The sequence below is a fragment of the Bacillus sp. UNC125MFCrub1.1 genome (assembly GCF_000701305.1).
GTDB classification, from domain to species: Bacteria; Bacillota; Bacilli; order Bacillales; family Bacillaceae; genus Bacillus; species Bacillus altitudinis.
Genome location: NZ_JNIG01000011.1, coordinates 1 through 115,343 on the forward strand (window position 1 = coordinate 1; position 115,343 = coordinate 115,343).

General features: G+C 41.7%; 130 protein-coding genes, 2 riboswitches and 1 other annotated feature (1 of these 133 running past the window's edge). Of the genes, 27 read left to right on the forward strand and 103 right to left on the reverse strand.

Going from position 1 to position 115,343, the window contains the following annotated elements:
- Positions 1-111 precede the first annotated feature (111 nt).
- The 22 genes from N521_RS07345 to N521_RS07450 all read right to left on the reverse strand — a co-directional run bounded on the left by N521_RS07345 (position 112) and on the right by N521_RS07450 (position 16,831).
- Positions 112-1,584: a spore germination protein gene (locus N521_RS07345; RefSeq protein WP_007501043.1), complete on the reverse strand. Its 1,473-nt coding sequence runs from the start codon at positions 1,582-1,584 to the stop codon at positions 112-114.
- Positions 1,538-2,146: a stage V sporulation protein SpoVABEA gene (locus N521_RS07350; RefSeq protein ID WP_017367529.1), complete on the reverse strand. Its 609-nt coding sequence runs from the start codon at positions 2,144-2,146 to the stop codon at positions 1,538-1,540. Before N521_RS07350 ends, N521_RS07345 begins: the two co-directional genes overlap by 47 nt.
- A gap of 6 nt (positions 2,147-2,152) precedes the next feature.
- On the reverse strand, positions 2,153-2,503 hold the full coding sequence (gene spoVAE, locus N521_RS07355; protein WP_007501045.1) for a stage V sporulation protein AE: 351 nt from the start codon (positions 2,501-2,503) through the stop codon (positions 2,153-2,155).
- Positions 2,503-3,519 carry a stage V sporulation protein AD gene (gene spoVAD / locus N521_RS07360; RefSeq protein ID WP_035390725.1) on the reverse strand — a complete coding sequence of 339 codons (1,017 nt, stop codon included), beginning with the start codon at positions 3,517-3,519 and terminating at the stop codon, positions 2,503-2,505. Before spoVAD ends, spoVAE begins: the two co-directional genes overlap by 1 nt.
- Before the next feature lie 12 nt (positions 3,520-3,531).
- Positions 3,532-3,984 (reverse strand): stage V sporulation protein AC, encoded by a 453-nt coding sequence (gene spoVAC / locus N521_RS07365; RefSeq protein ID WP_008344436.1) that lies wholly within the window; start codon positions 3,982-3,984, stop codon positions 3,532-3,534.
- Positions 3,985-4,004: 20 nt separating this feature from the next.
- Positions 4,005-4,421, reverse strand: a complete 417-nt coding sequence (locus tag N521_RS07370) for a stage V sporulation protein AB (protein WP_007501049.1) — start codon at positions 4,419-4,421, stop codon at positions 4,005-4,007.
- Entirely contained in the window at positions 4,411-5,031 is a 621-nt protein-coding gene (locus N521_RS07375) for a stage V sporulation protein AA (protein WP_008344433.1), read from the reverse strand. Before N521_RS07375 ends, N521_RS07370 begins: the two co-directional genes overlap by 11 nt.
- Before the next feature lie 114 nt (positions 5,032-5,145).
- Positions 5,146-5,913, reverse strand: coding sequence for an RNA polymerase sporulation sigma factor SigF (gene sigF, locus N521_RS07380; RefSeq protein WP_007501051.1), 768 nt, complete (start codon positions 5,911-5,913; stop codon positions 5,146-5,148).
- A 12-nt stretch (positions 5,914-5,925) separates the two neighbouring features.
- Complete coding sequence (gene spoIIAB / locus N521_RS07385; RefSeq protein ID WP_007501052.1) at positions 5,926-6,366, reverse strand: anti-sigma F factor; 441 nt, start codon at positions 6,364-6,366, stop codon at positions 5,926-5,928.
- On the reverse strand, positions 6,363-6,716 hold the full coding sequence (spoIIAA, locus tag N521_RS07390) for an anti-sigma F factor antagonist (RefSeq protein WP_035390726.1): 354 nt from the start codon (positions 6,714-6,716) through the stop codon (positions 6,363-6,365). The genes spoIIAB and spoIIAA overlap by 4 nt, the downstream gene beginning before the upstream one ends.
- A 157-nt stretch (positions 6,717-6,873) precedes the next feature.
- Positions 6,874-8,028, reverse strand: coding sequence for a D-alanyl-D-alanine carboxypeptidase family protein (locus N521_RS07395; protein ID WP_201297801.1), 1,155 nt, complete (start codon positions 8,026-8,028; stop codon positions 6,874-6,876).
- Between the two features lie 159 nt (positions 8,029-8,187).
- Entirely contained in the window at positions 8,188-9,000 is an 813-nt protein-coding gene (locus N521_RS07400) for a purine-nucleoside phosphorylase (protein WP_008344425.1), read from the reverse strand.
- Positions 9,001-9,011: 11 nt separating this feature from the next.
- Positions 9,012-10,196 (reverse strand): phosphopentomutase, encoded by a 1,185-nt coding sequence (gene deoB / locus N521_RS07405; RefSeq protein ID WP_035390728.1) that lies wholly within the window; start codon positions 10,194-10,196, stop codon positions 9,012-9,014.
- Between the two features lie 153 nt (positions 10,197-10,349).
- Positions 10,350-11,240, reverse strand: coding sequence for a site-specific tyrosine recombinase XerD (gene xerD, locus N521_RS07410; protein WP_035390729.1), 891 nt, complete (start codon positions 11,238-11,240; stop codon positions 10,350-10,352).
- Positions 11,241-11,246: 6 nt separating this feature from the next.
- Positions 11,247-11,474: a YqzK family protein gene (locus N521_RS07415; RefSeq protein ID WP_008344420.1), complete on the reverse strand. Its 228-nt coding sequence runs from the start codon at positions 11,472-11,474 to the stop codon at positions 11,247-11,249.
- A 117-nt stretch (positions 11,475-11,591) separates the two neighbouring features.
- Positions 11,592-12,044 carry a ferric iron uptake transcriptional regulator gene (gene fur / locus N521_RS07420; protein ID WP_003215577.1) on the reverse strand — a complete coding sequence of 151 codons (453 nt, stop codon included), beginning with the start codon at positions 12,042-12,044 and terminating at the stop codon, positions 11,592-11,594.
- A gap of 121 nt (positions 12,045-12,165) precedes the next feature.
- The gene (gene spoIIM / locus N521_RS07425) at positions 12,166-12,810 is read right to left on the reverse strand and encodes a stage II sporulation protein M (protein ID WP_019743100.1); all 645 of its coding nucleotides are present in this window, start codon (positions 12,808-12,810) and stop codon (positions 12,166-12,168) included.
- A gap of 115 nt (positions 12,811-12,925) precedes the next feature.
- Positions 12,926-14,056, reverse strand: coding sequence for a S8 family peptidase (locus N521_RS07430; RefSeq protein ID WP_008344415.1), 1,131 nt, complete (start codon positions 14,054-14,056; stop codon positions 12,926-12,928).
- A 111-nt stretch (positions 14,057-14,167) separates the two neighbouring features.
- Positions 14,168-14,389 carry a hypothetical protein gene (locus N521_RS07435; protein ID WP_008344413.1) on the reverse strand — a complete coding sequence of 74 codons (222 nt, stop codon included), beginning with the start codon at positions 14,387-14,389 and terminating at the stop codon, positions 14,168-14,170.
- 267 nt (positions 14,390-14,656) lie between these two features.
- Entirely contained in the window at positions 14,657-15,109 is a 453-nt protein-coding gene (locus N521_RS07440) for a GNAT family N-acetyltransferase (protein ID WP_008343848.1), read from the reverse strand.
- Entirely contained in the window at positions 15,096-16,277 is a 1,182-nt protein-coding gene (locus tag N521_RS07445) for a TIGR00375 family protein (RefSeq protein ID WP_035390730.1), read from the reverse strand. The genes N521_RS07440 and N521_RS07445 overlap by 14 nt, the downstream gene beginning before the upstream one ends.
- Complete coding sequence (locus N521_RS07450; RefSeq protein WP_024718940.1) at positions 16,274-16,831, reverse strand: NUDIX hydrolase; 558 nt, start codon at positions 16,829-16,831, stop codon at positions 16,274-16,276. The genes N521_RS07445 and N521_RS07450 overlap by 4 nt, the downstream gene beginning before the upstream one ends.
- A 168-nt stretch (positions 16,832-16,999) precedes the next feature.
- On the opposite strand from N521_RS07450, the gene N521_RS07455 reads away from it, so the two are divergent.
- The gene (locus N521_RS07455) at positions 17,000-17,926 is read left to right on the forward strand and encodes an aldo/keto reductase (protein ID WP_035390731.1); all 927 of its coding nucleotides are present in this window, start codon (positions 17,000-17,002) and stop codon (positions 17,924-17,926) included.
- A 174-nt stretch (positions 17,927-18,100) separates the two neighbouring features.
- Here the strand turns inward: N521_RS07455 and N521_RS07460 are convergent, their stop codons facing one another.
- Positions 18,101-18,325, reverse strand: coding sequence for a YqkE family protein (locus tag N521_RS07460; protein ID WP_035390732.1), 225 nt, complete (start codon positions 18,323-18,325; stop codon positions 18,101-18,103).
- A gap of 119 nt (positions 18,326-18,444) precedes the next feature.
- Here N521_RS07460 and N521_RS07465 point away from each other — a divergent pair, with 119 nt between their 5' ends.
- A complete protein-coding gene (locus N521_RS07465) occupies positions 18,445-19,374 on the forward strand; it encodes an alpha/beta hydrolase (RefSeq protein ID WP_035390733.1) in 930 nt (309 codons plus the stop codon).
- 24 nt (positions 19,375-19,398) lie between these two features.
- Here N521_RS07465 and N521_RS07470 read toward each other — a convergent pair whose 3' ends face one another.
- From N521_RS07470 to N521_RS07480, 3 genes are all read right to left on the reverse strand, one after another.
- Complete coding sequence (locus N521_RS07470; RefSeq protein WP_035390735.1) at positions 19,399-20,661, reverse strand: response regulator aspartate phosphatase; 1,263 nt, start codon at positions 20,659-20,661, stop codon at positions 19,399-19,401.
- Between the two features lie 300 nt (positions 20,662-20,961).
- Positions 20,962-21,201: a YqkC family protein gene (locus tag N521_RS07475; protein ID WP_008343836.1), complete on the reverse strand. Its 240-nt coding sequence runs from the start codon at positions 21,199-21,201 to the stop codon at positions 20,962-20,964.
- A gap of 12 nt (positions 21,202-21,213) precedes the next feature.
- Positions 21,214-21,540 carry an iron-sulfur cluster biosynthesis family protein gene (locus tag N521_RS07480; RefSeq protein WP_024718944.1) on the reverse strand — a complete coding sequence of 109 codons (327 nt, stop codon included), beginning with the start codon at positions 21,538-21,540 and terminating at the stop codon, positions 21,214-21,216.
- Positions 21,541-21,798: 258 nt separating this feature from the next.
- Here N521_RS07480 and N521_RS07485 point away from each other — a divergent pair, with 258 nt between their 5' ends.
- On the forward strand, positions 21,799-22,461 hold the full coding sequence (locus N521_RS07485) for an expansin ExlX (RefSeq protein WP_175580636.1): 663 nt from the start codon (positions 21,799-21,801) through the stop codon (positions 22,459-22,461).
- Between the two features lie 17 nt (positions 22,462-22,478).
- On the opposite strand, the gene N521_RS07490 is transcribed toward N521_RS07485, so the two are convergent.
- Positions 22,479-23,453, reverse strand: coding sequence for a GNAT family N-acetyltransferase (locus N521_RS07490; RefSeq protein ID WP_035390739.1), 975 nt, complete (start codon positions 23,451-23,453; stop codon positions 22,479-22,481).
- The gene (locus tag N521_RS07495) at positions 23,450-23,929 is read right to left on the reverse strand and encodes a GNAT family N-acetyltransferase (RefSeq protein WP_007501073.1); all 480 of its coding nucleotides are present in this window, start codon (positions 23,927-23,929) and stop codon (positions 23,450-23,452) included. The genes N521_RS07490 and N521_RS07495 overlap by 4 nt, the downstream gene beginning before the upstream one ends.
- Positions 23,930-24,210: 281 nt before the next feature.
- Between N521_RS07495 and N521_RS07500 the strand changes: the two genes are divergently transcribed.
- From N521_RS07500 to N521_RS07515, 4 genes are all read left to right on the forward strand, one after another.
- On the forward strand, positions 24,211-24,660 hold the full coding sequence (locus tag N521_RS07500) for a YfmQ family protein (protein WP_024718948.1): 450 nt from the start codon (positions 24,211-24,213) through the stop codon (positions 24,658-24,660).
- 141 nt (positions 24,661-24,801) lie between these two features.
- Positions 24,802-26,034 (forward strand): DNA polymerase IV, encoded by a 1,233-nt coding sequence (locus N521_RS07505; protein ID WP_035390741.1) that lies wholly within the window; start codon positions 24,802-24,804, stop codon positions 26,032-26,034.
- Between the two features lie 15 nt (positions 26,035-26,049).
- The gene (locus tag N521_RS07510) at positions 26,050-26,394 is read left to right on the forward strand and encodes a YolD-like family protein (RefSeq protein ID WP_035390743.1); all 345 of its coding nucleotides are present in this window, start codon (positions 26,050-26,052) and stop codon (positions 26,392-26,394) included.
- A gap of 231 nt (positions 26,395-26,625) precedes the next feature.
- The gene (locus N521_RS07515; protein WP_035390745.1) at positions 26,626-27,861 is read left to right on the forward strand and encodes an MDR family MFS transporter; all 1,236 of its coding nucleotides are present in this window, start codon (positions 26,626-26,628) and stop codon (positions 27,859-27,861) included.
- Positions 27,862-28,088: 227 nt separating this feature from the next.
- On the opposite strand, the gene coaA is transcribed toward N521_RS07515, so the two are convergent.
- Positions 28,089-29,048 (reverse strand): type I pantothenate kinase, encoded by a 960-nt coding sequence (gene coaA, locus N521_RS07520; protein ID WP_008342294.1) that lies wholly within the window; start codon positions 29,046-29,048, stop codon positions 28,089-28,091.
- A gap of 189 nt (positions 29,049-29,237) precedes the next feature.
- Between coaA and N521_RS07525 the strand changes: the two genes are divergently transcribed.
- Both N521_RS07525 and N521_RS07530 read left to right on the forward strand, forming a co-directional pair.
- A complete protein-coding gene (locus N521_RS07525) occupies positions 29,238-30,566 on the forward strand; it encodes a CoA-disulfide reductase (protein WP_035390747.1) in 1,329 nt (442 codons plus the stop codon).
- Positions 30,567-30,574: 8 nt separating this feature from the next.
- On the forward strand, positions 30,575-30,997 hold the full coding sequence (locus N521_RS07530; protein ID WP_225310449.1) for a VOC family protein: 423 nt from the start codon (positions 30,575-30,577) through the stop codon (positions 30,995-30,997).
- A gap of 16 nt (positions 30,998-31,013) precedes the next feature.
- Here the strand turns inward: N521_RS07530 and N521_RS07535 are convergent, their stop codons facing one another.
- The gene (locus N521_RS07535) at positions 31,014-31,790 is read right to left on the reverse strand and encodes an SDR family NAD(P)-dependent oxidoreductase (RefSeq protein ID WP_025207582.1); all 777 of its coding nucleotides are present in this window, start codon (positions 31,788-31,790) and stop codon (positions 31,014-31,016) included.
- On the reverse strand, positions 31,791-32,753 hold the full coding sequence (locus N521_RS07540; RefSeq protein WP_035390752.1) for an MBL fold metallo-hydrolase: 963 nt from the start codon (positions 32,751-32,753) through the stop codon (positions 31,791-31,793).
- A 168-nt stretch (positions 32,754-32,921) separates the two neighbouring features.
- Positions 32,922-33,133: a binding site (T-box leader), on the forward strand.
- A 41-nt stretch (positions 33,134-33,174) separates the two neighbouring features.
- On the opposite strand from N521_RS07540, the gene proC reads away from it, so the two are divergent.
- Positions 33,175-34,002, forward strand: a complete 828-nt coding sequence (gene proC / locus N521_RS07545; RefSeq protein WP_008342285.1) for a pyrroline-5-carboxylate reductase — start codon at positions 33,175-33,177, stop codon at positions 34,000-34,002.
- Positions 34,003-34,037: 35 nt separating this feature from the next.
- Here the strand turns inward: proC and N521_RS07550 are convergent, their stop codons facing one another.
- Together N521_RS07550 and N521_RS07555 are read right to left on the reverse strand one after the other, a co-directional pair.
- A complete protein-coding gene (locus N521_RS07550) occupies positions 34,038-34,529 on the reverse strand; it encodes a DinB family protein (RefSeq protein ID WP_035390754.1) in 492 nt (163 codons plus the stop codon).
- 112 nt (positions 34,530-34,641) lie between these two features.
- A complete protein-coding gene (locus N521_RS07555) occupies positions 34,642-36,255 on the reverse strand; it encodes a M20/M25/M40 family metallo-hydrolase (protein ID WP_035390756.1) in 1,614 nt (537 codons plus the stop codon).
- A gap of 140 nt (positions 36,256-36,395) precedes the next feature.
- Here N521_RS07555 and namA point away from each other — a divergent pair, with 140 nt between their 5' ends.
- Both namA and N521_RS07565 read left to right on the forward strand, forming a co-directional pair.
- The gene (namA, locus tag N521_RS07560) at positions 36,396-37,412 is read left to right on the forward strand and encodes an NADPH dehydrogenase NamA (protein WP_035390757.1); all 1,017 of its coding nucleotides are present in this window, start codon (positions 36,396-36,398) and stop codon (positions 37,410-37,412) included.
- 119 nt (positions 37,413-37,531) lie between these two features.
- Positions 37,532-38,296 (forward strand): alpha/beta fold hydrolase, encoded by a 765-nt coding sequence (locus tag N521_RS07565; protein ID WP_035390759.1) that lies wholly within the window; start codon positions 37,532-37,534, stop codon positions 38,294-38,296.
- Positions 38,297-38,340: 44 nt separating this feature from the next.
- On the opposite strand, the gene N521_RS07570 is transcribed toward N521_RS07565, so the two are convergent.
- Both N521_RS07570 and rnz read right to left on the reverse strand, forming a co-directional pair.
- On the reverse strand, positions 38,341-39,648 hold the full coding sequence (locus N521_RS07570; RefSeq protein WP_035390760.1) for an aspartate aminotransferase type Ic: 1,308 nt from the start codon (positions 39,646-39,648) through the stop codon (positions 38,341-38,343).
- Positions 39,649-39,787: 139 nt separating this feature from the next.
- On the reverse strand, positions 39,788-40,717 hold the full coding sequence (rnz, locus tag N521_RS07575; protein WP_035390762.1) for a ribonuclease Z: 930 nt from the start codon (positions 40,715-40,717) through the stop codon (positions 39,788-39,790).
- Between the two features lie 222 nt (positions 40,718-40,939).
- On the opposite strand from rnz, the gene zwf reads away from it, so the two are divergent.
- Positions 40,940-42,415 (forward strand): glucose-6-phosphate dehydrogenase, encoded by a 1,476-nt coding sequence (zwf, locus tag N521_RS07580; protein WP_035390764.1) that lies wholly within the window; start codon positions 40,940-40,942, stop codon positions 42,413-42,415.
- Between the two features lie 50 nt (positions 42,416-42,465).
- On the opposite strand, the gene N521_RS07585 is transcribed toward zwf, so the two are convergent.
- The 5 genes from N521_RS07585 to N521_RS07605 form a co-directional block, all read right to left on the reverse strand.
- Entirely contained in the window at positions 42,466-43,188 is a 723-nt protein-coding gene (locus tag N521_RS07585) for a GntR family transcriptional regulator (RefSeq protein WP_017357941.1), read from the reverse strand.
- 175 nt (positions 43,189-43,363) lie between these two features.
- Positions 43,364-44,770, reverse strand: a complete 1,407-nt coding sequence (locus N521_RS07590) for a glycoside hydrolase family 1 protein (RefSeq protein ID WP_035390766.1) — start codon at positions 44,768-44,770, stop codon at positions 43,364-43,366.
- The gene (gene celB / locus N521_RS07595) at positions 44,754-46,100 is read right to left on the reverse strand and encodes a PTS cellobiose transporter subunit IIC (protein WP_035390768.1); all 1,347 of its coding nucleotides are present in this window, start codon (positions 46,098-46,100) and stop codon (positions 44,754-44,756) included. Before celB ends, N521_RS07590 begins: the two co-directional genes overlap by 17 nt.
- Before the next feature lie 25 nt (positions 46,101-46,125).
- Positions 46,126-46,458, reverse strand: coding sequence for a PTS sugar transporter subunit IIA (locus tag N521_RS07600; protein WP_035390769.1), 333 nt, complete (start codon positions 46,456-46,458; stop codon positions 46,126-46,128).
- Between the two features lie 3 nt (positions 46,459-46,461).
- A complete protein-coding gene (locus N521_RS07605; protein ID WP_017367558.1) occupies positions 46,462-46,773 on the reverse strand; it encodes a PTS sugar transporter subunit IIB in 312 nt (103 codons plus the stop codon).
- Between the two features lie 437 nt (positions 46,774-47,210).
- Here N521_RS07605 and N521_RS07610 point away from each other — a divergent pair, with 437 nt between their 5' ends.
- A complete protein-coding gene (locus N521_RS07610; RefSeq protein WP_035390771.1) occupies positions 47,211-48,209 on the forward strand; it encodes a hypothetical protein in 999 nt (332 codons plus the stop codon).
- A 113-nt stretch (positions 48,210-48,322) separates the two neighbouring features.
- Here the strand turns inward: N521_RS07610 and N521_RS07615 are convergent, their stop codons facing one another.
- From N521_RS07615 to N521_RS07630, 4 genes are all read right to left on the reverse strand, one after another.
- Positions 48,323-49,108 carry a glucose 1-dehydrogenase gene (locus N521_RS07615; RefSeq protein ID WP_017367560.1) on the reverse strand — a complete coding sequence of 262 codons (786 nt, stop codon included), beginning with the start codon at positions 49,106-49,108 and terminating at the stop codon, positions 48,323-48,325.
- Between the two features lie 14 nt (positions 49,109-49,122).
- Positions 49,123-49,968, reverse strand: a complete 846-nt coding sequence (locus N521_RS07620; RefSeq protein ID WP_035390999.1) for a GRP family sugar transporter — start codon at positions 49,966-49,968, stop codon at positions 49,123-49,125.
- Between the two features lie 118 nt (positions 49,969-50,086).
- Complete coding sequence (gndA, locus tag N521_RS07625) at positions 50,087-51,496, reverse strand: NADP-dependent phosphogluconate dehydrogenase (RefSeq protein ID WP_035390773.1); 1,410 nt, start codon at positions 51,494-51,496, stop codon at positions 50,087-50,089.
- A 98-nt stretch (positions 51,497-51,594) separates the two neighbouring features.
- Positions 51,595-52,851 carry a DNA polymerase IV gene (locus N521_RS07630; protein ID WP_007501120.1) on the reverse strand — a complete coding sequence of 419 codons (1,257 nt, stop codon included), beginning with the start codon at positions 52,849-52,851 and terminating at the stop codon, positions 51,595-51,597.
- A 120-nt stretch (positions 52,852-52,971) separates the two neighbouring features.
- Between N521_RS07630 and N521_RS07635 the strand changes: the two genes are divergently transcribed.
- Together N521_RS07635 and N521_RS07640 are read left to right on the forward strand one after the other, a co-directional pair.
- Positions 52,972-53,253, forward strand: coding sequence for a hypothetical protein (locus tag N521_RS07635; protein ID WP_008342247.1), 282 nt, complete (start codon positions 52,972-52,974; stop codon positions 53,251-53,253).
- 25 nt (positions 53,254-53,278) lie between these two features.
- The gene (locus N521_RS07640; RefSeq protein ID WP_007501121.1) at positions 53,279-54,097 is read left to right on the forward strand and encodes a membrane protein insertase YidC; all 819 of its coding nucleotides are present in this window, start codon (positions 53,279-53,281) and stop codon (positions 54,095-54,097) included.
- A gap of 126 nt (positions 54,098-54,223) precedes the next feature.
- On the opposite strand, the gene N521_RS07645 is transcribed toward N521_RS07640, so the two are convergent.
- The 4 genes from N521_RS07645 to mce are packed head-to-tail and all read right to left on the reverse strand — an operon-like array spanning position 54,224 to position 57,719.
- Positions 54,224-54,688, reverse strand: coding sequence for a chemotaxis protein CheW (locus tag N521_RS07645; protein ID WP_008342245.1), 465 nt, complete (start codon positions 54,686-54,688; stop codon positions 54,224-54,226).
- Positions 54,689-54,702: 14 nt separating this feature from the next.
- Positions 54,703-55,824, reverse strand: coding sequence for a tripeptidase T (locus N521_RS07650; RefSeq protein ID WP_035390776.1), 1,122 nt, complete (start codon positions 55,822-55,824; stop codon positions 54,703-54,705).
- A gap of 16 nt (positions 55,825-55,840) precedes the next feature.
- The gene (locus N521_RS07655; RefSeq protein ID WP_017357949.1) at positions 55,841-57,304 is read right to left on the reverse strand and encodes an acyl-CoA carboxylase subunit beta; all 1,464 of its coding nucleotides are present in this window, start codon (positions 57,302-57,304) and stop codon (positions 55,841-55,843) included.
- Complete coding sequence (gene mce / locus N521_RS07660) at positions 57,297-57,719, reverse strand: methylmalonyl-CoA epimerase (protein WP_017367566.1); 423 nt, start codon at positions 57,717-57,719, stop codon at positions 57,297-57,299. The genes N521_RS07655 and mce overlap by 8 nt, the downstream gene beginning before the upstream one ends.
- Positions 57,720-57,820: 101 nt before the next feature.
- Between mce and prli42 the strand changes: the two genes are divergently transcribed.
- Positions 57,821-57,913 carry a stressosome-associated protein Prli42 gene (gene prli42, locus N521_RS19560; RefSeq protein WP_017357951.1) on the forward strand — a complete coding sequence of 31 codons (93 nt, stop codon included), beginning with the start codon at positions 57,821-57,823 and terminating at the stop codon, positions 57,911-57,913.
- 39 nt (positions 57,914-57,952) lie between these two features.
- Here prli42 and N521_RS07665 read toward each other — a convergent pair whose 3' ends face one another.
- From N521_RS07665 to N521_RS07690, 6 genes are all read right to left on the reverse strand, one after another.
- On the reverse strand, positions 57,953-58,462 hold the full coding sequence (locus N521_RS07665) for a L,D-transpeptidase (protein WP_008342241.1): 510 nt from the start codon (positions 58,460-58,462) through the stop codon (positions 57,953-57,955).
- A 52-nt stretch (positions 58,463-58,514) separates the two neighbouring features.
- Positions 58,515-59,468 (reverse strand): aromatic acid exporter family protein, encoded by a 954-nt coding sequence (locus N521_RS07670; RefSeq protein WP_007501130.1) that lies wholly within the window; start codon positions 59,466-59,468, stop codon positions 58,515-58,517.
- A 111-nt stretch (positions 59,469-59,579) separates the two neighbouring features.
- Complete coding sequence (locus tag N521_RS07675; protein WP_017357952.1) at positions 59,580-60,302, reverse strand: arginine ABC transporter ATP-binding protein ArtM; 723 nt, start codon at positions 60,300-60,302, stop codon at positions 59,580-59,582.
- Positions 60,295-60,948, reverse strand: a complete 654-nt coding sequence (locus tag N521_RS07680; RefSeq protein WP_008342239.1) for an arginine ABC transporter permease ArtQ — start codon at positions 60,946-60,948, stop codon at positions 60,295-60,297. Before N521_RS07680 ends, N521_RS07675 begins: the two co-directional genes overlap by 8 nt.
- A 127-nt stretch (positions 60,949-61,075) precedes the next feature.
- A complete protein-coding gene (locus N521_RS07685) occupies positions 61,076-61,840 on the reverse strand; it encodes a transporter substrate-binding domain-containing protein (protein ID WP_017357953.1) in 765 nt (254 codons plus the stop codon).
- Positions 61,841-62,036: 196 nt separating this feature from the next.
- On the reverse strand, positions 62,037-62,474 hold the full coding sequence (locus tag N521_RS07690; RefSeq protein WP_007501138.1) for a BrxA/BrxB family bacilliredoxin: 438 nt from the start codon (positions 62,472-62,474) through the stop codon (positions 62,037-62,039).
- 167 nt (positions 62,475-62,641) lie between these two features.
- On the opposite strand from N521_RS07690, the gene N521_RS07695 reads away from it, so the two are divergent.
- The gene (locus N521_RS07695; protein WP_008342237.1) at positions 62,642-63,535 is read left to right on the forward strand and encodes a YegS/Rv2252/BmrU family lipid kinase; all 894 of its coding nucleotides are present in this window, start codon (positions 62,642-62,644) and stop codon (positions 63,533-63,535) included.
- A 14-nt stretch (positions 63,536-63,549) separates the two neighbouring features.
- On the opposite strand, the gene N521_RS07700 is transcribed toward N521_RS07695, so the two are convergent.
- The 9 genes from N521_RS07700 to N521_RS07740 form a co-directional block, all read right to left on the reverse strand.
- Positions 63,550-63,843 (reverse strand): YesK family protein, encoded by a 294-nt coding sequence (locus N521_RS07700; RefSeq protein ID WP_008342236.1) that lies wholly within the window; start codon positions 63,841-63,843, stop codon positions 63,550-63,552.
- A 68-nt stretch (positions 63,844-63,911) separates the two neighbouring features.
- A complete protein-coding gene (locus N521_RS07705) occupies positions 63,912-65,168 on the reverse strand; it encodes a dihydrolipoamide acetyltransferase family protein (RefSeq protein ID WP_035390777.1) in 1,257 nt (418 codons plus the stop codon).
- 19 nt (positions 65,169-65,187) lie between these two features.
- On the reverse strand, positions 65,188-66,171 hold the full coding sequence (locus N521_RS07710; RefSeq protein WP_007501148.1) for an alpha-ketoacid dehydrogenase subunit beta: 984 nt from the start codon (positions 66,169-66,171) through the stop codon (positions 65,188-65,190).
- A 12-nt stretch (positions 66,172-66,183) separates the two neighbouring features.
- Entirely contained in the window at positions 66,184-67,176 is a 993-nt protein-coding gene (locus N521_RS07715; RefSeq protein WP_017357956.1) for a thiamine pyrophosphate-dependent dehydrogenase E1 component subunit alpha, read from the reverse strand.
- Positions 67,177-67,193: 17 nt separating this feature from the next.
- A complete protein-coding gene (gene lpdA, locus N521_RS07720) occupies positions 67,194-68,618 on the reverse strand; it encodes a dihydrolipoyl dehydrogenase (protein WP_035390778.1) in 1,425 nt (474 codons plus the stop codon).
- Positions 68,608-69,729 carry a butyrate kinase gene (buk, locus tag N521_RS07725; protein ID WP_017357958.1) on the reverse strand — a complete coding sequence of 374 codons (1,122 nt, stop codon included), beginning with the start codon at positions 69,727-69,729 and terminating at the stop codon, positions 68,608-68,610. Before buk ends, lpdA begins: the two co-directional genes overlap by 11 nt.
- Positions 69,730-69,762: 33 nt before the next feature.
- A complete protein-coding gene (gene bcd / locus N521_RS07730; protein ID WP_035390779.1) occupies positions 69,763-70,857 on the reverse strand; it encodes a branched-chain amino acid dehydrogenase in 1,095 nt (364 codons plus the stop codon).
- Between the two features lie 25 nt (positions 70,858-70,882).
- Positions 70,883-71,776 carry a phosphate butyryltransferase gene (gene yqiS, locus N521_RS07735; protein WP_008342231.1) on the reverse strand — a complete coding sequence of 298 codons (894 nt, stop codon included), beginning with the start codon at positions 71,774-71,776 and terminating at the stop codon, positions 70,883-70,885.
- A gap of 125 nt (positions 71,777-71,901) precedes the next feature.
- Complete coding sequence (locus N521_RS07740; protein ID WP_035390780.1) at positions 71,902-73,974, reverse strand: sigma-54 interaction domain-containing protein; 2,073 nt, start codon at positions 73,972-73,974, stop codon at positions 71,902-71,904.
- Between the two features lie 149 nt (positions 73,975-74,123).
- On the opposite strand from N521_RS07740, the gene N521_RS07745 reads away from it, so the two are divergent.
- Positions 74,124-74,360, forward strand: a complete 237-nt coding sequence (locus N521_RS07745; protein WP_017357960.1) for a DUF2627 domain-containing protein — start codon at positions 74,124-74,126, stop codon at positions 74,358-74,360.
- A 33-nt stretch (positions 74,361-74,393) separates the two neighbouring features.
- On the opposite strand, the gene N521_RS07750 is transcribed toward N521_RS07745, so the two are convergent.
- The 29 genes from N521_RS07750 to N521_RS07890 form a co-directional block, all read right to left on the reverse strand.
- Positions 74,394-75,131: a glycerophosphodiester phosphodiesterase gene (locus N521_RS07750; protein WP_035390781.1), complete on the reverse strand. Its 738-nt coding sequence runs from the start codon at positions 75,129-75,131 to the stop codon at positions 74,394-74,396.
- 226 nt (positions 75,132-75,357) lie between these two features.
- On the reverse strand, positions 75,358-76,458 hold the full coding sequence (locus tag N521_RS07755) for a Rap family tetratricopeptide repeat protein (RefSeq protein WP_019743381.1): 1,101 nt from the start codon (positions 76,456-76,458) through the stop codon (positions 75,358-75,360).
- A 450-nt stretch (positions 76,459-76,908) separates the two neighbouring features.
- Positions 76,909-77,712, reverse strand: coding sequence for a sporulation transcription factor Spo0A (gene spo0A / locus N521_RS07760; protein WP_008342226.1), 804 nt, complete (start codon positions 77,710-77,712; stop codon positions 76,909-76,911).
- Between the two features lie 283 nt (positions 77,713-77,995).
- Positions 77,996-79,273 (reverse strand): SpoIVB peptidase, encoded by a 1,278-nt coding sequence (gene spoIVB / locus N521_RS07765; RefSeq protein WP_017367575.1) that lies wholly within the window; start codon positions 79,271-79,273, stop codon positions 77,996-77,998.
- A 198-nt stretch (positions 79,274-79,471) separates the two neighbouring features.
- Entirely contained in the window at positions 79,472-81,205 is a 1,734-nt protein-coding gene (gene recN, locus N521_RS07770) for a DNA repair protein RecN (protein ID WP_035390783.1), read from the reverse strand.
- A gap of 34 nt (positions 81,206-81,239) precedes the next feature.
- A complete protein-coding gene (gene ahrC / locus N521_RS07775; RefSeq protein ID WP_007501163.1) occupies positions 81,240-81,689 on the reverse strand; it encodes a transcriptional regulator AhrC/ArgR in 450 nt (149 codons plus the stop codon).
- Between the two features lie 161 nt (positions 81,690-81,850).
- Positions 81,851-82,705, reverse strand: a complete 855-nt coding sequence (locus N521_RS07780) for a TlyA family RNA methyltransferase (RefSeq protein WP_007501164.1) — start codon at positions 82,703-82,705, stop codon at positions 81,851-81,853.
- Positions 82,702-84,603: a 1-deoxy-D-xylulose-5-phosphate synthase gene (gene dxs / locus N521_RS07785; RefSeq protein ID WP_007501165.1), complete on the reverse strand. Its 1,902-nt coding sequence runs from the start codon at positions 84,601-84,603 to the stop codon at positions 82,702-82,704. The genes N521_RS07780 and dxs overlap by 4 nt, the downstream gene beginning before the upstream one ends.
- A gap of 151 nt (positions 84,604-84,754) precedes the next feature.
- Positions 84,755-85,651: a polyprenyl synthetase family protein gene (locus tag N521_RS07790; RefSeq protein WP_206761467.1), complete on the reverse strand. Its 897-nt coding sequence runs from the start codon at positions 85,649-85,651 to the stop codon at positions 84,755-84,757.
- Positions 85,635-85,895, reverse strand: coding sequence for an exodeoxyribonuclease VII small subunit (locus N521_RS07795; protein WP_003215880.1), 261 nt, complete (start codon positions 85,893-85,895; stop codon positions 85,635-85,637). The genes N521_RS07790 and N521_RS07795 overlap by 17 nt, the downstream gene beginning before the upstream one ends.
- Positions 85,879-87,237, reverse strand: a complete 1,359-nt coding sequence (gene xseA / locus N521_RS07800) for an exodeoxyribonuclease VII large subunit (protein ID WP_017357964.1) — start codon at positions 87,235-87,237, stop codon at positions 85,879-85,881. Before xseA ends, N521_RS07795 begins: the two co-directional genes overlap by 17 nt.
- Positions 87,238-87,307: 70 nt before the next feature.
- On the reverse strand, positions 87,308-88,159 hold the full coding sequence (folD, locus tag N521_RS07805) for a bifunctional methylenetetrahydrofolate dehydrogenase/methenyltetrahydrofolate cyclohydrolase FolD (RefSeq protein WP_007501171.1): 852 nt from the start codon (positions 88,157-88,159) through the stop codon (positions 87,308-87,310).
- A gap of 14 nt (positions 88,160-88,173) precedes the next feature.
- On the reverse strand, positions 88,174-88,566 hold the full coding sequence (nusB, locus tag N521_RS07810; protein WP_008342218.1) for a transcription antitermination factor NusB: 393 nt from the start codon (positions 88,564-88,566) through the stop codon (positions 88,174-88,176).
- Between the two features lie 209 nt (positions 88,567-88,775).
- On the reverse strand, positions 88,776-89,183 hold the full coding sequence (locus tag N521_RS07815) for an Asp23/Gls24 family envelope stress response protein (RefSeq protein WP_017357965.1): 408 nt from the start codon (positions 89,181-89,183) through the stop codon (positions 88,776-88,778).
- Between the two features lie 25 nt (positions 89,184-89,208).
- Complete coding sequence (accC, locus tag N521_RS07820) at positions 89,209-90,558, reverse strand: acetyl-CoA carboxylase biotin carboxylase subunit (protein ID WP_008342217.1); 1,350 nt, start codon at positions 90,556-90,558, stop codon at positions 89,209-89,211.
- Between the two features lie 11 nt (positions 90,559-90,569).
- On the reverse strand, positions 90,570-91,052 hold the full coding sequence (gene accB / locus N521_RS07825) for an acetyl-CoA carboxylase biotin carboxyl carrier protein (RefSeq protein ID WP_008342216.1): 483 nt from the start codon (positions 91,050-91,052) through the stop codon (positions 90,570-90,572).
- 194 nt (positions 91,053-91,246) lie between these two features.
- The gene (locus tag N521_RS07830; RefSeq protein ID WP_024718861.1) at positions 91,247-91,879 is read right to left on the reverse strand and encodes a SpoIIIAH-like family protein; all 633 of its coding nucleotides are present in this window, start codon (positions 91,877-91,879) and stop codon (positions 91,247-91,249) included.
- A complete protein-coding gene (gene spoIIIAG / locus N521_RS07835; RefSeq protein ID WP_370539206.1) occupies positions 91,879-92,514 on the reverse strand; it encodes a stage III sporulation protein AG in 636 nt (211 codons plus the stop codon). The genes N521_RS07830 and spoIIIAG overlap by 1 nt, the downstream gene beginning before the upstream one ends.
- Positions 92,515-92,542: 28 nt before the next feature.
- The gene (gene spoIIIAF / locus N521_RS07840) at positions 92,543-93,175 is read right to left on the reverse strand and encodes a stage III sporulation protein AF (RefSeq protein ID WP_007501185.1); all 633 of its coding nucleotides are present in this window, start codon (positions 93,173-93,175) and stop codon (positions 92,543-92,545) included.
- Positions 93,176-93,189: 14 nt separating this feature from the next.
- Entirely contained in the window at positions 93,190-94,383 is a 1,194-nt protein-coding gene (spoIIIAE, locus tag N521_RS07845) for a stage III sporulation protein AE (RefSeq protein ID WP_017357967.1), read from the reverse strand.
- A 19-nt stretch (positions 94,384-94,402) separates the two neighbouring features.
- On the reverse strand, positions 94,403-94,816 hold the full coding sequence (gene spoIIIAD / locus N521_RS07850; RefSeq protein WP_087978339.1) for a stage III sporulation protein AD: 414 nt from the start codon (positions 94,814-94,816) through the stop codon (positions 94,403-94,405).
- Positions 94,813-95,019, reverse strand: a complete 207-nt coding sequence (gene spoIIIAC, locus N521_RS07855; protein ID WP_003153142.1) for a stage III sporulation protein AC — start codon at positions 95,017-95,019, stop codon at positions 94,813-94,815. Before spoIIIAC ends, spoIIIAD begins: the two co-directional genes overlap by 4 nt.
- A 19-nt stretch (positions 95,020-95,038) precedes the next feature.
- Entirely contained in the window at positions 95,039-95,554 is a 516-nt protein-coding gene (gene spoIIIAB, locus N521_RS07860; protein ID WP_007501189.1) for a stage III sporulation protein SpoIIIAB, read from the reverse strand.
- Complete coding sequence (spoIIIAA, locus tag N521_RS07865) at positions 95,548-96,471, reverse strand: stage III sporulation protein AA (protein ID WP_035390790.1); 924 nt, start codon at positions 96,469-96,471, stop codon at positions 95,548-95,550. The genes spoIIIAB and spoIIIAA overlap by 7 nt, the downstream gene beginning before the upstream one ends.
- 66 nt (positions 96,472-96,537) lie before the next feature.
- On the reverse strand, positions 96,538-96,819 hold the full coding sequence (locus tag N521_RS07870) for a YqhV family protein (RefSeq protein ID WP_008342211.1): 282 nt from the start codon (positions 96,817-96,819) through the stop codon (positions 96,538-96,540).
- 373 nt (positions 96,820-97,192) lie between these two features.
- Complete coding sequence (gene efp / locus N521_RS07875; RefSeq protein WP_007501192.1) at positions 97,193-97,750, reverse strand: elongation factor P; 558 nt, start codon at positions 97,748-97,750, stop codon at positions 97,193-97,195.
- A gap of 25 nt (positions 97,751-97,775) precedes the next feature.
- Positions 97,776-98,837, reverse strand: coding sequence for a M24 family metallopeptidase (locus tag N521_RS07880; protein ID WP_007501193.1), 1,062 nt, complete (start codon positions 98,835-98,837; stop codon positions 97,776-97,778).
- Positions 98,834-99,277 carry a type II 3-dehydroquinate dehydratase gene (gene aroQ, locus N521_RS07885; protein WP_007501195.1) on the reverse strand — a complete coding sequence of 148 codons (444 nt, stop codon included), beginning with the start codon at positions 99,275-99,277 and terminating at the stop codon, positions 98,834-98,836. Before aroQ ends, N521_RS07880 begins: the two co-directional genes overlap by 4 nt.
- 109 nt (positions 99,278-99,386) lie before the next feature.
- Positions 99,387-99,914, reverse strand: coding sequence for a YqhR family membrane protein (locus N521_RS07890; RefSeq protein ID WP_035390792.1), 528 nt, complete (start codon positions 99,912-99,914; stop codon positions 99,387-99,389).
- 221 nt (positions 99,915-100,135) lie between these two features.
- Between N521_RS07890 and N521_RS07895 the strand changes: the two genes are divergently transcribed.
- Positions 100,136-101,092, forward strand: coding sequence for a DUF1385 domain-containing protein (locus N521_RS07895; RefSeq protein ID WP_007501199.1), 957 nt, complete (start codon positions 100,136-100,138; stop codon positions 101,090-101,092).
- 38 nt (positions 101,093-101,130) lie between these two features.
- Positions 101,131-101,526: an SA1362 family protein gene (locus N521_RS07900; RefSeq protein ID WP_024422959.1), complete on the forward strand. Its 396-nt coding sequence runs from the start codon at positions 101,131-101,133 to the stop codon at positions 101,524-101,526.
- On the opposite strand, the gene N521_RS07905 is transcribed toward N521_RS07900, so the two are convergent.
- The 3 genes from N521_RS07905 to N521_RS07915 all read right to left on the reverse strand — a co-directional run bounded on the left by N521_RS07905 (position 101,523) and on the right by N521_RS07915 (position 104,060).
- A complete protein-coding gene (locus N521_RS07905; protein WP_035390796.1) occupies positions 101,523-102,398 on the reverse strand; it encodes a patatin-like phospholipase family protein in 876 nt (291 codons plus the stop codon). The two genes, N521_RS07900 and N521_RS07905, sit on opposite strands and share 4 nt — an antisense overlap.
- A gap of 305 nt (positions 102,399-102,703) precedes the next feature.
- On the reverse strand, positions 102,704-103,138 hold the full coding sequence (gene mntR / locus N521_RS07910; RefSeq protein WP_003215946.1) for a transcriptional regulator MntR: 435 nt from the start codon (positions 103,136-103,138) through the stop codon (positions 102,704-102,706).
- 85 nt (positions 103,139-103,223) lie between these two features.
- Positions 103,224-104,060 (reverse strand): lipoate--protein ligase family protein, encoded by an 837-nt coding sequence (locus N521_RS07915; RefSeq protein ID WP_017357972.1) that lies wholly within the window; start codon positions 104,058-104,060, stop codon positions 103,224-103,226.
- 219 nt (positions 104,061-104,279) lie between these two features.
- On the opposite strand from N521_RS07915, the gene N521_RS07920 reads away from it, so the two are divergent.
- Positions 104,280-104,660 carry a rhodanese-like domain-containing protein gene (locus tag N521_RS07920; protein ID WP_024718853.1) on the forward strand — a complete coding sequence of 127 codons (381 nt, stop codon included), beginning with the start codon at positions 104,280-104,282 and terminating at the stop codon, positions 104,658-104,660.
- A gap of 40 nt (positions 104,661-104,700) precedes the next feature.
- On the opposite strand, the gene gcvPB is transcribed toward N521_RS07920, so the two are convergent.
- The 3 genes from gcvPB to gcvT are packed head-to-tail and all read right to left on the reverse strand — an operon-like array spanning position 104,701 to position 108,614.
- A complete protein-coding gene (gene gcvPB / locus N521_RS07925) occupies positions 104,701-106,161 on the reverse strand; it encodes an aminomethyl-transferring glycine dehydrogenase subunit GcvPB (protein ID WP_035390797.1) in 1,461 nt (486 codons plus the stop codon).
- Positions 106,154-107,500: an aminomethyl-transferring glycine dehydrogenase subunit GcvPA gene (gene gcvPA, locus N521_RS07930; RefSeq protein ID WP_025207616.1), complete on the reverse strand. Its 1,347-nt coding sequence runs from the start codon at positions 107,498-107,500 to the stop codon at positions 106,154-106,156. The genes gcvPB and gcvPA overlap by 8 nt, the downstream gene beginning before the upstream one ends.
- A gap of 16 nt (positions 107,501-107,516) precedes the next feature.
- A complete protein-coding gene (gene gcvT / locus N521_RS07935) occupies positions 107,517-108,614 on the reverse strand; it encodes a glycine cleavage system aminomethyltransferase GcvT (RefSeq protein WP_035390798.1) in 1,098 nt (365 codons plus the stop codon).
- Positions 108,615-108,718: 104 nt separating this feature from the next.
- Positions 108,719-108,814, reverse strand: a riboswitch (glycine riboswitch).
- Between the two features lie 3 nt (positions 108,815-108,817).
- A riboswitch (glycine riboswitch) is annotated at positions 108,818-108,925 on the reverse strand.
- 250 nt (positions 108,926-109,175) lie between these two features.
- Between gcvT and N521_RS07940 the strand changes: the two genes are divergently transcribed.
- From N521_RS07940 to sinR, 4 genes are all read left to right on the forward strand, one after another.
- The gene (locus N521_RS07940; RefSeq protein ID WP_035390799.1) at positions 109,176-110,846 is read left to right on the forward strand and encodes a DEAD/DEAH box helicase; all 1,671 of its coding nucleotides are present in this window, start codon (positions 109,176-109,178) and stop codon (positions 110,844-110,846) included.
- 14 nt (positions 110,847-110,860) lie between these two features.
- On the forward strand, positions 110,861-111,658 hold the full coding sequence (locus N521_RS07945) for a YqhG family protein (protein WP_035390802.1): 798 nt from the start codon (positions 110,861-110,863) through the stop codon (positions 111,656-111,658).
- Between the two features lie 184 nt (positions 111,659-111,842).
- Positions 111,843-112,007 carry an anti-repressor SinI family protein gene (locus N521_RS19140; protein WP_080934047.1) on the forward strand — a complete coding sequence of 55 codons (165 nt, stop codon included), beginning with the start codon at positions 111,843-111,845 and terminating at the stop codon, positions 112,005-112,007.
- A gap of 33 nt (positions 112,008-112,040) precedes the next feature.
- A complete protein-coding gene (sinR, locus tag N521_RS07950; RefSeq protein ID WP_017357978.1) occupies positions 112,041-112,376 on the forward strand; it encodes a transcriptional regulator SinR in 336 nt (111 codons plus the stop codon).
- Between the two features lie 67 nt (positions 112,377-112,443).
- Here sinR and tasA read toward each other — a convergent pair whose 3' ends face one another.
- The 3 genes from tasA to tapA are packed head-to-tail and all read right to left on the reverse strand — an operon-like array spanning position 112,444 to position 114,452.
- Entirely contained in the window at positions 112,444-113,244 is an 801-nt protein-coding gene (gene tasA, locus N521_RS07955; RefSeq protein WP_035390805.1) for a biofilm matrix protein TasA, read from the reverse strand.
- A 58-nt stretch (positions 113,245-113,302) separates the two neighbouring features.
- The gene (gene sipW / locus N521_RS07960; protein ID WP_035390807.1) at positions 113,303-113,875 is read right to left on the reverse strand and encodes a signal peptidase I SipW; all 573 of its coding nucleotides are present in this window, start codon (positions 113,873-113,875) and stop codon (positions 113,303-113,305) included.
- 49 nt (positions 113,876-113,924) lie between these two features.
- A complete protein-coding gene (gene tapA / locus N521_RS07965; protein ID WP_035390809.1) occupies positions 113,925-114,452 on the reverse strand; it encodes an amyloid fiber anchoring/assembly protein TapA in 528 nt (175 codons plus the stop codon).
- 252 nt (positions 114,453-114,704) lie between these two features.
- On the opposite strand from tapA, the gene N521_RS07970 reads away from it, so the two are divergent.
- Positions 114,705-115,031, forward strand: coding sequence for a DUF3889 domain-containing protein (locus N521_RS07970; protein WP_007501224.1), 327 nt, complete (start codon positions 114,705-114,707; stop codon positions 115,029-115,031).
- A gap of 35 nt (positions 115,032-115,066) precedes the next feature.
- On the opposite strand, the gene N521_RS07975 is transcribed toward N521_RS07970, so the two are convergent.
- Positions 115,067-115,255 carry a YqzE family protein gene (locus N521_RS07975; RefSeq protein ID WP_017367591.1) on the reverse strand — a complete coding sequence of 63 codons (189 nt, stop codon included), beginning with the start codon at positions 115,253-115,255 and terminating at the stop codon, positions 115,067-115,069.
- Positions 115,256-115,315: 60 nt separating this feature from the next.
- Positions 115,316-115,343: the 3' portion of a competence type IV pilus minor pilin ComGG gene (locus N521_RS07980; protein ID WP_008342190.1), read on the reverse strand. Its footprint extends 356 nt past the window's final position; the window shows 28 of its 384 coding nt (coding positions 357-384); the start codon falls outside the window, past its right edge; its stop codon occupies positions 115,316-115,318.

Consider the following 115,343-nt stretch of genomic DNA (forward strand, 5'->3'; position numbering starts at 1 on the left):
ATTCCCTCTTTCTCCGCCTCGGCTGAAAAAAGACAGCTGCACAAGCTGCCTTTTGCCGTTTCTCAAAGTTAAAAATACAATATCACAATCTTCAGCCACTTTCAACGAGCGTTAAGAATTTGGCGGAATTTTTGATCTGTTCTGAGGGTGAACGATGCTCGGCCTTACTTTTGAGCCAGGAACAGACGTCCGAATGAGCACTTGCCACAAAGCCTTTCCATTAAAAGGAATGAACGGCCACATATAAGGTGTCTGTAAGGAACGAATGGATGTTAAATAAATAAGTAACAGCGTAAAACCGATGATCAATCCATTCAGCTTAAAGATCGCTACTAGTGCTAATATGATCAGTCGGATAATTTTATTAGCGACACTCAGTTCATAACTTGGAGTGGTGAATGTGCCGATGGCTGCTAGCGAGACGTATAATATGACCTCTGGTGTAAATAAACCGACATCAATTGCAATTTGTCCAATTAAAACGGCTGCAATCAAGCCCATGGCAGTCGACAAGGCGGTCGGCGTATGAATCGCCGCCATTCGTAAAAATTCCACCCCAAAATCAGCAAGGAATACTTGGAGAATGACAGGGATATGGGAGGGTTTGTTAAATCCAATATAGCTTAGGTTGTCTGGCAGAAGATTCGGTTCTAGAATAAAAAGAAACCAGATCGGCAAAAGAAAAGTAGAACATAAAATGCCTAAAAAACGCACCCATCTTAAAAAAGTCCCAACTGCTGGCGCCTGGCGGTATTCTTCAGCATGTTGAACGTGATGAAAAATAGTGGTTGGCGTAATGATGACACTAGGTGATGTATCTGTAATGATGATGACATGCCCTTCTAATATATGGTTAGCGGCTACATCTGGGCGCTCGGTGTATCGTACAAGCGGGAAGGGATTATATCCTTGCTTAATGATAAATTCTTCAATTGTTTTATCAGACATCGTCAGTCCGTCAACTTTGATCCCAGACACTTCTTTTTCGATAATATCAACAAGATCAGGGTCAGCAATGTCTTCAATATAACAAACACAGACGTCTGCTTTAGAACGCTCGCCTACTTTAAGCATTTTGTATCGCAGCTTTTCATCCCGCACTCTTCTGCGAATGAGTGCTGTGTTCACAATGATGTTTTCAACAAAGCCGTCTCTTGCACCTCTGACAACCTTTTCTGTATCCGGTTCCTCCGGCATTCTGCCAGGGTAGCTCCTGACATCAATAATAAATGCGTAATTTTCACCTTCGACAACGACTGCCACAAGTCCAGACAGCACTTGATCCACTGCCTCATCAAGCGTTTCAACTTTTGAGACTTGCTGATTGACAAGACGGTTTTCTACCACACGTGCAAGATCATCTGATTCAGGTTCGTTGTCATTGATTTCAATCAGTTCTTTTAATAAATAGATCACATATTGTGTATCACATAATCCATTTACATAGTAAAGCTGGATTTCCTGATCATGGACATAAATTTTCCGAACGCCAAGGTCAAAGCTGAGACCCATCCCGACATTGTCTTTGAAAAAATCTTCATTTTTCTTTGGATCTCGGTACACATGCACCTTGTCTTTCTTCATGGAAACCGCTCCTTTCTAAAATTAATTCGACTGCCTTCATTGTAATGGGGGACCCTTTGCTTAGATCATCTTTCCGTCCCATCTTGCCAATATCTCCAATGCCGACAACAATCGGAAGCTGTAGTGAATCGAGACAATACACTGTATCTCCACTCATTTTGTGTGGTTCCATTTCTGGAAGTCCATGTTTGTCAACGCCGTATTCTGTCAGTTCACCTTCCCGGTCAATGGAGACATGTACCTTTGTCCATTCCGCTTGATGGGTTTTAGATGCGACTGCAATGGCGCCAATCACTTCAATTTCAGGGTGACGTGCTACGTGCTTCATGGCCGTTTCCCCTGTTCCTTCACCTGTTAGACCAGAATCATCAAACATGACAAACACTGGGTCATATGGCGTTTTCAAAATCATCTGGACCAGTTCTGGTCCTGTTCGTTTGCTCGGATTCCCTTTTGAGCTGGAAATACATCTTCCGCCGACTTTCTTTGCGACAAGCTCAATCGTTTTGGCAGCATATATATCTCCGTCTGTCACTAAAATGACTTTGCGTCTTTGCCCCATATTAGGTTATCCTTTCGGTTTAAAGATAAGTGCAATGATAAATGAAAATAAAATCGCAGCTGATATTCCAGCAGAGGTTAACTCAAAAATCCCAATTCCGATTCCAATAAATCCGTGGACATCAGCCTGATGCATCGCCCCATGAAGCAAGCTATGACCAAAGCTTACGATAGGCACGGTAGCACCCGCTCCTGCAAATTCAATAAATTTATCATAAATACCAAACCCGTCTAAAATCGTCCCCGCCACAACAAAGGTGGTCATGACATGTGCCGGTGTGAGTTTCAGTACATCAAGTAAAAGCTGGCCGATCACGCAAATCAGTCCGCCTGCAACAAAAGCAATCAAATAATCCATTAGCTTTCTCCTCCTGCACGCTCAAATACAACTCCGTGCGCAATGGTTGGAATGGTCTCTTTTTGCTGAACCATCATTGGGCTGAGAAGCGCCCCGGTTGCCACAACCAATACTCTTTGCAAATTCCCTGCTTTCATTTCTTGAAAGATGTGACTGAATGTCACGACAGCTGAGCAGGCACAGCCGCTGCCTCCAGCGAATACATTTTGATCAGGTGTGTATATGATTAATCCGCAATCATCATGCTTCCGTCCAAGCTGAATGCCATCTTCTTTGAGAAGATCCTTTAAAATAGGCGATCCAATTCCAGATAGATCTCCTGTTAAGATGAGATCATAATCATCTACTGTTCTTCCTAAGTCTTCTAAATGTTGTTTGATTGTGTCTGCCGCTGCAGGCGCCATAGCCGAACCCATATCGAATGGATCTGTAATCCCAAGATCCATCACCCGTCCAACGGTGGCACTTGTAATTTGAATTTTGGAAGGTTCTTGGCTGATGACGACAGCACCGCTCCCTGTCACTGTACTTGTTGCTGTATCGGGTTTTTGCCCGCCATATTCTGTTGGATTACGAAATTGCCGCTCTGCTGTCGCATTGTGACTGCTTGTCGCAGCAAGTGCTCTATTGGCAAAGCCACCATCTACTAGCGCTGAGGCAATGGCGACTGATTCCATAGATGTGGAGCAGGCACCAAATAAACAAAGAAACGGGATTTTGAGTTCTCTTGCCACATAGTTGGCTGTCACGTTTTGGTTCAGTAAATCTCCTGCCAGCAAAAGGTCAATATCACTTTTTTGCAAATTCGCTTTTGATAAGGCCATTGATATGGCATCATCCATGAGCTGCCTTTCAGCCATTTCCCAGTTCTTTTGATAACAGTGCATTTCATCATAAGTTTTATCAATGAGATGACCGATTGGGCCTTCTTTTTCTTTCGGTCCTGCAGCTGTTCCTTCCGCATTCACATAAAGCTTGTGTTCAAATACCCAAGATTGCTTACCTGTTAGTTTCACGTTTTATTCCTCCTACGAAAACATCTTTTCCAAGACGTATCGAATAATCCCTACGACATATGCCGAGACGACACCAAACACAATGACGTTCCCAGCCAGTTTAAACATGTTGGTCGCTACACCTAACACAAGCCCTTCACTTTTATGCTCAAGAGCCGCACTTGTCATACTGTTTGCAAATCCTGTCACCGGTACAGCTGATCCCGCTCCAGCAAACTGGCCGATTCTATCGTAAATACCAATACCAGTTAAAATAGAAGAAATTAAAATAAGGGTTGCCACCGTTGGATTCCCTGCTGTCTTTTCATTAAAATCGAAAAAGGTAATATAGAAATTTTGCAATCCCTCGCCTATCGCACAAATCAAACCGCCGACAAGAAAAGCCTTGATGCAGTTTAGTACATAAGGAGGTTTCGGCTGATACGTTTTCACTTTAGATGGATAGTTCTCTTTTAAACTTGACACTTGTTGTTCCCTCCACATTTTTAAATATAAATAAGCCAATGAAATAACGAGCCAAACACCTTCCCTAAGACGATGGCCATGAGCAGCAGCACAATTTTCCCGTCCATTCCAATTCTTTTCGTTAAGATAGGAAGTACATTTAACACTTCAGTGAGTGCGGCTGCAAGCATGCCGACAAAAATGCCAGATAAAAGACCGATCGGAAGCGCTAGCCATTTGGATAAATGCAAATGGACTTGACTTAAAGTAGCCCAGCCGCCAACGACGGCTCCACTTATCACGGCAGCCTCATATCCTTGAATGAAACGCTGCGTTTTCGTTAATTGCATTAATCGAGGGATAATACCAAGCACTGTGAGAAACGCCACAAATCCTGCCCCTACCGTTAAACCGCCGCCGAGCCCAACAAGCACCACAAAAAGCCATTTACCGATCATGAATATCTTTCAATGTTTCTTTGTTTTCATTGAGTGCGACATAATGATCAAGATCGAGCTGATATTTAAACATTTCCACTTCAAGCGGACTTGGCTCTTCGTTTAAACGCTTTTTAAACACATGATTGAAAAATAAAATCATGCCAAAACCGAGTCCAAAGCTATATGGAATTTGTAATAAATAAGGATGCTCAACCGTGTTTCCAGTAATCATCTCGTAAAGGCGGATATGAACAAGCCGCATACTAACATCCTCATGGAAATTCATGATGGCAAGGGCCGCTCCGACAAATAAGAGGAGCCATACAAACACGAATAATACGGGGGACAGCTGGCGTTTGCCTGTGTCTATTTCAACAATGGCTTCTGAGCCTCCGACCGTTTGAATGTCGATGTCAGGCCACGCTTTTTTGATCGTTTTGACCACATGCATGATATCTAACACAACGATGTGACGATCCTTTTTGCTGACATGGTATATCGGCATTTTGCTCAACTTTTGCACAGCACTGTCATCTCCAGTGATTTGGGCAATATCCTCTAAATAAATAAGCTGATCATTACCAGTCTTAATCCGATGGCGCAGCCGAATAAAGATTTGTCCGTCCATCCAAGTCACTTCCTATACGATGGGTTAAAAATAGTATGTGGTGAAAAATGGTTCTCATACTGAAAGAACTTGATTTACCGGTAATTACCACACAAAAAAAGCCAGCCGAATTGGCTAGCTGTCTTTTTGATCCATTTGCATTTGGATTTGTTTTAAAATCTTCTTTTCAAGCCGTGAGACTTGCACTTGGGAAATTCCGAGTCTTTCTGCTACTTCTGATTGTGTTTGGTCTTTATAATACCTTAAATAGACAATCAGTTTCTCGCGCTCTTCTAATTCTTTAATCGCCTCTTTCAGCGCAATTTTATCAAACCATCTTTCTTCTGAATGATCGGCAATTTGATCGAGCAACGTAATCGGATCGCCGTCATTTTCATACACGGTTTCATGAATAGATGATGGTGAGCGGACCGCTTCTTGAGCGAGGACGACATCCTCAGGTGTGATGTCCAGATATTCAGCGATTTCCTGAACAGTCGGCATTCGTCCATGAGATTTAGACAATTCGTCCCTTGCCCGCCTAATTTTATTTCCAAGTTCCTTTAAGGACCTGCTGACTTTGACGGTTCCATCATCACGAATGAAACGCTGAATTTCACCAATGATCATTGGAACGGCATAGGTCGAAAACTTCACATCATAAGACAAATCAAATTTATCAACAGATTTCAGCAGGCCAATACAGCCTATTTGGAACAGATCATCTGGTTCATATCCTCTATTTAAAAAGCGCTGAACAACGGACCAAACAAGACGCATGTTTTTTTCTACGAGGAGGTCTCTTGCTTGTTGATCTCCGTCTTGGCTTTTTTTGATGAGCTGTTTCACTTCATCATTAGACAGCTGTGCTTTTTTTGCTTGCTTTTTTACCTCCACATCCATATGAGCAGCTCCTTAATTACAAAGCGCTTTGCTTTTTGATAGATGCTTTGTTAAGCGGATCGTTGTGCCCATTTCTGGAGATGAGTCCACCATGACATCATCCATAAAGTTCTCCATGATCGTAAAACCCATCCCGGAACGCTCTAAGTCTGGTTTCGTCGTAAAAAGCGGCTGCCTTGCTTCCTCAAGATCTGAAATGCCCATACCTTCATCTCGAATCGTCAGATACACAATATGGTCATCCAGCGTGACGCTAATGTGCACCTTGCCGTCTGGATTCCCGTCATACCCGTGAATGATTGAGTTCGTGACCGCCTCTGATACAACGGTTTTGATTTCTGTTAGCTCATCTAATGTTGGATCGAGCTGAGCGATGAATGCTGCCACCGTTACTCTCGCAAAGGATTCGTTTTGACTTAAAGCAGAAAAAGTCAGATTCATTTCATTTGTCATGATGCCACCCCCAATGTTTGCAGCGCAGTTTGCTCTGAAGGCTCCATACGAATAATTTTAAACAAGCCGGACATATCAAATAAACGGTTCACCGCTGGCGAGATCGCACAGACGACCATTTCACCGCCAAGTTGTTTAATTTCTTTGTATCTTCCTAAAATCACTCCGAGCCCAGAGCTGTCCATAAACGATAAATCAGCTAAATTCAGCACGATGTGGCGAATGTCCTCTGTTTGCAAATAATTCGTCACCTTTTGTCTCAATGTCTCTGCGGAGTGATGATCCAGCTCCCCTGTCAACCGAATGCAAAGTACGCTCTCTTTTATTTGAAAATCAATACCAAGGCTCATCTTTTCTTCCTCCTTGCTCTATTTTCGGATAAAGAATGTTTCTCTTTCTTCACATGCAAATCCTTCACCATGACAAAACTAGTGATCATTCGTCACATTTAGATGTTCTTTTCGTTCATAGCAAAAAAGACTGCCAGTTGCAGCAGTCTTTCACCTTTTACTTCCATTTAACAAATTCGGCCATCGCCCGTTTGAAGAACGTCCAAACACCGGCTTTTTCCATATCTTCTTTCGCTTCAACAGGACTTTCATGAAGCACTTTTCCATCTTTTTTCAAGATGATGGTGCCAAGTTTCGTTCCTTTTGAAAATGGGGCTGTGACATCTTGAGTTAATTTAATTTCTTTTTTGATCTGATCGACATTTTCGCCTTTTTTCGTTAGAAGAGAAATCGGTTCAGACGTGACAAGCTGAATTTTTTTCTTTTTCCCTTTGCTCACTTTGATCTCTGCTACATCTTGACCACGCTTGTACAGAGGATGCGTTGTATACTGACTAAAGGCGTAATCCAGCATTTTGACGACTTGGGCATTTCTGTCTTTTGGTGTACTTGCGCCGAATACAACAGCAATCACGCGCATGTTGCCTTTTTTAGCGGATGCCGTTAGACAGTATTTCGCCTCGCCTGTAAACCCTGTTTTCACCCCATCCACACCTGGATAAAATTTAATGAGACGGTTTGTATTCACAAGCCAGAATTTTTTATCCGTGTTCTGACGAAGATAATCTTCGTATACACCTGTGAACTTGGTGATCTCTTCATATTTCAACAGCTCTTTCGCCATTTTTGCCATATCATGAGCCGTGCTGTAATGATCTTTTTCAGGAAGTCCTGTTGGATTTTGAAAGACCGTTGAGGTGAGTCCAAGCTCTTTTGCCTTTTTGTTCATTTGCTCAACAAACTGTTCTTCAGATCCAGCTATATGTTCTGCCATGGCGACTGAAGCATCGTTTCCTGACGCAATCGCAATGCCTTTTAGCATGTCTTTAACCGTCATTTCTTCTCCCGGTTCAAGGAAAATTTGTGAGCCTCCCATAGATGCTGCATGATCGCTCGTTCTTACTTTATCAGTCATTTTTAATTTCCCTTGATCCATCGCTTCCATGATGAGAAGCATCGTCATGATTTTGGTCATACTTGCAGGGGCAAGCTTTTCATCACTGTTTTTGTTGTAAAGCACTTTTCCCGTGTCACGTTCCATTAAAATCGCTGATTTGGCTTCATGCGCCAATTCTGATGTTTGTTTTTCTCCTGGCTTTTCAATCTTTTCTTTTGCCATCGCTGATGGTGAAACCATTGAGATAAGGATCATTAAAGTAAACAATGCACATATATGACGTTTCAAGTGGCAGACCTCCATTATCGTAATCCTTTCTATTTTTTCCTCATAAAGGCTGTTTTATTCAGAGATCGTTTGATTGCCATAAAAAAAAGCCCTCTGTTTCATGAACAGAAGGCTTTTTCACACGATCTATGAGAGTTGTTTGACAACATCTTTCACTAAATCAAGGAAACTTGCTTTCACTTTTTCCGTCACTTCGATCACTTCATCATGAGAAAGCGGCTGATCTAAAATACCTGAAGCCGCATTAGAGATGCATGAAATACCAAGTACTTTTATGCCTGCATGACGTGCCACAATCACTTCTGGCACAGTCGACATACCGACTGCATCAGCGCCAAGCGTTCTGAGGAAACGAACCTCTGCCGGTGTTTCATATGAAGGGCCTGTCATTCCTGCATAAACCCCTTGCTGCACAGATATGCCTAAATGTTTAGCCGTTTTCTCTGCAAGTGCCAGCAAATCTTTATCATACGGTGCAGACATATCAGGGAAACGAACCCCTTGACTGTCGTTTGGTCCAATTAACGGATTGGTCCCCATCATATTGATATGATCTGTAATCAGCATGAGATCGCCAGGATGGAAGGACGTATTCACACCGCCAGCTGCATTTGTCACAATACATGTCTCAATGCCGATTTCTTTCATCACACGGACAGGAAATGTCACCTGCTTCATATCATACCCTTCATAGTAATGGAAACGTCCTTGCATAGCACAAACGACCGTGCCTTTCAGCGTTCCAATGACGAGCTGGCCTGCATGCCCTTCTACTGTTGAAACAGGGAATCCAGGAATATCTTCATATTTCAATTTGATTGGATTTTCAATCTCATCGGCTAAAATGCCAAGACCTGAACCTAAAATCAATCCAACTGTTGGTACATATGTCGATGCTTGTTTAATATATGCCGCCGCTTCTGAAAACTGTGCTCCCACGTGATTTCCCCCTATTTGAGTTTAGATAAAAAGCTTGTGCCGTATTTTGGCAGCGTTGATTTAAAATTATCTGCTACCGTTGCCCCAAGATCAGCAAATGTTTTCGCTGTTGGCAGCTCATTCGCTTCTTGATGCTTTTTGCTGTAAGCAATAAGCGGAACGTATTCTCTTGTATGATCTGTTCCGTGATGAACCGGGTCATTTCCGTGATCTGCTGTGATCACAAGCAGATCATCCTCTTTTAATAGATCAAACACTTCAGGTAGACGTGCGTCAAATTCCTCTAGTGCCTTACCGTAGCCTTCTGGATCTCTTCTATGTCCATAAAGCGCGTCAAAATCGACCAGATTTAAGAAGCTTAGCCCAGTAAAGTCTGTTTTCAGCGTCTCCACTAGCTTGTCCATTCCATCCATGTTGGATTTCGTTCTGAGTGAAGAGGTGATTCCTTCACCATCATAAATATCAGAGATTTTTCCGATCGCAATGACATCATGTCCATCATCTTTCAATTCATTCATGACGGTACGGTCGAATGGTTTTAATGCATAGTCATGACGATTTGGTGTTCTAACAAATGCCCCCGGCTCCCCGACAAATGGACGAGCGATGATGCGCCCTACCATATATTTTTCATCTAAAGTCAGTTCACGTGCGATTTCGCAAATGCGGTAAAGTTCGTCTAATGGCACAACTTCTTCGTGTGCAGCAATTTGCAGCACAGAATCTGCTGAAGTATAAACGATTAAATCGCCTGTTTTCATATGCTCTTCGCCAAGCTCATCAAGAATTTCTGTACCAGACGCTGGTTTATTTCCAATGATGCCGCGCCCTGTTTTTTCTTTTAATTCATTTAACAGTTCATCTGGAAAGCCGTCTGGAAAGACTTTAAATGGTGTGTCGATGTAAAGACCCATGATTTCCCAATGTCCTGTCATTGTGTCTTTCCCATTGGATGCTTCTTGCATTTTTCCATAATACGCAAGCGGTTTTTCGTCCGCTGGAATTCCTTTAATTTCTTTAATATGACTTAGCCCAAGCTTCGCCATATTCGGCATATGAAGCCCGTTCATTTTTTCAGCAATATGTCCAAGTGTATCTGCACCTACATCATTAAAATCAGCAGCATCAGGTGCTTCCCCGATTCCTACTGAATCCATCACAATGAGGAAAATACGTTTATACTGATAATCAGGCATAAAAAAGCGCCTCCTTCAATATTCTTGTCCTTTCACCTTTCACAACTGGAGAGGTCAGACATCTCAAGTATAAACCGTTTTCAAGTCAATTGACAACCATAAACGGTCCAAACATAAAAAAGCATGATACACGTTCACCGTGCCATGCTTTACTTATGCCCTTGGATGGAATTTGTGATACACGTCTTTTAATCTTGTTTTTGTGACATGTGTGTAAATTTGAGTAGTAGAAATATCGGCATGTCCGAGCATTTCCTGTACGGCTCTAAGATCCGCACCGTTTTCAAGCAAATGTGTCGCAAATGAATGTCTGAGCGTATGAGGCGTCAATTCTTTTTGAATACCTGCTTCTATGGCTCGTTTCTTTAAGTTCTTCCAAAAGCCCTGCCGCGACATTTTTTTTCCGTGATGATTCAGAAACAAAGCATCGGCCGGCTGTTTTTTGAGCAGCTTGTTTCTGCCTTTTTCTATATACACTTCAATCGCACTTGCAGCAGCTTCACCAATAGGCACGATCCGCTCTTTTCTTCCTTTTCCAAAACAGCGGATAAACCCCATGGTCAGATGCACATCTGCAAGAGTCAGATCAAGCATTTCACTTACGCGAATACCTGTTGCATATAAAAGTTCGAGCATGGCTTTGTCACGGTAGTCAAATGGTGTTTGCTGCTTAGGTGTATCGAGCAGTTTTTCTACCTCATCTAATGATAGAACTTTCGGTAATTTCCGCTCTGTTTTTTGTGATTCAATGTTCCATGACGGGTCATCTGTTGTCACTTTTTCACGGAGCAAAAATTGATGAAAGGAGCGTATCGATGATAGATGACGGACGGACGTTTTACTCGATTTCCCCTCGTCTTTTAACTGTTTTAAATAATGAATAATATGAAGGCGAGTGACGTCTTTTACATCTGTCAATTGTTCATGCGTCATTAAAAAAAACAAATAGCTCTGTAAATCTCTTTTATAAGAGACAATGGTATTTTCAGAGAGTCCTCTCTCTACTGTCATAAAATGAATAAAGTCGGATAATTGATCCTTCAATGGTTTCTACTCCCCGTTTTGATAAAAATAAATCAATCGATCCTGCCAGCTGTCTTGTTTCGGCTGATCCATTTCCATCACTTTTATCGCTGCACCTTCTGGTTTATCATAACGATGATAGCTTTCATATTCTGAATTTATCCATATCATAGCATAATAGAACAGGACGGTAAAACCAGTGAACAAGATAAATACTTTCATTACTTCACCTGTTGTTTTGAGCCATTTTCGCATGTTCTTCATGTCCTTTCTCGTGTTCTCATTACTTCAGCATATGCCAGGTGGGACAAGGAATATACAGCGAACATGCAAAAAACCTTTTCATTTTGAATGAAAAGGTTCCAATTCGGATTATTTGCCGGATTCATCATCATGACACCGGTGGCAAATACCATGGAATGTCAATCTATGATCCTTAATTTTAAATTTCCAGTCGCGTTCAATAATCTCTTCAACATCTTCTAATAAATCATCTTCTATCTCATCGACTGTACCGCATTCCATGCAGACAAGATGGTGATGGAAGTGAGCGGCTCCTTCTTTGCGAAGATCATATCGCGAAACGCCGTCTCCAAAGTTAATTTTATCAACAACTTTCAGTTCAGTAAGCAATTCTAACGTCCGATAAACAGTAGCAAGACCAATTTCAGGAGACTTCTCTTTTACGAGGAGGTATACATCTTCTGCACTTAAATGGTCTTCTTCATTCTCAAGCAGTACTCTTACTGTTGCTTCACGCTGTGGCGTGAGCTTATAGCTGGAAGAATGAAGCTGTTTCTTAATTCGATCAATCCGATTTTCCATTGACTTTCCCTCCTACGCCACATTACTTGATCATTATATCAAATGATGTGCAGAGAGCCAACTATAATCATTTTAAATTGATAAATAAATTGATTATTATTTAATAACGATTATAAAATCATCAAAACAGTACACCTGCCAGCTTTTTCATCAGCATGAATGATAAGTATGATTCAAAAAAGGACGAAAGAGCAGCGAGGGTTAAAATCATCAGTAGAACAGAAGCATACCGGCCAAACCAATGGATTGGCGCTTGACTGATGGTTTTTTTCATAAAAAGCTGACCAATTAAACGAATGGAGAACGCAATCGCACAAGTTCCGATCACTAAATACGCAGGAATGAGCAAGATATTTTGAGGAAGCACCGAGACAAAAGATAGAAAAAAACCGCTAAGCCCCATTTGATTGACCAAAAAACCAACAGTAAATCCAACTACAATCCCTTTTAAAAAAATCATCAGAAAAATAAGTGGCAGGCCAATGATGGAAATTCCGAGTATCCACATGAGGCCCAAATATTTCATATGATGCAAAAAGCTTTGCAAAAACATATCTTTTGATTCTGCTGCTTTCTCATTCGTCAGTTGACCAAAAAATTGATTTAAATAGTAGAATAAATCCTCTTTCTGACTCATTGTCATACTATTGACGATAATGGCTCCAAAAATGACGCCCATTAAAAATAGTACAGAAACAAACAAATAAATCGATAAATGATCTTTCACGTGCTGAAGAAGATGTTCTTTCCAAGACTTTTTCCGCATGCGCCTTCCTCCCAAATAGTAAAGGTTACTAGATTCTATGAGAGAGCAGACGAAACATGACAGTTTTATAAAAAGAAAAACGAGAAAGCAGCTGTACACCGCTTTCTCGTTTCCTTTATCGTGCAGCTTTTTGTACGTTCACAAGCCCAGCGCCATAATAAAAAGGTTCGCCAAGTTTTGTTGCCGTTTTTGTCAGCCTTTCACGCAATTCATCATTTGTCAGATTCGGATGTTTTGATAGAATGACTGCCGCAGCACCAGCTACATGAGGTGATGCCATAGACGTTCCACTCTTATATCCATATTCGTTATGAGGAATGGTACTTAATGTTGAAACACCTGGTGCTGATACTTCCACTTCTTCCCCAACAGAGGAATCAAAGGCTCTTTGCTTTCGTTGATCCACAGATGCGACTGCCATGACAGAGCTGTATTTGGCCGGGTAATCTATCGTATTAAGTGACCCGTAGCTCCCAGCATTTCCTGCAGATGCGACAATGAGAATCCCGTTGTCATATGCTCGATCTACCGCTTCTTTCAGCGCCTCCGATTCACTTGCTCCCCCCATACTAATATTGATGACATCCATCTCATTCTCAATCGCCCATTCAATGCCTTTAATGATCCAGCTATAGTAGCCGTCACCATTTTCATCTGCCACTTTCACCGCATAGATCGAAGCTTTTGGTGCCACACCAACGACGCCTACTTTATTATCTAATGCTGCGATCGTGCCTGCAACGTGAGTTCCGTGTTCATGCGGGTCAACGAGCGGATCGGACTCTGTTGGAACAAAGCTGACACCACCAGTTACATGTAAATCTTCATGCTTGCCGTCGATTCCACTGTCAAGAACAGCTACTTTGACATTCTGTCCGGCATATCCTCGTTTATGTACCTTTTGTGCTTTGATGCTTTTGATGCCATAAGGAACGCTTTGACCGCTTGTTTTTGCTTTTTGGTCTTCCTCAATAAAAGTAACTTCTTTTGCTTGATGTAGTTTTTCTTTTGATGCTTCGTTCAACGAAACTTTCATCATATCTATTTTCTCTATTGATTCTTTCACATGACCGCCGGCCTTTTCAACAAGCTGTTTTTGTGTTTTGTCTTGAACGGAAGAAGAAAAACCGATCATATACTCTTTTTTTGCTTGATCCTTTGCAGATACATCTGATGCGCCGAATGTCATCGATGCCAGTAGCATACTTGCCATACAAAGCCCTGCTCCAAATGATTTGACCTTCACGATACCCACTCTCCCTTTCATTTCTTTTTGTCATTTAACTACATTTTTAGACAAAAAGAAACGACCGTTTGTCCTATTTTTTAAAATTTTTCCAATTATTTGATCTACTTGTCACAAAAAAGCAAAATAAAAATGCTTATGATCCTGTTCATAGCGATCATAAGCATTCCTACCTTTATGTTTTTTCATCATATGCTGCAAGGCTTCTTGTTTTGTTTTTGTCTTTCTTTCGTGTGTACTAAAATGCGGCATATTTCCTCTCGATTGTTCTGGATTTCGACTGTGCTGCCTTTGAAGGTGTTCTCTCTTTTTCTTTGCTTTGCTTTTTCCCATTTCGCAAAACCCCTTTCGTTGTCGTTATGATACATGAAAGCACCTAAAAAAGATAGACGTATACACGTCTATCTCAAATTGTTGACAAAAGGCTAAAATGTACTTGATTTTAGCCTTTTGTCTTCTTTTCAGCGTGATAGAAAACCTTTGCAGTCTAGGAAGGACGAGCACCGGAGCAGAGCGAATTTGACATTCGTGAGCACCGGAGCGCAGGACTGACAAAGAATGCGAGGGTTTGTCTACACGCTGAGATAGACGTATACACGCCTATCTTTCTTTTCTCACCATATCAAGATGCGGAATTCCATCCTCATCATAACAATCTGAGACAGCTTCGAAGCCAAACGATTCGTAGAACGATTTCAAATAAGCCTGTGCTTGGATTTTAATCTTTGTTTCGCCTAATTCACTGAGCTTTTTTATCGCCTGATCGAGCAGGATCTTCCCGTAACCTTTTTTCCGGCCGGTCTTCGTCACAAGGACACGGCCAATGGATGCCTCTTTGTACATGATCCCGCTTTGGAAAATGCGGCAATAAGCGACAATCGTGCCGTTCTCTTTGGCGATGACATGTAGCGCCTCTTGATCACGATGATCAATTTCAGGATAAGGACATGTTTGTTCTACAACAAACACATTCACTCTTTCCATTAAAATCAAGTAAAGGTCCTCTTTAGACAGTTGTTCAAATGTGTGACATGTCCATTTAAGTTGATTCATGATTGATATCCACCTTACCGTAGACTCCGCCTCCGCCAGCGATCAGTCCAACTTCACCTCTTCTTGCTTTGATGATGTAATCGGCTGTTTTCTCAGGCAGGACCGCTTTTAATTCTTGTTCTGTTGCTTGATGAAGAATATTCATCTCTGTATGAAAGACAGCTTTTAACTTTTCTAACGTTTTGGCTCCAACACCCGGAATAAAATGAAGGGGAAGCTGGTGAACATAAGGAGGCCTTATTCCTTTGTCACTTTCTTGGTCAGCAAGCTCCTTTAACCGCTCACTCACCCCTTTTGTCATTCGGGTATGGCCGCATGCTTGGCACTTTTCTTGCTCCTGACTGTCAGGTCTTACCCCGCATTTCTCACAGGTCGTATGATAATACTTTCCGAGCCGCGGAGCGAGCCCATAATTTCCAGTGATGTTTCTGCCATCTTTTCCTTGAAGCGCTAGCTCAAATTCAGCAAAGGAGGCATGATCCATTCGGATCTTCGTATATTCCCGCGCAATTTTCCCTAAAGAATGGGCATCTGAATTTGTTAAAAAAGGATAACGGTTTAGCTCACTTAGCTGGGAGGCCATAGATGTATCACAGCTAAGGCCAAGCTCAACAGCATCAATGAGTTCTGGATCGAATACTTCGGTTAAAGACGTATTGACCCCTTTACCGTATAAACTTTTATGCGGCGTAAAAATATGGGCAGGAATAAATAATCCCCCTAGTTCCTTCACCTTATGCTGAAGCGTTCTCCCATCCACATATAACCGCTGTGAACTCAAATGCACATTTTTCATATGAAGAGAAAGCCATGCGGAAAACTCAGACATTTTACGAAGCGTGGGCATAAAGGCAAGCACATGAATCGGACCTTTTGATTGGTCATCATTGATTTCTAGCTCACTGCCTAAAAGCAAAACGGTCTTTCCAAATGATAAACCGCCATCGCTTAGTTCAGTGTACGTGCCTTCCTCTACACCTTCTATCAATTCTTCTAGGACTTCAGGAGATTGTGCATCAATCACACCAATCATCCCCATCCCTTTACTTTGAGACGCTTCAATGAGAATTTGGTCAATGGTCAGTGACCTTGCACCTGTAATTTTGACAGCCCTGCCTGTTCTTGTTCGACCAATATGAATATGGATATCTGCAAAGAATTCCCTCATTTTGTAGACTTAAGTACCTCTTGCAATTGTAAGTATTGAATGGCATAGGCTGTTTTCGCATCATAAATATGTTGTTTTTCGATGAGGTGCAGTGCTTCTTCTAGTGAAACTTCCATCACTTCGACAAATTCATCCTCATCCAGCTCTCGTTTCTCTTCAAGTGGGACGAGCTGATCGGCAAGGTAGATATGAACAATTTCATCCGCAAACCCTGGTGATGTATAAAAGGCGGTCAGCTTTTGGAGCGCCTGAGTTGTATAACCTGTTTCTTCTTCTAATTCTCTCAGTGCTGTATGTGCCGGCTCTTCTCCTTTTTCTAATTTTCCAGCCGGAATCTCAACGATGGCTCTCTCCAGTGCTTTACGGTATTGCTTGACCAAAATGATTTTATTTTCGTCTGTACGTGCAATGACTGCTACTGCACCTGGATGTTTAATGATTTCGCGTTTGCCTGGTTTTCCGTTCGGCAATTCTACATCTTCAAGAACCAAGTCAATGATTTTCCCGTTATATAATGTTTTTGACGATAATGTTTTTTCTTCAAAGTCCTTCAATTTTGTCAGCTCCTCGTTCTACTTTCACTTTTTACTTCATTCATTTTAACATAGATGTTTTAGGAGAAGCCAAAATGCGGATGCCTGCTTCAATGCGCCTTTTGAAATCACCTAGCTTGAATTCCAGAATTGTTTCACTTAATGTGAAAGGATAGGAGTGTGATTGAATTGAAAAAAAGACGAATTGGCACCTCTGATCTCTTGGTTAGTGAGGCGGCACTAGGATGTATGTCCCTTGGGACTGAAAAAGAAAAAGCGCTCTCTTTATTAGATGAAGCCATTGATCTTGGGATTAACTATTTGGATACAGCTGATTTATATGATTTTGGAACAAATGAGGAAATCGTCGGGGAAGCCATTAAGAACAGACGCCAAGATCTGATTTTGGCCACAAAAGGTGGCAACCGCTTTGAAAAAGGCAAACCTGGCTGGAGCTGGGATCCTTCAAAAGCATATATAAAAGAGGCAGTGAAACAAAGCCTGAAACGACTTCAAACAGATTATATTGATTTATATCAATTGCATGGCGGCACAATTGACGATCCAATTGACGAAACCATCGAGGCATTTGAAGAATTGGTTGAAGAAGGTGTCATTCGCTATTACGGCATATCGTCGATCCGTCCAAATGTCATTAAAGAATACGCCAAAAAATCAAACATCGTGAGTGTGATGATGCAATATAGTTTACTCGACCGCCGCCCAGAAGAATGGTTCTCTCTTCTTGAAGAACAAAGCATTAGTGTCGTGGCAAGAGGTCCTTTAGCAAAAGGATTATTAACAGAAAAACCCCTTTCGCAAGCAAGTGCGGCGATTCAAAAGAACGGGTATCTTGACTATTCATTTGAAGAGCTCCAGCAAATCATCCCTTCGTTAAAGAAAGTCGCTTATGACCTATCACTGACAGAGCTGTCCATTCAATACTTGCTCAAGCATTCTGCAGTCAGCTCTGTTGTTTTTGGCGCAAGCTCGGTGAAACAGTTAAAAGAAAATGTGGCAGCGGCAAATGCACGTTCATTAAGCGACCAAGAAGTAAAAGCTTTGTCATATTTCACAAAACAGTCTGTGTATGAGACGCATCGTTTGAATCAATAGAAGACAAATGGAAGAACAGCTTGCCACTTATGTTTTGTTTTAATGTACAACCCTATTGGTGGTGCGATTCTGAAATGAAGTGATACGAGGGAGTCAGACGTGTTTTCAGGCTCATGTAGTATGTTTTCATCTCAATGATATAACATAAAAAAGGGAGCATCGCAGCTCCCTTTTTTAACTTTTATACTTTCTCCAGTCTAAATGACTTTCATCTAGCAGCTCTAAGAAGCTTTTATTTTTTTCTTTTTCTTTCTGTTGCCGAAGGAGGTCTTGTCGTTTTTGTTCTTCTCTTTTTTTTGTCTCAGCGGCCAGGTTCTGCTTCATTTGAAGGAGCTGCTGTTTCACATCATCCTTTATGCCGTCCTTTAGCTTTACTTGATCTTGATTGGTCTTTTTCACTTTGCCTCTCTCCTTTTGTTTTAGTGTATCATCCGTTTTATTTGCTCAGCAAGAGTCACGCCAAACTCCCAACATGTGGTATGATCTTCATAGAAACCCTTCGGAAAGGAAGAATCAGCTTGAAGAAGAAATGGCTCGCTATACTCGCCTTGGTATTATTTCCACTCGCTGCAATCGGCATTTTTTTTACCAATAAAATGATGTATATACGAAAATTAACGGATGAAGAGCTCATCAAACGAGAATCAGATGAAGGGCACTATCATCACGAGGAGTTTCAACAGCTGCAAAAAGAGAAAGTTTGTATTCCTTCAGCATTTGGTTACGATCTTCATGGCTATTTTGTACCGCTCCCTCATACAACACGCACCATCGTTCTTTGTCACGGGGTTACCGTCAGTTTGATCAATTCCGTGAAGTATATGAAATTATTCCAAAAGCTTGGATGGAATGTGCTGCTTTATGATCATAGAAGACATGGGATGAGCGGCGGAAAAACAACGAGCTATGGATATTATGAAAAAGAAGATTTGGCTCAAGTCGTCAAGTGGCTGAGAAAAAGACTTGGGGAAAAAGCAATCATTGGGATACACGGAGAATCGATGGGCGCAGTCACAACTTTATTATATGCTGCAAAACCGGATGCAAACGCCAATTTTTACATCGCTGATTGTCCTTTTGCTTCTTTTGAGGATCAGCTTCTGTATCGATTAAAAACAGATTTTCGTCTTTCAGGACAGTGGATTCTTCCACTAAGTAATCAAGTGTTGAAATGGCGGGACGGATACAGCATTCGGCAAGTTTCTCCACTTGATGTAATCGATCAGGTGAAAGAACCTATCCTTTTTATTCATAGCCTCCATGATGACTATATCCCTTGTGAGCAAAGCGAGCAGTTATACGCACGCAAAAAGGGTGATAAACGGCTATTTATTGCGCCACATGGTGCGCATGCGATGTCTTATAGTGACAATAAGGAAGTCTATGAACAAGAGGTCGAAGCATTTCTGGAAGCATTTCAATTCAATCAAAATGAAAGAGGAGAATGAACAGCCGTTCGTCTCCTCTTTTTGCTAACTTATACGATAGTCACCACTGTTGTATGGTGTCTGCCCGCCAGCTCCATATGGCTCTCTTCCGATTGCTGCTGACTCATGACCGATAATCCTGCAGTTGCTGCCAATAAAAGAACTATCAAACTCATTTTCATATAAATGACCTCCATTTTGAATTTTTGATATGGCTTGAATTTTCCTTTCGTAATACCGGGTAGAAACTTCAAATAATCCAAGCTCATTATAATAATGTGCCGCATCAAGTGCCAGTTCCTCAATATCTGGGTATAAGCGCTTGTCCTCCAACAAATCTAATGTATCGTCTATGATTTTTATTTCTGCATCAACGTATAATGCTTTTAAAAACTGAAACTTGCAGATGTAAATTTCATCTTCTAAATCACAGGCTTTCATAATACCTTGTTGATAGAGGGTTAACGACTCTTCTATTTGTTTTTGTTTAAACAGGATTTGGGTCAGCATAAATAGTGGGTCTAGAGAGCGATTTAGATGGGTTAAATTCTCCTTTTCAAACACTTCAAGAGAGTCTTTGAGATAGCGACTTGCTGTAGCAAGATCGTTCATTTGGTAATAGCAGTTACCTAAGTTGAAAAGGGCCGAACCTATGACTCGAGGGTTTCCAATTGAGCGTGCTCGCTTTAGAGCATTTTTAAAGTAGGGCAATGCATGTTCATAGCATTTCAAATCATCATAGTTTGCACCGATGACAAATTCACAGTGGATGATTCTCAGCGTGTACGTTCTGTAGGCAGAGTACGTATCTAACGCTTGCAAAGCATAGTGCATCGAAAAGTGGGTTTGTTTCATGTGGTAGTATATTTCTGCTAATTTAAAATAAAATTCTGCTCTTTCTATATCATCTGATATGAGATTGAGCTTTTTTTCTGCGGAACGGTAATAAGCAATGGCACTCAAATAGTTTCTCTGTTCAAATTCAAACATTCCTGTAAAAAAATGAACATAGTATTCAAGCATATCTGTTAATTTGGTCTGCGAATGTTCAATTGTTTCTAGAAGCTTCTTAATCTCCTCATCATTTGAGGCTTTTTTTGCCGGTTCAAAATATTCAAGCATGACCTTATGTCGAAAATCCATTAGCTGGTAAAAAAGCAGCAAGTTCTGATCTTGCTCCATCTCAAGGATTTCCTGCTCGATCTCGGCCTTTAGCTTCTCTGCTTTCATGACATGAAATCCGCAAATCTGCCTATACCATTCGTTTATTTTGATTCCAACCTGAGGCGATGACAGCTTGAGCTTCAATTCACCTTAGCACCTCCCTCCTCATGTACGATACATGTTGTATTCTATCATATTTCCTCGAATGGAAGAAATATGAAATGTCGTTTTTCGTAAAGTTTTCGGTATCCCGCAATAACCGCTTCCATTGCCGATTTTTCGGCATTAACAGTCTCTATTTTTCTCTTTCTACTTTTCTCATTTTGTCGAAATGTTTGTTAAAAATGACTTTTTATCGTTGAAAAATCTCATTTTTCAAATTAGACAGTTCTTCTGTTTGATGAGATGATGATGGCACAAAAAAAGCCCTCTTCAGCAAAGGGCTTATAACACATCTGTTACGTGTTCCATATTCTCTTTTATCCAACTGACTGCTAATTCAAGCGTTGGAAATTCTTCCGTTTCAAATGTGACTTCATCTTGGAGAAGCCAGACGTCCTTTTTTACTGAATCCATTCCACCGATTGACCAGTGCAAAAGGCTATATGGATGATTATTATTTAAAAACGACACCCACGTTTTATTTTGTGCCGTATTTTGTATCACTTTCAGCTTTTGATCCACTACGTTTCCACCTTACTTTACAAGTATACCCATTCTCGGGCTGAGTATTTGTTGAGGACTTTTCAACATAAGTGTATTGGCTTTTTCATTAAAATCAATCGTCATTTCCTCGTCAAAAAACACCTTTTGTGCTGTGTGTATATATAGTTTTAAATGTTGGCTATTTTTAAGTGGTTCCCATTCACCTGTTCTTTCACTTGTTAACCAAAGCATTGGTACGCCACTCACTGCACAGCCACAACCTTCTGAATCGTAGCGAAGCAGTAACTCCTTCGTCTCGTTTCCTGTTTGCTGTTTTTCTATATATGTTTTAGCCAGTTCTGTGATGTGAATATACATGGCGAACATCCTTTTTAAATTGATGCTTACATTGTAACACATAAAACACCATAAAACATGACACACGACTAAATCCGAAAGTCATACTCTTTGAAATACACGCTCTTCTCACTAGGATTATATCTATCTATTGGCTCTTTCTGCATCCTGTTTTTTAGAATTATACTGATGACGCTATCAATTTTAAAAAGAAGAAACAGGAGGTTTTAGATCGTGAAAAAAAGATTATCTCTCTGCTTTATCGGGGCGCTGATATTGATGTTGAGTTTCACTATGCCAAACATGAAAGCGGCATCTATCCTTGATGAAGTACGAGAAAGCTATGCGACTTATACGGGATCTGGTTACTCAGGGGGCGCCGCTTTATTAGATCCTATTCCCTCTGACATGAAAATTACAGCTTTAAATCCCCATGACTATAACTATAAAGGGGTAAATGCGGCACTTGCAGGGGCTTACCTTGAAGTAACGGGGCCAAAAGGAAAAACCGTTGTGTATGTAACCGATAAATATCCAGAAGGAGCAAAAGGAGCTCTTGATCTTTCTCCTAATGCCTTTACCAAAATTGGCAATATGGAAGATGGGAAAATCCCGATTAGTTGGAAAATTATAAAAGCACCGATTAGCGGAAATGTAGCTTACAGAATAAAAGAAGGTAGCAGTGAGTGGTGGGCTGCGATTCAAGTGCGCAATCATAAATATCCGGTTATGAAAATGGAATATTACAAAGATGGAAAATGGGTGAACATGGAAAAGACAGACTACAACCATTTCCTTGGCTTTCATATGGGGTCTACATCTCTTCCTGTTCGAATCACAGATATTCGCGGGGTCATAGTAAAGGATCAATTACCCGCTCTTCCGTCTACTGCTGCTTCACAGGCCTATATTGTAAAAGGCAATGTTCAGTTTCCTAATTAACGAGATGAAGAGGCAGCTTATTTAAGAGCTTCCTCTCTTCCTTCTCTATCCCAGCGATATGCCTCATTTTCTATTTCTTTTATGATTTCATTCTTTCCTGCCATATAGCTTTGTATATCTTCCGGATACTGATTTGCTAATTGTTCCTTGACAGACGCATACGCTACAGCTCGTTCTGGGTGGACTCTTAAGTAATCTCGAAACAATAAATGTCTTTTCACATCAGGATGATTTCTTTCATACACATGGACATGATGCGTACGATTCAAGCCACCCTTTTGAAAAAAACGTCTCCCTTTTATACCATTTTCACCGAGCACTTCGTATCCAAGGTGTTCAAATCTCTCTTTTTTCCTATCAATCTCTTCTATATCGCTTACTTCTATTAATATATCTATAATTGGTTTGGCAACAAGTCCTGTAACTGACGTGCTGCCAATATGGTATCCTTCTATCCAGCTCTTTTGAATGATTTGCTTGAGTCGCTGCTTTTCTTGACGGAATTCTTCATGCCATTCTTTTTTGAATTCGACAACCTCAACCTTGCGTCGCGGTGTCCATTTCATTTTTGATAGGGTGAGCTCTTTTGCCACATGAATCACATTTGTTTCAAAAAACCCCAATTTTTCATATAGCCTTTTTGCAGGGGTGTTTTCTTGCCCTGTGGTCAGTTCTATCGGGACATTCTTCTCCATAATTGTCGACATAAGTCTTGTTCCAATACCCTGCTTTAGCGCTTTTGGATGCACAGCCAATCGACTAATGATCAAACAATCTTTCAGCTCTTCATAGGAGACTACACCTAATAAGAGATCATGTTGCTCAAAACCAATAAATTGCTCTTTTGCTTTCATGACATCTTGAATGGTCTCTTTTAATGGCGGAAGATCAGCATAGCCAATTTGTTCAGCTTCTTGTTGGTATGCAGCTAGTTGAATATGTAAGATCTGCTTTGCTACATCACTTATTGTGTGATCTAAATGAACAATCATTTCATTGCCTCCAGCTTCTTCACAAATAACACACGGTCTTCATGAATGCCATCGTAATCTGAAAAGACTGAGATGCCATCTACTGTTTTATCTCCCTTTTCTATCTGAAACCCGAGTTTTGTATGGTAAGCAATGGAGACTTTATTGATAGGAGCTGTGACAGCTTTAATGGTTGTTCTTCCTTCCTTTTCAGCCGCTTCATAAAAAGCTTGATAGAGGATTTTGCCTATCTTTAATTTACGGTGATCTGGGTGGACGCCAACAAAGTGAATATAGGCTTCATCCGAATGAGATTGCGATAAAAAGCCAACCAAAAAGCCGATCAGCTCTCCCTTTTCAACGACAACAAAACTTGTTTGCTGGAAATGTTCAAAAAAGAGCTTTGGCAATTTTGCACGCAAATCTCTGCCTCCCCACCAGCTTTGAATGACGGATGTGACTGCGTAAAAATCTGACGGTTTCACTTGACGTATCATGATGGCCTCGCCCCTTTTTCCATTTTGGCTTTCCTTTGATTCGTTTTTTCTCAAAAATGCGATTGTTTCAATAGTCTACTGTCTGATCAAATGGTTGTAAAGACAGTATGCCCGTCTTTTTCATGTTCACTTGTTGGTTCTTCGTCTTTCAGCCGTCATCTCCTTTTAAATCTTCACACTTATTTCAAAAAGTTCACTTTTTGTGCGAAAGTTTCATTCATTTGTTATGTTAAGATGGTTCATATAGGAAATGGTACAAATGTTTATTGGAGATGATGAGATTGGTTTGGGTTGTTATTTCGCTTGTTGTGTTTAGTCTTTTAAAGCTGCTTGTCACCTCTTTGCCTTCTGGTGTTGTTGAGCGCCTTTTTAGCCGCTACGCCGTACATGCTAAAGTAACAAGTGAGCAAACAAATATTACTTTTCAAGGTCGTTCGCTTGATGAGCAGCGAGCATCTGAAATCATTCAACATTTTAATGATGCGATCTTTATTGAACGCTATTATATTTACCCTGGTGATGAAGAGCGCTTTCTTCATCCGAATGAAGGGCCAGCGCCGCTTACTATGCAAACAAAGCATGGGAAACATGATGTCACCCTTTATCTATTCCATTATGATGACCATGTGGATGTGGTTCGGCAGTTTACACATAAGCCAAAGAAAAAGCTGATGGCTTATCGTCTGCGTTCTGAACCGCTCCAAACATTCCACAACATGGCACATGCCTAACAATCGTTGCAGCAGACGAGACGAAGTGTTCATCACTTCGTCTTTTTTGTATGGACAGCTTTTGAATGATTTACCAGTATGAATTTCACCTCATGTTGTTTACAATAGATACAGAACATACGTTCTAAGAGGTGAAGTACAATGAATGAACGAGCCATTCTGCTTGTGGATATGCAGTCATTTTATGCATCAGTTGAGAAGGTGGAGGCGCCTCATTTGGAGAATGTGCCGCTCATTGTCTCTGGAGATCCAGAACGAAGAAGCGGAGTCGTCCTGGCAGCCTGCCCTCTCGCGAAGAAACGTGGCGTACAAAATGCATCAAGGTTATGGGAAGCACAGGAGAAATGTCCTGAAGCAGTGGTCGTACGTCCACGTATGCAGCGCTATCTCGATGTCTCTGTCATGATTACAGAACTGCTTGAACAATACACAGACCTTGTCGAGCCATATTCCATTGATGAACAGTTTCTTGATATTACAGGCAGTCTTACACTATTCGGCTCTCCACATGAGATCGCTCAACATATACAAACAACGATTATGAACCAGACTGGCATTTACGCACGTGTGGGCATAGGCCCTAATAAAGTGCTCGCTAAAATGGCCTGTGACCATTTTGCCAAAAAAAACAGATCCGGCATCTATGAACTGAGTGCCGACCGGGTTGCCACTGATTTATGGCCGCTTCCCATTGGGAAATTATTTGGCGTCGGCAAACGAATGGAGCATCATTTGAAACGAATGGGCATCAGTACTATTGGCACACTTGCTACTTATCCGTTAGACCGATTAAAAAAACGCTGGGGAATCAATGGGGAGCTTCTGCAGCGAACAGCTTTAGGACACGATCCCTCTCCAGTCACTATTCACACACATGATCAACAAAAAGCCGTTGGGCATCATATGACCCTTCCCCGTGATTACGCATCTCTTGAGGAGATCAAAGTCGCTCTTCTTGAATTGAGTGAGGAAGTCGCTCGGCGGGCACGTTTTAAGCATTATCTCGGTCAAACAGTGTCTGTTGGTGTAAGAGGGGCTGATTTTTCACATCCAACAGGCTTTCATCGACAAATGAAGCTTCATTCACCGACACAGTATGGCTCAGATATTGCAGAGGCAGCGATTCAGCTATGCCAGCAGCACTGGGATGGTCAGCCCATTCGCAGTGTAGGCATTACCCTCTCACAGCTGCAGCCTGACAGCCACTATCAGCTGACTTTATTTGATCATCATTTGAAGAAAGATCAACTCAGCAAAGTATTTGATGAAATCCATCTGAAATATGGACCTGCGGCATTATTGCATGCTTCGTCACTGACAAGCGCAGGGCAGGCATATCACCGCGCCGAGAAAATTGGCGGGCATTACAAATAACGGAGGCGAACAAGCATGAATCCCAATAAATTAACACCTGGATACAACATCATGTGGGAATCAAGCCGAATGATGCTACCAGAGCACCGAGAGCAACTACTTGCTCAAAAACGAAAGAAAAAAGAATATACACCTCTACCGCTCAGCTCCGATCAGCTAGAGGAAATGAATGTTTTGATCACACAGTCGATTACCGAGGATCAAGCGATTTGCGTGACATATGTCTCATCAGGCATGAAAGCACAGTTTTGGGGCTGGGTGAAAGCCATTCATTATGAAACACGCCGAATGAAAATCGTGAATGACGAAGATGTGCTAGACCTTTCCTTACATCAAATTATCGCCATCGACCTCAATTGATTTTCGCAAAACGAAAACATGATCATTGAAAAACACGCTTCGTTTTTCTGAAAAAATTATGATCCATCAAGGCTTAAAACCTTGAAAACGAGGCATATGCTCTTCGAATGAACGGAACGGTTCAAGCTTCTCTGTCATTTGACGGATGACTCCTCCATCAAATTGTGTATTTAATTTGCACAATTTTTCATGTATGATTGGAACATCTTACAAACTCAGGGGAGACACAGCATGAAAAATAACTTACGCACTTTACATCCACTTAGTTGGACGATCATCATCGGCACGATATTTGGCCGAATGGCGACATCCATGAGCATTCCCTTTTTAGCCGTTTATTTGACACAAGTCAAAGGCGCCTCAGCCTCTTCAGCTGGATTGATCATTGCCGTCAGCTCTCTTATTGGGATTGTTGCGAGTTTTTACGGCGGCTATGTTTCCGACCGAATCGGCAGAAAAAAGGTCATGCTTTTATCCATCTTTGGCTGGACACTTGTCTTTGTTGGCTTCGCGTTTGCAGATGCCATTTGGGTCTTCTTTTTTATGAATGCTTTAAATGGACTGTGCCGGGCGCTGTTTGAACCAACGTCTAAAGCACTCTTATCCGATGTCACCCCATCGAGCATTCGGTTGTTTGTCTTTAACTTACGGTATACGGCCATTAACATTGGTGTCATTTTCGGCCCGCTGCTTGGCTTATATCTCGGGTCATCAAAAACGACTTTTCCATTTCTCGTCGCTGCCCTCATTTACTTGTTGTACGGGTTAACGCTGGCATGGCAATTTCAAAAGCATCCAGTGGCTGCTCCAGAAAGTACCAAACAAATCGGCGTCAAAAAAGCTCTTTCCATTATTCAGAAAGATACGGTCTTTAGCATCATCCTCATTGGCGTTACTTTATGTTCATTTGGCTATTCACACCTAAGCTCAACACTGCCTCAATATTTATCGGCATCCCCTATGATTGAGGATGGCCCTAAACTGTTTGGGTATCTTTTATCCTTAAACGCAGTGGTTGTCATTGTCGTTCAGTACCCGCTGATTATGATCGCTAAGCGCTATTCAACGATTTTGTCGTTAACGACTGGGAACGTGCTTCTAGCAGGCAGTTTGTTTGCCATTGCTTTTTCACAAAGTCTCGGTACGCTTGCTTTCATCATTGTCGTGTTTACGATTGGTGAAGTGCTGCTCTTTGCGATGATGGATCTGTTTGTAGACAATATTGCAAAACCTGAAGTGAAAGGGTCATACTTCGGCGCAATGGGGTTTTCTCAGCTCGGCAGCGTCGTCGGACCGTTTGTCGGAGGATTGTGTATTGACTTATTTGGCGCAGCCCATCCCCTTTCTATTTTTTCAGTCTTGGCGATTGTCACCGCTGCAGGCGTTCCATTTTTACTCATCGGATACTACCGCCTAAAAAAACGAACGGCGGCTGCCGTGGCTGTGAAAGTAAGAGGAGGTCATTAAAAAACCGCTCTCAATTGAGCGGTTTCAGCGTGTAGACAAACCCTCGCATTCTTTGTCAGTCCTGCGCGCTGGTACTCACGAATGTCAAATTCGCTCCGTAAAAGTAGCTGTCCTTCCTAGACTTCAAAGGTTTTCTATCACGCTGAAAAGAAGACAAAGGGCTAAAATAAAGTTCATTTTAGCCCTTTGTCAACAATCTAAAACCGCTCTCAATTGAGCGGTTTTCTTTATACCCTGCGGATGGCGATCTCTTCCACCTTATGCTGATCGCCTTTTTTTAAAATCAAATCGGCTCTATATTTTGTCGGCAAAATATTTTCATATAAATTTGGCCGGTTCACTGTATTCCAAATCGTGCTTGCCATCTGATCTGCTTCTTCATCCGTCAAATCTTTGTATTGATGAAAGAAGGATTCAGGGTCTTGGAAGGCTGTTTCCCGCAGCAAACGGAACCGTTCTTTATACCAGCATTGAATTTGCGTCTCAGCGGCATCTACATAAATCGAAAAATCGAAGTAATCTGATACAAACACGCGCGGCTCATCCTTCAGATCATCCAGTGCCGGTGATTGCAACACATTGATCCCTTCAATGATGACAATATCTGCATCCTCTACTGTTTCATACACCCCTTCAAGACGATCATAGGTCAGATGTGAATATACAGGTGCATGCACAGTTTGTTTCCCTGATTTTAATTCATTTAAAAACGAAAGTAGCGCTTTAACATCATAGCTTTCCGGGAAGCCTTTCTTTTCCATCAGCCCCCGATCTTTTAACTCTTTTTGAGGATACAAAAAGCCGTCCGTTGTTACGAGACTCACCTTCAGCCCATCTCCAAGCCTTGATAAAAGTGTTTCAATAATACGTGCTGTCGTGCTTTTTCCGACGGCCACACTTCCTGCAATCCCAATTAAAAAAGGGATTTTCGCATGATGCGGGTAGTTTAAAAAAGCATTGACATGCTGATTTTTTTGTTTTTCTGCAAAGACGTGTAATGTCAGAAAACGAATAAGCGGTATGTAAATATCTCGAACTTCTTCTAGCGATAAGTAGTCGTTTAATCCTTGAAGTGCCCTCACTTCTTCTTCTGAAACAGATACCGGCATATATTCTCCAAGAGCGGCCCATGCCTCTCTCGTATGGCGTGTATATAGTGTATTAAAATCTAGTCGTTCGTCACCCAAAGTCTTTCCCACCAATCTAAACTAAACTCATAACCAAAAAGACGATAATCCGATTGTAGCTTAAAATGAAGGCGCTGTCTTTATTTTTCAACGAAAGTTTGCTTCTTTTGCGAAAAAAAAAGCATTAAATAAAGGAAAATGAGGGTAAATAAGAGTATTCAGTTTGATAGATAGAAGGGAGCACACCAAATGAAATATGTGATGATTGGCGGAGATGCAGCAGGAATGAGCTGCGCTATGCAAATATATAGGGAGGATCCAGACGCGCAAATTGTAGCTTTTGAAAAAGGAGAGATTTTCTCATATGGACAGTGCGGACTCCCCTACTTGATCGGCGGTCTCATTGATCATCACAGAAAACTCATCGCACGCAGCGCTGACACCTTTCGTGACAAATACGGAATTGATGCCAGATGCTTACACGAAGTGACCTCAATTGATCCAGAGCAAAAAACAGTATCGGGTATTCATTCTAAAACAAAAGAGCCCTTTACAGAAACGTATGACCGTCTGTTAATTGCGACAGGAGCAAGCCCCGTCACACTTGATCTAGACAGTCATTCATTAGAAGGTGTCCACGTATTAAAAACAATCCCGCATGCGCTGTCTATTTTAGACAATCTCAAAAAAGACGTCACACATATCACGATCATCGGCGGAGGATATATCGGTTTAGAAATGGCAGAAAATTTAAAAGCGCTAGGCAAAGACGTTCATATCATTCAGCGGGGTGCAACACTTGGGCCAGGCTTTGATCCCGATATGGCAAAATATCTGAAAGAAGAAGCGGACAATCAAAGCATTCACGTGGTACTTGGTGAAACAGTGCAAAAATTAAAGGGCAAGACACATGTAACAGCTGTTCAAACAGACAAACAGACCATTGAAACAGATATGGTCATCATTGCCGTTGGCGTCACTCCGCAAACATCCTTTTTAGACAGCACAGGAATTCAGCGACTTCAAAATGGTGCAGTCGTTGTGAATGAATACATGCAGACGAATGTACAAGATATCTATGCGGCGGGGGACTGCGCAGCGACCTATCACCGTATCAAAAAAGAACTGGACTATATTCCGCTCGGCACGACAGCAAATAAACAAGGAAGAATCGCAGGCTTTCATATGACAGGAACAAACCGCGCGTTTCAAGGCGTCACCGGCACAGCGGTGATGAAATTTATGGACGTGACAGCAGGGCGAACGGGTTTATCAGAGAAAGAAGCAAAAGACGCGGGCCTTCCTTTCTCCACCATCACCATCGACAGCACTGACCACGCTGGATATTACCCAGATGCAGAGAAAATGAAAGTGAAACTGATTTACAGAAGCGATGATCACACCTTGCTTGGCGCACAAATCATCGGTAAAGAAGGTGTTGATAAACGAATTGATGTCATGGCAACGGCTCTTTATCAAGGGCTGACTGTGACAGACCTTGAAGATTTAGATATTAGCTATGCCCCCCCTTTTAACAGTGTATGGGATCCACTTCAGCAAGCGGCAAGGCGGATATAGAAAAAGGAGTGAAGCCATTGACCATTCAACAAATTGCTACTATTGAAATTCCTGTGACTGATATCCCCCGAGCTGTCTCTTGGTATGAACAGATTTTAGAGATGATCGTTTTACATCAATCAGAAGAAGCCGCCATGCTCACTTTTACTCATGGCGAGGGACCTTCTTTTTATCTCGTCAAAACAAAACACGAGAAACGAATCTACTTTATGAACTCTTTTACAGGAGTTCGGCATAGTATGATCGATTTATTTGTGAAGGATTTAAAAAACTTTCACCAGTATTTAAGCGAGCATGCAGTGACTGTATCGGATATTCAAATATTAGCTGACCCAGACTTAGGCGGTTTTAGCTTTGAAGATGTTGATGGCAATGTCTTTGGCGTCACCAATATCAAGCCCCATCAAACAAAAAAAGAAACCAGCCTGTGACCGGTTTCTTTTTTTGTTATTTTTTCATCATCGCTTTACGTGCTGCTTTTTCAAATAAAAACGGGAATAATTGATACAATTTACTGCCAGCATTCATCCATCCTGGTAAATTAATCTCTCTTTTTTTCGTCATCATGGCGGATACGACCTTCCCTGCTACCTTGTCAGCACTGAGCATCATAAAATCAACATTTTTCACATATTCACCACTGCGGTCTGCAATGGTAAAGAAGTCTGTGGCAATCGGTCCTGGATTGACGGTTGTGACATGAATTCCGCTGTCTGCCAGCTCCATTCTGAGGCTGTTTGAAAATCCGAGAACCGCATGCTTTGATGCGGAATAGATGGCGGATTTAGGGGTGGCAATTTTGCCTGCCTGTGACGCAATATTGATAATATGTCCCTTCCCTCTTTGTTTCATCTCAGGAAGGACCTTTTTTGTGCAGGCAATTAAACCAAAGACATTGACCTCAAACATCGACACCATTTCTTCAATGGATGCGTCTTCGACGAGATCGAACACACCAAAGCCGGCATTGTTCACCAAAATATCAACAGCACCCACTTGTTGATAGGCTTGATCAATGTCCTCAAGCTGACTGACATCAAGCTGAACGATGTGACATACGCCGCCAGCACTTATAATCTTTTCTTTTACACCTGCGAGCTTTTCAATTCGTCTTGCCGACACAATGATTTCTGCTCCTTCGGCTGCTGCCAAGTACGCCATCTTTTCACCAATACCGCCTGAAGCACCTGTAATCCATATTCTCTTTCCTGTTAGTCGCCCCATTTATTTCACTCCTTCAGTTGCTCGATAGTAGAGGGTTCCGTCTTTTTGCACTTCTTCAATTTGTCCAGCCGCTAAAAGCACATCAAGCTGGCCGACTGTCTCAGACATTGTCAGAAATAATGCTTCTTCATACAGGCCCGGAAATAAGGTGCGGCAAAGATGAAAGGCGGTCATTTCCTTTCGTTGAAGCAGCTGATACATCGTATTTGCCCGTTTTTCCTGTTTTTTAAATCTTTCTTCGATCAATTCGTGATGAGAGGTAATGAGCTGGCCATGCCCTGGATAAATCGCCTGAATGGGCAAATGCAATAAACGCTCGAGTGATGCTTTATATTGAAGCAGCGATTTTTGACGTTCTGTTCCTTTCATTGGCGCTTCCATTAACGGATTGGAAGAAATGGTTGTAAGCAGCAGATCACCGCCGATGAAATTCCCTGTTGTTTCATCTAAAAAAGAGAGATGAGATTGTGCATGTCCTGGGGTCTCCAGCACTTGGAAATGCTCATGTCCCTTCAAACGATCGCCTTCTTTTATGACGTCATCGACATGTGCCGTACAAGAATATGTATAGGACTGCCTCACCATTCTTTCACACTCACCTTGACGAAGTGGGACACCTAACTGCTGAAAAAAATCATTCATAAAATGGATTTGACGCTGTTTAAACGCTGCATCCTGACTAATATAGGGCTCATTTAACTCGTGTCCGATGACACGGACATGGGGTTTCATCAGATCTAAAAGACCGACATGATCTGCATGATGATGTGTCAAAACCACTTGATCAATATCATCTATTGATAAATGATGTTCCTTTAATTGCGTGACAAAGGCATGCTGCGCCTCTTGTGTCATCGGTCCGGAATCAACTAAGGTCACGGCATCGCCTTTTAATACATATGCATGGACATCCCCCACCGCAAACGGTGTAGGGATGGATAATTGAATCATTTCTTCTTTCACTTTTATACGTCATCTCCTGCTTTTTGACTCATAGATCATCTGAACTTCCTCTTCTTTATTCATTGTATCTTGCAAAGGGCAGACTGTCATGCGGTTTAGATGGTCATTTTTTTATCTTTCCCTATTGACACAAACTTGTCCATCGTTGCATAATGAACAACAAATATAAGATGCGCGATGACAAGGATTAGTAAGCAAAATAATGATGCAAGAGAGTGAGGTCCGCAGGCTGTAAGGCTTCACCATCCTCTTATTTGCTGAACCTGCCCTTTGAGCTGTTAGGCAAACCTAAACGTTTCCCGCGTTAAGGGACTAGAGCTGAGTATGTATGATGGCATGCTAATTGAGGGTGGTACCGCGAAAAACCTTTCGTCCTTTGCAGACGAGAGGTTTTTTTATTTTCTACAAGGAGGAGCAGCTTATGAGTAAAATTGGATTTATTGGTGCAGGCTCAATGGCCGAGTCTATGATTAAAGGTCTTTTAAAGAGCGGCATTATGTCAAATGAAGATATCATTGTCACAAATAAAACAAATGAAAAACGATTAGAAGAATTACATGCACGTTATGGAGTCAAAACAGATTTCGCGCGTTCCTTTATTTATGAAGAAGCCGATATGCTGGTGTTTGCTTTAAAACCAAAAGATGCGGAAAGTGGCATTTCTGAAGTAAGGCCCCATTTAAATGGACAGCTGATTATTTCTATTTTAGCGGGCATTTCTATTGAAACCATTCAGCATTATGCTGGCGCAAAAACGGCGGTGGTTCGTGCGATGCCAAATACATCAGCAGCCATACAACAATCAGCTACCGGCATTGCTGTCAGTGATGAAGTCACAGAGGCGCAAAAGGAAAAAGCAGTTCAACTGTTTGAAACGATCGGTCATGTGACGGTTTTAGATGAATCACAGCTGAATGCGGTCACAGCCATTGCAGGCAGCGGTCCTGCCTTTATTTATCATTTGATTGAAGGAATGGAGCGAGGTGCATCGGAACTTGGGATGGACCAAGAGACAGCGAAATTGCTCATTTGTCAAATGATTGCAGGCGCTGCAAATATGCTTCAGGATAGCGGTAAGGAACCTGCTGAATTGCGCAAAGAAATTACGAGCGAAGGTGGAACGACAGAAGCAGGACTGAATACCCTTGCTTCCTATCAATTTGAAGAAGCAATTGTCGATTGTGTGAAAACAGCGACAAAACGCGCAGCAGAATTAAACGACATGTTTTCAGCGAGTACGTATAAGTAAGTGAGAAAAGCACCTGCCTTGATGACAGGTGCTTTTCATCTATCACTCGATGCTCTCATGGACATGATGGCTTTGATTTGATCGAGGTGATGAATTTCATGTAAAGCAATGGTTTCAGCTAAAATTTGGACTGTCATCATCCCTTCTTCAGGATGGAGGCCTGAAAAATCCCATGTATCCTTTTCTAATAGCTGCAGTGTTTTGTTTCTGCTTTCTTTTAGGCGTTCAATCAATGCACTGACCTCTTGTGCGGTATACATTTCATAAGCTCTTCCCTTCACATATATCTCTGGATCATATGATGCGAAAAGCGTGTGCTCATTTGATATTGCCTGCTCTATCCGCTCTGACCAGACTTCTTCTGTATCATACAAATGTCCAACAATTTGTTTAATCGACCACTTGCCTTCCCCAAAAGATTCATCTAATGTAGCCTCATCACATGTCCATACTAACTCCTCAAGCTTACGCAAACTCTCATGAAGTGATCTCATGATCTCTGTTTTTGTTAGTACTCCTGTTTTCACTCTCACAATCCCCCTTCAAATATGTAAGTATTATTCTATATCATACTCTATTTCTTTAGACAGAAGGTGATTGATATCAAGAAAAGCCCTATCATGACGATAGAGCTTTCACTTAATTCTTTTCTAATAAAGCATGAATTGTTGATTGTAAGAGCGACGGCAAAACGCCAAAAGAGAATGGGACATGCAGCCGTTCTGTCCATTTGTGCGCATCCTTTCCTAATGGACCAACGTTGATGACAGGAACGTTAAGAGCTTCTTTTTCTCCTTGTGGTAACGAGTAACCTTTTTGGTATAGCGGCATGTTGGCTGTATAATCCTCTATATCTTGATTTTCAAGCTGTAAGTAGCTTAAATCAGATAAACCAGGAAAATATTTGACTTCTTCTACTTCGATTCCATAGATCTCTTTTGCTTCTCTTTGAATCTTCTTTAAGGTCGTTTGAATATGCAGATCATCTGTTGAAGAAACAGATGGGTAAAATGGCGGACTATAAAACAACACAATCAGTGCTCCATCTTCCTTACAAAGGGTCGTCAGTTCTGATACAATTTTGGTTGAAAAATCACGATCCCCTAGCTCACCCCGGTTGGCAAAGGCGTAGTTGACAATTCGCTCGACCTCCTGCTTGCCGGATCGTTCAGCAGCTTTTTCGTACAGCTCATGATACGTTAACACCGTGATGTTTGTATCAATGGGTGTAAAATGTTTAAATCGTTGAAATGCAGCGGTTTTCTGTTTGAGATTGGCTTCAATTTGAGCTGCTGCTTGTTTCGCAGTTTCATAGAGGAGCCCGTGAAGCTCTTCACTAGAGCGGTTCATCATCAGCACATTAAATAAAGAAACAGCCGTGTGAGGCGTTTGAACAGAGTAAGCTTCTTTCAAATCCTTTTGCATCAAATTGGTCGGAGGCGGTGTCACTTCACCATCTACTTCCTCACAATAATCACTATTCAGTTCTAACAGCCTGTTTAATTCAGATACCATAAAATTTGCATTTAATCCTGAGAAGGGCTCACCTACATGTGTTTCAATTCCTTTGCAGAAAAATCCCGCAAGTACCTTCCCTATACTACCTGTATAGATGTATTGGTGCGCATCCCCGGGATACTTTTCAAACATCGGCTCACTGTTTAAACAAGCGGTATACTCAAGGTCATACTTCTGCTTGAGCTCCTTTAGTTTCGGAACAGCCTCCAGCATCCCCTGTGAATTCACTTCTTCATCTGGCACTGTGACGAGCAGAATATTTCCTTCAAACCTCCCCGCCATCGCTCTTTCCAGCATGGAAAGCTGGACAGTCAGGCCTGCTTTCATATCCATGGACCCTCGTCCAAACAGCCAGTCACCTGAAGCTAAATCCTCTCTTGCCCTTTTTGGAAGAAGTGCACTTTTTTGAGAAAAGGACGCCATTAACTCTTCGGGCTTACACGCCATATTTTGAAATTCTCCGTAATCCTCTGTATCGACGACATCAAAATGGCTGAGGAGTAAAACAGTATGTGGCAGCGTACTTCGTTTGACAAGTGCCGTTAAAAAATATCGGCCATCTTTCATTGGATGCAAAGCCAAGTGATCAGGATGCTGCTCAAAATATGGCCGCTCCCTCAGCAAGTAATATAAATATTCCGCTAATGCGACTTCTCCCGTTGTACCAGATATGCTTTCATACTGCATCAGAGCTGTGAGTAGCTCCTTTAGTTCACTTTCCGTTTGCCATTTCATCCGTTTATCCCCCTTTGATGTCCATATCTTTCATTATACAAAATCATGTTCAAAAGCTATATGGTTTGAGCACCTTTTATGACGAATGTTTGAATGACTGTTATAATCGGCTATACCATTCTATGAGGAGGCGAAGTTAATTGGAAACAAAGCTTTTTTCACCTTGGACATTAAAAGGTGTCACACTCAAAAACCGCATCGTCATGTCCCCGATGTGTATGTATTCATCCTATGACCGTGATGGAAAATTACAGCCTTTCCACTTTGCACATTATGTTTCCCGCGCGCAAGGTCAGGCCGGATTAATTATGGTCGAGGCAAGTGCTGTTTCACCTGAGGGAAGAATTAGTGATCAGGACCTCGGAATTTGGAGTGATGAGCACATTGAAGGGTTTGCCTCATTAAACGAACAAATCAAAGCGTACGGAACAAAAACCGCCATCCAGCTAGCCCATGCAGGACGCAAGGCTGAGCTAGATGGTGACATTCTTGCTCCATCCAGCATTCCATTTGACGAGCAATCTAAAACACCTCTTGAGATGTCTATCGATCAAATAAAAGACACCGTTCAGGCGTTTCAAGATGCCGCTGTCCGCGCCAAGAAAGCTGGATTTGACATCATTGAGATTCATGGTGCGCATGGCTATTTGATTAACGAATTTCTCTCACCGCTTGCCAATCACCGGACAGATGAATATGGCGGTTCACCAGAAAATCGTTATCGCTTCTTGAGAGAAGTGGTTGATGCAGTCAATGAAGTGTGGGATGGACCATTATTTGTCCGTGTATCCGCTTCTGATTACACAACAAAGGGACTAGATATTGCAGATTATATTGGCATTGCCGCATGGCTGAAAGAGCAAGGAGTCGATCTAATTGATGTGAGCTCAGGCGCTGTGGTGCAAGCCAGTATTAACACATTCCCCGGCTACCAAGTCACCTTTGCTGAGAAAATAAGAGAAGGTGCCGGCATCCAAACAGCCGCTGTCGGTATGATCACATCTGGTATACAGGCCGAAGAAATTTTACAAAATCAGCGTGCTGACTTGATCTTTATCGGCAGAGAATTTTTACGGGATCCGTATTTCCCAAAAACAGCCGCTAAAGAGCTTCGTACATCCATCGAAAGCCCGCGCCAATACGATCGTGCTTGGTAACATCTCTAAGCAAAAAGGTGTCTATTTTTTGAAATAGGCATCTTTTTTGTTTTTAAGAGAAACATCTTTGCCTTTTGTGCCGTCTTTTAGCTAAAGAACCACTTAGAGGAGATGGAAGAATGAACTCGGCATTGATTGAAAGAACGTATCATATAGATGGACATCACTTTTATACAAGGCATCGTCAAGGGAAAAAGGAAGCCACCATTATTTTTGAAGCAGGATATGGAATTTCAGGCGATACGTGGGCGAATATCGCTCGTGATATTGACCCAGAGCTTGGTGTTTTCTTATATGACCGTTTAGGTAATGGAAAAAGCAGTGATAGCAAGGAAGGAAGAACTTTGCATGATCTTGCGGATGATTTAGATACACTTTTACATCAAGCCAATATTCAGCCGCCATTTCTCATTGTGGCGCACTCATTTGGCTCTCTTGTCAGCCGCTTATGGGCAAGCCGCAGAAAAGAAGATGTTATCGGTATGGTCCTTCTAGACCCAGCAAGTGAGGAGCAAGAGCAGGTCATTCTGCCGCTCTTATCAAAGGAAGAACGCACTTCATATATGGCGCAATTCACAGCAGAATGTACACATGAGGACTTTGAGCAAATGCTGCGTACGATCAAAGAGGAGCAAACGCATTATGGGATGATGCCCCTTCTTGTCATTTCATCAGGCAAAAGCCGCTTGTTTCATCCAGCACATGAAGCTTGGCTGAGGCTCCATAAACGAATGCTCACATTGTCATCCCAAAGCGGATGGATTCAGGCGCAGAACAGCTCGCATTATATTCATCACGATGAACCACATATTGTGCAGCTTGCGATTTATGATGTATGGTGTGCAGCAAAACAGCCTGCTACTTATTATCAAACAGCTAACTAAAAACAAAAACTCCTTGACCGGACATCAGTCAAGGAGTTTTTCCGTTATACCGTTGGTGCTGATTGACTTTTCTCAGACAGCAGCTTTTCAATGCTGACAAGCTGAACGCATAACGTAAAGATGTCAATCGCCTGCTCTAGTTCTTCAAGTGTTGGGAACGTTGGCGCAATACGGATATTGCGATCAAGCGGGTCGTTACCATAAGGATATGTCGCCCCTGCACCTGTTAGTGTCACACCGGCTTCTTTCGCTTTTTGCACAACAGCTTTTGCACAATGATCGAGTGTATTTAAGCTAATAAAATATCCGCCATTTGGTTTGTGCCACTCAGCGATGCCTGTTCCACCAAGCTTTTCATCAAGGATCGAAAGAACGAGGTCAAATTTCGGCTTAATAATCGCTGCATGCTTTTTCATATGTTCCTTCAATCCTTCTGGATTCTTGAAGAAACGAAGGTGTCTTAATTGATTGATTTTATCTGGCCCAATGGTTTGAACTGATAGCTGTTTTTGAATAAAGCTGACGTTGTCCTGACTAGATGCCATCAGTGCAACACCCGAGCCTGGGAACGTAATTTTAGAAGTAGAAGCGAACATAAACACACGGTTTGCATGTCCTGCTTTGTCTACTGCTTGAAAAATATCTTTTAACGTATCAGGCGTATCTGTTAGATGGTGGACTGCATAGGCATCATCCCAAAAAATACGGAAGTCGTCTGCTTTTGTCTGCATGGAAGCAAGACGGTCGACAACCTCATCTGAATACGTAATGCCGTCAGGGTTGCTATATTTTGGTACACACCAAATCCCTTTGATGGCTTCATCTTCTGCAACCAATTTTTCTACCTGATCCATGTCAGGTCCATCCGACTTCATATCTACCGTAATCATCTCTATGTTAAAATGCTCACAAATGGCAAAATGACGATCATACCCTGGGCTTGGTGCAATGAATTTTACCTTTGGAAGCTCTCCCCAAGGTGTTTTGCTGCCATATACGCCGTGAGTCATAGCACGTGCAATCGCGTCGTGCATCATATTCAGACTAGAATTACCGCCAATGATGATTTGTTCTGGCTTCAGATTGAGCACACTTGCAAAAAACTTCTTTGTTTCAGGAAGGCCTGTCAAGCCGCCATAGTTTCGCACATCTGTACCATCCTCAGCTGTCATTGCATCCTTTGATGTCACGACATCGAGCATGCCCATAGATAAATCGAGCTGTTTTGGTGAAGGTTTCCCTCTAGACATGTCTAAGTGTAAGTTTTTACTTTTGTACGTTTCATATTCTTTTTGTCGTGCTGCATATAGGTCATTTAATTCTGCTTCACTTAACGCTGTAAAACCGCTCATCTTTGATTGTGCCTCCCGTATTCTTCATAGTGTAATTCGTCATTTGTTTTTTCTTCACCATTTTACCACTACCTTAAAAAGAGCGTCATCATAAATATCAAAAAAATCACACAACTATTTTTGACGATTCATCCAATTTTTACAGGGTACGGTCAATAGGAAAAGAAAAGAAATCATGTGCAGCTTCAGTCAGCGGGAATATATCGCGGGCTTCTTTGAGTAATTGTTTCAGTGACTCTTCCCCTTGGTACCGTGCACTAATATGGGTCAAAATCAGTCTTTTTGCGCCTGCTTCCTGCGCTGTTTTTGCTGCCTGTTCTGTCGTACTGTGATAATAATTATAGGCTAGTTCTGCATCTTCTTTCCCAAATGTTGCTTCATGGACTAACACATCCGCATTCTTGGCAAGCCTTGTTATATTCTCGCACAAACGGGTATCTCCTGAAAATGCAACGATTCTCCCTTTTTTAGGGGGTTCCAAATAATCGGTTCCATCAATCATTCTTCCATCTTCGAGTGTAACGGTTTCCCCATTTTTCAACTTCTGATACAAAGGTCCAGGTTTTACACCGATTTTTTTTAGGTCTTCGGCTTTTAGTGCACCGGGTACATCTTTTTCCACGACCCGATAACCGTAAGCTGGGATCCCATGAGACACTCGTTTTGCTTCTACTTGAAAGGTATCATCTTCAAAAACGATCCCTTCCTCTATTTCTATGATATGCAGCGGATAAGTCAAATGCGTTTGTGTCGCTGAAAGTGCCGCGTTTACAAAAGCTTTAATGCCGCTTGGACCATATATCGTCAATTTATCCTCTCCGCCTTGAAAGGACCTGCTGCCAAGCAGACCTGGGAGACCATATACATGATCACCGTGCATATGCGTGATAAAGATCTTCTCAATTTTTCTTGGTTTAATCGTTGTATGTAATATTTGATGCTGCGTCGCTTCTCCGCAATCAAAAAGCCACACGGCTTTTCTCTCTTCTAAAAGCTTCAGCGCAGTGCAAGTGACGTTTCTTGTTTTTGCAGGAATGCCTGCACCTGTTCCTAAAAAGAGCAGTTCCATTACGATTTCCTCCTACAGCCGGTATACAATCTCTTCATTCATATAGAATACATGAAGACAGGATAAATGTGAATTCAGCGGAATTTTTGAAAAAAGTCAAACTTGGGCAGAAAAAGTCGAATCAAATGTTTGCTTTACGAACAATGAACCTTTAAAATAAAGAAAATGTACATACATTCTCGGTTTTTACAACAATGCTACGAATAAAGTGAGGTACTTTTCGTGAATACAGAAACTAACTATCCAAAAGCAGTCATTGTCATCTTTGGCGCAACAGGAGACCTTGCAAAACGCAAGCTCTACCCTTCTATACATAGACTTTATCATAGCGGAAAGCTTGGAGATCAATTCGCTGTTGTAGGTGTTGGACGTCGTCCTTGGTCTCATGAAGACCTAAGAGCTGTGGTAAAAGAATCGGTCTCTTCTGATGATGCAGAAGCAAAAGCAGAGGAATTTATTTCTCATTTCTATTACCATGACTTTGATGTCTCAAGCCCTGCTTCCTATCAAGCACTGAACACACTTCTTTCTGGTCTTGAAGATACATACAGTATCCCAAATAACCGGATGTTCTATTTAGCGATGGCACCGGAATTCTTCGGAACCATTGCGAAGTTTTTAAAAAGTGAAGGCGTATCAGAAACGACTGGATGGTCTCGACTTGTCATTGAAAAACCGTTTGGTCATGACCTCCCTAGTGCCAAAACATTAAATGAAGAGATCCGAGATGCATTTACAGAGGATCAAATTTATCGTATTGACCACTACCTCGGTAAACAGATGGTGCAAAACATTGAGGTGATTCGTTTTGCGAATGCGATCTTTGAACCGCTTTGGACAAACCGTTACATTTCAAACATTCAAATCACATCGAGTGAATCATTAGGCGTCGAAGACCGTGCGAGATATTACGAGAGTTCTGGTGCACTGAGAGATATGGTCCAAAACCATATGCTTCAAATGGTTGCACTACTAGCCATGGAGCCGCCGATTAAGCTCAATACAGAGGAAATCCGTAGCGAAAAACGGAAAGCATTGCGTGCGCTTCGTCCTTTCTCGAAAGATGAAGTGGATCAATTCTTTGTCCGCGGACAGTATGATGCAGGAACGATTGATGGCAATATGGTTCCTTCCTATCTTGAAGAGCAAAATGTGGACCCAAACTCCAACACAGAAACATTCGTTGCAGGGAAACTTCTCATCGATAACTTTAGATGGGCCGGGGTACCATTTTACATTCGTACAGGAAAACGTCTAGAAAAGAAATCCACTCAAATCGTGGTGCAATTTAAAGACATTCCGATGAACCTGTACTATGGAAACGGGAATTCCATGCATCCAAACTTACTTGTGATTCACATTCAGCCAGACGAAGGCATTACCCTTCACCTGAATGCTCGCAAGCTTGATGGCGGAACGTATGCTAAACCAATTAAGCTGGACTATCAAACAAATTACAACGACATCATGAATACACCAGAAGCGTATGAAAAGCTGATTCATGACTGTTTGCTAGGTGACGCAACAAACTTTGCCCACTGGGATGAAGTGGCACTGTCTTGGAACTTTGTTGATCCAATTTCAAAAAAATGGGCTGAAACCAAAACGTTAAAACCAAATTACCCTGCTGGTTCTATGGGACCAAAAGAAGCAGATCAGCTTCTTGAAAAAGATGGATATCACTGGTGGAATATATAAAATCAACGAAAAAAGAGCAGTCTCCCGATTGAGGGGGTTCTGCTCTTTTTTTAAAGTCGTGTTTTCGTAATTTCAACCGTTGAAAAATCAAATTTATCATAGCGATGATGGCTAAAGGAATATTCAAACGGCCGGCCTGTGTTTAAATAAGCCACCTGCTCCACTTCTAGCACCGGATCCGTAGGGTCACAACCTAAATATTGCTGATCAAGCTGATCTGATTTAGCCGCTCTAATTTTTTTGTGCGCTCCTGCCACTTTTAAATGAAGTGTGTTTGTAATGTAGCTATAGATAGACCCCAATAAAACCTCTTCATCTATTCCCTTAATGACATTGACAGGCATAAAGGTTTTTTCTAATACATATGGCTCTTCTTCCACCAAACGGAGCCGAATAATGTCATAGACGGGTGTGCTTGAGTCAATGGATAAATGAGCTGCCACCTCTTCACTTGGAAAATGCACATCAAAGCGAATGATTTGGCTCGTCACGTTTTTATCTGCCATCACTTTCGTGAACCCTTTATTTTCATGACCTGATACGTTGATCGCACCTTGATTTAGCGCTGCCTTCACAATAAATGTGCCATGACCTCTTTTTCTAAAGAGCAGACCTTCCGCCACTAAAAGATCAAGCGCACGCTTCATCGTCATTCTGCTGCATTTAAATTCAGCGGCAAGCGAGTTTTCATCTGGAATGGGTTGATCTTCTGGATAATATGCTGTTCCTATTCTTTTTCTAATTTCTTCTGAAATGAGTTCGTACTTTGTCATCTCACACCACCAACTGACTTGTTTTTTCATATCCTATCATAGCGCTTTCTAGCCTTCCTCTCATTCTACACTAAGCCTAGTGCGCTTAAAAGGTTCGAGCCACTTTCATTTCAATCCTTTCATCTTTACATAAGAAAAATACTTGCCCTTTTCAAGGAAAGAGCAAGTATCTTGATTAGAAACCATTATTCTCTGAAACCGATTGAAACCAGTAGCCACTTTTTTTGATGGTACGTTTCCCGTCTTTCTCAAGGTCCACTGAGACAAATCCATAGCGATTTTTATAGGCATTCGACCATGACCAATTATCCATAAACGTCCACAGATGATAGCCTTTTACATGACTTCCTTCTTGAATGGCTTGATGCACCCATTTAAGATGCTCAGAAATAAAATCAATGCGGTAATCGTCATGAATCATTCCTTCTTCATCCTGAAACCGCTCTTCTCCTTCGACACCCATTCCATTTTCAGAAATAAAGCATTCAATATTCCCATAGTCTGTCTGGACTTTTTTCAATATATCGTAAATACCCTTTTCATAGATTTCCCAGCCGCGGTACACATTCATTTTTCTGCCTGGCATTTCAAAAGAATCGAAATAATGGTCTGGCATAAATGGTGCATCAGGGTGAGGCATATGTTCCTTTGCTTTCACTCTTCTGGGCTGATAATAGTTGATGCCGAGAAGGTCGATCGTGTTCTCTTGAATGAGTTCAAGGTCTCCTTCCTCCATAGCTGGCATCAATCCTTCTTTCTTTAACACGTCCACTAGCTTTTCAGGGAAATGTCCTTTCACTGCTGGATCTAGGAAGGACCGGTTAAAGAAGGCGTCAGCCATCTCAGCTGCTTCGACATCCCGCGGATTCTGGCTTCGCGGATACGAAGGAGTAAGGTTGAGGATAATGCCTATTTTCCCATCCTGCTTCATCTCTTTATAAGCCGCAATGGCCTTAGCATTTGATAAAATCTCATGAAATCCAACTTGCACTGCCTTTTGGAAATCAACTTCGTTTGGATAATGGAAGCTATACATATATCCACCCTCTACAGGAACAATCGGCTCGTTATGGGTAAACCATTTTTTCACCCGGTCGCCAAATAGCTGAAAACACAATGTCGCATAGCTGACATAATCGTCTACGACCTGCCTGTTTACCCATCCTCCCGTCTCCTGAAGCGCCATTGGCATATCAAAATGATACAAGTTCACAAACGGTTCAATGTCACTCGCTATCAGTTCATTGATCACATCATTGTAAAAAGCCACAGCTTCTTCATTAACAGCCCCTTTTCCCTCAGGTAAAAGGCGTGACCATGAAATAGATAGACGAAACGAGTTGTGCCCAATCTCCTTCATGAGTCGGATATCCTCTTTGTATTTACGATAAAATTGCGAGGTTACACCTGGACCGACGCCCTGAAAAAAACGATTCGGCTCTTTTTCAAACCAGTGATCCCAAATGTTCGGACCCTTTCCATCTCCTGGATAACTGCCTTCTGTTTGCGTAGCAGAGGCAGAAGATCCCCACCAGAAACCTTCTGGAAATGTATATGATTGACTGTTAGTTTCCATCGACATGCATTGAGTCTCCTTCACCTTTGATGTTTGTTTGTTTCGTTTTTTCTGTCGTGACTATTTTTTCATTTTTCACATTCATACGATCAATAAATTTTAGGAACGGGAACCAAATGACAAACACAATCATTAAATTAAACAGCTGAAGCAGACCGCCCGCTAATGAATTTGTTGCCATGACTCCGCTAATAAAGATCGGTACTGTCCATGGAATATTCACGCCTGTCGGAGGCGGCACAATACCTGCGGCCATCGCAAAATAAGAAATACAAGTAATCACCATTGGCGCCAAAATCCATGGAATGAGAATAAGCGGGTTCATCACAATCGGTAAACCGAAGATAATGGGTTCATTGACGTTAAATAAACCTGGTCCTAAGCCGAGCTTTGCTACTTGTTTCAATTGCTTACTTTTAAGAAAAATTAAAATCGTAAACACAACAGCTAGCGTCATACCGGTTCCACCCATACCCACTGTATAGATTTCGATAAACTGCTTGCTAATGATGTTCGGAACCTCACCTGTTTTTGTGTAGCTTTCTAGATTTTGAATGGACAATGTATTCCAAATCGGGTCCATGACAGAGTTGATAATAATTTGGCCGTGGAGCCCAAAGAACCAAAGAATTTGTATAAAGAAAATAGCGATCAAGGTCGGAATGATACCGCTTCCAAGTCCGACAAGCGGCGCCTGAATCGCATTGTAAATCAAGTCATGCATGTTGGTTTTGAACCCTTGTGTAATGATGATATTGATCAGTAAAAAGGTTGTGAGTGTCAAAGTAGCCGGGATGAGTGCAGCAAAAGATTTAGAAACAGCTGGCGGAACCCCTTGCGGCATATTGATGACAAATTTCTTTTGGACAAAATAGCGATAAATTTCAGCAGACAAAAAGCCTGTGATCATTCCAAGGAACATCCCCTTTGCGCCCAAACGATCGACTGGGATGACGCCTGCAATGGATGCACCGCCCTCTTGTTCTAGTAAAAATGGCGTAAGGAGCAGAAAAGAGGCTAAAGCGATCACACCGCCAAAGACAGCTTCCACATCATAGCTTTTCGATAAATAGTAGCCAATCCCAAATACAACAAACACACTCATAATGCTGATGGTCGCACTAGGTGCAATATTCAGTGCAGACTGAACACCTTCCAGTGCTGTTTGACTCATGATCTTATCTAAAAATGGCAGATTCATTAATACGACCATGATGGAACCAAAAATCGTTAATGGGAACGCAAGCATAAAGGCATCCCTTAATACCCCTAGATAGCGATTGTTGTTCAATCTCCCAGCAATCGGAACCAAAATCGCACTTATTTTATCAAACATTGGTTTCCCCCCTTGTTTACACCCTTTATTGTTTCAATGATTGCAATATCGGTAAGAGCTCTCCCACAATCTCTTTTATTGTCATCGTTGACATGAAATGATCTTCGGCATGCATGAGCAGCAAGGAGAATGAAATCGTTTCTCCGCTTGCCTCTTGCTGTACCATTTGAAAATGGATATCATGTGCATTCCGCAAGTCATCTTCCGCTTCTTTGAGAAGGTCAGATGCTACTGTTTCATGACCTTCTCTAAATTGTTTAAGAGATTGAAGCAATTTGCTTCGTGCATTTCCGCTGTGTAAGATCAATTGAAAACTGATTTGTTCTTCCGTGAGTCCTTCGAGTGTTTTCTTTTCCATCCTTTAAGATTCCCCCATCAATGAAACCGCTTGTTCATACGCTTTTTGACCATCTGCTAGCCCATACGCCTGCATATCGATGACCTCTACTTCAATCCCATATTTTTGAGCTTCTTTTTGAAGATCCCCTTTTAAAAAGCTCATTTGCGGTCCAATTAATACAACATCGGCATGTGCCATTTCTTTTTTCGCTTGGTCTTGTCCGACTGCCCAAATCTCTGCTTCTTCCCCTATAGACTCAGCATGTGCCTTCATCTTTGTGACTAGTAAACTCGTAGACATACCTGAACTGCATGCTAATAAAATACGTTTCATTTCTCTCACCCCATTGTTGTAATAAAAGCGCTTCCAGTTAATATTATATATTTTTATTTTTAAATGTCTAGACATTTAATTATATATGTCTGTATTTTATTTTAAAAATGACCGTATCAATATTCACAACAAGCTTTCAGAACAAAAAAGATCTCATCCAGATATGAACGAGACCCCTTTTCTTTTAAAAAATACTCTCCGAATGAACCATAAAGTAGCTTCTTCTTCTGAAGACAGTCTTTGAGAACTTTGTTAAAATAAGTGCGAATGACTTAGCTCATTCAAAAACCCAATTTTTCATCCCATAAATCATGAGAAGTAACTGCCCAGAGATGGAAACAGATTCTATTCCCACTCAATTTGATGGATAGGTAAACGTCTTTTGCTGCTACTTTTCGAATCTATTCATATGTTTGCAATCAAAAGGAGTGGATATCATGGCAGTCACTCATTTGTGTGAAGCCTGTAAAAGAAACGAGATTGATGTTGTAAAAATTTCTGATGAACCAGCTCAGCCTTATCGATTATGCAATGATTGTCAAAGGCGGCTCTTAACCTATTCTTTACGGCCAATTGAATGGTATCACTTAGCAATCATCCACTCTCCAAAGAAATTTTTATTGCACGATGATTTTTATGAAGAAGACGGAGAGGCTTGTCAGCCAGAAGAAGATGTATTGGTCACAGCAGAAGAGAAAATACCCACATTACAAGCGGTTCAACACGATTTGGAGTCTTTATTAGATTTCTCAATCACAAGATGGTTTCTTCAATACGATGTCATCAATGCCCTGAAAAAACACGATACACAAAAAATGTTGATGTCTGTAAAATCTAGATTTTATGGAACGGAAAATCATGAAGTTAAATCAAGAATGCTGGAGATCGCAGCTGATGTTTTAGGTACTACAGCTTCGGATTGGGTAAGAGAGCTTTGGGAGAATGATGCCGATAAATTTTTTCATCCGCTTTCTTGGGCAGCAGCCAGTAGTTTACCAGCCGAGGAAGGAATGAGACGTATTTTTGATCAATTGAAATGTGTAAGTGAAAAGGAATTGCCAATGACGGCTCTCTCCAGCCTATATCGTTTCCGTTCACATCACATACTTGATTGGATGGAGTCTCATTGCTCCTCTTTTAACGACAGTTGGGGCAGGTTGGCATCAGCATGCTTTCCAACATGGCTCAGAATGAAATCTTGGCTAAACAAAGGAAGACCTTTCAGTTTAATTGCACTCGATACAATGGCGAACTGTCTAGCAGTTAAAAACGATCCATTTATCGAGGAGTTATCACCTAAAATACTTCGTACAGATATCAATGAAATAGAACCCATTTTATATGATTATCTTCAAAAAGATGGCGTTCCTCGTGTCAAAACGAAAGTAGGCATCATCGTGAAGAACAAAGAAGCCATATTTGAAAAAGGCGAATAAATGGATAAAAGCGTGTGCAATGTTTATGCTCACGCTTTTCACTAGCATGACAACATACTAGATCATAATTTGATGTTGTGTTATCCTCTGAGCCCAGCCCGTGTTCATCACGATTATCCTTTTCCTGCTTGGAATCCAGGGTACTTGGTCATACCGCCGTCTACATATAACGTCAACCCTGTCACATAGCTCGCCTCTTTTGATGCAAGCCAGACAGCACATGCTGCCACTTCTTCCGGTTTTCCGATATAACCAATCGGTATCAGCTCAATGACGCCCTTTTTCAATGCTGGATCATCAAATTTTTCGGCATTGATCGGGGTATCAATTGCACCTGGTGCAATGCTGTTTACACGAATTTTTTTAGGGGCATATTCTAGTGCCAGCGTTTCTGTCAAAAGCTTGGCGCCTCCTTTACTTGCTGCATAATGGACAAAATGAGGCCACGGAATTTGCTGATGGACCGACGACATATTAATAATCGACCCCTCGATCCCGTGTTCTGTCATATACTTTAATGCATCACGGCACCCTAAAAACATACCTGTTAAATTGGTGGACATCACTTTGTTCCAGTTATCTAGCGTCATTTCAGTTGAAGGAACTTCATTTTCAATTCCTGCATTATTGATCATGACATCAAGACTGCCATATGTATCAACAGCTTGATTAATCATCGCCTTCATATCCTCTTCTTTTGATACATCCCCTTGAATTTTCACAGCCTGTCCGCCACTTTTTTGAATCTCAGCAATCGTGTCGTCCGGGTTTTCTTTATCTGAGAAATAATTGATCACTACATTGGCTTTTTCTTGTCCAAACCGGCGCGCCATCGCCTGACCTATCCCTGTACCTGCTCCTGTGATGAGAACTGTTTTTCCTTCCAAATCTGGATACATTCGCTTAAAACCTCCTATTTTGTAAAACCTAGTAGCACACCACCTGCGATAATCATCAAGCAGCCTGCAATGACAAAGCTTGTTTTAGATGCTTTCTCTTTTAATAAATAAATACCGCCTAAAGTCGAGATGACAATTCCTGTTTGAGACATGGAAAAACTTACTGCTACGCCAATGAGTGGAATCGCCAAAAGAAGCCCTAGATTTCCTGTCGACCACACAAGACCAGCAATGATATTTCTGAACGTATATTTGCTAAACGGGTCTTGCTTTATACTAATCGCTAACGATGAAAGCAGCATGCCGACAGATTGCGGAACGAGCGCAGACCAACCATCTATATGAAACCATCTTAAAATGACGACATATCCGACGTAGCCTACGGTTGAGATGAGCAAAATGATGATTCCCTTTTTAAAATTGCCGCCCTCGTTTCCGCCACTCTTTTTTTGACCAAGTGATGTCATGACAACGCCAGCAATAATAAATAAAATGGCACAAGAACCAATAAGTATGACCGTCATAGTTTGCCATTCTTTGAAGACGATGACACCAAATAATGTCGTGCTCACAAGCTGCATACCCGTTGATAAAGGAACAGCCTTTGACACCCCTAGAAAAGCGACACTTGAAAGCTGATTCATTTGCCCTATACTCCAAAAGATCCCAGAGATAACGGAAACCGCAAAAATAAGCGGTGTCAGTTCCGGCATTTTGATCAAATAGGCGCCGATTGAAAACAAAAAAGCGCCGAGGGTAATGCCGAGTGTTTGCTGATAGGCATTCCCGCCAAGTTTGACACTGATGAGAACAATACTTCCCCAAAATATCGCTGGGAGAAGTGCATATAAAATGCCCACTTCTATCCCTACTTTCTGTTCTTTTTTACTTAGCATCCCTCTTTTTCGGATTTTTAGCCGAATAGATGTAAACACAAAAAAGACCTTACCAAAGGTAAGGTCTTTTGAGGTTTTATACTTATTTCATCCATTCAGTATGGAAGATGCCTTCTTTATCTGTGCGCTCATACGTATGTGCGCCGAAGTAGTCACGCTGTGCTTGAATTAAGTTAGCTGGAAGGACAGCTGTACGATAGCTATCAAAGTAAGCTAGTGCACTTGAGAATGAAGGAACAGGAACACCTTGTTCTACTGCAAGTGAAATCACTTTACGAAGTGATGATTGATAGCTTTCTACGATATCCTTAAAGTAAGGATCAAGCAATAGGTTTTTCAATTCAGGGTTACGGTCATATGCTTCTTTGATTTGCTGCAGGAAGGCTGCACGAATGATACATCCACCGCGGAAGATCATCGCAATTTCACCGTATTTCAAATCCCAGTTATACTCATCAGACGCTGCTTTCATTTGCGCAAAACCTTGTGCATATGAGCAGATTTTACTCATGAATAGGGCTTTTCTAACCGCTTCGATCAGCTCTTGTTTATTCTCTGCTGATTGCGCTGGCTTAGGACCTTCAATTAATTGACTTGCTTCAACACGCTCATCTTTCATTGCTGAAATGTAACGCGCGAAAACAGATTCAGTAATGATTGGAAGCGGAACACCTAGATCAAGAGAGCTTTGGCTCGTCCATTTCCCAGTTCCTTTTTGTCCAGCTTTATCTAAGATCACATCCACAAGCGGCTGATTTGTTTCTTCATCCACTTTTGTGAAAATGTCAGCTGTAATTTCAATTAAATAGCTGTCAAGCTCGCCTTTATTCCACTCTGAGAATACTTCATGAAGCTCCTCTGCTGACAATCCTGCCACATGCTTCAAGATAAAGTATGATTCAGAGATCAATTGCATGTCTCCGTACTCGATACCGTTATGAACCATTTTGACATAATGTCCTGCTCCATCTGGACCGATATACGTTGTACAAGGCTCACCATCTACTTTCGCAGAGATGGCTTCTAAAATTGGTTTCACTAGCTCGTGCGCTTCTTTTTGACCGCCAGGCATGATAGAAGGACCTTTAAGTGCGCCTTCTTCACCGCCAGAAACACCTGTACCAATGAAGTGAATACCACTTTCCGCAAGCTCTTGGTTACGTCTTTGTGTATCCTTGTAATATGTATTTCCACCATCAATTAAAATGTCACCTTTCTCTAGGTGAGGCAATAATGATTGAATGGTTGCATCTGTTGCTGCACCCGCTTTTACCATTAAAAGAATTTTACGCGGCGTTTCAAGCGATTGAACAAATTCTTCAATGCTGTATGTGCCTACAACGTTTTTCCCTTGTGATTCTTGAAGAAACTCTTCTGTTTTGCTGCTAGATCTGTTATAAACGGACACGGAGAAACCGCGGCTTTCAATATTTAGGGCAAGGTTTTTCCCCATAACGGCTAGTCCAACGACACCGATTTGTTGTTTTGACATAATTCTGACGTCCCTTCTAACACACTATATTGATTACTGCTGAAATGATGTACCCTTTGAAATTACCACAACATCACCTCTTTTATCAAGTTTTCAGGCTAGTCATTTCCTCTTTCGTCCTGAAAAAAGTCTTTATTAAAACTTGTACCACTTGTTTTGCTCTCTTTTTCCTTAATGGTTACTCCTCTTTGGATGAGTGGTTTACCGTATTTTTCTTTCAGTCCGTCTAAAAGAGATTGGAGCGGTTCGTCTTTTGCATCTTCTGTATAAGAGAATAAATCAAGCTGCTTGACGGCTGATTTTCGTTCCACAAGATCGGTCCCCGTCACACCTAAAAGTCTTACTGGCTGGTCATTCCAATGCTTTAGGAATAGCTGCTTTGCCGCCTCAAATAGATCTTCCTTTCGATCAGTTGGATTCGTGAGTGTGACGCTCCGTGTGATATTTTTCCAGCTTGCATACCGAATCATAATGAGCAGCCGGTTCGCCATCACTTCTTTTCTTCGTAATCTGGCACTCACCGATTGCGACAGTTTCTCTATTAATGAGACGAGTTCATCTGTATCATCAGAATCGTGAGGAAGAGTGGAAGAATTGCCGACAGATTTAAATTCGTATATTCTTTCTGGATCGACAATGCCGTCATGCTCTCCGTTTGCCTTTTGCTTTAACCTCGGTCCATTGATGCCTAATAACTCTTTCAGCGCATATTCATTCGCTTTTGCTAAATCTTCAATTGTATGAATTCCGATGGTTTTCAGCTTATCTGCCGTTTTCTGTCCAACCCCATGCATGTCACCTGCAGGGAGCGGCCAGAGCATTGTCGGGACATCTCGTTTACGCAAAATGGTAATGCCCATTGGCTTTTTCCAATTAGACGCCATCTTCGCTAGAAATTTATTCGGTGCAATGCCAATACTCGATGGAAGCATGAGCTCTTCTACGAGCCTCGTTTGAATATCATGAGCGGTTTTCACGGCATGCTCAGCATAAGGTGTATCGGTTAAATCAATATAGCCTTCATCAATTGAAACGGGTTCAACTAAGTCACTATATTCTCTTAGTATGGTAAACATTTCTTGTGAGGAGCTGCGGTACCGGTCGAAGTTGGGTGTACGCACAATCAGTCCCGGACATAGCCGCTTCGCTTCCCAAAGTGGCATCGGCGGCTTCACCCCGAGTGCTCTTGCCTCGTAGCTGCAGGTTACAACTATGCCTTTGCGCTCTTTTGCATTTCCGCTAATGGCTAAAGGTTTCCCTCTCAAAGAAGGATCATACGCCATTTCTACCGATGCATAAAAACTATTCATATCAATATGAAAAATGATTCGCCCCTTCTTTTGAGAATCAGCCATTTGCTTGCCTCCTTAGGTGATCTACTTTCCTTCACTTCACCGTGATTTCACCTGTTTGTTCCATTAGACATTTCATATGGTGTATAGTACACTGTGAGTAATGAAATGGATGTGATAATCATGATTATTGATACATTCAATGAAGTCTTTTTCCTTGTTGAATTCTTTACGATTATTCTTCCAGCGCTGACCGCCATCGGTATTGCTTTCTTATTAAAAGACTGCCGAATGAACGAGCACCTCGGAGGACATCGTTTAGAAGAGTTGGACGCATCTTGTTTGAATCGAACAGACTTTCTGTTTATCATATATGATCGCATTACAACTTGGATTAGTAAAGTCATTCGAATGAAAAGATCATCAAATGATGATGAAGACCATTCGCTTCCTCTCTCTTATTAGATTTTATTATTGAGGAGGAAACGAATTGAAACGTTTATTGACTATTTGTACGACTTTATTTTTGATGATGGTAGCGTCACCGGCATTTGCTGCGAGTGCGCAAACAAATACAAGCTCTGATGGGTTTTTCCATCATTATTTTGTTCAGCCTTTTTCTGAGTTGATTATCTGGCTTGCGAACTTTTTCCATGATGACTACGGTTTATCCATTATGTTCGTGACATTGATTGTCCGGCTGCTTATTTTCCCGCTTTTTGCAAACCAATTTAAAAAGCAGAGAGTGATGCAAGAGAAAATGGCACTCGTTAAACCTCAGATTGACCAAATACAAAGCAAATTGAAAAAAACGAAAGAACCTGAAAAACAAAAAGAACTGCAAATGGAAATGATGAAAGTATATAAAGACAACAATGTGAACCCGCTGGCAATGGGCTGTCTGCCGATGCTGATTCAAATCCCAATTGTTCTTGGCTTTTACTCGGCAATTCGCTCAACACCTGAGATCGCAACGCATTCGTTCTTATGGTTTAACTTAGGACAAACTGATCTTTTGGTGGCAATCTTTGCAGGGGCCATGTATTTCTTGCAATTTTATGTCACACAAAAATTCGCAAAGCAATCAGGCACCCAAACAGAAGCTGCACTGAAACAAGCAAAAATCATGGGCATGATTTTCCCAGTCATGATGCTGTTTCTATCAATTAATGCTCCCGCTGCTCTTCCTTTATATTGGATGACAAGTGGACTTTTACTCACCATTCAAACGATTATTTTAAATGTGATGTACCAAAAATCAAAAACAAAAGCTGCGGCAAACGATTCAATTAACCCAGCAGCTGAATAAATTATAGCCCCCTTACCTAAACATGATAAGGGGGCTATATTTGTCTTCTGTAGAGCGCAACAAATAAAAGATTCGTGAGCTCCGGCACGCAAAATGACCCCTTATCCATGGATAAGGGGCCTTTGTTTATGCCAATTCCTCTTTCAATCGCTCAGGCAATTGATCAAGATCCTCAATTTTCCCTAGAAACTTATTAGGGTCCACTTGTAAAATCATCTTGTTCTCTCTCTCAACGACGCCGAAGAAATATTCAGATGCTTTTGTGTTCATATGAAATGGCTTGATCTCACTTAGCTCGATATCAATGATATCTTTTGCATCAGAAACAAGGCAGCCAATCATTTGATCGTTTAATTCAAATAGTAGAACCTTAGACTGTTCGGTTACATCCAGAGGTTTTCCGTGCAGCATGACACCTGTGTCACTGACTGGAATGACCTCTCCTCTTAACGACATGAGTCCTTTAATCTCTTTTGGAAGGTTCGATACTTCTTGTAAATAAGGGACCTTCTCAATCGAGCGTATATGCTCTACGCTGATACCAAAATCCTCTTGTCCCACTTGGAAAATAATGATCTTTTGCGTGCTCACAGAGTCTCCTGCCTTTACGATGGATTTGTCGTTTCTTCGATAATGGCGAGAACCATTTCAGCTGTCTTGACTAATTCTTCAATCGGCATTTTCTCATTTTTCGTATGAATATCTTCATATCCAACAGCTAGGTTGACAGTTGGGATGCCATTTCCAGCAATGACGTTTGCATCACTGCCTCCCCCGCTTGTCTGTAGTTCTGAAGGGCGGCCAATTTTCGCAGCCGCTTTTTTCGCCACTTCAACGACTTGATCGCCGTGTGAGAATTTAAAGCCTGGATACATGATGTCAATTTGTACATCGGCACTTCCGCCCATTTCTTTAGCGGTTTTTTCAAAGGCTTCTTTCATTTTTGCTACTTGTGCTTCCATTTTTGCCGGTTCTAAAGAACGCGCCTCTGCCAGAATATCCACTTGATCACAGACAATATTCGTTTGTGTTCCACCTTCAAAACGGCCGATATTCGCCGTTGTTTCTTCATCAATACGGCCAAGCGGCATGCTGGCGATCGCTTTTGATGCAATCGTAATCGCAGAAACGCCTTTTTCTGGTGCCACACCTGCGTGAGCTGTTTTTCCGTAAATGGTTGCACGTACTTTCGCCTGTGTTGGCGCAGCCACGATGATGGTACCGACCTTGCCATCTGAATCAAGCGCATAACCATATTTTGCTGTCATCAGTTTCGGATCTAACGCTTTTGCTCCTACAAGTCCTGATTCTTCACCAGCTGTAATGACAAATTCAATCTTGCCATGCGGTACATTTTTCTCTTTTAGGACACGGATCGCTTCAAACATTGCAGCAAGCCCTGTTTTATCGTCAGCACCAAGAATGGTTGTGCCATCTGTCTTGACATAGCCGTCTTCAATGACTGGCTTAACACCATTACCTGGTACAACTGTATCCATATGAGAAGTAAAATAAATCGTATCTGCCTCTTGATTCCCTTCAAGTGTGCAAATAAGGTTGCCTGCTCCGTGGCCGGTTGTCTCTTTTGAATCATCTTCAACTACATTAAGCCCTAAACCAGTAAATTTCTCTTTTAGGACTTCAACAATTTTTTCTTCATGTTTCGTTTCTGAATCGATTTGAACAAGTTCTAAAAATTCGTCTAATAAGCGTTTCTCATTGATCATGATGATGTTCCTCCTCTTATAGCGGCATGTTTCCATGCTTTTTTAACGGTCTATCTTCTTCCTTACTGCGAAGCAGGTCAAATGAGCGAATGAGCCGCTCTCTCGTTTCATCTGGCATTAAAATATCGTCGATTAATCCTAATTGTGCTGCCTTGATGACACTAGGTTCATTGTCCACCTCACGCAAAGCAGGATGAACAATTTCGTCTGCAAACGATTTTCCCATGACATCAATTTCTGCCTCTGGCCATGCATATACAAAGTCAGCACCTAATCCCTTACTATTCATCGCAACGTATGCGCCGCCAAACGCCTTTCTCAAAATCACAGTGATTTTTGGAACAGTCGCCTCAGCATACGCATACAGAAGCTTTGCGCCGTGGCGGATAATGCCTGCATGCTCAGCTTTCTCACCTGGCAAAAAACCAGGAACGTCCACAAGGGTTAAAATGGGAATGTGAAATGCATCGCAAAATCGAATAAACCGAGCCGCTTTATCAGCAGCATCGAGGTCAAGGCTTCCTGCCAGCACCTTAGGCTGATTGGCTACAAGACCAATGGAAGACCCTTGTAATCTGGCAAAACCTGTGACGATATTTTTGGAGAAACAACGCTGCGTTTCAAAAAATGAGCCGTGGTCGGTGATCGCTGTCACCACTTGTTTGACATCATAAGTGCGTGATGGCTCCTTTGGCAAGATGTTCCCAAGATCGCTCGCATCATGCTTTTGCACCTTACGATGAATGACAGGCCGTCGTTTCGTTGGTATGTACGTTAAAAGCGTTCGAACTGCTTTTAACACGTCTCTCTCATCTTTCCCTGTATAGTGCACATTCCCGCTTGTTTGATGCTGAACTGCTGCACCTCCAAGCCGGTCAGGACAGACCGTCTCTCCTGTTGCTTTTTCTATCACTTTCGGACCAGTTAAAAACATATGAGCTGTTTGCTCCGTCATGAATACAAAATCCGTCAATGCAGGTGAATAAACTGCACCTCCCGCACAGGAGCCTAAAATAACGGATATTTGCGGAATTTGACCAGAGTACAGCACATTCCGTTTAAAAATCTGACCGTATCCCTCTAATGATACCACACCCTCTTGAATTCTCGCACCACCTGAGTCTTTTAGACCGATAACAGGCATTTGATTTTTAGCCGCCAAATCCATTAAAGCCGCTATTTTTTTCGCATGCATGTCCCCTAGTGAACCCCCGTACACGGTCGCATCTTGTGCATAAACGCCTACTTGTTTCCCATGAATCAGTCCCGTCCCAGTGACAACGCCATCCCCTAAATGCTCTGAGCGGGAGCCTTTAGCAAATGACTGGATTTCCATAAAGCTGCCTTCATCAAGAAGTTCATGAAGCCGCTGACGAACAGTCAGCTTTCCTTTGTTTCGGTGAGCCGCTGCTCGTTTTTCACCGCCACCCCTTAAAGCTTTCTCGCGCCATTCAGACAAGTCATTGAACGATTCATGCATCTTCCTGTTTCTCTCCTTTCAATGGCGCACACAATTCAAATAGCACACCTGACGTTTCTTTTGGTGAAATAAACGCGATGCGCTTTCCGTTCGCACCATTTTGTGCGTCCTTTTGAATGAGCTGCATGCCGAGCTCGTCAAGTTGACTGAGATCAGCCTGAATGTCACCTGACTTTAATGCAATATGATGAAGCCCCTCTCCTCTTTTTGTTAAGAAGGTATGTAATGTGCTGTGATTTGATATCGGTTCAATCAACTCAATGTGCAGATCACCTAGGGAAGCAAAAGATACTTTGACCCCTTGATTTGGAAGTACTTCTATGTCTGAAAATTCCCAGTTAAACAGCCTGGAGAACGTACGTGCTGTTTTTTGAATTGAAAAAACGGCAATGGCTATATGATCGATTTGATTCATCCGTTCACTTCCTTTGTACATCACTTGTCGCCTGCGTAAAAACGAGCTAGAATAAAGAAAGGTGCGCTCGTCGCAAAAACATTTGATTATAGGGGTGCGATATGTCTCAGAAATTCATGAAATTTATGGTATTGCTCATGATTAGCTTACTGTTAATTTCTTCACTTTTAGCAGGAGCGGCAGCCTTTTTATAAAGTGTTGATAAAAAAGCAGACAAGCAGGTGATTCGTTTTTTAACGAATGGCCTGTTTGTCTTTGGCCAGTTTTTCAAATGCATCGCTTGATGTCGTGATCCATACCTTTGTACCAACTGGAAGCTGATCAAATAGCCGTTCTACATCTTGATTATGAAGACGTACACAGCCCGCCGTAATAAATTTCCCTATCGATGTCTCATCACTTGTTCCATGAATGCCATAGGTTCTCCCGTCGGTTCCTCGCGCATCAAATCCAATCCACCTTCGGCCGAGTGGGTTATTCTTCGCGCCGCCTTCAATATTTTTTCTTCTGTAATAAGGATCTTTCGCTTTGATCATAATCGTAAATTCACCTTCTGGCGTTAAATCAGCTGTTTTGCCAGTAGAAGCCGGGTAGACTTTTTGAATTTTCCCATGATCAATATACGCAAGCTCGTTTGTTTGTTTATTAATAATGACATACGGGTCTCCTGGAAGCGGGTTTTGCCCAAGCGGCCAGATGGGTGAAAGGGACATGGTCAGCACAGTATAAAATAAAAGACGCATAGGCTCCTCCTTTTTCATTAGATTGACCAATGAAGGAGGAACTCATGCGTCTTTATTCTTTCATCCCTTTAAAATAACTTTTCAGCACCAAATATTGTTCCATTTCCCCGAGAAAATGAAAGAGTGCGGCTCTAGCTTCAAATTCTTCACGTGTTTGCGGAAGCGGCAGTGCATCAAACTCTTCTTTCATATCAATCAGGCGTCTTAAGAACTTATGCGCCGTGTTCCCTGGGTGAATATGTTCTCGTAAATCTCTAATATATTCTGCAATGATTTGCCCATGCTCCGTTGTAACAGAAATGGACGTAATTTTCGGAAGCACACGCTCAATGATTTCAAATTGCTTTTGTCTCATGTTGAAATAATGATAATACAGATTTTCATGTCTTAAGACATGGTTTTCAACATCACGGTATGCAAGAGCCTTCGCTTCTTTAATCAATTGATGCGTCTCTGGAATTTCTTTTCCTGTCCAGTCTTGTTTTCCGGTCATTAAATATTGCTCGATTTCTTCAAAGATTTTCGCAAAATTCGCTTCAATTTGTTCACTGTATTGTTTCAGCTTTTTATCAACGCTAGGCATATACAGGTTCATAATGAGTGCGACCCCTACACCAATGGTGATGAGTAAAAGCTCATTCCAGATGAGATGAAGCGTAATGCCTCCAGACATATACAAATGAAGGATAATCACTGAACTTGTGACAATCCCTTCTTTAATCCGAAGCAAGACCGTTGTTGGAATAAAGACGAGCAGCATCAGTCCAATGACAAAAGGATGATACCCAATCAGATCAAAAAATAAATAAGAAAATAAGATGGCAAGACTGCATGCGGCAAAGCGGGCCCCAGATGCGAGGAGTGACCTTTTTTTCGTCACCTGAATACAAAGAATCGTAATAATGCCGGCAGCTGAATAGTTTTGCAGACCGAGCATTTGTGCAATGTAAATGGCTAGAGCTGTTCCTAATGCTGTTTTCAGCGTTCGGTAGCCGATTTTAAACATGATGTGATTCACTCTTTTCTGTCTACTTTTGTGAAATGATGAACTTTTTTTACTTTCCCCATTATAATCAAAAAAAGAAGGAGATGTTAAGTCTCCTCCTCGTTTTTTTCATTATAATATTTTTTGTAAGAAATCTTGAGCACGCTGTGAAGACGGAGATTCAAAGAATTCTACAGGATTGGCATCCTCTACAATTTTCCCATCATCCATAAAGATCACACGGTCTGCCACTTCTTTTGCAAAGCCCATTTCATGTGTGACGATCATCAGCGTCATCCCAGATTGAGCGAGCTCTTTCATGACCTCTAATACTTCCTTTACCATTTCTGGATCAAGAGCAGACGTCGGCTCGTCAAAAAGCATGATGTCTGGTGTCATCGCAAGGGCACGTGCAATGGCGACACGCTGCTTTTGACCACCTGACAGCCGGTTCGGATAATCATCTTTTTTCTCTAAAAGTCCAACCTTTTTTAAAAGCTCCTCTGCCTGCTTGATGCTGTCTTCCTTCGATTGGTTCTTTACATTCATTGGCGCATACGTAATATTTTCTAGCACTGTTTTGTGCGGGAATAAGTGAAAATGCTGAAATACCATACCAATATTCTCGCGCACTTTTAATGCATTTGTTTTTGGATTGGTAATTTCCGTCCCCTGAATCGTAATCACTCCAGAAGTCGGTTTTTCAAGTAAGTTAATACAGCGAAGAAATGTTGATTTTCCTGAACCAGAAGGCCCGATGACAGCTACCACTTCGCCTTCTTTAATCGTGGTATCAATCCCTTTCAACACTTCATTTTTACCGAAAGATTTTGTGAGTTTCTCTATTTTAATCATTTGATTTTAACTTCCTTTCCACCGATTTGCCGACGAAGGTAAGAATAAGCACGATGACATAATAGATGAGACCCGCAAAAATAAGCGGTTCAAGATAGTTATAGGTGACGGCACCTGCTTGATAAGCTCGTCTCATGACATCGCCCAGTCCAATGACTGTGACAATCGCTGATTCTTTTGTCAGTGTAATCGTTTCGTTCACAAGTGCTGGTGAAATATTTTTGAATGCTTGCGGAAGCAATAAGTCCTTCATCATTTTAGCATACGGGATACCTAAAGCAACGGCCGCTTCTTTTTGCCCTTTATCAATGGCATTGATTCCTGCACGAATGATCTCAGAAACGTACGCCGCCGAGTTTAGTGAAAATGCTGCTACAGCTGCCCAGTATTGATCAATTTGAAAGCCGAGCAGCTGGGGAAGACCAAAATAAATAATCAAAAGCTGAAGCACAAGCGGTGTGCCTCGGAAGATTGACGTATAAAAATCTGCTAGCCAGATAAGCGGCTTAAATACACTAATTTTACAGAGCGTTAATAAGATTCCTAAAATAAAACCAAGGAACAGTGATACCACAACAATAGAAAGCGTTACTTTAAGACCTTCTAAAATAAAGGGCATCTGAGGTATGACATCTTTAAAATCCATCATGATATTCTCCTTTTTTTCCTTCAGATAAAATCAAAGAATAAAACAGGAAAAAAGTTCAACACATGTTGAACTTTTCAGCGCTTTCTACTTGATTTTCATGAATGACGCTGATCCTTTTCCTGACTTACTTTTCATCAGCAAACCATTTTTTAATGAGTTTATCAAGTTCGCCATTATCCTTCATTTCTTTTAATGATTTATTGAATTTCGCTGTTAAGTCGCTATTTTTTTTGAATGCAATGGCTGAACCTTCGTTTGAGCTATTCAATCCAAACGCTTGGAAATCTTTTTCCTTTTTCAAGTAGCCAGCCGCTACTTTATCTTCAATAATGGCTGCATCAAAACGGCCTGCCTTAATTTCTTGAATGATATCAGAGATTTTATTACGATCTTCGACCGTTAAGTTATATTTCTTTTGCAATCCATTTGCTTCATCTTGCTGGATAGAACCTAATTGAACGCCAACCGTTTTGTCTTTTAAATCTTTCTCTGTTTTCATACCGCTAGATTTTTTTGATACAACCAAGTTTTCAGCATTGTAGTAAACATCTGAGAAATCAACTTGTTTTTTACGCTTTTCAGTAGGTGTCATACCTGCAAGCACAATATCAGCTTTATTTGTTTTAAGAGCTGACACGAGGCTTGCAAAGTCCATATCTTGAATTTCTAGCTTGTAGCCGTTCTTTTTCGCTAGAGCTGTAGCAAGGTCGACATCAAAACCGATAATTTTATCACCATCTTTTGATTCAAATGGCGGATAATCTGCTGAAGTCGCCATAATGAGTGTTTTGTCGTCTCCTGATGCGTTTGAATTATTAGAAGAAGTTCCGCATGCTGCTAATGCAGCTGCAAGACCAGCTGTCATAAGTAATAATAACCACTTTTTCATATGATAATGCCTCCTAGTATTTAAAATCATGAGTAGATTTGAATATTTATTCACTATAATGTATTTTAAACACTTTCTTTTTGATATGCAATAGTATTTTGCTAAAATTATTTTGATTCGTATGTCATATAAAACAAAAAAACAGACCGATCAAAAGACCGGACTGCCTCTAAATGATTCATTCAAAAGTAACATGTTACACTTCTTCGCAATACTCATCGAAAGCGGCTTGAAGTTTTGACACCACTTCCATCGGTTCATGTCCTTCGATTTCGTGACGTTCGACCATTTTAATGATCTTCCCGTCTTTTAATAGAGCAAATGATGGTGAAGATGGCGGGAAGCCTTCAAAGTATTCACGTGCTCTTGCGGTTGCTTCTTTGTCCTGTCCAGCAAACACTGTGAGCAATTGATCTGGACGCTTATCGTAATGAACAGAATAACCAGCCGCTGGTCTTGCAATACCGCCTGCACAGCCGCACACTGAATTCACCATAACAAGTGTCGTTCCTTTTTTCGTTAGCGCTTCATCAACTTCTTCAGCTGTTGTCAGCTCCGTATAGCCTGCCTGTTTAATTTCTTCTCGTGCTTGTTTCACGATATCATTCATAAATAAATTAAAATCAATATTCATAACCGTCCACTCCTTCTACGTACCAAACCATTTTAACTACATCATATCAAGGAAAACGCCGGCGGGCAAATGTCTTGTTTCGTCCCCTTCACTTTTTTCAAACGTCGTTTATGACCTGTGGAATTGGGGAAAAATGATAATAAAGTGATGAAAGGGAGAACTGCGTGATGGCACAATTCAAAAAAGCGATACTCATTTATAACGGAAATGCTGGACAAAAAAACATGGAAAAAACACTAGGTCAAACAGTGCCTCTTCTTTCTTTACATATTGATGAACTCATCCTTAAGCCTACAAAACAGCCGAATGATGCCTATCATTTCTGCCGCGAGATGGATGAGTCGATTGAATTGTTGATTATACTAGGCGGAGACGGAACCGTCCATGAATGTATGAATGGAATTGGCGGTTTAGAAAAAAGGCCAGCTGTAGCGATTTTACCTGGCGGGACGTGCAATGACTTTTCTAGAACGCTAGGCATCCCGCAGCAGATGCCAAAGGCCGCTCAAATGGTGATAGATGGCACTGAAAAAAAGGTCGATTTAATCAAAGCAGATGATCGATACCTTTTAAATTTTTGGGGGATTGGTCTCATCGCAGATACCTCAAACAATATTAATGATAAAGAAAAAGCTGTCCTCGGAAAAATCAGTTACTTCACGAGCGCTCTTCGAACCCTTCAGCAGACAGAACCTTTCTATGTACGCATTGAAACGGAAGAGGAAAACTGGGAAGAAGAAGCTGTGATTGTCCTTGTCATGAATGGGCACTTTATCGGTACAAATAAAATAGATCTGCCAAATGCTTCAATTGATGATGGAAAAGCCGAAATTTTAATTTGCAGAAATACGAGTTTCTCTGCTTTAAAAGAGATTTTTTCAATGAACCGCGAAGAGCTAGAAGATTTTAAAGGTGACCTGTCTCTTATACAAGCATCCCGCATTCATATTCATACTAAAGAGGAAATGGATGCAGATACAGATGGTGAAGTATACATGACCGCTCCTTCTTCCCTTGAAGTATTAAAACAGCATTTGACCTTTATTGTTCCGGCAGAATAAAGAAAACGCCTGCATCATTTCGATGCGGGCGTTTTTTTGATATAACGTCTGTATAAATATTCAAGTGCATACCCTAGCAGTGTACCTATCAGAAGGGAAATGCCTAATAAACTATTGGCGACTCCTTTAAATCCACCTATCATCAACAAGCAATAGGCGATTTGAATGATTGAAACGATCGATATGATGAGCAGTAAGCGTTCAGGATGATTGCGTGATTTGGAAATATACCGAAGAAAAGCGAACGCAATGGCTGTGATAAACATCAGACCAATCGTAAGAAAAGCAAAGAAATCTAATCCAGACATCTCATCGCTCCTTTCTGATTGATATGGAAATCCCCCTCTCATTGTGAGAAGGGGACATATAAATGAGCTTAATAGACGGACGTCTGCTCGTCAATGCCTTCAAGAATTTGTTTAATTCTTTGCAGGAATCTACCGCATACAAGACCATCGAGTACTCTATGATCTAATGAAAGACAAAGATTCACCATATCTCTTGCGGCAATCATACCATTTACAATCATCGGGCGCTTTACAATAGATTCTACTTGTAAAATGGCTGCTTGCGGATAGTTAATGATCCCCATTGATTGAACCGAACCAAACGATCCTGTGTTGTTCACAGTGAAAGTGCCGCCTTCCATGTCACTTTGCTTCAGTTTGCCTTGTCTGACCTTGAAAGCAAGTTCATGAATTTCCTTGGCGATTCCCTTAATCGTTTTCTCATCCGCATCTTTAATCACTGGGACAAAAAGAGCGTCATCTGTCGCAACAGCAATGGAGACATTGATCGCTTTCTTTTGAACAATTTTATCACCAGCCCACATGCTGTTCATTTCAGGGAATTCCTTTAAGGCCTGAGCCACTGCTTTGACAAAGAACGCAAAGAACGTCAAATTAAAGCCTTCTTTTGCTTTGAATTGATCTTTTAGCTGATTTCTTCTTGTCACAAGGTTTGTCACATCCACTTCCATCATCGTCCAGGCATGTGGAATTTCATGCTTGCTTCTTAGCATGTTTGCGGCAATCGCCTGTCTAATCGGAGTGACCGGCAGTTCAACATCTCCAGGCATTGAAGGGATGGAAGGAGCTGCTTTTGCTTGTGACGGCTTTGCAGGTTCTGTTTGACCCGTACCTTCACTCACAGGTGCTGCCGTTTCTTGTGCGACTCCACTTTCGATAAGCTTCAGCAAATCTTTTCTTGTGATTCTGCCGCCAGCTCCCGTTCCATGAACAGCCGCTAAATCAATTCCGTGCTCATCTGCTAAACGCAGGACTGCCGGAGAGTATCGTTTCTTTTGACTCTGATCCACATTTGTTTGGTCAGGTTCTGGTGCTTCATCTTGCGCAGGCGCCTCTTCTGTTTTCGCACTCTGCTGCGCACTGCCTTCTACTTCAATTTCACAAAACACTTCTCCTACTTGAAGTGTATCACCCTCTGCAGCCGCTAGTTTAGTGATTGTTCCTGTATAGGATGACGGAACTTCTGCATTTACTTTATCTGTCATGACTTCCGCAATCGGATCGTATTTATTCACATGATCGCCAGGTGAAACGAGCCATTTGCTAATGGTTCCTTCTGTTACACTTTCACCAAGCTGAGGCATTTTCATTTGTTCAGTTGCCACTTTGAAACCCTCCTCTTTCTTAAAACGCCGCTAGTTCTCTCATTTCAGCTTCTACCTTATCCGGATTAACCATGAAGAATTTCTCCATTGTCGGTGCATAAGGCATTGCAGGGATATCAGGTCCTGCTAGACGTTTAATTGGCGCATCTAAATCAAACAAGCAGTGCTCTGAAATGATGGCCGCTACTTCACTCATGATGCTTCCTTCTTTTGTATCTTCTGTTAACAAGAGTACTTTCCCTGTTTTTGATGCCGCTTCAATAATCGCTTCTTGATCAAGCGGGTACACTGTACGTAAATCGAGAATATGAGCAGAAATTCCGTCCTTCGCAAGGCGCTCTGCTGCTTGGAGGGCAAAATGAACACAAAGGCCATATGTAATGACCGTAATGTCATCGCCTTCTCGTTTCACATCCGCTTTTCCAATAGGGAGCGTATAATCCTCTTCAGGCACTTCTCCTTTAATGAGACGGTATGCACGTTTGTGTTCAAAGAACAATACAGGATCTGGATCACGCACTGCGGCTTTTAACAACCCTTTGACATCATAAGGTGTAGAAGGCATCACAATCTTTAAGCCTGGCTGATTGGCAAAAATGGCTTCGACCGATTGTGAATGATAAAGCGCCCCGTGTACGCCGCCCCCGTAAGGAGCACGAATGACCATTGGGCAGCTCCAATCATTATTGGAACGATATCTAATTTTTGCAGCCTCTGAAATGATTTGGTTGATGGCTGGCATAATAAAATCCGCAAATTGCATCTCTGCGATCGGACGCATTCCATACATAGCAGCCCCAATACCTACACCTGCAATCGCTGATTCGGCAAGAGGTGTATCCATGACGCGCGCTTCTCCAAATTGCTCGTAAAGACCCGCTGTTGCTTTAAATACGCCGCCTTTTTTCCCGACATCCTCTCCGAGCACAAACACTTTCGGATCTCGCTCCATTTCTTCTTTCATCGCTAGTGTAATAGCGTCTATATATGACATAACAGGCATTTTTCTTCCCCCTTACTCCGCATACACGTAACGAAGTGCGCTTTCTGCATCGGCATAAGCTGCATTTTCCGCTTCATCAGTGGCTTCGTTTACGATTTGCATGATTTCTTTGGTCATGTCTTCTTTCATTTCAGAAGTCATGACATTTCCTTCGATTAAGTACGTTTCATATTGAATGAGCGGATCTTTCTTTCTAGCTTCGAGCACTTCTTCTTTTTCTCGATAGCTAGAATCATCGTCATCACTTGAATGCGCAGTTAACCGGTAAGAAATGGTTTCGATCAATGTTGGGCCTTCGCCTCTTGCCGCACGGTCTCTCGCTTCTTTGACCGCTGCATACACTTCAAGCGGATCATTTCCATCAACCGTCACACCTGGCATTCCGTACCCTATTGCACGATCTGAAATACGCTCACATGCCACTTGTTTGTCATACGGGACAGAAATCGCATACTTATTGTTTTCACACATGAAAATAACAGGCAGCTTATGCACCGCAGCAAAGTTGGCGCCTTCGTGAAAGTCTCCTTGGTTTGAAGAGCCTTCACCGAACGTGACAAAGCTAACAAAATTCTTTTGCTCTAGACGCCCGGCAAGTGCGATGCCAACCGCATGAGGAACCTGTGTTGTCACAGGCGATGATCCAGTCACAATTCGGTTTGATCTTTGCCCAAAATGACCTGGCATCTGTCTCCCGCCTGAGTTTGGATCGTCTTTTTTCGCAAAACCAGACATCATTAAATCTTTCGCCGTCATCCCGAATGCAAGGACAACCCCCATATCACGGTAATAAGGTAAAACGTAATCCTCTTCCCTATTGAGGGCAAAAGCGGCACCGACTTGCTGCGCTTCCTGTCCTTGACAAGAGATGACGAATGGAATTTTTCCAGAACGGTTTAAAAGCCACATCCGTTCATCAATTTTTCTTGCTAAAAGCATGGTTCTATATATGTCAATCGCTTGTTCATCTGATAATCCTAATTCCTGATGACGCATGTTACTCATCATGTTTCCCTCCTTGATTAAAAATGGATCGCCTTTCCGTCAACAGCCAGTGCTGCCTCGCCAATTGCCTCTGACAAGGTTGGATGCGGGTGGATCGTCTGTCCCACTTCCCACGGAGTTGCATCTAATACTTTGGCTAATCCAGCTTCAGATATCATATCTGTTACATGAGGACCAATCATATGAATCCCTAAGATATCATCTGTCTTTTGGTCAGCAATGATTTTGACAAATCCATCAGACTCTCCAAATACAAGCGCTTTTCCGATGGCCATAAAGGGAAACTTCCCAATCTTGACTTCGTAGCCTTGCTCTTTTGCCGCCTGTTCAGTCAGTCCAACGCTAGCGGTTTCTGGGTGAGAGTACACACATTTAGACACGAGCGTTTCATCAAGCGGCTTTGGATCTTGACCAGCCATATGTTCTACTGCAATCATGCCTTCATGTGATGCGACATGCGCCAGCTGAAGACCGCCAATGACATCACCTATTGCGTAAATATGCGACTCTTTCGTTTGGTAATGCTCATTCACGACAATGCCATGATTTTCTGTCTGGATGTCCGTGTTTTCAAGACCTATGCTTTCCACGTTTGGCACTCGGCCAACTGAAAGAAGCAGTTTCTCTGCTTCAAACGACTGAGTGTCTCCACCTTGTTCCACTTGGATCTTGACCAGATTCTCATGCTTTTCTGCAGTATCTGGCAGAACCTTCGCATTTGTCACTAAGGTGATGCCCTTTTTCGTTAAAAGCTTTTCCATTTCTTTAGAAATATCTTGATCCTCTGTTGGCAAAATGCGATCTGCAAATTCGATCACTGTGACTTTTACGCCAAAATCGTTAAGCATGGAAGCCCATTCGATCCCAATCACGCCTCCGCCGACAATCAGCATGGACTGAGGGAGTTCTTGCAGTTCAAGTGCTTCGTCTGATGTAAGGATGTGTGTTCCATCCGCTTCAAGTCCGGGCAGGACGCGCGGTCTTGATCCAGTCGCAATGATGACCTGCTTAGGAATCAGCATTTCATTTTCATCGCCATTCGCCATTTCTACCGAGATGGTGCCTGGCATTGGCGAAAAAATCGAAGGGCCTAAGATACGGCCTATTCCTTCGTATACATCAATTTTCCCTTGTTTCATTAAATGTTTGACGCCGCCTGCTAATTTGTCGACAATCTCTGTTTTTCTTTTTTGTACGCTTGCAAATTGTAAGGCAATTCCGCTTGCTTCAACGCCAAAATCAGCGGCACGTTTGACCGTTTGATAGACTTCTGCACTTCTAAGCAGCGCTTTAGATGGGATACAGCCTTTATGAAGACATGTTCCACCGAGCTTTGATTTTTCTACGACTGCTGTTTTCAATCCAAGTTGAGAGGCACGAATGGCCGCTACATAGCCGCCTGTGCCTCCACCAAGAATGACGAGGTCATATTCAGTTGCCATGACTTGTCACTCCTTTCTCCGCCTTTTGATCATTTGGGTATTCTTTTGGTGATTCTTCTTCTTTTAAAATGCGAAGCGCCCCTTCTGCTAAGGATTGCAATTCATTTTCACCTGGGTACACAACAACATCTGAAATCCAGTCAATGTATCCTCTAATGCTTGACGTAATTTGTTTGCTGTAGGCAAGGCCGCCTGTTAACACAATGACGTCTACAGCTCCTTTTAAGACCGCACTAGCCGCACCAATTTCTTTGGCAATTTGATAGCACATCGCTTCATAAATAAGCGCCGCACGCTCATCGCCTGCTTCAATCATTCGCTCTACTTTTACTGCATCTGTCGTGCCAAGATAGCCCGCAAGACCGCCTTCGCCAATAATGCGTTTGAGCATTTCCTCTTGCGAATATTCACCAGAAAAGCATAAATTAACAAGGTCACCTGTTGGGAGAGTACCTGCCCGCTCTGGGCTGAAAGGACCCTCACCATGAAGACCGTTATTCACATCAATGACTTTTCCTTTTTGATGTACACCAATCGTAATTCCGCCGCCCATATGGGTAATGATCATGTTCAAATCTTCATAACGTTTTCCAAACGAAGCAGCCGTTTTTCTTGCGACTGCTTTTTGATTTAACGCATGAAAAATGCTTTTCCGCTCAATTGTTGGCAGTCCTGAAATACGAGCAATTGGCTGTAGTTCATCTACGACTACGGGATCAACAATAAAAGCTGGGATGTTAAGACCAAGTGCAATTTCTCGGGCAATGATTCCGCCTAGATTAGAGGCGTGCTGGCCAGCATACCCTTCTTTTAGATCTTCAACCATTTGCTCATTTACTTCATATGTGCCACCTTCAATCGGGCGAAGCAGACCACCGCGTGCGCAAACTGCATCAAACTTTGAGATGTTCATCCCCTGTTCATGCAGTGTTTTTAAAATGGTTTCTTTACGGAATGAAAATTGATCAATGATATGAGGAAACTGCTTGATTTCCTCATCTGTATGTCTTAATGTCGTTTCAAAAATAGATCGTTCATTATGAAACACACCGATTTTTGTTGAGGTAGAGCCAGGATTAATCGTGAGTATACGCCATTCTTTTGTCAGCAAAAACAAAACCTCCGTTTCAACTCATTCATCCATTTAGCGACGACTTAAAATATGTTGACCATTTTGCAGGAATTGGCTTCTTGATTTGCGCATTCTTTCAATTCGCTCTTCAGCCAATCGGTCTGCCGCTTTATAAGTTGGAATGGCATCACGGTTAGAGATTTCAATCACTCGCTCAATGTTTTGGTAAATGCCTTCTACTTTTTTCATTGCACGATCGGCATTATAGCCATAAAGCTCATCTGCAACGTTAATCACACCGCCTGCATTGATCACATAATCCGGTGCGTACACAATGCCCATTTCATGAATAAGATCTCCATGATGTGTTTCTCTCAGCTGGTTATTCGCTGCACCTGCAATGACTTTTGCCTTTAATTTAGGAATCGTCACATCGTTAATGGTTGCACCGAGTGCACATGGTGCGTAAATATCACATTCTTGATCATAAATATCATCAGGGTCTACCGCTTTTGCACCGAAGTCTTCTACAGCTCGCTGAACTGAGTCTTTGTTGATATCAGTAACGATAAGCTGTGCGCCTTCTTCATGCAGGTGTTTACATAGGTTGTAAGCCACGTTTCCAACACCTTGAACAGCAATTGTTTTTCCTTCTAATGAATCTGTACCGAATGCTGCTTTTGCAGCTGCTTTCATGCCTTTATATACACCGTAAGCAGTCACTGGAGATGGGTTTCCTGAAGAACCAAATGCAGGAGAGATGCCTGTGACAAAGTCTGTTTCTTCATGGATAAGATCCATATCTTCTACCGTTGTACCGACATCTTCAGCGGTGATATAACGGCCATTTAATCCTTGAATGTAACGGCCAAAAGCACGGAACATTTCTTCATTCTTGTCTTTTCTCGGATCGCCAATGATGACCGTTTTACCGCCGCCAAGGTTAAGCCCTGCCGCCGCATTTTTATAAGTCATACCTCTTGCAAGACGCAAGGCATCTTCGATCGCTGCTTCTTCATTTTCATATGTCCACATTCTTGTTCCGCCGAGTGCTGGCCCAAGTGTTGTATCATGAATGGCAATGATGGCTTTTAAACCAGACTGTTCATCCTGACAAAATACAAGCTGTTCATAATCGTATTGTTCCATATATTTAAAAAGTTCCATTTTCTATTCCTCCTAATACTTTCACTTAATTTGATGTACAGATGGCAAGTGCAATTGAATAGAGCTTGCTTTCAGCTGAATCAGACCGGCTTGTTAAAGCAATCGGTGCTTTCGCTCCTGCCACCACAGCTCCCACTTTTGCATGAGCAAAGTAGATGAGAGATTTATAAAGAATGTTACCTGCTTCAATGGTTGGCACAAGCAAAATATCTGCATGACCAGCCACATCACTCGTAATATTTTTATGAGAAGCTGCCGTTTGAGAAATGGCATTATCTAAAGCAAGCGGCCCATCAATCAGACAGCCAGAAATTTGACCTCTTCGATTCATTTGCGCAAGGCTTGCAGCTGTGAGCGTCGAATCCATCGCTGGGTTTACGACTTCTACCGCTGATAATACCGCCACTTTGGGCATATCATTTCCGACAGCTTGTGCGACTTGAACGGAATTCACCGTAATTTCTTTCAGCATATTTAAATCAGGCGCAATGTTCATCGCAGAGTCCGTTACATAGATAAAACGGTCAAAGCCTGGTACTTCGAAAGCTGCAACATGTGAAAGGACACTCGCTGTCCGAAGCCCATACTCTTTATTTAGGACAGCTTTTAACAGTACGGCTGTCGGGACATGACCCTTCATGAGAATATCTGCATGATTTTCACTTACTGCCTGAACGGCAATTTTGGCAGATTCTTCGGGTGAATCTGAATGAATAATATCTATCCAGTCTTCATTGATCTCATGCTGTTTGACTAGCTCCTTTAGGTTGCGTTTGTTTCCAACCAGCAGGAAGCGAGCGACTTTTCGTTCGATTGCCATTTTGATGGCATGAAGCACTTCTTCGTCTTCTGCATGAGCCACAGCCGCTGTTTTATTCTGCAACTGCGAGGCTTTAATAATCAGATCGTCAAGCTTCATACTTGCCCACCTTTCCTTGTGCTCGGTTCCTCTTTTTATATGCAAGTTCCGTGCCAGCTTGAAATGTGTGAAAAATAAGTCTTTCCGCAAAGAAATTATGCAATTTCTTGCAGGTTACGTGCATGTTACTGCATGCTATCTTTTGCAAGATGATACTTATCCATTTTATAGTAAAGATTTCGAATGCTGATCCCTAACGTTTTCGCTGTTTTTGTGCGATTGAATTGATGTTTTTCAAGGGTTTGTTTGATCAGCTGCGCTTCAAATGCTTCTACAGCCTCTGAGAGCGTCTCCCCCTCAAATTGACTAACAGCCAGTTCCTGCTGCTCTTTTTCCTCATGCTCGTCTGACTCCATGAAGGCGATATGCGCTTCATCGATCCATTCTTCTTGCGGATTCAAAAAGATCATCGCTCGTCCAAGCACATTTTCAAGCTCTCTCACGTTGCCTGGCCAGCTATATGATCGAAGTCTATGAAGCGCACGATCTGTTAAGCCGCTGACGTTTCGCCCATAGTCTAAATTGATCTTCTGGATGAGGCGTTTACTTAATGATTCAATATCTTCGAGACGCTGTCTGAGCGGTGGGATCGATATCGGGTATCTATTCATTCGATAATATAAATCCTCTCTGAACTTCCCTTCTGCCATCGCCTTTTCAATATTGACATTTGTCGCTGTGATCACACGCACATCGACCGGTATCGCTTTCGTTCCGCCTACCCGAACAATTTCTTTTTCTTGCATGACACGCAGCAATTTCGCTTGTGTACTTGGCGTCATTTCACCGATTTCATCTAAAAAGATGCTGCCTTGATTGGCTTCTTCAAACAGCCCTTTTTTCCCGCCTCGCCTTGCACCAGAAAACGCTCCTTCCTCGTAGCCAAACAGTTCTGACTCTAAAAGAGTTTCTGATAAGGCAGCACAGTTGACACGGACAAAGCGGTTGTACTTGCGATCACTTTCATTGTGAATGGCATGTGCAAACAGCTCTTTCCCAGTACCTGATTCTCCGCGGAGTAAAATGGTTGCCGGCGTTTTTGCACCCAGCTTTGCCTGCTCAAGTGCGACAAGCATTTGTTCACTTTCTCCAATAATGTCTTCAAATGTGTACTTTGCTTCAAGTGTTCGGATGAGCTGTCTTGCTTTATTTAATTCATTCGTCAATGATTGAATTTCGGATACATCGTGAATGACGCCGACACTGCCTTTTAGAATGCCGTCCACAATAACAGGTGCTACATTGACGATGACATCTTTTTTATTTGGACCAACCTTCATTCTGACGCCACGAACAGGTCTTCTTGTTTCAAGCACCTTTAAGTGCATGCTTTCCCCTTCGGAAATATCAGCACCAGCTGGTTTACCTACGACCTCTTTATCCGTTAAACCGGTCATTTTCGTATAAGCACGGTTGATCAAAATACCTTTCCCCTGCTCATCGACAACCGATATGGCTTCATCTGATGATTGAATAATCGCCTCAAGCATCGTTCTTACTTCTTTGAGGTTTGTCACTTCTTCCGCAAGCTCCACCGCATCTGTAATGTCTTTAAAGATGGATAAAGCACCTAACATTCTCCCCGCGTCATCAATAATCGGCAGACGGGTGGTCACAATTTGAATTTGCTGATTCAAAAATTGCTTTTGGTTAAATTCCGGCTCCCTTGACCTTAATATATCGGGAAGTTTCGTGTTCGGAATCACTTCTCGAATGTGACGGCCAATCGCATCCTTTTGCGAACACCCCACCATTTTGGCAGCCGATCGATTAAACAGGACCACTTCTTCATCCATATTAATAAAAATCATGCCATCATTCGTTGCATTAAAAATGCGGTCATGTTTATAGGTTTGTTCCTTCAATATTTGAATAAGCTGTTGTTTCTCTGCCATTAATTCTGACATGACATATGCCATCGAGCTTGGCACAATCACAGCATGCTCTGGTTTTTGTTCAATTAGTTCCTTCAGTACAGCAGAACTGCCTGTGGTTTCAATGATGATATCAATGTCATCTTTTATGTATTCTTTCCAATCCGTCGTCGTCTCAATTCCATTCTTTTTCGCTTCATCCATCCCCGGTGCCTCGAGATCAAGGTCGGCGATCGCAATGATTTGAACCGTATTTGTTTTCAGCAATGTTTCAAGCAGTGCTGATCCACCTTGTCCTGCACCGACAATCAAGACTCTCTGCATCCCGTTACCCCTTTATATGAAAAATTTTGCACACCATATTTTTCCGTTGCAAAAAATTGCACAACACCTATATTACCACGTTTTCCTTTCTTGACAAAATATTTTTTGAATTAGACAATGGAAGTAAATGACGTTTAAGGGGACATTTGATGGGGAGAATACTGGCATTAGTGATTATTTTAATACCTGGAGCCTTTGCAGCACTTGGCATTAAGCTGCTGCGTGACACTGTTTTCGGCATCATCATTGCACCATTTCCATATTTATGGCTGCAAGGAATTGCAGGGTTGTTATTTTTAGGGGGAGGTCTTTATGTTGTTGCAGGATTTATTTTATATAGAGACCGTAAACGAAATAAAGTAACAACTCGTTTTAAGCAAAGGTAATCATGAAAAAGACCCGCTGTTGATAGCAGGTCTTTATTTCATTTCTTCTCTTATTTTGACGGCTCGATCAGGAAAATCAGTAAAGATTCCATCAACACCCAAGGTCAACATATTTTTTATTTGCTTCTCACTGTTTACAGTAAACGGTCTGATCACTTGTTGGTCCGCATGGAGAGCGGATACAACTTCTTTTGTCACCCCAGCACCCTTTATATTCGGATGGTACCCCTTTGCCGGGATTGTTTTTAAATACATCTCCGGCTGATGAATCACATCCATCGTGAGGACCGCCAGTTCAATGTGCGGCATCAGCTTGTGAAAAAGAGCTAAGCTGCCGTGATGAAATGATGAGACAAGCACTCGATCCTCTATTTGAAAGTGCTCAATTTGCTCTTTTACTTTTTCTTCAATCCCTGGATATCGATAAATAGAGTTTTTTAATTCAATGTTGATCATAAAGGATGATCTCTGCGTCACTAACTCTAATACTTCTTCTAAAAGAGGAATGGTGACCGCACCCGTTTCTTCATAGAAAGAATGACTGGCATCTCCTCTTTTTAACTCTTCATATGTATAGTCTTTCACTAACCCTTTCATATTGGTCGTTCGGTTCAGTTTTTCATCGTGAATAACAGCCAGCCTGCCGTCTTTGGTGAGCTGAACATCAAGCTCAATTCCATCCGCTCCAGAATGGAGTGCGTGCTCAAAGGCAATCATCGTGTTCTCTGGATAGTTTCCTTTAAAGCCTCTATGCGCAAAAATTTTCGTCATATGCCACCTCTAAATATGATGATTACCTATATTATGACGTGTCTTTTTTCGTTTTGCCAGTTTGAGCACATAAAAAAACCTCTTCTAATAAGAGAGAAGAGGTTGACAGGTAAATTCGATCACGTAATCGCTCTGATGGCTTGCTCTGTCGTCTCTGCGTCAAGAGCAAAAAGGGAAGAAACAACTGCGACTGCTGTAACGATTGTTACACCTAACAACAACTTTTTCATAAGATAACCTCCACTTTCTTTTGAAGTATTTGCGCATCGAATTTCTTTTCAAGAAAACGAATGGCATTTTGATAATCATTTCGTTCCTTGAAGTATTTCGATATTTGTTCAGACAAATCCTCAAGCTCCACATATAATCTATTTTTTTCTATGTAGTCTAATTTTTCAGAGAATACGTCTGCTGCTCCACTATTTTCGCACATCAAATCCAAAATTTCAAATTTTACTATATATTCATTATTTTGGATATCGCAGCTATATTGAATCCCCTCTTTAATATATTCTTTCGCCTCATGATCTCCTAAATGAACTAAGGCATTTGCGAGAACATATAAAGATTGGATGAAATAATGGCTATTGTCGCGATGAATTTGAATGCTCATCCCTTTTTTGGCGTATTGCGCACTTTTTTCATAATCAGGTTTTGCGTAATAAAGAACCGCTAAATTGTGATAGCACTTCCCAATCAGCACTTCATTGTTAATGCGCTTACTTTTCTCAAGTGCCTCTTGGTACTTTTCCTCAGCTTCATCAAACTGTAGTAAATCAATACAGTTGCTCGCATGTAAGATCAAGCTGTCAATCGCCTGTGCGGTATATTCTTCATGCGCTTTAAATGTATCAATGGCTTTTTTAATATGATTAATGGAAATGAAATTTTGCTTCAGTTCGTAATAAATGGAAGCGACTTTATGATGAAAAGTTCCGACTTCAAGATCTTCATTCACACGTTTTAGCCGCTGCTCAGCAATCTTATAAAAACTAATCGCCTCATCATATTTTTTGACATAGGCAGCATATTGGCCTTTATAAAAGTAAAAATAAAAATTAATAATGTCATCTGCTTTTTCATCCAGCGTTCCGACACTTTTCATAATCTGATTGGCTTTTTCAATATTTCCAAGTAACATTTCATGTCTGCCGTCGACTAGCTGATAATAAAGAAGAACTTCTCGATCCTCATCTGTATTTTTTAGCAAATTCTGAATTTTCTCTTTATAGACAGCAGATTTTTCTAGGTCATTCTGAGAAATGACCCTCGTCCACTTGCTAATTTCGTTCGCAACCTCAGCAGAGTGGATTTTCAGCTTTCCCATAACCTCACCCTCTTCTTTTCATTATTATAGCATAGTAAAAGAATGTGAAAATTATTAAATTCGACAATGGGAATATTCAGTTCAAATGGCACAATCTCTAAGAAGCCAGTGACTTTAAAACGCCAACCAATCAGGTCAATAGAAATAGAACTTTCGATCTCATTTACTTTATTTACTAATTACATAAGACCTTTTCCTCTCATCCTTTTTCTTACGAATGAGCGTTTTCTTCTTCTATAAGCCAATTGATTAGCGTAGCTGATTACCACTATTTTATGTCCTATTCATTTCTTTCATGCTTTATTTTTCATTTTATTCTGAAAATAAAGCGACCCGTTTGTCCAATTTAAACATTAAAGATGATTTTATCAACATAACCATTTTTTAGCAATATTTTACAAAAATAAAAAAACGCCTCATTGAAGAAACGTTTTTTTATGGACGTTGATTTTAGCTTGCTCTATGCTCTAAACGCAGACGATCAGCCACCATCGCAATAAATTCTGAATTGGTCGGTTTGGCTTTTGACATGCTGACTGTGTAGCCAAAGAGTGACGAAATGGAGTCAATATTCCCTCTGCTCCAAGCCACTTCAATGGCATGACGAATCGCTCGTTCTACCCTGCTGGCTGTCGTGTTAAATTTCTTTGCAATGTCTGGGTACAATACTTTTGTAATACTGCCGAGTAGTTCAATATCATTGTACACCATCGAAATGGCTTCTCTTAAGTATAAATAGCCTTTAATATGAGCTGGCACGCCAATCTCATGAATAATCGTCGTAATGCTCGCATCTAAGTTCTTACGTTTCGGTTCAGGTTTGCTGCGAAGGACACTGTTTTGGATAGATGAAGATCGATGGCTGACTTGTGTGCCGTTTCCACTGACTTGACGAATATGACCTACGAGGTTTTCCATATCGAATGGTTTCAAAATGAAATAGGATGCGCCCAAATCGACTGCTTTTTTCGTTACGTCTTCTTGTCCGAAAGCCGTCAGCATAATGACACTTGGCTGTTTGGTCATTTCATTGTTTTCACGGAGGCGTTCCAGTACAGCAAGACCGTCTAAATGAGGCATGATAATATCTAAGAGGAGAACGTCGGGCTCTTTATCTTTAAATAATGTCAGACATTCCTGACCATTATACGCCACGCCAAGTACTTCCATATCTTCCTGTCCCTCAATATACTCTGTCAAAAGGCCAACAAGTTCTCGATTGTCATCAGCTACACACACTTTAATTTTCTCCACGTTCTTTCCTCCCCAATGTCGATTCCTTAGTCTTTTGCATTTCTCTTCTGAGTGTTCAATTCGACAAAACCATGCTATCCCCTTTAAAAAAGTTTAATTTTCCGAATAATAGAGCATTATCTAGCTTTTTCTACGTTTTTCTTAATGAATCGACGATTATTGCAATTTGACAACACACTGTTTTCCATTTTGTCGAAAAATCTCTTTTTCCTTATTTTATAACATGATGGAAGAGAAAGAAAGGGTAGAAAAAAACTGCCGGAAGATTCGCGGCAGTTTTTCATCAGCTTGCTTTTTTGTTTTTTTGATAAAGGTCAATTCCTGCTTCTGACAGCATCCATTCAATGTGTACGCCGTATCCGCTTGTCGGGTCATTGACGAACACGTGAGTGACCGCTCCAATGACTTTGCCATTTTGGATGATCGGACTACCGCTCATTCCTTGAACGATCCCGCCCGTTTTGCTTAATAAGCGTTCATCTGTTACTTTAAGCACCATTCCTTTTGTTGCCGGGAATTTTTGTGGTGTTGTGCTGACGATTTTAATATCAAATTTCTCTACTTTATCATGGTCCACGACCGTTAATATTTCGGCTGGACCTTCTTTTACTTCATTTGATAATGCGACTGGAAGTGGTTTGTCTGCTACATGATTTTCAAGTTTTTCGGTTAACGTACCAAATATACCGAATGGACTGTTACGTGAAATATCACCTATCGTTTTTCTTTCGGAAGAAAACCTGGCCAATTTTTCTCCAGGGTTGCCTCCTGTCCCTTTTTCAATGGATGTGACAGTTGATCTGACAATTTCACCATTGTCGACCACGATTGGTTTTTTTGTATCCATGTCAGAAATCACATGCCCAAGGGCGCCATATTTTTTAGAAGATGGTTCAAAGAAGGTCATCGTCCCGATTCCTGCTGCGGAGTCACGAATATAAAGACCAATTCGATAAGTACCTTCACTTGAATCTTTAGCGGGTGTTAATGTCGTTTGAAAGGTTTTATGGTCTCTTTTTATGAGTAAATGAAGGGTTTCCCCCGTTTTTCCGGCTTTCTGAATAAATGGGGTGAGGTCATTCATCTTCTCCATTTTCTGACCATTGATCTCAATGATCATATCCCCTGATTGAATGCCTGCAGCTTCACCTGGTGATTTTTTGCCGTCTGCTGTTGTGATTTGATGAAAACCGACAACGAGAACTCCGACAGAGTGGAGTTTGACGCCAATGGATTGTCCTCCAGGAATGACTTTTAATTCGGGAAGAACATCGACTTTTGTTTTCTTAATAGGAAATCCTTTAAAATCATAAACAATTTCGGCTTTTCCCGCCTTTTGTCCCGTTACTTCAAGTTGATTCTTTTTCTCTGAAAGACTAAAGGCTGGTGAAGAAGCATTGGCTGACGCTTCAATGGATGTATCAATCGAATGCTTCTCGTGTTCAAATACTGCGACAGTTGTTGGAATGCTGATATATTCCTTCACTATGCTCATAAACCCTGTACTTATTAAAGAAACAAGGAGAATCACACCAATGGCTTTTCTCATCTTTTCGGGCATTCATTTTTCACTCTCCTCGCTCCTTACCCACACCAGAACATTAATGTTTTGGCTACATCTTTACTTTTGCCTTCTTAGCGAGGATTTATAACCGACACCTTTAGAAAATGATTGGATAAATTGATAAAAGAAAAAGACAATTTCATGCGTATATACGGCGAATATGAGACAATATAAAAAAGGCAGCTGTTGTTTCAGCTACCCTGTCGTTTTGACATCATTTGCTTGGTGCAGTAATTCTTTTGCATGCTGTTTTGTGAGCTCAGTGACTTCTACACCAGCAATCATTCGGCCAATTTCACTCACTTTTTCATCATCACTGAGTGGTTTGACGTTCGTCATTGTTCTGCCAGCTTTAGCGCGTTTAGAAATAAAAAGATGTGTATCAGCCATTGCTGCGACTTGCGGCAGATGGGTAATACAGAGTACTTGTGAGCCTGCTGCTACTTTATAAATTTTTTCAGCAATGGCTTGTGCGACTCTGCCGCTAACGCCCGTATCCACTTCATCAAATATAATGGACGTCACTTCTTGTTTCGCTGAGAAAATACTTTTCACTGCCAGCATGACACGTGAAATTTCTCCTCCAGATGCTACTTTTGACAAAGATTTCATCGGTTCACCCGGATTTGTTGAAATGACAAATTGCGCTTGATCTATGCCGTTTTTCCCGAGCTGTACGGGTTTTCCATCTAAAAGCGGGCAGTCCGTACTGCCAAAAGGTGCATATCGAATCGAAAAAGCGGTATCAAAAGAAGACTTCTCCATATATAAATCCTTCAATTCAGCTTGAATGTGCTTCGCCAGTTTTTTCGCCCATTTTTTACGGAGCTCTGACACGTTAAGCGCTTCAAGCAATGCATCCCGGCTTATCGCATCAAGTTTGTTTTTAAGTGTCTGCAAATGGCTGTCTCGATTTTGGATTTGGTCTATCTCCTCTTCAATCTTAGCCGCATATTCTAAAATTTCCTCAACGGTTGTGCCGTATTTTCGCTTCAGCTGCTTCATCTCATTTAGTCTAGACTCAATAAAATCAAGACGGGCTGGGTCAAATTCTAATTGATCAAGCATGCTGCGCATTTGAAAAGTAGAATCTTCTAATAAATAATAGGAGTTTGACACTTGCTCAGAGAGCTTTTTCAGATCGTCGTTGATCTCAGAAACTTGCTCAAGCTCGCTTGAAGCCATCCCAACCCAATCAAGTCCTCCCTGCTCATTACGCAGAGCATTATATGCGTTTTGAAGTGAGGAAAAGATTTTTTCAAAATTGCTGATTTGATGACGTTCCTCTTGAAGCTTCTCATCTTCCCCAGGCTCTAATTGTGCCGCTTCAATCTCTTCCAGCTGAAATTGCAATAAGTCTAACCGGTGAACCATTTCCTGTTCATTTTCAGACAGCTGTTTGAGTTTTTGCGCCGTCTTCATATATTGATCATACGCTTCTTGATACTGCGAGAGAGCAGGTGCAATTTCTTCTGCTCCAAATTGATCAAGCAAATGTAAATGATTTTCATCTTCCATTAACAGCTGATTATCGTGCTGTCCATGTATATCAAGCAAAAGACGGCCAACTTCTCTTAAAAGCGAGATGGTGACAAGCTTACCATTAATGCGGCAAATGCTTTTCCCGCTTTGATTGATATCACGGCGAAGAATCATCATTTCATCAGATGCATCAATTCCTTGCTCCTCGCAAAGAGCAAATACAGGATGATCTGCTGGTACAAGAAAAAGACCTTCCAGCTCTGCTTTTTTTTCACCATAACGGACAAATTCGGATGATCCTCTTCCCCCTACGAGAAGTGAGACAGCGTCAATCATGATTGATTTTCCGGCACCTGTTTCCCCTGTTAGAACTGTGAGTCCTTTTTCAAACGAAACCGTTAACTCCTCAATGATTGCAAAGTTTTTAATGGTTAGTTCTGCTAACACTCATTTGACACCTCTTTTTGTAAACCTGATCTCTTTATAGAAGTTCTAAAATTTTAGACGAAACGGTATCCGTATCATCTGGCGTGCGGCAAATGATTAAGATGGTATCATCCCCACAAATGGTTCCCATAATTTCTTCCCAATCTAAATTATCCATTAAAGCACCGATGGCTTGAGCGTTCCCAGGCATTGTTTTTAGAACGATTAAATGACTGGCAGCATCCATTTTAATAAATGCGTCCATTAAGGAACGCTTTAATTTTGATAGCGGGTTAAACCGCTGATCTGCAGGAAGGCTGTATTTATATGTTCCGTTATTTGTTGGCACTTTGACTAAATGCAGTTCTTTGATATCTCTTGATACGGTCGCCTGTGTGATGTTATATCCATCCGCTTTCAAAATATCGACTAATTCGTCTTGTGTTTCGATTTCTTGGCTTGCGATAATTTCTCTAATCTTAATATGTCTTTGACCTTTGTTCATTTTGACCCCCCTAGACGTTAGAATCTCAGTTTGTCTTTACGTTCTATGTTATATGATGCACACTTCAAAAAACAAGCATTACGTGAGAAACGGTCAATTCTGATCTTTTGACCATGTAAAAAGGAATAATAGCGAGCTATTATTCCTTTTGTTTCAATAATTCATGTGTCAGCCGGCTCAGGACTGTTTTTCTTTTCTTTCAATACGGCATGGGCTTCTTTGACGACTTTTTCAAGTTCAGATACTGGAAGTGCCGTATTCTCTTCTTGATCGGGATGCAGGACCAAGTGGAGGAGAAATTCGATATTTCCATCTCCGCCTGTAATGGGTGAAAACGAAACATCCTTTACATCATAGCCTTCTTTTGCAGCAAATTGATTCATTTCTTCTAGCACACCAAGATGTACAGAAGGTTCTCGCACAATGCCTTTTTTTCCAACAAGCTCTCTGCCCGCTTCAAACTGCGGCTTCACTAGCGCAATACAGTCGCCGCCTGGGATAAGAATATGCTTTAATGCGGGCAGAATGAGTTTGAGCGAGATAAATGATACATCAATAGATGCAACCTCTGGTAATCCTTCGGTGAAATCTGCCGGAACAGAATGGCGGAAGTTGGTGCGTTCCATGACGATCACCCGATCATCCTGTCGTAATTTCCACGCAAGCTGATTGTAGCCAACATCCACAGCATAGGATTTGACTGCTCCATTTTGGAGTGCGCAATCTGTAAATCCCCCTGTTGATGAGCCGATATCAATTAAAAGCTTTCCTTCAACGGTTAAATCAAATTCTTGAAGTGCCTTTTCGAGCTTTAGCCCACCTCGGCTGACATATTTCAGCGGATTCCCCTTCACAGTCAGCGGGGTATCACGAGCGATTTTTTCTCCTGGCTTATCCAAACGGTTTTCATTTGAATAAACGATCCCTGCCATAATGGCGCGTTTTGCTTTCTCTCTCGTTTCCATTAGTCCTTGTTCGACTAATAAAACGTCAAGTCGTTCTTTCTTTGATGTCATGATCCAATTCCTTTTCTTGGTGCTGCGGGAAGCAGGTCACGTAACGTTTCAGCAACCTGCGTTTTCGTCAGTCCAATTTCCTCAAGTAGCGCATCGACACTTCCATGCTCAATAAATTCATCTGGAATGCCCATACGTTCTACTTTTATATGAGACGCTTTTTTGTCGTGAATATATTCTAATACGCTGCTGCCAAATCCACCTTGAAGCACCGCTTCTTCTATTGTTAAAATTGGCAAACCTTCAGACAGTATCTCATTTAACATGCCTTCATCAAGAGGCTTAATGAAACGTGCATTGACAACACGGATTGATTTACCTTCTTTTTGCAGTTCTTCTGCTGCCTGCAGCGCCATTTTAATGGTTGTACCGAATGTTAAAATGACAGCATCTTTCCCGGGACGAAGAACTTCCCAAGAACCAATTGGGATGGTTTTCAGCTGTTCATCCATTTTGACGCCTAGTCCATTTCCACGCGGGAAGCGCATGGCGATTGGACCATCATCATATTGAATGGCTGTGTTGACCATATGCTGTCCTTCATTTTCATCCTTTGGCATCATGAGAACCATATTCGGCATATGACGCATGAAAGCAATGTCAAACACACCTTGATGTGTTTCTCCATCTGCACCGACAAGACCTGCACGGTCAATTCCAATGAACACATTGAGATTTTGACGGCAAATATCATGCAGCACTTGATCATAGGCTCTTTGAAGGAACGTTGAATAAATCGCTAAAAATGGCTTCATGTCCTGTGTAGCAAGTCCGGCTGCCATTGTTGCAGCGTGCTGCTCTGCAATTCCAACATCAAACATTCGCTCAGGGAATTCTTTTGCAAATCCTTCAAGCTTTGAGCCAACGGGCATTGCAGGTGTAATCGCGACAATCCGCTCATCTTCCCGTGCAAGCTTTCTGACGGTTTCACTGACGAGACCACTCCATGACGGTGCAGCTGCTGTCGGTTTTACAAAGTCACCTGTGTCGATTTTGTATGGGCCTGTTCCGTGCCATGTGCCGATCTTATCAGATTCGGCCGGCTTATAGCCTTTTCCTTTTTTCGTGATGACATGAAGGAGAACCGGGCCTTTTGTTTTCTTTGCGTATTCAAGATTCTCAAACAAATCTTCATAGGAATGTCCATCTACTGGTCCTAAGTAAGTAAAGCCCATTTCCTCAAAGAACATACCAGAAACAAGCAAATATTTCAGACTGTCCTTGATACGTTCTGCTGTTGCAGCAAGCTTCCCACCTACTGCTGGGATACGCTTGAATAAATATTCAAGCTCGTCCTTTACCCATTGGTATTTACCAGCTGTACGTAGTCTGCCAAGCATTGTATGGATCGCACCAACGTTTGGCGCAATACTCATTTCATTGTCGTTTAAGATCACAATCATGTCTTTTTTTTCATCCCCGATATGGTTCAGTGCTTCTAACGCCATACCGCCGGTTAGTGCACCATCGCCGATAATCGGGAGAATGTATTCATCTGTTCCTTTAATGTCACGCGCTGCCGCCATTCCCATTGCACCAGATAATGAGGTTGAACTGTGTCCAGTCTCCCAAACATCATGTTCACTTTCATTTCGTTTGGGGAAACCGCAGAGCCCTTTATATTGACGAAGCGTATCAAACTCGGCGCCTCTTCCAGTTAACAGCTTGTGAACGTAAGATTGATGTCCAACATCCCAAAGAAATTTGTCTTTCGGGCTGTCAAATACTTTGTGAAGTGCAACAGTAAGTTCAACGACACCAAGGTTTGGACCAATGTGCCCACCAGAGTTCGCTAACGACTCAATTAAAAACGTGCGAATGTCCGCACTCAGCTCCTCTAATTCTGCATTTGACATTCCTTTTAGAAACGTTGGATTTTTTATTGATAAAAGATCCAATCAGGATCAACTCGCTTTCAACAAAATTTCTATCTACATATATAATGCCTTATTCCTATGAAAACCAATTCAGGAATAAGAGTTGTCTCATCATGATAAACTGTTTACAGTTTACCACAATTGCTCGAGGACCCTCAAATCTAGGCTGTTCTTAGTGATCTCGTGAGGCAATCAGATCGCATAAATCATGCAGCAAGTTTTGCTCCAACTCAAGATTTGAGACAATTTCTTTCGCACGAGTGATATGTTCATCCAGCTTTTCTTTTGCTCCTGAAAGCGTTAATAAAGAAGGATATGTCGACTTTTCATTTGCTGTATCGGAGCCGATCCGCTTTCCTATTTTCTCTTCGCTGCCTTCAAGATCTAAAATATCATCACGGATTTGAAAAGCAATGCCAATATGATAGCTGAATTCTCTCAGCTTTTCGATCTCATCATCAGGTGCACCTGCCAGTATCGCACCAGCAACCACACTAAAGGTGAGTAGCTTTCCTGTTTTGCGGGCATGAATCGATTCTAATTCAGAAAGAGGGATTTGTTTCTGTTCTGCTTCCATATCATCAAATTGCCCGCCAACCATTCCGAGTGCACCTGCTGATGTAACAAGTTCATCGATGATTCGAAGCTTTTGATCAGCAGGTACATCGTCAGATAATTGCGATGTGATCAGACGGAAGCTTTCAGTGAGCAGCGCATCACCTGCAAGAACAGCTGTTGCCTCGCCGTATACTTTATGGTTGGTCGGCTTTCCTCTGCGCAGATCATCATCGTCCATACAAGGAAGATCATCATGTATCAACGAATACGTATGAATCATTTCCACTGCACAGCCTACTGGTATACCGTCTTCTTCCCTTTTTCCATACGCATTTAAAAGAGCAAGAACAAGCACAGGACGCAGTCTTTTTCCGCCAGCTTTCAGAGAATAAAGCATAGAAGATTTCAGCTCTTCTGGAATAGACAATTCCTGCACATATGTAAATAAATAATCTTCAATTGCTTGTTTTCGTGTTGTTAAAAATTCGTTTAAGTTACTTGTCACCAGCATCTGCCTCCTTCACTGAAAAAGGAGCCAGTTCACCGTCCTCTTTTAAAATGAAATCCATTTGCTTTTCAACATGCTGTAATTTTTCATGGCAAAGTTTTGAGAGCGTCATACCCTCTTGGAAATAGTGGATAGCTTGTTCTAGCGGTACATCGCCTTCTTCGAGCTTTCCCACAATCTCTTCAAGTCCTTTCATGGCCTCTTCAAATGTCATTTGTTCTTCTTTTTGTTTATTTGATTCTGTCATGATGATTGCCCTCCTTCTCAATAACCTCACAAATCAGACGTCCATCCTTCATTGTAATCGTCAGTTGATCCTTCGTTTCTACTTGATTCACACTTTTAATGAGCTCATCTTCTTTATAGGCTAAACTATAGCCTCTTTCCATGACTTGAAGTGGATTTAATGCATTTAGTTTACCAAGAACCGATTGGAACTGCGAATGAATTGTTTTCATTTGCACATTCATGCTCCGAACGAGCTGTTCTGTTTCATTGGCGTGACGTTTTTTCGCCTGAAGCAGCTGCTCTTTTGGATGAAGCGGCTTCAGTCTATATGTTTGGCGGTCAAGTTGACTGCGTTTTTGTTCCATTTGTCTTGTCAGCTGTTTTTGAAAACGATCAAATACCATATCAAATTGCTGCTCTTTTTGCTCTTGTAATCGCTTTGGAAAACGGAAAGCATAAGAGGATTGAAGTGCCACAAGACGGTCTTTTGCTTGTGACGTTCGATTTTTCACCGCTCTTGTTAACCGAATGTCGATTGATTTGATTCGTTCAATTAAATCAGCGGTGCTTGGAACAGCTAGTTCTGCTGCTCCTGTTGGTGTGGGTGCTCTCATGTCTGCAGTGAAATCACTAATGGTAAAGTCTGTTTCGTGCCCAACTGCAGAAATGATTGGAATGTCTGATGCGAAGATCGCTCTTGCGACTGCTTCTTCATTAAAGGCCCAAAGTTCTTCAATCGATCCTCCGCCTCTCCCGACAATCAAGACATCACAAAGCTGTTTTTCATTGGCTTCTTTAATCCGTTCCACAATCGAACGCGGAGCATTTTCTCCTTGGACTAATGCCGGAAGCACAATGATCTTGGCCTGCTGATAGCGCCGATTGATCGTGGTAATGACATCTCGAACAGCTGCTCCTGTTGGGGATGTAATGACACCAACAACCTCTGGAAATTCAGGAATTGTTTTTTTATAGCGCTCATCAAATAAGCCTTCACTTGCTAGTTTCTTCTTCAGCTCTTCATAGGCAAGATGAAGAGCACCAACACCATCAGGCTGCATTTCTTTTGCATATAATTGATAGCTTCCGCTCGGTTCGTAGACTTGAATTCCGCCACGTACGAACACTTTCATTCCGCTCTTTGGTGAAAAAGGCAGCTTGGACGCGGAGCGCTGGAACATAACAGCTTGCATACGTGCATTTTCGTCCTTTAAGGTGAAATAAACATGACCTCTTGAATGAATCTTCACATTTGATAACTCACCTTTGATCCAAATATCTTCTAAATGAGGGTCAACATCAAATTTTCTTTTTATGTATTTTGTAAGGGCTGTGACCGTCACAAAGGCTTTTTCACTCATGACGTATTCCTCCTCTTCAAAAACGCACATTCATCCACCGGCAGCACGCAGGTGGATGAATGGATCAAGCTTATGATAATGTACGTTTTGCTGATTTAACCGTATTGTGTGCAAGCATCGTAATTGTCATTGGACCCACTCCGCCAGGGACTGGTGTGATGTAAGAAGCTTTTTCTTTTGCTGCTTCAAAGTCAACGTCCCCTACAAGTTTCCCCGTTTCTAGACGATTGACTCCTACATCAATGACAATCGCGCCTTCTTTAATTTGGTCAGCTTTAATAAAGTTTGCTCGACCGACGGCAACAACTAAAATGTCCGCTTTTAACGTATGTTCTGAAATGTTCGCCGTTCTTGAATGACAGTAGGTGACGGTTGCATTTTCGTTTAATAGCAATTGTCCAACTGGTTTGCCGACGATATTGCTTCGTCCTACAACGACCACTTCTTTTCCAGAGAGATCCACACCTGTTTTGTTCAATAATTCAACAATACCAGCTGGTGTGCAAGGGAGGAATGTGTCTTCTCCAAGTAGCATTTTCCCGATATTCAGCGGATGAAAACCATCTACGTCTTTCTCTGGTGAAATTCGTTCAATGACGGCTTTTTCAGAAATATGTTTTGGCAGTGGAAGCTGAACAAGAATTCCGTGGAATTGATCATTTGCATTGTACTGATCAATCATCTTTAGCAATTCCTCTTCTGTTAAAGAAGCATCTAAATGATCAAGCTGGAAATGCATGCCCATGGCTTCTGCTGCTTTTTTCTTCCCGCGTACGTAAGAAAGTGAAGCCGGATCATCACCGATTAGAATAACGGCAAGACCAGGTGTGACTCCTTTTTGTTTTAGCTCTTCTACTTCTTTTGCTAATTGTTCACGCTTTTCTTTTGCTGTTTCTTTCCCATCGATGATTGTTGCTGTCATGTCGAATCCTCCTATTACTGCTTTAGGTCGTTTTTAATGTTTGAAAGTACACCATTTACAAATTTCGGCGCCTTATCGTCACCGAACAATTTAGCAAGTTCAATGGCTTCATTCATTGAAACACTCACCGGGATATCTTCTTGATATACCATTTCGTACACAGACAGCCTTAAAATGGCTCTGTCTACGTTCGCAATACGATCAAGTTTCCAATTCACAAGATGCTGTGAAATCATGTCATCGAGCTTGTCCTTTTGTTCGAGCACACCGAAAACCAGTTCCTCGAAAAAAGGATCTGATTCTTGTTCATCCAGCGCATGTGTAATGGCCTCTTTCGGATCAATATTGCTGACATCAATTTGAAATAATGTTTGTAGCGCCTTTTCTCTTGCAGTTCTTCTTTTCATTATTTACTCCTTTAACCACTTTATCCGCTTGTCGTTAAGCCATACAGAGATCATAACATATTTTGACCGCAGTCGCACCAAGATCCATGCGAGCTGTGACGAAAAACGAATCACTCCATGCGTGACGTAATCATCATGTGGAATTTTCCCAAAAATGGGCTTTAAAAAACCAAAGAGGCAATGCCTCCTTGGTTTCACTTCAACCATTTTTACATTTCTTGATCAACTTCAGCTTCAGCTGTTTTTGTATCAAATTGAATGCCGACGACATGAATGTTGATTTCATTAATCGTTAAGGCCGTCATGTTTAAAAGGGTTTGACGGATATTTTCTTGAACAGCAGTGGATACCTTTGGAATGGATAGGCCAAATTCAACCACACAATACACATCAATTGTGATGCCTTCATCAGAGACATCTACTTTCACACCTTTACGGTGATTTTTCTTCCCAAAGCGTTCTGCCACATCAGCAGCGAAGTTGCCGCGCATTTCCGCAATTCCTTCGACCTCTGATGCAGCGATCCCAGCAATGACTTCAATCACTTCTGGCGCAATTTGCACTTTTCCCAATTGATCTTCATCAAGGTTCATTTCAAGCAAATTGTTTTCTGACACGATCATTCACCTCCGAAAGCTGTTATTATTTCATAATTTGATACGTTTCTAAAAACTTCGTATTAAAATTACCGCTCACAAATGTTTCGTGCTCTAGTAATCTGAGGTGGAATGGAATCGTTGTGTAGACTCCTTCAATGACGAATTCTTGAAGCGCACGTTTCATTCTTGCTATTGCTTCTTCTCTCGTTTTACCATATGTGATCACTTTCGCAATCATACTATCGTAATATGGCGGAATCACATAACCAGGATAAGCGGCAGAATCAATACGTACTCCTAAACCGCCTGGCGGAAGGTACATTTTAATTTCACCAGCAGAAGGCATGAAGTTTTTCTCAGGGTTCTCTGCGTTAATACGACATTCAATCGCCCAGCCTTCGTATACGACATCCTCTTGCGTAAGGGAAAGCTTTTCACCTGAAGCTACTTTGATCTGTTCTTTGATCAAATCAACACCAGTGACCATTTCCGTTACAGGATGCTCTACTTGGATACGTGTATTCATTTCCATGAAGTAAAACTTCTCTTCATTATAATCGTAAATGAATTCAACCGTTCCGGCACCTGTGTATTCAACAGCTTCGGCTGCTTTTACGGCAGCTTCACCCATTTGCTCACGAATATCTGCATTTAGTGCAGGTGATGGCGTTTCTTCCAGAAGCTTTTGCATTCTTCTTTGGATAGAACAATCACGTTCACCTAAGTGAATGGTATTCCCATGCTGATCAGCAAGGACTTGAATTTCAACGTGTCTAAAGTCTTCAATGAATTTCTCCAAATAGACACCTGGGTTCCCGAAGTTTTGTGCTGCTTCCTGCTGCGTGATGGTGACACCGTTAATGAGCTCTTCTTCTGTGCGAGCCACACGGATACCTTTACCACCGCCCCCTGCAGTTGCTTTAATAATGACAGGATACCCAATACCAGCTGCTGTTGAAACAGCATCATCAAGATCTTTTACAATTCCTTGAGAACCAGGGACAATTGGAACACCAGCTTGCTTCATTGTTTCTCTTGCCACATCTTTCGTTCCCATTTTGGAAATTGCTGACGCAGTTGGTCCAACAAAGATGACATTACATTCCTCGCAAAGCTCTGCAAAGTCTGCATTTTCAGCAAGGAAACCATATCCTGGATGGATGGCATCTGTACCTGTTAGTTTTGCCACACTGACAATATTTGTTACATTTAAATAACTATCTTTTGAAGCAGTCGGTCCGATGCAATATGCTTCATCAGCCATTTGAACATGCAGCGCATCACGATCCGCTTCAGAAAATACCGCAACTGTTTCAATTCCAAGCTCTTTACAAGCACGGATGATTCTAACTGCGATTTCTCCTCTGTTTGCAATTAATAGCTTTTTAATCATGATCGTACTCCTTACTCTGCTTTCACTAGAAAGAGGGGTTGTCCGAATTCTACAAGCTGACCGTTTTCAGCTAATACTTCGACGATTTCGCCTTTTACTTCTGCTTCGATTTCATTAAACAGTTTCATCGCTTCAACGATACATACAACTGAGTTTTCCTTCACTTTAGAACCTGTTGTCACATATGGATCTGCTTCTGGTGAAGAAGAAGCGTAAAATGTGCCAACCATTGGGGATGTGATTTTATGCAGGTTTTCAGACGCGGCTTTCTCTTGTGCAGGGGCTTCGGTCTGAGCTGGAGCTTGTGCTTTAGGAGCTTGTTGAGCTGGAGCTGCTTGGACAGGAGCCACTGGTGCTTGTGCCGCAACTTGCTGAACGACTTCTTTATTTTTCTTTAACTTGATTTTTGCACCTTCGTTTTCGTACGTAAATTCATCAATTGTTGATTCGTCAATTAATTTAATTAGTTCATGAATCTCTTCAATTTTTAACATGGATTTGCACCCCTATGTATGGATTTATCTTTTTTTATAGGCTAGTACTAAAAGTACATACTATAACCATCTTACAGGAGGATTTCGTTGAATTCAACTATTAATGTGATGAGACACCTCGCACAAGCACCTGAAAAAGGGCGTCAACCCGCATGAAAAAACGCCCTTTTCAGAAAAGGGCGCTTGTGCATTTTTTATTGATTCGATGGCTCAAAAGTGACGGCTACGTTATCAAGCCCTCTCATTTCTTTTGTGACCAAATCAATAATATCTGCTGCTTGGGACTTTGATTTTTTATCAGAACGAACCGTGATGTTCACTTTATCTCCTTCTGCACTGACGAGCGCATCTTTATATCCTTTTGTTTTGATTAATGTCTCCAGCTGACGCTCTGTTCCTTCTGCCTCACTAAGTGCTGTCATTTGATCATAAGCTTCACTTTTCTCTTGCGCTGTTGCATCATCGCTAGACACGATTTCGTTATACTCTTCACGCTGCTTGCTGCGCTTATCTTCCAGTTCAAGTCTGTAGGTTGTGAAAAGTTCATCGTCGGTCTGCTCTGAAACAGCCTTTCCTTCTTCTCCACTTGTTTCAACATCTTCTTGTTTCGCATTGGTTTCTTTGTCAGTTGATTTCTCTTCTGCGTTCTTTTCGGTTCCTTTGTCAGTCCCTTTTTCTGGCTCAGCCTTTTTCTCTTCCATTCCTTTTGATTTTGTATCTTCTACTGTCACAGCATTCTCACCTTGTGGAGACATGATATAGTACACACTTAATACGACAACTAAACTTAGCATCGTTAATAGCCAAACCGTTTGTTTTTTTAACATCATTCCGAATCCTCCTTGATTTTTTTAGGGGCAACAGCCACTCTATGGCTCGGTACATCAAGCACTCGTGTAACCGCTTCAATGATGGTTTTCTTTATTTGAACGTTGTCTACTCCTTGAGCAACAACGAGGACACCTCGAATGTCTGGCTTTTTCGTTTGGACAACAACAGGTGTTTCTTCATTGCCATTTTTAATAATGACAATCTCTTCTTCTTTTGTTTGATCCGTGACACTTCGCACGCCGCCTTCTTTGTCTGTTTCCTCGGTCGTAGTGCTTTTATTGGATTTGTTTTTTTCAAACACTTTTAAAGAAGTTGCGTCTACATTTACCACAATGGATACATCCTCAACACCAATGATCGTTTCTAAAATCTCTTTTAGCTGATTTTCGTATTCTTGTTCAACATCCTCTATCGAGTTGTTTGACTTACCTGAAGAGGATGGTTTGAACACCGCCTGCTCTTCTGAGGATGTTTTTTTAGACGCAGGAACAGCAGCCTCTTGTTTGCTTGATGGCGGTGACAGAATCTGACTGACTAACATGAATGACACGCCGATGATGAAGACAAGCAGTAAGTAATGGTGCTTCGTTAATTTTGGTTTCCCTTCACCTTTTTCAGGTGCTTGGAACATTGATTTCAGTTTTTGTCTCCAGTCTTTGTTATTCATGATCTGCTGCGTCACCTCCCTCAATGTTCAGCGCAATGTGTTCAGGCCGTGTATTCCATACATCTGCAAGCGTCTCTTTCACCCTCGCCATCTCTTTTGCTGACGCCCCGGCGCTTTCCTCCTTTTGCCTGGAGAGATCAATGTCGACCTTTGCCACCGTTTCTACAGCATCACCTGTGAGCGGGACAAGGACTGCTTTGATGCGAAATTGATCTGCCTCCATATTCTGATCAAGGTGCTCCTCATCTGCCAACACTTCTACGTGTTTCATTTCATAGCTCTCCTTCTCCAGTGGCTCCTTTGCGCTTTTTTCTAGTTGGACAGCCATTTGCTTTAAAATATATGCACGCTGTGAAGCTTGTATTTCTTTTTTTTCTAAATTCATCTGATTTTTTATTTCTTCTGATTGCGCTTGGTCCTTCCCTTTCATGATTTCTGAGAAAATTTGGTCAGGATCTGCCCGGAATAACGCAAAGATCGGATTGAGCATCACCACAATTAACAGTAAGCTGACGACCATTTTTGCATACTTCTGCATGCTTGAATTGGGAAGCAAAAGATCAATCACAATCGCAAATAAAATAAATAGAATAATACTTGTGATCCATTCTGTGAGAAAACTCAAATGGTGTCCCCTCCTTACTTCATCATCATGGTGAGGTTGCCAGCTGTGATGATAACGGTAATGCTTAAAAAGAACATAAGCGATACAACAGCTAATGCAGCAAATATATAAAGAACACTTTTTGAAATGACATCAAGGCAGCTAATAATCGGCCCGCCCCCTAAAGGCTGAAGAATCGCAGCGGCCAATTTATAAATCAGAGCGAGCGACAGCACTTTAATCGCTGGGAAAGCCGCAATTGAAATCAAAATGGCGACGCCTACAAGGCCAACCGTATTTTTCAGCAGCACAGAGGCGCTGATAACGGTATCTGTCGCATCAGTAAACATTCTGCCAAGGACAGGGATGAAATTTCCGGTAATAAACTTGGCTGTGCGAAGAGCGATGCCATCCGTGATAGCAGCAGATGCCCCCTGTACAGAAATGACGCCGAGGAATACAGTTAAAAAAACAGCGAGCCCGCCAATGGCGACATTTCTTAACAGCTGGGCAAGCTGGGTCACTTTGTATTGTTCGGTCAGCGTACTGACAATGCTCAATATCGCTGATAAAAAAATAAGCGGAAGAACGACATATTGAATAAAAACACCGCTCGTGTTCATTAAAAACAAAATCACAGGATGAAAGAATCCGGCTGAGACAAGCCCGCCTGATGAGGCAATAAGTGCTAATAAAAGAGGAATAAGAGCAAGAATAAAACTAGTCATCGTTTGAATGGCTTCTGTTGCATAAGAGATCGCAACATGAAAACTGTTTAATGCAATAATGATAAGCACCATATAAACAAGAGCGTATGCAACTTTACTAACAGTGCTTTGCTCAAACGCATTTTGCAAAAGCTGCAAAAGCGAACAAAAGATGGTGAGTAATATAAGTGTACCTAAGAGCTTTCCATTGGCAATCAGCTCATGAAACAGATAATGAACAAAAGCCTTCAGCCACGTTTGGGGAGACAGCTCTTTATCGCCATCGATCATTTCCTTCACTGTACCTTTTTGGCTTTCAGGCAGAAAGCCGCCATACTCGTCCAATATCGTTTCCCAAAAGTCACTGATAGAATGAAGCTCTAAGGCATCAGCCTGTCCACCCGCAACTTCTTCTGCGACCGGTTCTTCACTTGATAAAGGCACACTTTCTTCTGCACCTGCATACGGAACAATCATCCAAAAGAACATCATAAACCCTAGCACAGCTGTCACCCGTTTCATCATCATCACCTCTTTTCCATCAAGTCATGGACGGGATCATACCTAGGATCGTCTCAATGATGACCGTTAAAATCGGTACCGCCATGACCAAAATAAGAATTTTGCCGCCAAGCTCTATTTTTGAAGCGATGGCGCCTTGTCCCGCATCCTTTGTGAGCTGGGCACCAAATTCTGCAATATAGGCAATGCCAATGATTTTCAAAATGGTTTCAACGTATTTCATATTGACGCCTGCACTTGCTGCAATTTTTTCAATCATGGAGATAATGGCATAGATTTGATCGATTAAATAAAGGAAAATGACACACCCAGTAAACACAACAAGCATAAAGGCGAAGGTTGGCTTTTGTTCTTTGACGATTAATGCTAGAAAAGTAGCGATTAAACCAAGTCCAACAATTTGAATAATTTCGATTTGTAAGCCCTCCCCTATCCTTGAAATAGAAATACGGCTTTAATCTTCTTAAACAAATCATCCACAATGGTAGCAACCATAAATAAAATGTAGATAAATCCAAGCAGTGTCACCCACTGTGCGTACTCTTTTTTCCCCATTTGATCTAAAATCGTATGGAGAAAAGCCACGACGATACCCACTCCCGCAATTTGGAAAATGACGTTTACATCAACGCCCATGCTCTCGACTCCCTTCCTCTCACATCAATAACAGAATCAGTAGTAAACCACTTAGAAAACCAAGACTTCTCACCATTTTTTCATTTTTTGCTTGGGCAACTTCAGCTTCTTTTTCCTCTGATTCCAAATGGCCTAAAGCTAGCTTGATATATTTTTGCTGAGCCGTCACATCATGCTGACCAAGGGTTTCTCCAAAGTGCTTCAGCGCCTCATATTCGCCTTTTTTTAATACGGTTTTTTTCCATACATCCTCTAGACTTTCATTCCATGCATGCCTCGCAGAAAAGGTTCCAACGTTGAGTTTTTCTGCAAATTGTTCAAATAGCCGATTCACAGGCGGTCCTACTTGGGACGCAATTTGGTCAGCGGCTCTAGCTAAAGGTGTTTGACCATACATAATTTCAGCTTCAAGAGATTGGAGTGCAAACCGGAGCTGGCGGATTTGCTTTGGCCGATCACTGTACCGCTTCGCAAACTCGAATCCTCCCCATGTCGTAGCCGCAACAATGAAAATAGCACCAATAAGCTTTAACATACGTCCACTCCCCGCCTCCTCTTCAGCTCTTGTCCCTCTTGGTCAAATATCCGTCCGATTGTGCCAGGCCCTTTTTCTCTATTTAATTCCACATATCGATCAAACACACGAAGCTGCCATAACGGTTCAAATGATGGCCGTTTAGATAAGTCTTCAAGAGAATACCCATGAGCTGAGACGATAATGGTGACTCCAGCATGGATTGCTTCTAGCAGTGCCTGTACATCTTCACTTTTTCCGATTTCATCGACAATGATGACTTCTGGGCTCATGGACCTGATCATCATCATTAACCCTTCAGCCTTTGGGCACGCATCAAGTACATCAATCCGGTGTCCAAAAGAATGCTGCGGCACTCCTCTTATACAACCTGCGATTTCAGATCGTTCATCTACAATCCCTGTTTTTCTAGGAGAAATGGTTGTTGTTCCTGTACTGACAAGACGTGCTAGATCACGCAGCAATGTCGTTTTCCCGGTTTGCGGCGGACCTATAATCAGTGTGTTACACCAATGTTTTTCATATAAATAAGGGAGAAACGGCAGAGCAATTCCGATCTTCTCTTTTGCGATGCGAATATTAAATGAAGAAATATCTCTTAAGCCTTTGACGAATCCATTTTCGACGATGACCTTTCCAGCAAGCCCAACCCGATGTCCGCCAGATATGGTGATATAGCCCTGTTTTAACTCTTCCTCAAGTGTGTACATGCTGTAATTACTGAGCCTGCCTAATAGCTGAGCCGCCTCTTCACCTGTTGTATGATAGGAAAGAAAGCGTGGTTTTCCACCTTGCATCAGCTCAATCGGGCGATCGGTGCGAATGCGGATTTCTTCTATTTGCGCCCACTCTGCTTCTTTTAACATGCTGAGTTCTTGTCCAATTGAGTGCGGGAGAATATCCAACAAACTCCGCAACGAATTCCCCTCCTTTTTTTCTTCTCTAAAATGTATGATGTATGCCGTTAATTATGCCAAGCCATTTCACTTATAAATTCCAACAAGAATAAATACGACACCAATGAAAATAAACACAAGCTTCGCATAGGATAACTGCCCTGCAATTTGATAGATTCCAATCGTCATCGTGATAATAAAAATGAGCGGCCCGATGATCGCTAATATACTATTGATGACAACCGCTTTACGCACATCATTAGTCACTAAAATGAGGATGGCGGCCGTCAGTTCAATCGAGGCAGATAAAAACCTCATCCCTGCCATGGCAGCAACTGATGGGTGTATACCCGGGAGAAATTGTTTCATATAGAACCTCCAGCTTTTTTTACACTATATGCTTCACTAGCTAGAAGTAGTCTTGTTTTTCAAAAGGAAGAGAGATGGATGAGAGAATAGAGTAAGGGGTGTCATAACGAGGCGTCCTATTTTTCAAATAAAAAAAGACTGTAAACACGAGGTTTACAGTCTCAGATAGTTGACAAAGGGCTAAAATGAACTTGATTTTAGCCCTTTGTCTTCTTTTCAGCGTGATAGAAAACCTTTGCAGTCTAGGAAGGACGAGTACTGGCGCGGAGCGAATTTGACATTCGTGAGCACCAGCGCGCAGGACTGACAAAGAATGCGAGGGTTTGCCTACACGCTGAGACTGTAAACACGAGGTTTACAGTCTCTCTGTTCATTACGCTCTTGAAACGTATGAACCGTCAGATGTATTGATCACTAGTTTATCACCTTGGTTCACAAAGAAAGGAACGTTCACGATTAAACCAGTTTCTGTTTTTGCAGGTTTTGATCCACCTGATGTCGTATCACCTTTAATACCAGGCTCTGTTTCTACTACTTCTAGTTCTACAGTGTTTGGAAGTTCTACTCCAAGTGTTTCATCACCGTACATGACGATTTGAACCGACATATTTTCAAGCAAATATTTCAGCTCATCTTTGATTTGCGCTTCGCTTAGTTCAAGTTGTTCGTATGAACTTGTATCCATGAATACATGCTGATCGCCATTTGCATATAAATATTGCATTGTTTTTGTTTCAATTTGCGCTTTCGCTACTTTTTCACCTGCACGGAATGTTTTCTCTTGAATCGCACCTGTACGCAGGTTACGCAGTTTCGAACGGACAAACGCTGCGCCTTTTCCTGGTTTTACGTGTTGGAAATCCACTACACGCCAAATACCGCCGTCCACTTCAATTGTCAGGCCTGTACGAAAATCGTTTACTGAAATCATTTTGTCATCCTCCTACATTTCACCATCATAATATGATAAGTTCTTTCGGTGAGTGGGTCAATCGTTTATTGCCGTCAGCTGTCAGGACAATATCATCCTCAATTCTCACGCCGCCGACATCCGGCAAGTAAATGCCTGGTTCAACTGTCACAACCATTCCCTCTTCTAACACGACATCTGAGCGCGAGGAAAGGCCAGGTGCTTCATGTACTTCCATACCAAGACCATGTCCAGTCGAATGACCGAAGTATTGACCGTAGCCATACTTTTCAATGATGTCTCGTGTGATGCGATCAGCTTCTTTTCCTGTTAAGCCTGGCTTGATTTTATCCACACCAGCGTTTTCTGCTTCTAATACGATATGATAAATTTCCTTTAATTTGTCGCTTGGTGTTCCTACAGCAATGGTTCTTGTCATGTCTGAACAATAGCCTTTATAATAGGCACCGAAATCCAGTGTCACCAAGTCGCCAGATTCAATCACCTTTTCGCTCGCTCTCCCGTGTGGCAGGCTTGAACGAACGCCAGAGGCAACAATCATATCGAATGAAGATCCTTCTGCCCCTTCTTTTCTCATGAAAAATTCAAGCTCGTTCATGACCGCAATTTCTGTCAGGCCCGGCTTGATGTACGTGAGAATATGATCAAAGGCATGATCTGCAATCTTCGCAGCTTCCTCTAATATCTTAATCTCTTCATTAGACTTAATCAAGCGCAACTTTTCAACTGATTCCGAGACTGGAACAAGCTCGATACCGCTTGCTTTCCCCGAGTACTGCTGGTAGGTGGCAAATGTCATATGGTTTTGTTCAAAACCAAGACGTTTCACCCCAAATTCGTTTGCCGTTTGGACAGCAGTTTCCACAATGTTTCCTTTATGTTCAATGATGTCATAGCCCTTTACTTGATCCTTGGCTTGCTCCGTGTAACGAAAATCCGTAATAAAGGCGGCTCGATCCTTTGAAACGATGGCAAGACCGGCTGATCCAGTAAAACTCGTCATATAATGTAAATTAAAGCTGCTCGTAATCACTAAACCATCTATGTCTAATTCAGCTAAAAGTTTTCTTAGTTTTTCAAGTTTCATGATACTGCTCCCCCTTCACTGACTAAATAACGAATCGCCAATTTATATCCTTCTAAACCAAGTCCAACGATTTGACCTTGGCATACTGGAGCAAGAACCGAATGATGGCGGAATTCCTCTCTCTTATGAACATTTGTGATATGTACTTCGATGACAGGTAACGTAATACTTGCAATGGCATCTCTCAGTGCATAGCTATAGTGGGTAAAAGCACCCGGGTTAAACACGACGCCATCGTACTGATCTTCTGCTTCATGGAGCGCATCGACCAAATCTCCCTCGTGATTCGATTGAAAGAACGTCAATTGAATATTTGCTCTTTCTGCAAACTGAAACAAATCCGTTTCTAAATCTGTTAATGTTTTACTTCCATAAACTCCTGGCTCTCTCTTGCCGAGCCTATTTAAGTTGGGCCCATTCAGCACTAGAAAATGAGGCATATGACCACTCCTTCACCCTAATTCACTCTATATCGATGGCTGTTTCTTTTTCCTTAGAAACCTTTCGTTTCCAAAAATAATTTTATCATATGAATGGTGGATTTACACTTTATTCTGTCTTTTTCCCGAGTGCCCTTGCAAGCTTCTGACTCGTTAATTCATTGTATTCAAATGAAATACTGTATCCGACAAACATGCCATATAAAATATATAGGCAAAATGTCGTCACAATGGTGCTTTGCTGCAAATCTTGCACTTGCTTCACATCGGGGAATATAGGATTAAATACATAAAAAACAAGCAGCCATAAAATCGCGCCATAGATCAGCCCCATCCAAAAACCTTTTATCCGTTTGAGCAGTCCATAATAAATAAAGGCTGCCCCAATAGATAAAATCCCTAAAAGTACAATACTCATAAATGTACCAAGTCCGCCTTTTTTCCATTCACCAAGCACAAATGGCTGCAACAGCATATTTGGACTCACCTCTGAAAAATGAAACATATGGGTCAGAAATCCGATAAAGCCCCAAAAAACTCCGCCGACAAAACCTGTGGCTGCTGCCCTTGCCACCATTGAAGACGTTTGTACTGATTGATTTTTTTCTTCTTGGTTTTTCTTTTCATCACGTTTCATATAAACACCTCCAGCAAGTAGTATGTCCAAAATGTCATGAAAAAAAAGGATTTCCGTGCGAGAGTGTAAAATTTTTATAACAGGGTATACTGGCTAAAAAGAGGTAGATAGAATTCTAGTAGATAATCGACCTGTGAGCTAGTGATTTCCCCTCTTTTCCTGTACAATAAAGGTATAAGGAAATGCATGTAAATTACAGGAAACAGGCAGGTTGATGAAATATGTCCAATCAAACAAAACCTCCAGCATATGGAGGGCAGGCAGTTGTGGAAGGTGTCATGTTCGGAGGTAAAAAGAACTATGTGACAGCGATCCGGCGTAAGGATCAGTCCATTGAGTTTTTAAAGCTTCCCCGGACCTCCAATAAACGAACCGCCTTTCTTAAGAAAATCCCTTTTGTCAGGGGTGTTGCTGCACTTGTTGAAGCAAGCGCAAACGGCAGTAAGCACTTAAACTTCTCCAGCGAGCGCTATGACTTAGATCCTTCTGAAGATCATTCTCTTGAAAAAGAACAAAAAAGCTCGAAATTATCAATGATCTTTGGCATTGCTGTGATCGGAGTTCTCTCTCTTCTTTTTAGTAAATTTGTCTTTACTTTAGTGCCTGTCTTTTTAGCCGAACTTGTGCGTCCGGTGTTTTCTGGAAACTTCGCACAAATTGCAGTGGAAACATTCTTTAAATTGATCCTGTTATTAGGCTATATTTACTTTATTTCCATGACCCCTTTAATTAAAAGGGTATTTCAATATCATGGGGCAGAACATAAAGTCATAAACTGCTATGAACAGAATCTTGACATCACAGTGGAAAATGTCCAAAGCCAATCTCGCCTGCATTATCGATGCGGCAGCAGCTTTATTTTATTCACTGTCATTGTCGGCATGTTCGTCTATTTACTCGTACCGACAGATCCTTTATGGGTGAGAGTTCTGAATCGCTTGGCGCTTATTCCGGTTGTTCTTGGCATTTCATTTGAAGTGCTTCAGCTCACAAACAAACTCCGTGACGTGCCAGTGCTTAAAGTGCTTGGCTATCCTGGCCTTTGGCTGCAATTGCTCACAACAAAAGAACCCTCTGATGATCAAGTCGAGGTAGCCATTGCAAGTTTTAATGAACTTCTTCGTTTAGAGGAAGCATCTGCGAAACAAGCATCAGATTCTGCTCATCAAGTGATCTAGTTTATAAATCCGGTAAATTCTTTCGGAGGTGGACAGTTATGAATCGCCGAGTACATCCTGCTTTTACCATTATTTTCGCTTTAGGTGTTTTGGGATTTGTGTATTTACTCACAACGAATCCAGGCAGACTCTTTACGATGCTGCTATCAGTTGTGATCATTGGAGCGGTTCTATTTTTCTTATTTAGATGGCTGATGAATCGAAGAACTGGAACAGAAGGAAATCTTTATCGTAAAGCAGTCAAACAATCAAAACGTCGCTACCAGCAGCCTAAACCAAAAACGAAAAGCCAGATGAAAAACCGGGTCACTCATTTGCGAAGCGTGCCGACTGACCACAAGTCTAAGCCCGTCCTTCTCAAAAAGAAAAGCCAAACACATTTGACAGTCATTGAAGGCAAGAAAAACAAAAAGAAAAATCGCGCCTTATTTTAAAATGTCCAGCTCTTTAAAAATTGCTCGGCCTTCTGTCTGCCTAGATCGACGAGCGCCTTTTTCTTTTCTGTCATCAGCTGAAAATCAGTGGCAATGACGTGTTCTACAGGAATAAAAATAATATGACGTTCGTGTTTTGTGGCAATATGTCTTTCGTCATGAGCACCACGCATCGTTTCAAATAGAGCGCCAAACAGTTCAAACGCATTGCGGATGGAATGTTGAGGGCGTTCTTTTTCGTTTGGGGTTAATGTGACACCGACAAACGGTCTTTTTTTCTCTTCAGCAAAAAGCCAAATCGGAAAGTTGCTGAGCACGCCGCCATCCACGATGGTACAAATTCCTTTTGAAGACCTCAGTTTGACAGGTTCGAAAAAATAAGGCAAACTGCAGCTCATCCGAATGGCTCTGGCAACAGAAAACCGTTCTGGATTTAACCCATAGGAAGGAAGGTCATCTGGAAGGACGAGGATTTTGCCATTTGTTAAATCAGAAGCGACGATTTTGAGCGTATCTTTTTTCAGATCCCCAAATACGGTGACACCTTTTCGTTTTAACACGTCTGTCAGCCATTTTTCTAGACGGTCACCTTTGTAAAGGCCAAGACGCCAATAAATAGACACCCATCTGAGCATTTTAAACGGGATGAATTGACACCTTCGGTCAAGCAATTGATGCTCATCCATTTCGTCTAACAGCTTCCGAATCTCCTGACTCGTAAAACCCGCTGCGATGAGTGAAGCAATGATCGCTCCCGCACTTGTTCCAGCGAGACGGACAAATTGAAATCCTCTTGCTTCAAGCGCTTCATAGGCGCCTGCAAGTGCTGCACCCTTAATGCCTCCACCTGAGAACACACCATCTATCTTCATCAAGGAGCCCCCTTTTCTGTCACACTATTAATAGTGTAGGAGCATTTGCCTTTCATTAGAACTATATTCAAAAAGGACACCCTTCGCCAGGTGTCCTTTCAGCGTGTAGACAAACCCTCGCATTCGGTGTCAGTCCTGCGCTCCGGTGCTCACGAATGTCAAATTCGCTCCGCTCCGATGCTCGTCCTTCCTAGACTGCAAAGGTTTTCTTTCACGCTGAAAAGAAGACAAAGAGCTAAAATAAAGTACATTTTACCCCTTTGTCAACAATTTAAAAGGACACCCTTCGCCAGGTGTCCTTTTTCTTAAGATTCTTGATTTGTTTGTTCGTTTTTCTTTTGAATCGCTTTCAGCTGAACGGATCGCTCATCGTTTTCTTCAAAGAATTGGACGAGGTCGCCGATGCGGTCAATGCTGTTCCAGCTGAGATGATGCTCAATACCTTCTACATCATCATAAATTTTCTCTTCATCTACACCAATGATTCTTAAAAATTGCTCTAGCAGTTCATGTCTGTATACGAGACGTTTTCCAATTTTTTTGCCTTTTGGGGTTAAAATTAGACCACGATATTTCTCATAAATGAGGTATTCATCTTTATCTAGCTTCTGAACCATTTTTGTTACAGAGGAGGGATGGACAGCGAGGGCTTCTGCAATATCAGATACTCTTGCATATCCTTTTTCTTCTATCAGCATATAAATTTGTTCAATATAATCTTCCATACTAGGTGTAGTCATAAAACCCCTCCAAAATGCACCTTTACTTAATAATCATAACAATTCTACACCATCGCCCATTAAAAAACAAGAAGAGTCCTTCGTCTTAACGCTTGTAATTCCAATCATCTGTGGCGTATTTCGTTTTGGCGAGGTGATGAACAAATGCCAACTCTTCATCTGTCAGCTCATAAGGCACAAGCTCGATATTTAATCCTTTTTCAAACCCTCGTTTAAATGCAACACGCGCATCGTCTATCGTACATGTTCGATCTGAAATTTCATTGATCGCCACCGCTTTGTTTTTAAAGCTGCGCTGCATCCGCTCTCTCACCCGATCGTTTGGATAAAGAAATAAATCAAACAATTTATCCTCATCAAGATCAATTAAAATCGAGCCATGCTGGAGGATCACACCTTTTTGCCTTGTTTGCGCACTGCCTGCTACTTTTCTGCCTTCTACAACAAGCTCGTACCATGAAGGCGCATCAAAACATACAGACGATCTTGGATTTTTTAAGCTTTCTTTTTCTTTTTCTGTACGAGGAATGGCAAAATACGCATCGAGTCCCAGTTCTTTAAAGCCCTCTAAAATCCCTTCTGAAATGACGCGGTATGCCTCTGTCACCGTCGCCGGCATCTCTGGGTGCTCTTCTGACACGATGACACTGTAGGTCAATTCCTGATCATGAAGAACGCCGCGGCCTCCTGTAGGCCTGCGAACAAATCCAAGACCATAGCGCTCAACCGCTTCCATGTTGATTTCTTTTTCAACATGTTGAAAATATCCAACAGATAATGTCGCTGGATTCCAACCATAAAAACGGATCACAGGCGGGATCAGCTTCTCGCTATGCCAATAAAGCAAGGCTTCGTCCATGGCCATGTTAAAGGCAGGGTCTTGGTTTCCTGTATCAATGAAACACCATTTCTCTTTTTGCATATAAAATCCCTTCTCTTTTACGTAGTCAATGTTAGATGACGGTGGTGATCACCGATTTTCTCTCTTCATCAGTCTATCAAATAGGGAAGGAATTGAAAATAATTCTTACCATTTATGATGACAAGTTTCTTTTGCTTTACTATAATAGTATTTGTCTAAAACGTACCATCAGACAGGTGACTGTGCTGATGCTCAAGAAGGAGTCGAGTCGTATTGCCAATATTCAACTATATCGTCCTCTCACTTTGTGGACTTTTCGTTCTTTATTCCATCGGCAGTTACATTTATCAGCAGCGCATTATGAAAACGCTGACGGAAGCAGAATTTATCAAAGGTTACCGCAAAGCCCAACTCATTGATGTGAGAGAACCAAATGAGTTTGAAGGTGGACATATTTTAGGCGCAAGAAACATTCCCCTTTCACAATTAAAGCAGCGCAAAAATGAAATACGCCCTGACAAGCCTGTTTATCTCTATTGCCAAAATAATTTGAGAAGCGGAAAGGCTGCTCAAACGTTACGTAAAAATGGCTGTCGTGAGATTTATAATTTAAAGGGCGGCTTTAAAAAATGGGGCGGCCGCATTAAAACAAAGAACTAACAAAAAAGACTCTGGGAGCTATTGCCCCCCATGAGTCTTTTTATTTTCTTTCAAAAACCAGCACTGGATTCCGTGCAGCCTTTGTTTCATCCATTCGTTTCACAACGGTTGTATGTGGTGCTTCCTGTACGATTTCTGGGTTCTCTTCCGCTTCTTTTGCAATTTGAATCATCGCTTCAATAAATGCATCAAGGGTTTCTTTTGATTCTGTTTCAGTTGGTTCAATCATGATACATTCCTCTACATTGAGCGGGAAGTAAATCGTTGGCGGATGATAGCCAAAATCAAGTAATCGTTTGGCAATATCAAGTGTCCGCACACCTAGTTTCTTTTGACGTTTACCTGAAAGGACAAATTCATGCTTACAGTGGCGGTCAAATGGCAAATCATAATGAGCACATAAGCGGCGCATCATATAGTTTGCATTCAACACCGCATGATCCGTTACAGCCTTTAAGCCGTCTGGTCCCATAGAGCGGATATACGCATACGCTCTGACATTGATACCAAAGTTCCCATAGAACGGTTTCACACGGCCGATGGATTCTGGACGATCGTAATCAAAGAAATAACGACCTTCTTTCTTCACAAGCACTGGCTTTGGCAAATATGGAATCAAATCCTTTTTCACGCCAACTGGACCTGAACCAGGGCCTCCTCCTCCGTGTGGACCTGTAAAGGTTTTATGAAGATTTAAGTGAACCACATCAAATCCCATATCCCCCGGTCTTGCTCTGCTTAATACAGCATTTAAGTTCGCTCCATCATAATAAAGCTTCCCACCTGCTCCGTGGACGATTTCAGCCATTTCTAAAATATTTTCTTCAAAAAGGCCGAGTGTATTTGGATTTGTGAGCATGAGAGCCGCCGTTTCTTCATTGACAACACGGCGCAGGTCGTCTAAATCGACAAGCCCATGTTCATTAGATGCCACCGTAATCGTTTCAAATCCAGCTACTGTTGCAGATGCGGGATTTGTTCCATGAGCAGAATCAGGCACGATGACTTTTGTTCGTTTAAGATCTCCTCTTGCTTCATGGTATGCACGAATCATCATGAGCCCCGTCCATTCGCCATGTGCTCCCGCCGCAGGCTGTAATGTCACGGCGTCCATTCCTGTAATTTCTTCTAAATGGTCACCTAAATCATAAAGTAACTCTAATGCACCTTGCACAGTGTCTGCCTCTTGAAGTGGATGCACATGCGAGAAACCTGCAAGACGTGCCACCTTTTCGTTAATCTTTGGATTATATTTCATCGTACAAGAGCCTAGAGGATAAAAGCCAGAATCGACCCCGTGATTACGCCTAGATAATGCTGTGTAGTGACGCATAATATCCAGTTCAGAAACCTCTGGCAGCTTAGCATCTTCATGGCGGATATACGCTTCATCAAATAAATCTGGGAGCTTCTCCTCAGGTACGTCTAAATCAGGCAGGCTGTAACCAATTCTTCCTTCTTTGGATAATTCAAAAATAAGCGGCTGATCTTGTTTATTCATGACGATCCCCCAATTCCTTGATGAACGTATCAATTTCTTCTTTTGTTCTTAGTTCTGTCACAGCGACGAGCATATGCTGCTGAAGCTCTGGATAATCCCGTCCCAAGTCATATCCGCCGATGATTCCTTTTTCAAGCAATCGCTCATTCGCTTCTTTCACAGGTTCATTCAGTTTCAACACAAATTCATTAAAATGAGCGCCCTCTATTTCAGCCTGTAACCCATGTTTTTCTGCCTGCGTCTTGGCATAATGGGCCTTTTGTACGTTTTGATAGGCAATGTCTTTGATACCTGTTTTCCCAAGCGCCGTCATCGCAACAGAAGCGGCTAACGCATTTAATGCTTGGTTCGAACAAATATTTGAAGTCGCTTTGTCTCTTCGGATATGCTGCTCGCGCGCTTGAAGGGTCAGCACAAATCCTCGCACACCGTTCTCGTCTTCTGTTTGCCCGACTAAACGCCCCGGCACTTTCCGCATTAATTTTTTCGTCACAGCAAAATATCCACAATGAGGTCCGCCAAATGCAGCTGGAATGCCAAATGGCTGCGCATCACCAACGACAATATCTGCCCCAAGCTTTCCTGGAGGTGTCAGTAAACCAAGTGCAAGCGGGTTGCTTGAGACGATGAATAAACTTTTCCCTTTATGTGCAATCGGTTCAATGTCTTTTAACGGTTCAACAACACCGAAGAAGTTTGGGTATTGTACAAGGACCGCTGCTGTTTCCTCGCAGACAGCTTCTTCTAATGCAGCTAGATCGGTCTGACCTTTTCGCGCAGGTACCTCGACGACTTCAATATGCTGTCCTTTCGCATATGTTTTCAGCACCGCTCTTGATTCAGGATGAACCGTTTCAGAGACCACAACCTTTTTCTTCTTTGTATGTCCTGCAGCCAGCATCGCCGCTTCAGCTAATGCCGTTCCGCCATCATACATCGAGGAGTTGGCAAGATCCATACCGGTCAGCTCAGCAATCATTGTTTGAAATTCAAAGATTGCTTGCAATTCACCTTGAGAAATTTCAGGCTGATAAGGTGTGTACGCTGTATAAAATTCAGAACGTGAAATCACATGGTCGACAATCACAGGCTGGTAATGATCATACACACCAGCACCTAAAAACGAGGCATAGGCCACTGTATCTTTATTTTTTGCAGCAAGACGAGACAATTCCCGCACTAGCTCTGTTTCTGATGCGGCTTCTTTAATGTTGTACGCACCTTTGAATCTGACTTTCTCTGGGATATCTGAGAAAAGCTCATCAATTGACTGAACACCGATGACATCCAGCATTTCTTTTTGATCTTGCTCTGTTTGCGGCAAATACCTGTGCTTCATCCTCTATTCCTCCTCGTTATTTGGCTCTTTTATAAAATGGTGTGGCGACAATTTTGGCTTTTAGACGTTTTTTGCGAACTTGCACTTCCACTTCTGTCCCAAGCTGCGCCTCTGATGTTTCAATCAAGGCAAGCCCAATATTTTTCTTTAATGTTGGAGATTGTGTACCGGTTGTGACTAAACCAATCTGCTTATCTCCTGAGAAGACTGGATAGTCTGTCCGCGGAATCCCCTTATCTATCATTTCAATCCCGACAAGCTTTCGCTTTGGTCCTTCTTCTTTTTGTTTTTTAAGTGCATCTTTTCCGATAAAATCTGCTTCTTTATCCGTTTTAACAGCAAAACCAATGCCGCCTTCTAAAGGAGAAATATCCTTCGTGAGCTCTTGGCCATAAAGCGGGAGTCTTGCTTCAAATCTTAAGGTGTCACGTGCACCGAGTCCACATGGGATCAGTCCTTTCGGCTGTCCGGCTTCTAATAAAGCGGTCCAAAGGTGAACAGCATCTTCTGACTGGCAGTAGATTTCAAAGCCATCTTCTCCTGTGTAGCCGGTTCTTGATACAAGCACCTCTTTTTGCGCAATGATTGCTTTTGATAAAAACGTAAATGGCTTCAATGACGTTACCTCTTCATCCGCAACATCTTTGATGATGTCATCAGCAAGAGGTCCTTGAAGGGCTAACAAGGCGGTTTGATCAGAGACATTTTTAATCGAAACGTCTTCCTCACCTTGATGTTTAAGCAGCCAATCCACATCTTTTTCAATATTTGAAGCATTGATCACAAGTAAATAGTTGTTCTTTTCTTTTTGGTAGACGAGCAGATCATCCACCGTTCCGCCATCTTCATAACACATGGCTGTATATAGTGCCTTACCGTCTGTCAGCTTTGACAGATCATTGGTTAATAACCTTTGTAAAAAAGGAAGGGCTCCCTGACCTGTGACTTCCACCTCACCCATGTGAGACACGTCAAACAGCCCTGCTTTTGTTCGAACAGCTTCATGTTCTTCTTTAATGGAAGAAAATTGGACAGGTAATTCCCAGCCCCCGAAGTCAATGGTTTTTGCGCCAAACGTTTCATACGCATGAAAAAGCGGTGTTCGTTTCAACATCAATCGTTTCCCCCTTTTTTCTTACAGTGCACATCACAAGCTGAATTTTCAGAAAAAAATCACAGCAAAAAAGGACAGAGCGCTCCCTTTTATCAAAAAGAAGTCTCTGTCCTTGCACCTGAAAGTTTACAGCACAACATCATTGTGCGTTTTCCCCTTTGGTGGTTTGCTAAAAATCGCTGCGCAAACACTCTCCAGAGTTGCGTCCGGTAAGAGTACTTTTGCCTGAGAGATTCACTGAACCAATTCAGCTTGCTCCTTCGGCGCCTGTCAGTGCAAAATAACCGCTAGGTCTCTCCCCATACCATCATCCGCTCATATTCTTCACCTTTATTGGACATACTATCAAAATGGGTGACTTATTCTCTAGATCACTTACCAACATCCTACCATTAGAAATGGATGAAGAGCAACAGAAAAATCATTAACATTTTTAAAATAATCATTCATTATCGTTCGCTTTTATTGATATATAACATCTTTTAAATCGCTATCAAAAAATGAAGCGTTTAAAAACAGAACGATTTTATCATCACTCTACCAGAAAGGCAGGCGGTCACATTGAATATTCAAACGATATTTGATCAAAAATGGGCAAGTGAATTTCAAAAGCGGCTTACAGCAGACGGTCCCTGGGCGAATTGGGATATGTACCGTTTAGCAGCACAGGTACAAAAAGTGACAGCCATTGATTCATTTGAAGGACTGCAAGCACCTGCGCACCTGCCTGCATTTACTCCTTTAAAACACCAGCTCGAAGTCGCTAGAAGAGTCGTAGAAGAGATGAATGGGAAAGCCATTTTAGCAGATGAAGTGGGTCTTGGAAAAACCGTTGAAGCAGGACTGATTATCAAAGAATACATGATTCGCGGACTTGCCAAAAAGATTCTCATTCTCGTACCCGCCTCCCTTGTGTCCCAATGGGTACAAGAACTGCGGACGAAATTTTACATAGATGCTGTCGAGCAAAAGAAGAGCTATGTGTGGGAGCAGTGCGATGTTGTGGTTTCCTCAATTGATACAGCCAAAAGACAGCCGCATCGAGACACGATCTTATCCATCTCCTACGATATGGTCATTATTGATGAAGCACACAAACTGAAAAACAATAAAACGAAAAACTATGAGTTTGTGAGAAATTTGAATAAAAAGTTCTGCCTACTGCTCACAGCCACACCTATCCAAAATCGGATAGGAGAAATTTTTAATCTCGTCTCGCTGTTGAAGCCAGGCCATTTAGGTAATGAAACACAATTTAAAGACCTCTTTGCCAAAAAAGATCTTCAACTTGAAGACCATGACCGGTTAAAACAGTTAGTCAATAAAGTCATGATTCGGAACCGGAGACAAGACACTGGCATCGAGTGGTCAAAGCGTCATGTGAAGACAATTTCTATTGATTTCTCCCCAACAGAACAAGCATTATATGATGAAATTTGTAAGTTAAAAGAAAACCCTTCCTATACGAAGCACATGTTTTCAATTATGACCTTAGAACGAGAATGCTGTTCGAGCCGTGAGGCCGTCTATATGACCATCAAAAAAATGCAAGAAGAGGAAAAACACATTCTAGGCGCTTCTGCTATGATGCAAATCATGGAGAAAATCAACCAGGTAGAACAAAATTCTAAAGCACTTGAAGTCGTTAAACTCATTCAGCAATTAAATGAAAAAGTCATTATTTTCACTGAATACCGTGCGACACAAATTTATTTACAATGGTTTCTCCAGCAAAACGGCATCAGTTCGGTCCCTTTTCGAGGCGGGTTTAAACGGAGTAAAAAAGACTGGATGAAAGATTTATTTAGAGAGCGGGCGAAAGTGCTCATCGCGACAGAAGCAGGCGGCGAGGGGATCAACCTTCAGTTTTGCAACCAAATCATCAACTACGACCTTCCGTGGAACCCAATGCGCTTGGAACAAAGAATTGGACGTATTCACCGGCTCGGTCAAGAGCGGGATGTCCACATTTACAATATGGCAACTAGCGGGACAGTCGAAGAACATATTTTAAAACTTTTATATGAAAAAATTCAGCTGTTTGAAAACGTCATTGGCGATCTAGATGATATTTTAACCCGAATTGATATCCAAGATGCTGAAACAGAATTGCATCAAATTCTCTTCCAGCACGAGTCTGACGTAGACATGAAAAAGAAATTAACCCAATTTGCTTCCTATTTAACAGAAGCACAAACACCGCTTTTAGAAGAAAGACAGCAAGGTTCATAAAGGAGAGTTGACCAATGGAGCAGCGCGAGATTCACACATTTCTTCTCCGTTTCTTTCAGGCAAATCAATGCGACATACTTGAAGAAAGTGCAGGGCACCTGACCGTACAACTGACAATCGAAATGGATAAATTGATCATGAACCGCCCTTTTTATTGGCATTGGCTCGAAAAAACGGGAGGCGTACCTGAGCCGCGGCAATTGACTTTGATCACCGATCAAAAAAAAGCTGATGACTCGGTCGAAGGAGAATTTGTCCACTTCGGCTCCCCTCGTTTATTCCAAATATTCGAGGCTGTGAAACAGCAAGGCCGTTTTATTCGGCTGTACGAAAAAGTCAGACCGCTCACAAACAGCCAGATCGCACTGGAGCCGTGGCTTGGTCTCAATGTCAAAATATCCTATCTGGCAGACCGTAAAAAAGATAAACTGCTGTCTCTTGGACTTCATCTAATACGCGGAGAAGTCATCGAACAATTTCAAGAGAAGCTAGAAGCACGTGAGCTATCGTCTCAAATTCCTGATTATTGCTTCACAATGAGTACGATGATTAAGCCAGAGAGCGGCGTCAAACGGCTTTACAGCCTGATGGAACGTTATGCCAATGAAGAGCCGGATGATTGGGCGGTAAGAGCTGTTCAAAAGTGGAAAGAAGACTCGAAACTTTTAAACCAATTTTATGAAGGGACTTCAGACACATCTGTAGAATATGAAATAGAAAGACAAGCACTTAAAACTTTATACGAACCAAAAATCAGTCTTACGATTGAAAATGGCGGACTTTTTTACTTACAGCAAAAAAGAGGAGGCTGACTTAGCGAGTCTCCCTCCCTTTCATGTGATATCAAATTTTCGATCAATCAAAAGCAACGTTTGTCTGTTTGTATTGGGCGGAAACATGACGCAAGCAATCTATGAGGTCTTATCACCTGTGTTTTTCCATTTCATGCGTTAAGTGCCTGAAATACACGATTCAGTATTTTAGGAGGGTATTTGTATGGAAAAGAAAACGAAGTTATTAGACAGTGAATGGGTTCAATTATTACGCGAAGCGCGCAAAGCAGGACTAACAGTTGAAGAAGTCCGTCATTTTCTCAAATCACGCAAAAAGTCCTCTGAGTCTCCCCCTATGGCAAGAAGTCATTCTATCAAACCTTTCTGAATGTGCTATAATATCGAAAGGAAGGTGATGACATTGATTGGCCAGCGTATTAAACAATACCGCAATGAAAAAGGCTACTCACTATCAGAACTGGCCGAAAAGGCTGGGGTAGCGAAGTCTTATTTAAGTTCAATAGAAAGAAACTTGCAAACAAACCCCTCCATTCAATTTCTTGAAAAAGTCTCCGCTGTTCTGGACGTCTCGGTTCATACACTGTTAAACGAAAATGATGAAACCGAATACGATGGTCAATTAGATAGTGAATGGGAAAAACTAGTTCGAGATGCAATGACATCAGGGGTTTCGAAAAAGCAATTTCGTGAATTTTTAGATTATCAAATCTGGAAAAAAAAGCAAGAAGAGGAGTAATGCGCATGTTTTAGCGCATACTCCTCCAATTGCTATGCAGATCTTGTTATCAGTCTAAAGACTGACTTTATTTTTTATCTTCGCTGTGTGCTTTTTCGTTTTCTTTCACGTAGCCTTTTTCATCCGTATGCTTTTTTGGATTGATCGTTAAACCATTCCACTGAGTCGCTTCGAAGGAAAGATCAATTTGAATCGCATCGCCTTGGTATTTATTTTGGATATAGTGACCCGCTTTATCCTTCGTCTGGTCATTGACAAATTCAATGATCATTTCCATTTTATCGTAATCAAACGGATTCTTTGGAATGCCGTCATACTCTGGAGCTGTTGACCCATCAACGGTGGCAACATTAATTTTACCACTTTCATGTAAAAACTTCTCATCGACGGCATGACGAAGCTTTTCAAATGCGGTCTGATCCTGCTTTGACGTTAATAAATGCAGGTCAAGCAGGTTTGCATGGTCTAAAATAATATTTTTCGGGTATCCATTCCCACCTTCGGCTCCAACCGTTAGAACACTCACCTGAAATTGGCTGAGGAATTCTTCAGCTGTATTCTTCCCGCCATTTTTCGCTGATGTTCCATCTTGAAATTGGCTGTAATCAAGACTCATCAGGACTTGATTAATTGCAAGAGACCCTTTATTTTCAAAATTAAATTCCTTCTTTATACGGTCACCGGGTTTTATGTTCGCAAGGTTGATGGCGCCGGAATTCTCTTTTGCAGATAGATTCAGCTCTCCTGTAGAGTAGACCGCGTTTGCCGTCTCAACATCATTAAATGCAGCCCACGTTCCCCCTCCAATTAAAGCAAGACCTAATGCTCCTGATAAAACACCTAAACGAATTGATTTTTTCATTGCCATGATTGAACCCCCTAATAAATTGTTTTATTGAAACCTGATTTAGGTTACAAACGAAAATTTATGCTTGTTCCTCTGACATATGTAACTCAGCCGTATGTCTTCTATGTTTGGCAGCACCAACAAAATGAATGGTTGAATAAACAAGCAGCATCACCCCTGGAATAATGAGCAAAAGAGCGGTCCCAGCAGAAGTTCCTGCATACGAAAGAAGCTTTCCTGCATAAGGAATGTTCACGCCCGTATACTGCGCAGTCACTTGATTCGCTTTGACGAGCGTGCCGTCTTGATACATATTGTGGTCTCCTTTTGTCTCAAAGGCTTTATTTACTCCTTTTCCTTTCACCCCAACAATGCGGTGAGTCACAAAGGATTGGTCTTGCTTCGTTTGAAACGTAATAACATCCCCTTTTTTGAGTGTTTCAGGTGAGGTGACATGTTTCACGACAATCAATGAACCAGTCGAAAATTCAGGTTCCATTGATCCAGATAATACTTGCTTGAACTCATAACCAAAAATCTGAGGATCTCCTCCTGTTGTTCTTGATGACAACACGACAATAATACACACAATCATCATCGTGAAGACCAGCGCGTAAAGAATACTCCCAGACATTTTCATCCACTTTTTCATACCTTTCTCCCCTTTACATATCATGTTTCATTCAAAAGACTAGTCCCCTTTAGGACACCTTTTCTTGACAATTCGAAAGCTGCATATGTCGAGACGTAAAGAATGGCTTTTCAGAACCACCAAACCCTTTAGGATAATAGATTTTAAACACATAGATTCCATTTGTTTTTGCTTTAACTGACGTGACAGTCGTCGTTTCTTCTGATGAGAGGGACTGTATAGCACCTTTTTCAATAACATGGCCATCTTGTAATGACATCTGAACACTCTCTACTTTATGTAGTTCCCACTTCCATTCAGAGTGCGCGATGGGTTGTCCAATATTTTTTAGTGACATGCTCAGCTTTTGAGGCGCACAGACTGTCCCCTCAATGATCGTTTGATCGATCAGTTTCAAATGGCTTCTATCCCATTTCTTCGGCTGGCAATGCTGATCTGTCTCTTCGAAATTTTCACATGTTTTCATGACAAAATTCGAATGCTCAACATCGTTAAAAGAAGCATTAGTAGACGTAATAAAAAAAGAAGTGAAAATCAAACAAATAGCACAAAATAGTACAAAGAGCGGCTGTTTCATTGAATCTTTCAACTCCTTGAACAATTGTTCTTTAAAAAGAACGATTACACTCAGTATAAGGAATTACCTATAAAATCCAAAACGTCAAATTAGTCCATTTTATTCTTAAACAAGAACATTACCGAGAAAATTCTTCCATTTTCTCATTCTTTCGCCATATTCAATATTTTTTTCTGTGACATTTGTACTTCTTAAAAATTTACATAAAAGTGCAGGATTTGGTCAGGATAATAATTGGTGAGGTGATGTTAGTTGAATTATGGAAGAATCATGATCATGCTCAGTTTACTGTTAAGCCCTTTGATCCAAAGCGCCCATCTAGCGGAGGCAAAAGGAATCACTTCTGCCGCAGATCAATGGGAAACAAGGGCAGTCAAAGAAGCAAAAAAACGGTATCCGTTAGCACATGTTTTATTCAAACAAAAAGTGTGGGATCGGCACCGGGAGAAAGAATCCGTGAAGCAATATCATATTACGTTGAAAGATCAGGCCAAAGAATTTGGGGTATATGTCACCATTTCCTATAACCCTTACTCGAACAAGGTCAATAAAGTCATTGTTGTGGAAGAATACAGCTAAAATGACATTAAAAAAAACCGCCTTCTGGCGGCTTTTTACTTTTTTCGATGACGTTTTTTTAGCATCATTGAGAAGCCAAAAGGCAGAACACCAAATAAACGCTGAGAAAATGGTGGTTTTGTCTCCATTTTTTCCTGTTTATGTTCTTTCCGCTCATCACGTGGTGTATTCATGTATTTAATGATTTCCTGCGTCATATATTTTACGTAATCATTTGTCTTCATCGAACACTCACCTCTTCTTCCTTAAAGTGTTACCAAGAAGAGTATCGTTTTATACACTCGCTAATAAGTGCTGATCCATTGATTGATT

Bases quoted from the DNA above. Each gene is read 5' to 3' on its own strand.
- N521_RS07345 (WP_007501043.1), bottom strand. From the start codon at position 1,584: ATGAAGAAAGACAAGGTGCATGTGTACCGAGATCCAAAGAAAAATGAA.
- N521_RS07350 (WP_017367529.1), bottom strand. From the start codon at position 2,146: ATGGGGCAAAGACGCAAAGTCATTTTAGTGACAGACGGAGATATATAT.
- spoVAE (WP_007501045.1), bottom strand. From the start codon at position 2,503: ATGGATTATTTGATTGCTTTTGTTGCAGGCGGACTGATTTGCGTGATC.
- N521_RS07370 (WP_007501049.1), bottom strand. From the start codon at position 4,421: ATGATCGGTAAATGGCTTTTTGTGGTGCTTGTTGGGCTCGGCGGCGGT.
- N521_RS07375 (WP_008344433.1), bottom strand. From the start codon at position 5,031: ATGGACGGACAAATCTTTATTCGGCTGCGCCATCGGATTAAGACTGGT.
- sigF (WP_007501051.1), bottom strand. From the start codon at position 5,913: ATGGATGTGGAGGTAAAAAAGCAAGCAAAAAAAGCACAGCTGTCTAAT.
- spoIIAB (WP_007501052.1), bottom strand. From the start codon at position 6,366: ATGACAAATGAAATGAATCTGACTTTTTCTGCTTTAAGTCAAAACGAA.
- spoIIAA (WP_035390726.1), bottom strand. From the start codon at position 6,716: ATGAGCCTTGGTATTGATTTTCAAATAAAAGAGAGCGTACTTTGCATT.
- N521_RS07395 (WP_201297801.1), bottom strand. From the start codon at position 8,028: ATGATCCTTATCTCAATGGTTTCACCATCAGCGATGGCAAAAGAAAAG.
- deoB (WP_035390728.1), bottom strand. From the start codon at position 10,196: ATGCCTGATTATCAGTATAAACGTATTTTCCTCATTGTGATGGATTCA.
- N521_RS07415 (WP_008344420.1), bottom strand. From the start codon at position 11,474: ATGCGAAAATGGCTCAAAACAACAGGTGAAGTAATGAAAGTATTTATC.
- fur (WP_003215577.1), bottom strand. From the start codon at position 12,044: ATGGAAAATCGGATTGATCGAATTAAGAAACAGCTTCATTCTTCCAGC.
- spoIIM (WP_019743100.1), bottom strand. From the start codon at position 12,810: ATGCGGAAAAAGTCTTGGAAAGAACATCTTCTTCAGCACGTGAAAGAT.
- N521_RS07435 (WP_008344413.1), bottom strand. From the start codon at position 14,389: ATGGGAAAAAGCAAAGCAAAGAAAAAGAGAGAACACCTTCAAAGGCAG.
- N521_RS07440 (WP_008343848.1), bottom strand. From the start codon at position 15,109: ATGAATCAACTTAAATGGACATGTCACACATTTGAACAACTGTCTAAA.
- N521_RS07445 (WP_035390730.1), bottom strand. From the start codon at position 16,277: ATGAGGGAATTCTTTGCAGATATCCATATTCATATTGGTCGAACAAGA.
- N521_RS07480 (WP_024718944.1), bottom strand. From the start codon at position 21,540: ATGTATATTCACATCACAGAACTGGCTAAAACATATATAGAAAAACAG.
- N521_RS07485 (WP_175580636.1), top strand. From the start codon at position 21,799: ATGTTGAGTTTCACTATGCCAAACATGAAAGCGGCATCTATCCTTGAT.
- N521_RS07490 (WP_035390739.1), bottom strand. From the start codon at position 23,453: ATGATTGTTCATTTAGATCACACAATAAGTGATGTAGCAAAGCAGATC.
- N521_RS07495 (WP_007501073.1), bottom strand. From the start codon at position 23,929: ATGATACGTCAAGTGAAACCGTCAGATTTTTACGCAGTCACATCCGTC.
- N521_RS07505 (WP_035390741.1), top strand. From the start codon at position 24,802: ATGAATGAACGAGCCATTCTGCTTGTGGATATGCAGTCATTTTATGCA.
- N521_RS07510 (WP_035390743.1), top strand. From the start codon at position 26,050: ATGAATCCCAATAAATTAACACCTGGATACAACATCATGTGGGAATCA.
- N521_RS07515 (WP_035390745.1), top strand. From the start codon at position 26,626: ATGAAAAATAACTTACGCACTTTACATCCACTTAGTTGGACGATCATC.
- N521_RS07525 (WP_035390747.1), top strand. From the start codon at position 29,238: ATGAAATATGTGATGATTGGCGGAGATGCAGCAGGAATGAGCTGCGCT.
- N521_RS07535 (WP_025207582.1), bottom strand. From the start codon at position 31,790: ATGGGGCGACTAACAGGAAAGAGAATATGGATTACAGGTGCTTCAGGC.
- proC (WP_008342285.1), top strand. From the start codon at position 33,175: ATGAGTAAAATTGGATTTATTGGTGCAGGCTCAATGGCCGAGTCTATG.
- N521_RS07555 (WP_035390756.1), bottom strand. From the start codon at position 36,255: ATGAAATGGCAAACGGAAAGTGAACTAAAGGAGCTACTCACAGCTCTG.
- N521_RS07565 (WP_035390759.1), top strand. From the start codon at position 37,532: ATGAACTCGGCATTGATTGAAAGAACGTATCATATAGATGGACATCAC.
- N521_RS07570 (WP_035390760.1), bottom strand. From the start codon at position 39,648: ATGAGCGGTTTTACAGCGTTAAGTGAAGCAGAATTAAATGACCTATAT.
- rnz (WP_035390762.1), bottom strand. From the start codon at position 40,717: ATGGAACTGCTCTTTTTAGGAACAGGTGCAGGCATTCCTGCAAAAACA.
- N521_RS07585 (WP_017357941.1), bottom strand. From the start codon at position 43,188: ATGACAAAGTACGAACTCATTTCAGAAGAAATTAGAAAAAGAATAGGA.
- N521_RS07590 (WP_035390766.1), bottom strand. From the start codon at position 44,770: ATGTCGATGGAAACTAACAGTCAATCATATACATTTCCAGAAGGTTTC.
- celB (WP_035390768.1), bottom strand. From the start codon at position 46,100: ATGTTTGATAAAATAAGTGCGATTTTGGTTCCGATTGCTGGGAGATTG.
- N521_RS07600 (WP_035390769.1), bottom strand. From the start codon at position 46,458: ATGGAAAAGAAAACACTCGAAGGACTCACGGAAGAACAAATCAGTTTT.
- N521_RS07605 (WP_017367558.1), bottom strand. From the start codon at position 46,773: ATGAAACGTATTTTATTAGCATGCAGTTCAGGTATGTCTACGAGTTTA.
- N521_RS07610 (WP_035390771.1), top strand. From the start codon at position 47,211: ATGGCAGTCACTCATTTGTGTGAAGCCTGTAAAAGAAACGAGATTGAT.
- N521_RS07615 (WP_017367560.1), bottom strand. From the start codon at position 49,108: ATGTATCCAGATTTGGAAGGAAAAACAGTTCTCATCACAGGAGCAGGT.
- gndA (WP_035390773.1), bottom strand. From the start codon at position 51,496: ATGTCAAAACAACAAATCGGTGTCGTTGGACTAGCCGTTATGGGGAAA.
- N521_RS07630 (WP_007501120.1), bottom strand. From the start codon at position 52,851: ATGGCTGATTCTCAAAAGAAGGGGCGAATCATTTTTCATATTGATATG.
- N521_RS07635 (WP_008342247.1), top strand. From the start codon at position 52,972: ATGATTATTGATACATTCAATGAAGTCTTTTTCCTTGTTGAATTCTTT.
- N521_RS07650 (WP_035390776.1), bottom strand. From the start codon at position 55,824: ATGATCAATGAGAAACGCTTATTAGACGAATTTTTAGAACTTGTTCAA.
- N521_RS07655 (WP_017357949.1), bottom strand. From the start codon at position 57,304: ATGCATGAATCGTTCAATGACTTGTCTGAATGGCGCGAGAAAGCTTTA.
- mce (WP_017367566.1), bottom strand. From the start codon at position 57,719: ATGAATCAAATCGATCATATAGCCATTGCCGTTTTTTCAATTCAAAAA.
- prli42 (WP_017357951.1), top strand. From the start codon at position 57,821: ATGTCTCAGAAATTCATGAAATTTATGGTATTGCTCATGATTAGCTTA.
- N521_RS07665 (WP_008342241.1), bottom strand. From the start codon at position 58,462: ATGCGTCTTTTATTTTATACTGTGCTGACCATGTCCCTTTCACCCATC.
- N521_RS07670 (WP_007501130.1), bottom strand. From the start codon at position 59,468: ATGTTTAAAATCGGCTACCGAACGCTGAAAACAGCATTAGGAACAGCT.
- N521_RS07675 (WP_017357952.1), bottom strand. From the start codon at position 60,302: ATGATTAAAATAGAGAAACTCACAAAATCTTTCGGTAAAAATGAAGTG.
- N521_RS07680 (WP_008342239.1), bottom strand. From the start codon at position 60,948: ATGGATTTTAAAGATGTCATACCTCAGATGCCCTTTATTTTAGAAGGT.
- N521_RS07685 (WP_017357953.1), bottom strand. From the start codon at position 61,840: ATGAAAAAGTGGTTATTATTACTTATGACAGCTGGTCTTGCAGCTGCA.
- N521_RS07690 (WP_007501138.1), bottom strand. From the start codon at position 62,474: ATGAATATTGATTTTAATTTATTTATGAATGATATCGTGAAACAAGCA.
- N521_RS07695 (WP_008342237.1), top strand. From the start codon at position 62,642: ATGGCACAATTCAAAAAAGCGATACTCATTTATAACGGAAATGCTGGA.
- N521_RS07700 (WP_008342236.1), bottom strand. From the start codon at position 63,843: ATGTCTGGATTAGATTTCTTTGCTTTTCTTACGATTGGTCTGATGTTT.
- N521_RS07710 (WP_007501148.1), bottom strand. From the start codon at position 66,171: ATGCCTGTTATGTCATATATAGACGCTATTACACTAGCGATGAAAGAA.
- N521_RS07715 (WP_017357956.1), bottom strand. From the start codon at position 67,176: ATGAGTAACATGCGTCATCAGGAATTAGGATTATCAGATGAACAAGCG.
- lpdA (WP_035390778.1), bottom strand. From the start codon at position 68,618: ATGGCAACTGAATATGACCTCGTCATTCTTGGTGGAGGCACAGGCGGC.
- bcd (WP_035390779.1), bottom strand. From the start codon at position 70,857: ATGGAACTTTTTAAATATATGGAACAATACGATTATGAACAGCTTGTA.
- yqiS (WP_008342231.1), bottom strand. From the start codon at position 71,776: ATGAAGCTTGACGATCTGATTATTAAAGCCTCGCAGTTGCAGAATAAA.
- N521_RS07740 (WP_035390780.1), bottom strand. From the start codon at position 73,974: ATGCAGAGAGTCTTGATTGTCGGTGCAGGACAAGGTGGATCAGCACTG.
- N521_RS07745 (WP_017357960.1), top strand. From the start codon at position 74,124: ATGGGGAGAATACTGGCATTAGTGATTATTTTAATACCTGGAGCCTTT.
- N521_RS07750 (WP_035390781.1), bottom strand. From the start codon at position 75,131: ATGACGAAAATTTTTGCGCATAGAGGCTTTAAAGGAAACTATCCAGAG.
- N521_RS07755 (WP_019743381.1), bottom strand. From the start codon at position 76,458: ATGGGAAAGCTGAAAATCCACTCTGCTGAGGTTGCGAACGAAATTAGC.
- spoIVB (WP_017367575.1), bottom strand. From the start codon at position 79,273: ATGCCCGAAAAGATGAGAAAAGCCATTGGTGTGATTCTCCTTGTTTCT.
- ahrC (WP_007501163.1), bottom strand. From the start codon at position 81,689: ATGAACAAAGGTCAAAGACATATTAAGATTAGAGAAATTATCGCAAGC.
- N521_RS07780 (WP_007501164.1), bottom strand. From the start codon at position 82,705: ATGACATCAAAGAAAGAACGACTTGACGTTTTATTAGTCGAACAAGGA.
- N521_RS07790 (WP_206761467.1), bottom strand. From the start codon at position 85,651: ATGCTGGTGACAAGTAACTTAAACGAATTTTTAACAACACGAAAACAA.
- N521_RS07795 (WP_003215880.1), bottom strand. From the start codon at position 85,895: ATGACAGAATCAAATAAACAAAAAGAAGAACAAATGACATTTGAAGAG.
- xseA (WP_017357964.1), bottom strand. From the start codon at position 87,237: ATGAGTGAAAAAGCCTTTGTGACGGTCACAGCCCTTACAAAATACATA.
- folD (WP_007501171.1), bottom strand. From the start codon at position 88,159: ATGACAGCAACAATCATCGATGGGAAAGAAACAGCAAAAGAAAAGCGT.
- nusB (WP_008342218.1), bottom strand. From the start codon at position 88,566: ATGAAAAGAAGAACTGCAAGAGAAAAGGCGCTACAAACATTATTTCAA.
- accC (WP_008342217.1), bottom strand. From the start codon at position 90,558: ATGATTAAAAAGCTATTAATTGCAAACAGAGGAGAAATCGCAGTTAGA.
- accB (WP_008342216.1), bottom strand. From the start codon at position 91,052: ATGTTAAAAATTGAAGAGATTCATGAACTAATTAAATTAATTGACGAA.
- N521_RS07830 (WP_024718861.1), bottom strand. From the start codon at position 91,879: ATGTTAAAAAAACAAACGGTTTGGCTATTAACGATGCTAAGTTTAGTT.
- spoIIIAG (WP_370539206.1), bottom strand. From the start codon at position 92,514: ATGTTCCAAGCACCTGAAAAAGGTGAAGGGAAACCAAAATTAACGAAG.
- spoIIIAE (WP_017357967.1), bottom strand. From the start codon at position 94,383: ATGAAACGGGTGACAGCTGTGCTAGGGTTTATGATGTTCTTTTGGATG.
- spoIIIAC (WP_003153142.1), bottom strand. From the start codon at position 95,019: ATGGGCGTTGATGTAAACGTCATTTTCCAAATTGCGGGAGTGGGTATC.
- spoIIIAB (WP_007501189.1), bottom strand. From the start codon at position 95,554: ATGTTAAAGCTTATTGGTGCTATTTTCATTGTTGCGGCTACGACATGG.
- N521_RS07870 (WP_008342211.1), bottom strand. From the start codon at position 96,819: ATGAAACAATTTCTCCCGGGTATACACCCATCAGTTGCTGCCATGGCA.
- efp (WP_007501192.1), bottom strand. From the start codon at position 97,750: ATGATTTCAGTAAACGATTTTCGTACAGGCCTGACAATTGAAGTGGAC.
- N521_RS07880 (WP_007501193.1), bottom strand. From the start codon at position 98,837: ATGAAACTTGAAAAACTAAGAAAACTTTTAGCTGAATTAGACATAGAT.
- aroQ (WP_007501195.1), bottom strand. From the start codon at position 99,277: ATGCCTCATTTTCTAGTGCTGAATGGGCCCAACTTAAATAGGCTCGGC.
- N521_RS07890 (WP_035390792.1), bottom strand. From the start codon at position 99,914: ATGAAACGTGATGAAAAGAAAAACCAAGAAGAAAAAAATCAATCAGTA.
- N521_RS07895 (WP_007501199.1), top strand. From the start codon at position 100,136: ATGTCCAATCAAACAAAACCTCCAGCATATGGAGGGCAGGCAGTTGTG.
- N521_RS07900 (WP_024422959.1), top strand. From the start codon at position 101,131: ATGAATCGCCGAGTACATCCTGCTTTTACCATTATTTTCGCTTTAGGT.
- N521_RS07905 (WP_035390796.1), bottom strand. From the start codon at position 102,398: ATGAAGATAGATGGTGTGTTCTCAGGTGGAGGCATTAAGGGTGCAGCA.
- mntR (WP_003215946.1), bottom strand. From the start codon at position 103,138: ATGACTACACCTAGTATGGAAGATTATATTGAACAAATTTATATGCTG.
- N521_RS07915 (WP_017357972.1), bottom strand. From the start codon at position 104,060: ATGCAAAAAGAGAAATGGTGTTTCATTGATACAGGAAACCAAGACCCT.
- gcvPB (WP_035390797.1), bottom strand. From the start codon at position 106,161: ATGAATAAACAAGATCAGCCGCTTATTTTTGAATTATCCAAAGAAGGA.
- gcvPA (WP_025207616.1), bottom strand. From the start codon at position 107,500: ATGAAGCACAGGTATTTGCCGCAAACAGAGCAAGATCAAAAAGAAATG.
- gcvT (WP_035390798.1), bottom strand. From the start codon at position 108,614: ATGTTGAAACGAACACCGCTTTTTCATGCGTATGAAACGTTTGGCGCA.
- N521_RS07945 (WP_035390802.1), top strand. From the start codon at position 110,861: ATGGAGCAGCGCGAGATTCACACATTTCTTCTCCGTTTCTTTCAGGCA.
- N521_RS19140 (WP_080934047.1), top strand. From the start codon at position 111,843: ATGGAAAAGAAAACGAAGTTATTAGACAGTGAATGGGTTCAATTATTA.
- tasA (WP_035390805.1), bottom strand. From the start codon at position 113,244: ATGGCAATGAAAAAATCAATTCGTTTAGGTGTTTTATCAGGAGCATTA.
- sipW (WP_035390807.1), bottom strand. From the start codon at position 113,875: ATGAAAAAGTGGATGAAAATGTCTGGGAGTATTCTTTACGCGCTGGTC.
- tapA (WP_035390809.1), bottom strand. From the start codon at position 114,452: ATGAAACAGCCGCTCTTTGTACTATTTTGTGCTATTTGTTTGATTTTC.
- N521_RS07975 (WP_017367591.1), bottom strand. From the start codon at position 115,255: ATGAAGACAAATGATTACGTAAAATATATGACGCAGGAAATCATTAAA.